We start from the raw sequence: 91098 nt of genomic DNA on the forward strand, positions 1-91098 counted from the left end.
CATCCAGCTCTTTGGTCTCTTTCGGGTTAAGACCAGCCGCCGGTTCGTCGAGCATCAGAATTTCTGGCTGCGTCACCATGCAGCGGGCAATCTCCAGCCGGCGCTGGTCGCCGTAGGCCAGATTACTGGCTTGGCGGTTGGCATGTTCCAGCAGGCCAATACGCTCAAGCCAGGTCGCCGCGCGGTCCAGCGCTTCGCTTTGCGCGCGGCGGAAAGCGGGCGTTTTCAACAGGCCGGAAAAGAGGCCCGTTTTCAGTTGCTGGTGCTGCGCCACCAGCAGGTTTTCAATCACCGTCATTTCGCGAAACAGGCGAACATGCTGGAAAGTACGTACCACGCCCATGCGGGCGATCTGCTGGCCCGGCAATCCTTCCAGATGCCGCTCGCGCAACGTGATCGTACCGCCTGTCGGCTTATAAAAACCGGTCAGGCAGTTAAACACCGTCGTTTTACCCGCGCCGTTAGGGCCAATCAGCGACACAATTTCCCGCTCACGCAATTCCAGCGATACATTGTTGACCGCCAGCAAACCGCCAAAGCGCATCATCAGGCCGTTAACCGCTAATAATGGCTGACTCATGCCTGCTCTCCTTTCGCCTGACCACTTTTCAGCTTCAACTGCGGACGCGTCATCGGCAGCAATCCCTGCGGGCGCCAGATCATCATCAACACCATCAAACCGCCGAGCATCAACATGCTGTATTCGTTGAAGTCGCGCATCAGCTCGCGCGACACCACCAACAGAACCGCCGCCAGGATCACCGCAAACTGCGAGCCCATTCCGCCCAGCACCACAATCGCCAGCACGAAGGCGGATTCGGCGAAGGTGAAGGATTCCGGGCTGACAAAGCCCTGGCGGGCGGCAAACAACGTCCCGGCGAAACCGGCAAACGCGGCGCTGATAGTAAAAGCGGTCAGCTTGATGCGCGTCGGGCTTAAACCTAATGAGCGACAGGCGATCTCATCTTCACGCAACGCTTCCCACGCCCGGCCCAGCGGCATACGCAGCAGGCGGTTAATGACAAACAGCGACAGGACCACCAGCAACAGGGCCACTAGATAGAGGAAAATGACCCGATCGGATGGGTCGTACTTCACGCCAAAGAAATTGCTGAAGGTATCCCAGCCGCCTTCGCGGGTGTTGCGGCTAAACTCCAGACCAAACAGCGTCGGTTTGGGGATCTGACTGATGCCGTTCGGGCCGCCGGTAATTTCAGTGTTGTTGAGCAGCAGGATACGGACGATTTCGCCGAAGCCGAGCGTCACAATCGCCAGATAGTCGCCGCGCAGACGCAGTACCGGGAAGCCGAGCAGGAAACCAGCGGCGGCGGAGACCAGTCCCGCCAGCGGCAGGCAGGTCCAGAAACCCAAACCATAATAGTGGTTGAGCAGCGCAAAGGTATAAGCGCCGATGGCGTAAAAGCCGCCGTAGCCCAATACCAGCAGGCCGGACAGCCCCACCACCACGTTCAGCCCCAGACCGAGGATGATATAAATCATGGTCATAGTGGCGATATCCACGCTACCGCGCGACACCATAAACGGCCACGCCACGGCGATAACCAGCAACGCCATCAGAAACAGCTTTTGCTTAACGGTAGAGCCATCGATCGCCGGCAGAATAAACTTCGGTCCGGAGACGTGCTTCACCGCTTTCTGGAACATCGGACGCAGCAACTGAAAGAAAAAAACCACTGCCGTACCGATAAAGATCCACTGCCAACGGATGTCGGCGGCGGTATCCACCACCAGTTTGGTGCCGTCCAGCTCCAGTTGTACGCCCATGAAGACGCCAGCCAGAACGAAGAACATCGCCGCAGAGAACAGAGCCATCGCAATATGCATCGGTTTCATACTTTCTCTACCTCCGGACGCCCCAGGATACCGGTCGGCATCACCAGCAGTACCAGAATCAGCAGAGCGAACGACACGACATCTTTATATTCGGTACTTAAATATGCAGACGAGAGCGCTTCGGCAACGCCCAAAATCAGACCGCCGATCATCGCGCCCGGAATGCTGCCAATACCGCCCAGCACCGCCGCGGTGAACGCTTTCATCCCGGCCATAAAACCGATGTAGGGGTTAATCACGCCGTAAAATTGCCCAAGCAGCACACCCGCCACCGCCGCCATTGCCGCGCCGATAACAAACGTTAGCGCAATGACGCGGTCGGTATTAATGCCGAGCAGGCTGGCCATTTTCAGATCCTCCGCGCAGGCGCGGCAGGCGCGGCCCATCCGGGAGTAGCGAATGAAAATGGTGAGCGCCAGCATAGCCAGAAAGGTGACTATCCAGATAACCGCCTGCATGGTGGTGATGGACGCGGAAAAGTTTTCGCTGCTGCCCACAATCCACTGGCCGTTAAACAGGCTGGGTAACGCCACGTCGCGCGAACCTTCCGTCAGGCTGACGTAGTTTTGCAGAAAGATAGACATCCCGATGGCGGAAATCAGGGCGATCAGGCGCTTGGAGTTGCGCACAGGCCGGTAAGCGACTCGCTCGATACTCCAGCCGTAGGCGCTGGCAATAATAATCGCGCCGATAAATCCGGCGGCCACCAGGAGCCAACTGGTGTCTATTCCCATCATCATTAGCGCGGCGATTATCATAAAAGAGACGTAGCTGCCGATCATATACACCTCGCCATGAGCGAAGTTGATCATGCCGATAATGCCGTACACCATCGTATAACCGATAGCAATCAGCGCGTAGGTGCTCCCCAGCGTGACGCCGTTAAACATCTGCTGCAAGAAATAGAGAAACTGCTCGGACATAAGGTAACCTTTTTAAACCCGCCCGGCGTGCGGGCGGTGGGATAACTTATCTTCTGGCATTACTTCGCGACGGTTGACGAGCCGTCGGCGTGCCACTGGAAGACGCCAAATTCAAATCCCTTAAGATCGCCTTTTTCATCCCATTTCAGCGGCCCAATAACGGTATCAGCCCCGTTAGCTTTAAGATCTTTCACCAGATCCAGCGGAGCATGGCTGGCGCTACGCGTCATTGCGGTCGCCAGCGACTGGACGGCGGCGTAGGTGATCCAGACATACGGACCGCTGGGATCTTTCTTGTCGGCTTTCAGCGCCTCAACAATCGCTTTATTCGCCGGGTCCTGGTCATAACGTTTTGGCATCGTCACCAACATGCCTTCCGCCGCACCGCCCGCAATATTGGACAGCGACGCGTTACCCACGCCTTCCGGCCCCATAAATTGCGTTTTCAGGCCATTAGCCCGCGCCTGGCGCAGCATTTGCCCCATTTCCGGGTAGTAGCCGCCGTAATACACAAAGTCGATATTCTCTTTTTGCAAGCGGGCAATCAGGGCGGAGAAATCTTTTTCGCCGGCGGTAATACCATCAAAAAAGACAATATTGGCATTGCCTTGCTTCAGGCCATCCTGCACGGAGCGCGCCAGTCCTTCGCCGTATTGCTGTTTATCGTGAATGATAGCGATGCGCTGCGGTTTCACCGTTTCCAGGATATATTTCGCGGCTGTTGGCCCCTGGGAGGAGTCCAGGCCGGCGGTACGCATAATGTACTGATAGCCGCGCTGGGTCAGCTCCGGGTTAGTCGCCCCTGGGGAGATCATCAGAATACCTTCATCTTCATAGATATCGGATGCTGGCTGAGTAGAAGAAGAACACAAGTGACCAATAACGTACTGAATACCGTCGTTAACGATTTTGTTGGCCACCGCCACCGCCTGTTTTGGATCGCAGGCATCATCGTACTCTACGCCGACCAGCTTATCGCCTTTAATACCGCCTTTAGCGTTGATGTCTTTAATGGCCTGGCGCGCGCCGTTAAATTCCATATCGCCCCATTGCGCTACCGGGCCGGACATCGCCCCGACTATGGCGACTTTAATATCATCTGCCATTGCCCCCTGCGAGACTGCTAATGCAACAATCCCTGCGATTATTGTTTTCGCTTTCCGTTTCATGTGCCTGTATCCCCATTCGTGATGTTATATGTTTTGTTTTTTGCTGGTTAAAAAGCAGACTGTACTTTTTATAAATGGTGCGCTTTTTACTGACTCATTAATGAGTTAGCGCAGCATTTAAAGCATAATAAGATTAAAATCTCTATTTTTCAGTCTATTAAGGAAAGATAATATTCTGCTTTTCGCTATAGATAAACAAAAAAAGCACGCTTGTCAGCATAAAATAACGGCATATTAAGCGGAATAATTCACTAGCATTCAGGGAATTATGCTGCCTGTTTTCCATTCTCTAATGCTTCAAACTGTAATTATCGTTGTTAAAAAATTAATAACCTGGTAAATGACACAAAAAAGAGAAAGCATCTGGCCTGCCTGTTTCGGTACACTGATCGCATCTTTTGAAATCGGGACAAGCCGTCGATGAAGCTGACTATCCTTCGTTTAGAACACTTTAGCGCTCAGGATCAGATCGATCTGGGCAAAATCTGGCCGGAATATTCCGCCTCCTCATTAAGCGTAGATGAAACGCACCGGATTTATGCCGCGCGGTTTAACGAGCGTTTGTTGGGCGCCGTAAGAGTGACGCTGAGCGGAACGCAGGGCGCGCTGGATTCCTTACGCGTGCGTGAAATCACCCGTCGTCGCGGCGTCGGGCAATACCTGGTAGAAGAAGTCATCCGCGATAATCCCAACGTCTCGTCGTGGTGGATGGCGGATGTCGGTGTTGAAGACCGCAGCGTGATGGCCGCGTTTATGCAGGCGTTAGGTTTTACCGCCCAGCATGACGGCTGGGAGAAGCGCTAAAAGAAAGCCGGATGGCGCTGACGCTTATCCGGCCTACATGCCGGGAGAAAAGATAAAAACCACCTCGCAATTTTCCAAGAATTTCGCGTTGCAGGCAGGCGGCAAGTTATGAAATCCCCGGGAGCTTACATAAGTAAGTGACCGGGGTTGAATAACGTAGCCAACGCACCTGCAGCGCGAAAGGCGCCAGGAAAATTACTTAGCGTCTGTCGCCGTACCGTTCGCATGCCAGTCAAATACGCCGAACTCAAATCCTTTCAGATCGCCTTTCTCATCCCACGACAGCGGTCCCATTACGGTGTCGACCGTGGCGCCTTTCAGGTATTTGGCAATTTCCGCCGGATCGTCGGAGTGGTTCAGCCCCGCCTGTAAGGATTGCAGCGCGGCGTAGGTGGTCCACACGAATGCGCCGCTAGGATCTTGTTTCTTGGCTTTGATGGCATCCACAATCGGTTTGTTCGCCGGCACCTGATCGTAGTTCTTCGGTTTGGTGACCAGTAAGCCTTCCGCTGACTCTCCGGCGATGTTAGACAGCGAGACGTTCGCCACCCCTTCCGGCCCCATAAACTGGGTTTTCAGCCCTGCGGCGCGAGACTGGCGCAGGATCTGCCCCATTTCCGGGTGATAACCGCCGTAGTAGACAAAGTCGATATTCTCTTTTTTCAGACGCGCTACCAGAGTGGAGAAATCTTTTTCGCCGGCAGTGATGCCGTCAAAGAATACGACGTTAACGCCGCCTTTCTTCAGACCGTCCTGCACCGCGCGCGCCAGCCCTTCGCCGTACTGCTGCTTATCGTGGATAATCGCGATGCGCTGCGGTTTTACCTTCTCCAGAATATACTTTGCCGCCGTTGGCCCCTGGTCAGAGTCCAGACCGGTGGTACGCAAAATCAGGTTATAGCCGCGTGCGGTCAGCTCCGGCGCGGTCGCCGCCGGGGTTATCATCAGGATGCCTTCGTCTTCGTAGATATCAGACGCTGGCTGTGTGGAAGAGGAGCATAAGTGACCGATAACATACTTGATGCCGTCGTTCACCACTTTGTTAGCGACAGCTACCGCCTGTTTCGGGTCACAGGCGTCGTCATATTTCACCGCGACGAGCTTATCGCCTTTAATACCGCCTTTCGCATTGATATCGGCAATTGCCTGTTCCGCACCGGTAAACTCCTGATCGCCATACTGCGCTACCGGACCGGACATCGCGCCGACAACCGCGACTTTAATGTCCTCTGCGAATGCCATATGGCTTAATGACAGGGCGATACATCCTGCCAATAACGTTTTACCCTTCATATTCATCCTGATAATCCCCATTATTCTGGTTGTTACGTGTGTTGTGGTGTTATTGTTCAGCACTTTATTTCGATTATTGGCTAGCTACCCGTGCTTTAGCAGCATACTCTGCTAAAACATACCCGATTTTTATTACTTTGGAATAGCTAAATTTACATTCAGATAACAGATTTGTGTCGGTGGGGGAGAGGAAGGGCCCGTAGGCCCGATAAGCGAAGCGCCATCGGGCAAACGTGTTGCCGGATGGCAGCGTAAACGCCTTATCCGGCCTACAAAAAACAAAACCCCCGAATTCACATTCGAGGGTTCATTGGCAATTCGCGAAGATTACGCTTCGATCGCAGCGCGAAGCTTTTTCATGGCGTTCTTTTCAAGCTGGCGCACACGCTCAGCGGAGACGCCGTAACGATCGGCCAGCTCCTGCAACGTAGACTTATTGTCTTCGTCCAGCCAGCGAGCGCGGATAATATCCTGGCTACGCTCGTCGAGCCCCTGCATCGCATCGGTCAGTCGGTTGGCGGCCTGCTCTTCCCAGTTATCGTCTTCAATGCCGTCGGCAAAGTTAGACGATTTATCCTGCAGATACAGCACCGGCGCCATTGGCTGGCTGTCGGACTCATCGTCCGAAGACATGTCAAACGTCATGTCCTGCGCCGCCATACGCGACTCCATCTCACGCACGTCTTTACTGGAAACACCCAGTTCGCGCGCCACCATTTCAACCTCATCCTGATTAAACCAGCCCAGACGCTGCTTGGTTTTACGCAGATTAAAGAACAGCTTACGCTGCGCTTTCGTGGTTGCGACTTTAACGATACGCCAGTTACGCAGCACGTATTCGTGAATTTCTGCTTTAATCCAGTGTACGGCGAAGGAAACCAGGCGCACGCCTACTTCCGGGTTAAAACGACGTACGGCTTTCATCAGGCCGATGTTGCCTTCCTGGATCAAATCCGCCTGCGGCAGACCATAGCCCGCATAGTTACGAGCAATATGAACAACAAAGCGCAGGTGAGACAGGATCAGCGTTTTAGCTGCTTCCAGATCGCCCTGGTAATGCAGCCTTTCAGCCAATGCCCGCTCCTCGTCAGCCGATAACATCGGCCACGCGTTCGCCGCCCGGATATAAGATTCCAGGTTGCCAACAGGGGCTAAAGCTAAATTTTGCATTTCTTTGGTCATTCAAATCCTCTCAATCAGTATTGCCTGGCACCGTCAGCGAGCAACAACCGTGCCAAAGCCGATGAGCAACGAGAATATCACCCACTCTTTTATCAGACAGTGATTTTATCCACAAGTTCAATGTAACACTGTGCATAATTTGCACAAATCTTGTGACATAAAGATGACGCGCGGGGAAGAGACAACAGGGACTCTTTCCCTGCGAACGGAAGCCCATTGCAGGGAAAGATTATACCACGATTTTATCAATCGGGAGTAAAGTGACGTAAATGTTGCACCGTGGCCAGCCAGGCGGCGATCCAGCCAATCATGGAACAGACCAGCAGCAGCAACAGGCACTCATCGAACGATAAGCCATTGAGATCAAACTTCGTGCCGAAGACCTGCGCCACTTCAGTCACCGCCGATGATAAACGCATCACCAAAATTTCAGACAATATCAGTGAAAGAAACGCGCCGGAAAAACCGAGCAACGCGCCGCCATAGAGGAACGGACGCAGGATAAAGCCATCGGTCGCGCCAATCAGCTTTTGCACGTTAATGGTATCGCGACGGGCAAAAATGCTCAGGCGCACGCTGTTGCCGATAACGAGGAAGACCGCCGCGACCATCAGCACGCCAATCATCGCCGACACGCGGCCCACCAGCCCGGTGAGCGCCGCCAGGCGCGCAAACCAGCTATCATCCATGCGGACTTCGTCAATGCCGTTAATCTGCGAGATACGGTCGCGCAGCGTATTAAGCGAGGCGGTACTCTGGAAGTCCAGCTTGGGGATCACCACCGCCACCGCCGGCAGCGGGTTCTCTTCCAGCATATCCAGCGCGCCGCCAAAACCCGACCAGTTGCGGAATTCTCCCAGCGCGTCCTCACGGGACAGGTAGTTGACCTTCTCAACGCCCTGCTCGGCCTGAAGCTGCCCAACAACCCGCGCCGCCGCGTCATCATCCAGCGTTTTTTGCAGATAAACGGTGATCTGCGGCGACGGATAGTACTGAGTCGCCGCCTGGTTGACGTTCTTATAGACCATGTAACAGACGCTGGGCAGCGTCAGGGAGATGGCGATCACCATCACCGTCAGAAACGTCGCCAGCGGTTTGCTTTTCAGATCTTGCAGCGCGCCGTGCCAGGCATAGCGCACCTGTTCATTAAAGACATTTGTTTTACGTGAGTTCGGTTTCGGCGTCGGCTTCTGGCGTCCTGGCGCGTTGCGCCCGCCGCCTGTTCCGCCGCGAGACTTACGCAGTCGATCCAACCGTCCGCCGAACTGCCTGATTTGGTTAATCGCGTCGCGCCTATTCATTGGCCAGGCCTCCATGCAGATGTCCATCGCTCAGGACGAGCTGCCTATAGGAACGACGGGAGATAAGTCCAATATCGTGCGTCGCCATCAGTACCGTCACCCCTACGCGGTTAAACTCTTCAAACAGACGTAAAATCCCTTCCGACAACGCGTCGTCCAGGTTCCCGGTCGGTTCATCCGCCAGCAATACCGCTGGCTTATTGACCACCGCGCGGGCGATGCCCACGCGCTGTTGTTCGCCTCCGGAGAGTTGAATCGGGAAGTTTCTCGCTTTGTCCAGTAGTCCAACCTTATCCAGCGCCGCCGACACACGACGACGGATATCATCGCCGCTGGCGCCGGCAATGATTAACGGTATCGCCACATTGTCATAGACCGTGCGATCCATCAGCAGATGGTGATCCTGGAAAATCATCCCAATCTGGCGGCGCAAAAACGGCACTTCGCGGTTTTTCAGGCGCGTAATATCATGCCCGCTGAAGAAGATTTTGCCGGCGCTGGGCCGCTCAATCCCACAGATTAGCTTCAGCAGGGTACTTTTCCCCGCGCCGGAGTGGCCGGTCAGAAACGCCATCTCGCCTGGCCGCATATGGAATGTCACTCCCTGCAGCGCTTGTCTCCCGCCGAGATAGGCCTTGCTGACATGTTCAAAGCGAATCATTGTTAATCCTCTCGGGCAAAAAGTGCCTCAATAAAATCGTCCGCCTTAAACGGACGCAAATCCTCGATACGTTCGCCCACGCCAATGTAACGAATAGGAATGCCAAACTGGTCAGCTACCGAGAAAATCACCCCGCCTTTCGCCGTACCGTCCAGCTTGGTCAGGGTAATACCGGTTAAGCCTACCGCTTCATGGAACAGTTTGGCCTGGCTTACCGCGTTCTGTCCGGTGCTGGCGTCAATGGTCAGCATAACTTCATGTGGCGCTTCTTCGTCCAGCTTTTTCATGACGCGAACGATTTTTTTCAGCTCTTCCATCAGGTGCGACTTGTTCTGCAAACGCCCTGCCGTATCGGCAATTAATACATCCACATTACGCGCCTTCGCGGCCTGGATAGCGTCAAAAATCACCGAGGCGGAGTCCGCGCCGGTATGCTGGGCGATAACCGGAATGTTGTTACGCTGTCCCCAGACCTGTAGCTGTTCGACCGCCGCCGCGCGGAAAGTATCCCCCGCCGCCAGCATCACTGATTTACCCTGCTGCTCAAACTGGCGCGCCAGTTTACCGATAGTAGTGGTTTTACCCACGCCGTTCACGCCAACCATCAGAATAACAAAAGGCGTTTTACCTTCAATATTAAGCGGTTCGTCTACCTTCGCCAGAATCTCGCCCATCTCGTCTTTCAACAGACCATACAGCGCCTCGGCATCTTTAAGCTGTTTGCGGCTGGCGCCTTCCGTCAGATTAGCGATAATCTTACGCGTGGTTTCTACCCCGACATCAGCGATGAGCAACTGCTCTTCCAGCTCCTCGAACAAATCATCGTCGATTTTCTTGCCGCGGAACAGACTGATAAATCCGGAACCGAGATTTTCTTTGGTTTTCAGCAGGCTGCGTTTCAGGCGGGCAAAGAAACCTTCTTTAGTCGGTTTTTCCTGCTCCTGAACGATCGCTTCCACCGGCGCGTCTTCTTCCGCTGGCGGAACAACCATCACCGCCTCTTCCGCCGCCTGAGCGGCCAGCGCCTGCGCTTCCAGCTCTTCGTCGGTGAATTTCGCCGCGTTTTCGCCCTCTTCTTCTACCGCGGCAATGACCTCTACGGTTTCCGCTTCGGCCTGCCACTCTTCCGGCGAGATAGCCTCGTCTTTGACCTCTTCCGGCAGCGGCAATTCTTCGCGTTCCACCGCGATCTGCGGCGCTGCCGTCTCAACAGCCGTCGCGGGCTCCGGCTCTACCGGCTGCGGTTTTTCGCTCTCCTGAACTTTCTCAGTAACGTCCACCACCTCTTCCGCAAAGGCTTCGGTTTCTGCTTTGCTGTGCGCGGGCGTTTGCGCATCTACGTCTGCCGCCGTTTCAACAGGGGGCTCAACCGGTCGTTGTTCCTCAACAATCTGTTGTTCTTCGGTCTGTTCCTGCTTCTGCTCTTTATCACCGAAGCCCAACCAGGAAAAGAAGCCACGTTTTTTCTGTTTTGCCATCTGCGACTACACCCCTCGCGGCGCTATATACATGGAAGCTAAAAAAATGATGAAATAGTCTATCACTTAACTTAATTCACATCACCGCCTGGAATAACTTGCAACAGGCGGTTCGAGCAAGAGAAATGAAAAAAACGACTCACTCTGGCAGCGGCCAAATCCGCATTATTGGCGGGCAATGGCGTGGCCGTAAATTACCGGTTCCGGACAGCCCGGGTCTGCGTCCCACCACCGATCGCGTGCGCGAAACGTTATTTAACTGGCTGGCTCCGGTAATGGTAGACGCCCATTGTCTGGATTGCTTTGCCGGCAGCGGCGCTCTGGGCCTGGAGGCGCTATCGCGTTATGCGGCCCAGGCAACGTTACTGGAAATGGATCGCGCCGTATCGCAGCAGTTGCAAAAAAATCTGGCGACGCTGAAAGCCAACAATGCTCGCGTCGTCAATACCAATACTCTGGCCTTCCTCAGCCAGCCGGGAACGCCGCATCACGTCGTCTTTGTCGACCCGCCGTTTCGTAAAGGGCTGCTGGAAGAGACGTTACAATTGCTGGAAACCCAGGGATGGCTGGCCGACGACGCGCTAATCTACGTAGAAAGCGAGGTGGAAAACGGTCTGCCGCCCGTTCCGGCGAACTGGGCATTGTATCGAGAAAAGGTGGCCGGACAGGTCGCTTATCGTCTGTATCAGCGCGACGCGCAAGGAGAAAATGATGTTGATTAATCTGGGCCGCTTATTAATGCTCTTCGTGTGGGCATTTTTGATTCTTAATCTGGTGCAACCCTTCCCGCGCCCGCTCAATATCTTCGTCAACGTGGCGTTGGTGTTCATGGCGCTGATGCACGGTATGCAGTTGGCGTTGCTGAAATCAACGATACCGAAAGAGGGTCCGCAGATGACGACGGGAGAGAAAATCCGCATTTTCCTGTTCGGCGTGTTTGAGCTGCTGGTCTGGCAGAAGAAGTTTAAGAACAAAAAATAACGTTTGCTGCCGGATGACGGTTTATTCGTTATCCGGGGTACGGCTAACAAACCCGACGAACCGCGTTCCCTTATAGCTCAGCGTACCTTGATCGCCCACCGTCAAAGCGTGGTACTGCTGCGCTTGTAAACGGAACGTTTTTTCCAGACCGCCATTGAGCGGCTTAAAACTTGCCTCATAGCGCATACTGGTTCCCGCCGGGCTCACTTCCTGCTGGCGAGAGCGTCGGTCATTAACCGGCTTCTCCCGTTTATTGCTGACCACGACCAGCTTTTGCTGTAACGGCGCCGCCTCATTAGCGGCTTTTTCCCGCCGTTGCTGAACGAAGCGGAACGACGCGGCAACTACGATTAATGCAATGATTATAATGAAGAAAAGCGGTGGCTTACTCATACTGTTAACCTGTCAGAAAATGCGGAAATAAGCATACCCTGCCCGTTATAGTGTTGTCATCTGACCGTCACGGCCTCTACACTGAATAATAGAGCCGCAAGCATACCGTTTGCGAAAAAATAACGAATTCAAGGAATTAAGATGCTTTGGTCGTTTATCGCTGTCTGCCTGTCCGCATGGCTGTATGTGGACGCCTCCTATCGCGGGCCAGCCTGGCAACGCTGGGTTTTTAAGCCCGTCACGTTATTACTGTTGCTGTTACTGGCCTGGCAAGCGCCGATGTTTGACGCCATCAGTTATCTTGTGTTGGCCGGGCTGTGCGCCTCGCTGGTCGGCGATGCGTTAACGCTCTTACCGCGTCAACGCCTGCTGTACGCCGTCGGGGCATTTTTCTTATCGCATCTGCTCTACACCATTTACTTTGCCAGCCAAATGACGTTGTCGTTCTTCTGGCCGCTGCCGCTGGCGTTACTGATAGTCGGCGCGTTGCTTATCGCCGTTATCTGGACGCGACTGGAGGAGCTACGCTGGCCGGTGTGTACTTTTATCGCCATGACTCTGGTCATGGTCTGGCTGGCGGGCGAACTGTGGTTCTTCCGCCCAACGGCGCCAGCCCTTTCGGCCTTTACCGGCGCGACGCTGCTGTTTATCGGCAATATCGTCTGGCTGGGTAGCCATTACCGCCGCCGTTTCCGGGCGGATAACGCGATTGCCGCCGCCTGCTACTTTGCCGGACACTTCCTGATTGTTCGCTCGCTGTACCTGTAAATAATAGCGCTTGACTCTGGAGTCGACTCCAGAGTGTATCCTCCGGTTAATGAGAAAATTATCATCAACCGGAGGACGTTATGTCGACCCCTGATACCGATGGCAAAAAAGTCCCGCCCTTTACCTCCTTCAGATTAGCCCCGGCAATACAGAAGGCCGATAGCTGCTGCTGCGAAGAACATTGCGCGTCCAGCGCGCCTGTTTCTACTGCCGTGGCAGGCACGCGCTATACCTGGAAAATCTCCGGCATGGACTGCGCCGCCTGCGCTCGAAAAGTGGAGAATGCGGTACGCCAAATTCGCGGCGTCAACCAGGCGCAAGTGCTGTTCGCCACCGAAAAGTTAGTGGTCGATGCCGACACCGACCTCCGCGCGCAAATTGAACGCACCGTACAGAAGGCGGGTTATACCTTGCGTAGCGAAGATTCGCGCGACGCCGCGCCTGAATCTCGTCTTAAAGAGAACCTGCCGCTTATTACGCTGATCATTATGATGGCGATAAGCTGGGGGCTGGAGCAATTTAACCACCCGTTCGGCCAACTGGCCTTTATCGTCACCACTCTGGTCGGTCTGTATCCTATTGCCCGCCAGGCGCTGCGGCTGATGAAAAGCGGCAGTTGGTTCGCTATTGAAACGCTGATGAGCGTCGCCGCCATTGGCGCGCTGTTTATTGGCGCGACGGCGGAGGCGGCAATGGTATTGCTGCTGTTCCTCATCGGCGAGCGCCTGGAAGGATGGGCCGCCAGCCGCGCCCGTAAAGGCGTCAGCGCGTTAATGGCGCTTAAACCGGAAACGGCGACCCGTCTGCGCGACGGCGTACGGGAAGAGGTCGCTATTAATACCCTGCGACCGGGCGATATTATCGAAGTCGCCGCCGGGGGGCGTTTACCCGCCGACGGTAAACTGGTTTCCGGTTTCGCCAGCTTTGATGAAAGCGCGCTCACCGGCGAGTCTATCCCAGTGGAGCGCGCAACGGGCGACAAAGTCCCGGCAGGCGCGACCAGCGTTGACCGTCTCGTCACCCTGGAGGTGCTATCTGAACCTGGCGCCAGCGCGATTGACCGTATCCTGACGCTGATTGAAGAGGCGGAAGAGCGCCGTGCGCCCATTGAGCGGTTTATTGACCGTTTCAGCCGCATCTATACGCCAGTCATTATGGTCATCGCGCTGCTGGTGACGCTTATTCCGCCGCTGATGTTCGATGGCGGCTGGCAGGAGTGGATTTATAAAGGGCTGACGCTGCTGCTCATCGGTTGCCCGTGCGCGCTGGTGATCTCCACGCCCGCGGCCATTACCTCCGGGCTGGCGGCGGCGGCACGGCGCGGCGCATTGATTAAAGGCGGCGCAGCGCTGGAGCAACTGGGCCGTATCACGCAGGTCGCCTTTGATAAAACCGGTACGTTGACCATCGGTAAACCACGGGTGACGGCGATTCATCCGGCAAGCGGTATCAGCGAGGCTGAACTGTTGGCGCTGGCGGCAGCCGTAGAACAAGGCGCTACGCACCCGCTGGCGCAGGCTATTGTCCGCGAAGCGCAGACACGCGATCTGGCGATCCCGACGGCGGAATCGCAGCGAACGCTGGCCGGCACCGGAATTGAAGCGCAGGTTAACGGCGAACGTATTCTGATTTGCGCGGCGGGAAAACAGCCTGCGGCAGCGTTTGCCGGGCAAATTAGCGAACTGGAAAACGCCGGGCAGACGGTGGTTCTGGTGCTGCGTAACGAGACCGTACTTGGCGTCCTCGCCCTCCAGGATACGTTGCGTGACGATGCGCGCGACGCCATCCGCGATCTGCATCAGTTAGGCGTTAACGGCGTGATTCTGACTGGCGATAACCCACGGGCGGCGGCAGCGATTGCCGGCGAGCTGGATCTGGCGTTTAAAGCCGGGCTACTGCCGGAAGACAAGGTGCGGGCAGTCACCGCCCTTAACCAACAAGCGCCGCTGGCAATGGTGGGCGACGGCATTAATGATGCGCCCGCGATGAAAGCCGCCAGTATCGGAATTGCGATGGGCAGCGGTACTGACGTCGCGCTGGAAACGGCTGACGCCGCCCTTACTCATAACCGTCTGCGCGGGTTAGCGCAGATGATTACGCTGGCGCGCGCTACCCACGCGAATATCCGGCAGAACATCACCATTGCGCTGGGGCTGAAAGCTATTTTCCTGGTGACGACGCTACTGGGTTTTACCGGGCTATGGCTGGCAATCCTGGCGGATACGGGGGCCACGGTATTGGTGACCGCCAATGCGCTACGTTTGCTGCGTAAAAACTAATCTTCTCCCACCCGGCGGCGTCGTGTCGCCGGGTTATCCCGCGATATTCCTTTCTTTGTACATATTATTCACGCGAAAATTATTTATTTTCTATTACTTATCAAACCATTAATCAGAAATAGCGTGATTTGATGTAAGGTTAATTTTTATCCAACCGATATTGATCATACCGTCTACAAAATAAGGAATGTTAGGCACTATGAAAAATATCAAAGTCATCACCGGCGTTATCGCGACGCTGGGCATATTTAGCGCCTTATTGTTGGTGACAGGAATACTGTTTTATTCCGCCGTCAGCAGCGATCGGCTGAATTTCCAGAATGCGAGCGCACTGAGTTACCAACAACAGGAACTGGGCGGCAGTTTTCAGACATTGATTGAAACCCGCGTCACTATTAACCGCGTGGCGATACGCATGTTAAAAAATCAGCGCGATCCCGCCTCGCTGGACGCCATGAACACGCTGTTAACCAACGCTGGCGCGTCGCTCAACGAAGCGGAAAAGCATTTCAACAACTACGTGAACTCCGAAGCGATCGCGGGAAAAGATCCGGCGTTGGATGCCCAGGCCGAAGCCAGCTTCAAGCAGATGTATGACGTTTTGCAGCAGTCTATCCACTATCTTAAAGCCGATAATTACGCCGCCTATGGCAACCTCGACGCGCAAAAAGCGCAGGATGACATGGAGCAGGTATATAACCAGTGGCTCTCTCAAAATGCGCAATTAATAAAATTAGCCAGCGATCAGAATCAGAGCAGTTTTACCCAGATGCAATGGACGCTGGGGATAATTCTACTTATCGTACTCATCGTGCTGGCGTTTATCTGGCTGGGGCTGCAACGCGTTCTACTCCGCCCGCTGCAACGGATTATGGCGCACATTCAAACTATCGCCGACGGCGATCTTACCCATGAGATAGAGGCCGAAGGACGCAGTGAAATGGGCCAACTGGCCGCCGGTCTCAAAACGATGCAGCAGTCGTTAATCCGTACCGTCAGCGCGGTGCGCGATAACGCAGACTCTATCTATACTGGCGCAGGCGAAATTTCCGCCGGCAGCAGCGACCTCTCTTCCCGTACCGAACAGCAGGCCTCGGCGCTGGAGGAGACCGCCGCCAGCATGGAACAGTTAACCGCCACGGTACGGCAAAACACCGATAACGCACGCCAGGCGACGGGTCTGGCGAAAACCGCATCAGAAACCGCGCGTAAAGGAGGACGCGTGGTGGATAACGTAGTGAACACCATGAACGATATCGCCGAAAGCTCGGAAAAAATCGTGGACATCACCAGCGTGATTGACGGTATCGCCTTCCAGACTAATATCCTGGCGCTGAACGCCGCGGTAGAAGCCGCCCGCGCCGGCGAACAGGGGCGAGGATTCGCGGTCGTGGCCGGAGAGGTACGCACGTTGGCCAGCCGTAGCGCGCAGGCCGCCAAAGAGATCAAAGTGCTGATTGAAAACTCCGTGTCGCGCATTGATACCGGCTCTACGCAGGTACGCGAAGCGGGAGAAACCATGAAAGAGATCGTTAACGCCGTGACCCGCGTGACCGATATTATGGGCGAAATCGCCTCTGCCTCCGATGAGCAAAGCAAAGGCATTGAGCAGGTGGCGCAGGCGGTATCGGAAATGGACAGCGTGACGCAGCAAAACGCCTCGCTGGTAGAGGAATCCGCAGCAGCGGCAGCGGCGCTGGAAGATCAGGCTAACGAACTTCGTCAGGCGGTCGCCGCGTTCCGCATCCAGAAACAGCCTCGTCGGGAGGCGTCGCCAACGCCGTTAAGCAAAGGTTTAACGCCACAGCCCGCCGCAGAACAGGCGAACTGGGAAAGCTTCTAATCAGAATGCTATCTGCCGTGCGGTTAATGCGCTTTACGCAATAAATAGCGGTACGGCAGACCCTCCGTCTCTTGCGCCAGCAAATCGTGTTCCATAAAGGTACAGAACCCCGGAATATCACGCGTTGTCGCCGGATCGTCGGCGATAATCAGCAATGTTTCGCCAGTTTGCATGTTGCGCACCGTTTTGCGCACCATCATTACCGGTTCAGGGCAACGCAGCCCCAGGGCGTCAAGCGTATGGTCAGGGGAGGAAAACAGATCGCTCATCTTCGTCTCAATGGTAGAAAAACGGCGATATTTTACGCCCATCTTCGTCAGTAAGCCAGGCAGGTTAACGATTGCGTGAAAATTAGCCATTGCAATGCCAGCGCAAAACAGTATTATGCGGCGGTTCTTTATTGGGTTCCCTCACCCCATCCAACAAAAAGGTCACAATATGACTCCGTTTACACAATCACAGCGCATAAAAGCGTTGTTCTGGCTATCGCTATTCCATTTACTGGTGATCATTTCCAGTAACTATCTGGTGCAGCTCCCCATCACTATTTTTGGTTTCCACACGACCTGGGGCGCGTTTAGTTTTCCTTTTATTTTTCTCGCCACCGATCTTACCGTGCGTATTTTTGGCGCACCGCTGGCGCGCCGCATTATCTTCGCCGTCATGATCCCCGCGCTGCTGGTGTCGTATGTGGTGTCATCGCTGTTCTATATGGGCGCCTGGCAAGGTTTCGCCGCGTTGGCGAACTTTAATCTGTTTGTCGCCCGTATCGCCGCCGCCAGCTTTATGGCCTACGCGCTGGGACAGATCCTTGATGTCCATGTGTTTAACCGCCTGCGCCAAAATCGTCGCTGGTGGCTGGCGCCGACCGCTTCAACGCTGTTTGGCAATATCAGCGATACCCTTGCCTTTTTCTTCATTGCGTTCTGGCGAAGCCCCGATGCCTTTATGGCCGAGCACTGGATGGAAATTGCGCTGGTGGATTATTGCTTTAAGGTGCTCATCAGCATTATTTTCTTCCTGCCGATGTACGGCGTTCTACTGAATATGTTGCTGAAAAAGCTGGCAGATAAATCTGAAATTTCCCCATTACCGGCAAGTTAAAGGTTCGTTTTCCGAGTTGTGATAAGATGAGCGAATGAGCCGTTATGGCCGTTTATCGAAAGGAAGAAGTCAATGCGCAATTTGGTTAAATATGCCGGTATTGGCCTGCTGGTTATGGGGCTTGCGGCCTGTGATAACAACGATACAAAAGCGTCGGCAGAAAGCGCCGCCGCAGAAAGCCAGGCCTCCGGTCAGCCCATCAGCCTGATGGATGGCAAACTCAGTTTCTCACTGCCGGCGGATATGACCGATCAAAGCGGTAAGCTGGGCACCCAGGCGAATAATATGCACGTTTATTCTGACCCGACGGGCCAGAAAGCGGTGATTGTTATCGTCGGCGATAATACCGATGAAGCGTTGCCGGTGCTGGCGAACCGCCTGCTTGAGCAACAGCGTAGCCGCGACCCGCAGCTTCAGGTCGTCACCAATAAGTCTATTGAGCTCAAAGGCCATACGTTGCAACAACTGGACAGCATTATCTCCGCGAAAGGCCAGACGGCGTACTCTTCCATCGTGCTGGGCAAAGTGGATAACCAATTGCTGACGATTCAGGTCACGCTGCCTGCGGACAATCAGCAAAAAGCGCAAACCACGGCTGAAAACATCATCAATACGTTGGTTGTTAAATAACCTTTACGACGATGATGCGGCCTCCGGCAGTGCAGACGGAGGCCGTTTTTTTAAGCGCCAGGTCAGCAATAGCGCCATCGCTACCAGCCCGGCCGCCGCCAGATAAATCACCGGCACGCCCGCCCAGGTCATCACCAGCCCCGCCAGCGGCCCGGTCACCCCCAAAGACATATCCATAAAGACGGTATAGGTCGCCAGCGCCGCACCCTGGTTCTGCGGCGGCACGGCTTTGACGGCCACCACGCCCAGCGCCGGAAAGACCAGCGAAAACCCCATCCCCGTGAGTAAAACGCCGATTTTTGCCATCCACGGCATGGCTGCCGTCCCCACCAGTAACAGACCAATAATCTCCACGCCAAAGCAGATCATGGCGACATTCAACCCGCCTAAACGATTGATGCCGTTAGGGAACAGCAAACGCGTGCCGACAAACGCGACGCTAAATAACGTGAGCGCAAAGGCGGCGCCATCCCAACCTTTAGCATCATAAAATAAGGTAATAAACGTCGCGATGACGCCAAACCCTGCCGAGGCCAGCGCCAACGCCATACCATACAGCCAGACACGCCCCAGCACCGCGCGAAACGGCAGCGGCTTGCCTTTGTTCGCCTTCACCGACGGACGTGGAAGCGCTAACAGTATCGCCAACAGCGCCACGCCCATCACCGTTAGCGCCAGTCCCTGTAACCCGCCCCAGGCATAACACAGCACGCCCAGCGGCGCGCCCATCGCCATTGCACCGTAGGTGACGATACCGTTCCAGGAGATGACCCGACCAATATGCAACGACCCGACGACGCCGACGCCCCACAGTGTCGAACCGGTGCCGGCAAAACTTTGCCCAATCCCCAAAATCACGCGACCCAGCCCCAGTAGCAACAAACTGATCAGCGGCCAGGCGCTGGCGATATCCGCCAGCAGGTAGCCGAGTCCGCTTAAAAAACAGCCGCATAAGCCAAAGACAACGATTTTTTTCGGCCCTAATACATCCGCATACCGCCCGGCATGGGGACGGCTTAACAGAGTGGCGAAGTATTGCAGGCTGATAATAAGCCCCGCCCAGAACGCGCTGAATCCCATCGCATCATGTACATAGCCGGGCAAGACGGCGAGCGGCAGGCCGATGGTCAGGTAGCTGGCAAAGTTAAACATCACAATGGAGACAATACGCAGATTGAGGCGCAATCCGTTTAGCGCCGGTTCAGCGACGGGTTCGGGCATGAGTATCACCGCATTTTTACAACATGTTTTCTTTTCTATCATGGCGCGCGGTGAAAATCAGTAGTGAGATTCAGATTATCGGTATCAGGGCAGCCGCTACACTTAGAAAAAAACACAACAAGGAAAACTTCATGGCAACCGCTCAACCCGACAAAACGGGTATGCATATTCTGCTGAAACTGGCCTCCCTGGTTATTATTCTCGCCGGGATTCATGCCGCGGCGGATATTATTGTACAACTCTTGCTGGCGCTCTTTTTTGCCATTGTTCTTAATCCATTAGTGACCTGGTTTATTCGTCGGGGCGTGAAGCGACCGCTGGCGATTACTATCGTGGTGGTCGTCATGCTGATCGTGCTTACCGCGCTGGTGGGTGTACTTGCTGCATCGCTTAATGAATTTATCGCTATGCTGCCTAAATACAGCAAGGAGCTGACGCGTAAGGTCTTACACCTTCAGGAGTTAATGCCCTTCCTGAATTTACATATGTCGCCGGAACGTATGCTCCGCGGGATGGATTCCGATAAAATCATGCTCTTCACCACAACATTAATGACCGGCGTATCGGGCGCGATGGCAAGCATTGTGCTGCTGGTGATGACCGTGGTTTTTATGCTGTTTGAGGTGCGTCACGTGCCTTATAAATTACGTTTCGCGCTAAACAATCCACAAATCCATATTGCCGGCCTGCACCGCGCCCTGAAAGGCGTCTCGCATTATCTGGCGCTGAAAACGCTGCTCAGTTTATGGACGGGCGCGATTATCTGGCTGGGACTGGCGTTAATGGATATTCAGTTTGCGCTAATGTGGGGCGTACTGGCCTTTTTGCTCAATTACGTTCCTAATATCGGCTCGGTGATTTCCGCCGTTCCCCCCATGATTCAGGCGCTGTTATTTAACGGTTTTTACGAGTGCGTACTGGTCGGCGCGCTCTTTTTGGTGGTCCATATGGTGATTGGCAACATTATGGAGCCACGCATGATGGGCCATCGTCTGGGAATGTCCACGCTGGTGGTATTTCTTTCGTTATTGGTCTGGGGATGGCTATTAGGCCCGGTCGGGATGCTCTTGTCCGTTCCTTTGACCAGCGTCTGCAAAATCTGGATGGAAACTACTAAAGGCGGCAGCAAACTGGCGATCTTGCTGGGGCCAGGCCGACCGAAAAGCCGTTTACCGGGATGAGGCGACAGATGCTACAATCTCCTCTTCTTCATAGGCAACGTTGGTCCTGATATGTACCAGATCGTTCTGGGAAAAGTGTCAACATTAAGCGCAGGTCAATTGCCCGACGCGTTAATCGCTCAGGCACCGCAGGGCGTTCGCCGGGCAAGCTGGCTGGCCGGGCGCGTGCTGCTTTCCCGTGCGCTCTCGCCGCTACCGGAGATGGTGTATGGCGAACAGGGTAAACCGGCTTTTTCCGCCGGAACGCCGCTGTGGTTTAACCTCAGCCATAGCGGCGACACTATTGCTCTGTTGCTTAGCGACGAAGGTGAAGTCGGCTGCGATATTGAAGTGATCCGCCCGCGCGATAACTGGCGTTCGCTGGCAAATGCGGTATTCAGCCTCGGCGAACATGCTGAAATGGAAGCGGAACGTCCGGAGCGACAACTGGCGGCCTTCTGGCGTATCTGGACGCGTAAAGAAGCCATCGTAAAACAACGCGGCGGCAGCGCCTGGCAAATCGTCAGCGTGGACAGCACGTTGCCCTCTGCCTTGTCGGTCAGCCAGTGTCAGCTCGATACGCTCAGTCTGGCAGTCTGTACCCCCACACCGTTTACGCTGACGCCGCAGACGATAACAAAAGCGTTATGACACATTAATTTTTCCCTCTGGCGGCGGACGTGTGTTACAAAATGCGGAGCTTCCCATGCGCCGACGCGCCATACCAAAAGGTTTAAGTCAGATGCAACGTGTCACCATCACCCTCGATGACGATTTACTGGAAACGCTGGACAGCCTGAGCCAGCGACGCGGCTATAACAATCGCTCCGAAGCGATCCGTGATATTCTGCGCGGCGCTCTGGCGCAGGAGGCCACCCAGGAACACGGTACACAAGGTTTCGCGGTACTTTCATATGTTTATGAACATGAGAAACGGGATTTAGCCAGCCGCATCGTCTCCACCCAGCATCATCATCATGATTTATCCGTCGCCACGCTGCACGTCCATATCAACCACGATGACTGTCTGGAGATCGCCGTTCTGAAGGGCGATATGGGCGACGTACAGCATTTTGCCGATGATGTTATCGCCCAGCGCGGCGTGCGCCACGGCCACTTGCAGTGTTTGCCGAAAGAAGACTAACGCCCCAGCGCCTTGCCGGGGGCGCTTCGCTTGCCCGGCCTACGCTCGCACGTCTGTCGTTTGTAGGCCAGATAAGGCGCAGCCGCCCTCCGGCAATAATGTTTACGCCATTGTGCCAATCGTTTTTCTGAAGCGTAACAGCGCTATCAGGAAGAACACGCCGCCTATCGCCAGCAGGGTCAGGAACTGCGGCCAGACGATGCTCAAACCTGCGCCGCGATAAAGAATAGCCTGGGCAAGGCTGACAAAATGCGTCGTCGGCATGGTCAGCATAATATCCTGCACCGCCTGCGGCATACTTTCGCGCGGCGTGGAACCGCCGGAAAGCATTTGTAGCGGCAACAGTACCAGAATCATTAATAACCCCAGCTGCGGCATCGAACGGGCGATGGTGCCCATAAAAATCCCAATTGAAGTGGTGGCGAACAGGCTCAGCGCTACGCCCAACATAAACAATGGGATCGATCCTTCAATCGGTACGCCAAGTACGCCTTTCACCATCAGCATCAAAGACAAACCGGAAACCACCAGCACGACCAGCCCCATCGACCATACTTTTGCCATCATGATCTCAAAGGGCGTGACCGGCATCACCAACAGATGCTCTACCGTGCCGTGTTCTCGCTCGCGGATCAGCGCCGATCCGGTCAGCACTATCGCCAGCATGGTAATGTTGTTGATAATCGCCATCACGCCGCCAAACCACGCCGGGTCCAGATTCGGGTTAAAGCGCATCCGAATCTCCAGCGACACCGGCTGAACGTTATCTCCCCGCGCGCGCGCCACAAAGCTGTTGACCTCGCCGCTAATAATATTCTGGATATAACTGTTGCCGGTAAACGCCTGGCTCATGCGCGTCGCATCGACGTTAACCTGAATATCAGGCTGACGTCCGGCCAGCACATCACGCTGGAAATTCGGCGGAATATTGACCGCAAAGGTATAGCGTCCGGCATCCAGTCCGGCATCCATTTCCGTTGCCGTAATCATCTCCGGCGGCAGAAACCACGGGCGGTAAAAACTATTCACAATACGGTTCGACAACTGTGACTGATCCATATCGGCGATGGCGATAGGGGCAAGATGCAACGAACCGGGCAGGACGGTAGCGGAGGAGTAAACCGAAATCGTAAAGGCGAAGACGATCAGCGCCAGCATCGCTTTGTCGCCCAGCAGACTGCGCAGTTCTTTGACGCCGAGGTTATAAATATTACGTAATCCGCGCATTACCCCTCCTGTTTTTTCAGCAGCAGAATGCTCAGACCCATCACCACCGGGACGGCAATCAGTAACGGCATAAATAACGGCCAGAGATCGGACAGATCCAACGCTTTGGAAAACGTCCCGCGCGCGATCGTCAGAAAATGGCTGGTCGGGTAGATCTCGCCGATCCATCTTCCCGGTCCTTCCAGCGAAGCCACCGGATCGATCATGCCGGAAAATTGTGTTGCCGGAATGAGGGTAATAATCGACGTCCCAAAAATAGCGGCGATTTGGCTCTTCATAAACGTAGAGATCAGCAGCCCCAGACCGGTGGCGATGATGACGTAAAGTAGCGCCGCGAGGGTAAGCGTGAGAAAGCTGCCTTTCAGCGGCACGCCGAACACAAAGACCGACAGCGCGCACAGTAGCAAGAAGTTCAGCATACCCAGCGCGATATACGGCAGTTGTTTACCCAGCAAAAATTCGCTGCGCGTCGTCGGCGTTACGTACAGATTAATCATCGACCCCAGCTCTTTCTCCCGCACCACGCTCAGGGCGCTAAGCATTGACGGGATCATCATGAGCAGCAGCGGAATGACCGCCGGAACGATAGCGGGCAGACTTTTCACATCCGGGTTATAACGATAGCGCGTTTCAATGTTGAGCAGCCCGGTCTGTTTAACCGGGTTCGGCTGACGACTTGCCGCCTCCTGCAGCCAGCTTTGGTGCATCGCCTGAACGTACCCCTTCACCGTCTCGGCGCGGCTGGGCATGGCGCCATCCACCCAGACGCCAATCTGCGCTGGCGTACCGCGAGCAATATCGCGGCCAAAATTAGGCGGGATCTCAATGGCAACCGCCAACTCTCCCGAACGCATCCGCCGGTCAAGCTCGTCATAGCTGGCGAGCGGCGGCTGTTCGATAAAATAGCGCGATCCCGCCAGATTGAGCGACCATGCCTGGCTGCTGACGGTTTGATCGCGGTCGAGTACGGCAAAACGCAGGTTCTCCACGTCCATACTGATGCCATAGCCCATAATCAGCATCAGAATTACCGTTCCCAGCAGCGCCAGCGTCGAGCGTACCGGATCGCGGCGTAGCTCCAGCGCTTCGCGGCGACTGTAGCTGAACAAACGCCGGAAGCTCAATCCCTGCCGCGACGGTTTACCTGACGCGGCGGGCGTCTGGGATGGCGGTATTGGGGTTTCAGGAGCCGCTCCCGCAGCTTCCTGTAGCCAGGAAATAAACGCCGCCTCCAGATTGGCCGCGCCCCGCTGTTGCACCAATTCCTGCGGCGTACCGCTGGCGAGCACTTTACCGGCGTGCATCAATGACATTCGGTCGCAACGTTCCGCTTCGTTCATAAAATGGGTCGAGATAAAAATCGTCACCTTATCCTGACGCGAAAGATCGACCATAAGCTGCCAGAACATATCCCTGGCGACCGGATCAACGCCGGACGTTGGCTCATCAAGAATCAGCATTTCCGGGCGATGGATCACCGCTACCGCCAGCGATAAACGCTGGCGGATACCGAGCGGCAACGAAGCGGGGAGCGTATCTTCCACCTCCGTTAGCATAAAGCGTTCGATCATCTGCGCGACACGCGCCGGGATCTCCGCTGGCGGAATATGAAACAGGCGGGCATGAAGTTCCAGATTCTGCCGCACGGTGAGTTCGTTATAGAGCGAAAAAGCCTGCGACATATACCCGACCCGGCGACGGGTATCGATGTCGTTCGGGTCTACCGGCTGGCCAAATAGCCAGGCCTGGCCTTCGCTGGCGGGAAGCAGACCGGTCAGCATTTTCATGGTGGTCGATTTGCCGCAACCGTTTGAACCGAGGAAGCCAAAAATCTCGCCGCGCGGAATGCGGAAATTAACATGGTCAACCGCGACGAACTTACCGAAGCGCATGGTCAGATCTTTCGCCTCAATGGCAATCTCTTCCTGCTCAGCGTGATAGGGCGGGATCACCACTGGCTTATGCGCCTGGCGCTGCGCTTCTGGCAACAGGGCGATAAACGCCTGTTCCAGCGTCGCGCTATGGGTTTTTGCCCGCAGTTGCTGCGCGCTGCCGGTTGCCAGTATCTCGCCCGCATTCATCGCCACCAGCCAGTCAAAACGCTCCGCCTCTTCCATATAGGCCGTTGCGACCAACACGCTCATATTGGTCTGCCGTTGGCGGATACTGTCGATTAAGTCCCAGAACTGAGCGCGGGAGAGCGGGTCCACGCCGGTGGTAGGCTCATCAAGAATCAGCAATTCCGGGTCATGAATCAGCGCACAGCACAGCCCCAGCTTTTGTTTCATCCCACCGGACAGCTTCCCGGCAGGACGGTCACGAAACGGCGCCAGGCCGGTGCTGTTCAGCAACTCGGTAATACGCGCTTCGCGTTCAGCTTTGTCATGACCAAAGAGGCGAGCGAAAAAATCGACGTTCTCATAAACCGATAACGTGTGATAAAGGTTTTTCCCCAGCCCCTGCGGCATCCAGGCGATGCGCGGACAGACGTCGCGGCGATGTTTCGCATCGCGCATATCGCCGCCCAGGACGATAACGTTCCCTTGCTCAATCACCCGCGCGCCAGAAATCAGCGACAGCAGGCTCGACTTACCCACCCCGTCCGGACCAATCAGCCCGACCATACTACGGGCGGGAATGTCCAGCGTGATATTGTTCAGCGCGACCGTTTTTCCGTAATGCTGGCTCACCCCCTCAAGCTGCGCCACGGGAGGAACAGGCACCAGCGTCAGCGACGTCATTGCGACAACCTCACGTTCAGATCGTCAGGCCAGGGCACGCGCTCATCCAGACGAACCCATGCCATTCCCGGCAAACCGGTTTTGACATATTCCAGATGCTGTCGCAGCAGCTCTGGCGGAATACGCGCTTTGACGCGGAACATCAGCTTTAACCGTTCATCGTGGGTTTCCACGGTTTTGGGTGTGAACTGCGCCACGCTGGCGACAAAACTGATCGTCGCCGGAATACGCAGATCCGGCGCGGCGTCCAGCACCAGTCGCGCTTCGCCGCCGATCTTCAACAACCCCGCCTGTTCGGTCGGCAGGAAAAATGTCATATAAACGTCGCTGAGATCGACCATGTTCAACACCCGGCCGCCAGCCGATAACACTTCGCCCGGCTCCGCAACGCGGTACTGCACGCGTCCATCGCGCGGCGCTTTTAATTCGCTGTCGTCGATGTCGGCGACAATACGCCGCCCGGTCGCCTGCGCCGCTTCCACGCGCGTTTGCGCCTGGATAATACTGGTACGCGCCGCCTCAATCGCCGCTTTTGCCGCAGATACCTGCGCTTTGGCGGTCTCCAGGGCGGCGCGCGCGCTTTCCGCCGCCGCGCGATCGTCATCTAACTGTTGTACAGATACCGCGCCACGCTGCGACAGCGAACGGGAACGCACGTGACGTTTAGAGACGGAGTCCAGCTCAGCTTCCCGCTGTTTGACGACCGACTGCGCGGCGCGCATTTCACTCTGGCGTTGCTCCAGCAAGGCACGGGCGGCGGCAACCGCGCTTTCGGCTTCTTTGATTTGCGCGATCGCCTCCAGCCGCTGCTCCTGCAATACGCGGGTATCCATTTTCGCCAGCACCTCGCCCTGACGAACGAACTGCCCTTCCGAAACGAGGATGGTATCAATACGCCCGGCAATCTTAGTGGCAATATCCACTTCGGTGGCTTCAATTCTGCCGTTGCTGGCGGCAAACCCCTCCGGTATTCCCGCAGGGCGCAGCATCCACCAGGCTATCGCGGCCACCACCACAAGAATCCCCGCTCCCCACCACACCAGATGACGCTTCATTTTGTCCATAATCGACCCGCCGTAATCCCTGTTGTCTAACCATGCGTGTCACAAAGTCCGCCGGGCGTGCGCTCAGCGGGGGTTTCCATTCGGGATAAGAATGAAAAAAGAAAAGGGGCCAGACGACGAACAGACGCCGATGAAGCGCTCGCCGTCAAAGGGAGTGAATGATGTAGGTACCCGAAAAAGAGGGAGTAATGTTGTCATCATCAGCGTTCCTGGCCGTAAATGAAACACGCATACTCATAACTGCTATAAATCGATACTAACACCTCTGTCCGGGATGTCTATTCGCTTATTGTTTGTAATGGTACTTAGCGTTTTGCCGCCAAATCCTGCGCGCAGGCCCAGGCGCTCGACCACGCCCACTGGAAGTTATAGCCGCCCAACCAGCCGGTGACGTCCATCACTTCGCCGATAAAATAGAGACCCGGCACGCGGCGCGCTTCCATAGTCCGCGATGATAGTTCGTTTGTATCCACGCCGCCCAGCGTCACTTCCGCTGTCCGATAGCCTTCGGTGCCGTTAGGCTGCACTTGCCAGGCCGTAAGCGTGTCAACTAACGCCTGCTGGTCACGAACGTTCAACTGCCTGAGCGATACATCCGGGATGTGCCCCAACTGTTGTAAACACTCCACCAACCGTTTCGGCAAATGCATCGCCAGCGTGTTCTTCAGACTCTGGTTCGGGTGCGCGTTACGCTGTTCATTGAGAACGTCTTCCAGCGAGAGGTCCGGCAATAAGTTAATGCTCACTAACTCGCCCGGTTGCCAGTAGCTGGAAATCTGTAAAACAGCGGGGCCGGACAGCCCACGATGGGTAAAAAGTAGGTTTTCCCGAAATACCGTGCCATTGCGGGCGGTAATCACGCAGGGCACAGAGACGCCAGACAGCGTCTGGAGCTGTTCTAACAGCGGCTTATGCAGCGTAAAGGGCACCAGCCCGGCGCGCGTCGGCAACACCTTGAGACCAAACTGTTCGGCGATTTTATAGCCAAACGGCGATGCGCCAAGCCCCGGCATCGACAGGCCACCGCTGGCAATCACCAGCTTTTGCGTAGTCACCGTCTCGCCGTTCAGCGCCAGTATGAAACTCGACTCATCACGCTCGACGCTCAGTACCTCGCTACGCAGGCGCATCGTTACGCCGCCTTTGTCGCACTCGGCAACCAGCATATCGACAATGCGTTGGGCGGAATCATCGCAAAAAAGCTGTCCCAGCGTTTTCTCATGCCAGGCTATCCCATACCTGCCGACCAGATCGATAAAGTCCCACTGGGTATAGCGGGCTAACGCTGATTTACAAAAGTGGGGGTTCTGGCTCAAATACGCAGCAGGCTCAACATAAAGATTAGTAAAGTTGCAGCGCCCACCGCCGGACATGAGGATTTTACGTCCTGGCTTCTTGCCATTATCGATGAGCAGCACGCGGCTACCCGCCTGTCCTGCCTGCGCGGCGCAAAACATGCCCGCTGCGCCAGCGCCTATAATAACGGCATCAAACCTTTCCACGTCGCCTTCCTCTCTCAAATTCGGGCGGGAATTGTAAAGTTTCCTCAGTGGTCGCACCAGCGCGAAAAGCGCCTGAAAATGGTATTTATCTGAAATATATAAGATAATTCTTTAGTGATATCAAACAAAGCACGAAGTACATCAAAAAAAGTCTATATTTCACTTTGCCCGCGCCGCCAAAGTCACTGATAATGCGCCGCGTTCATGTCCTCAAAATGGCGTAACGTCCTATGCTACATTTGTTTGCTGGCCTGGATTTACATACCGGGCTTTTATTATTGCTTGCTCTGGCTTTTGTGCTGTTCTACGAAGCGATTAACGGCTTCCATGACACAGCCAATGCAGTCGCAACCGTGATTTACACCCGTGCAATGCGTTCGCAGCTGGCGGTTGTCATGGCGGCGGTGTTTAACTTTTTTGGCGTTTTGCTGGGGGGTCTCAGCGTGGCGTATGCCATTGTGCATATGCTACCGACGGATCTCCTGCTCAACATGGGTTCCGCGCACGGCCTCGCTATGGTCTTTTCCATGTTGCTGGCGGCGATTATCTGGAACCTCGGTACCTGGTATTTCGGGTTGCCGGCGTCCAGTTCCCACACGCTGATTGGCGCCATTATCGGCATCGGTTTAACTAATGCGATGATGACCGGCACGTCAGTGGTGGATGCGCTTAACATCCCGAAAGTTATCAATATTTTCGGTTCACTCATTATCTCCCCTATTGTCGGTCTGGTATTCGCCGGCGGTCTGATTTTCTTGCTGCGCCGCTACTGGAGCGGTACTAAGAAACGCGCCCGTATCCACCTGACGCCAGCCGAACGTGAAAAGAAAGACGGCAAGAAAAAGCCGCCGTTCTGGACGCGTATCGCGCTGATCCTCTCAGCTATCGGCGTGGCGTTTTCGCATGGCGCGAACGATGGTCAGAAAGGCATTGGCCTGGTCATGCTGGTGCTGATTGGCGTCGCGCCTGCGGGTTTCGTGGTCAATATGAATGCCTCCAGCTACGAAATCACCCGTACGCGCGATGCTATCAACAATGTCGAAACGTACTTTGAGCAGCGTCCTGACCTGCTGAAAGCCGTCACCGGCGTTGACCAACTGATTCCCTCTCCGGAACCGGGCGCAACTGAACCGACTGAATTCCACTGCCATCCGGCTAACACCATTAACGCGCTTAACCGTGCGAAAGGGATGCTGGCAAACGTGGAAAGCTACGACAAGTTAAGCGTTGAACAGCGTAGCCAGTTGCGTCGCATTATGCTGTGCATTTCCGACACGACCGACAAAGTCGTGAAACTGCCTGGCGTAAGCAGCGATGACCAGCGCCTGCTGAAAAAGCTGAAGACCGATATGTTAAGCACCATTGAGTATGCGCCGGTGTGGATCATTATGGCAGTGGCGTTGGCGCTGGGTATTGGTACGATGATCGGCTGGCGTCGCGTGGCGACCACTATCGGCGAGAAAATTGGTAAAAAAGGCATGACGTATGCGCAGGGAATGTCGGCGCAGATGACGGCGGCAGTCTCTATCGGTCTTGCCAGCTACACCGGTATGCCAGTTTCTACCACTCACGTCCTCTCCTCTTCAGTGGCGGGAACCATGGTCGTTGATGGCGGCGGGTTGCAGCGTAAAACCGTGACCAGCATTCTGATGGCCTGGGTATTTACGTTACCGGCGGCGATTATTCTTTCCGGCGTGCTGTACTGGCTTTCCCTGAAGATTATTTAAGCCAAATGGGCCGGATAGCGCTGTCGCTAATCCGGCCTGTCAGAATGAAGCAACACAGGCCTGACAGGCCGCTACAAGCGGCGTCATCCGGGAGGCTTATCTAACACAAGCGGGTCAGGAAACTGGCCCGCTTTTTTTATTCAGTGCCAAATCATGAGCGCAATCAAGCTCACCACCACCAAACCGCATAACGCGCTGGTCAGCAGAAACTGGCGGCGCACGCGTTCACAACGGCGAATAAATTCTTCATCATGATGATCGCGATAGCGCTGAGCGTAGATATACCATACCAGGCGCACCTGTTTGTTGGGCTGACCATGCGTGGTAAAGAAGCCGCCGCCATCGACATATTGATAGAGCAAAGGATCGCAACCACGAAGTACCACTAACAGTGCGCGTAGCGATGAGAAATAGCGCGCCATATTAACAATGCAAACGACACATAAAGCCCAGAATAGTGAGACGGTGCTTATCATATCTCCTCCCCGGCGACCCGCCCACGGAGTTCCTCTCCGGGACTACCGCTCCCCGATACCCTGCCAGACAATCAGTGAAAGAGTACTACGAAAGCCGTCCATATTAGCGCTCCGCATTCGAACGGCTCTTATACACATTGTAGGAGATCAGTTAATTTTTTTACCAGAAGGTTAATCACTATCAATGCAATTCCCTGAAAATTTTGTTTAACTAGCTGGCAAGCAAGGCAGATTGACGGATTATCCTGGTCGCTATAATGTAAGGATAGTTATGGTAAACGGCTGAGCTAGCCCCGCGCATAGAGTTCGCAGGACGCGGGTGACGCGGCGGCATAAGAAACGCCAGTAGCTCAATGGTCATCGACAACTTATGGAAGGAGTAACACTATGGCTTATAAACACATTCTTATCGCAGTTGATCTCTCCCCGGAAAGTAAAGTTCTGGTTGAAAAAGCGGTCTCTATGGCGCGCCCCTACAACGCGAAAATCTCCCTCATCCACGTTGACGTGAATTATTCAGACCTGTACACCGGTCTGATTGACGTCAATCTGGGCGATATGCAGAAACGTATCTCCGAAGAAACCCACCACGCGCTGACCGAGCTGTCTACCAACGCTGGCTACCCTATCACTGAAACCCTGAGCGGTAGCGGCGATTTGGGCCAGGTGCTGGTTGACGCCATCAAGAAATACGATATGGATCTGGTCGTTTGCGGTCATCACCAGGACTTCTGGAGCAAACTGATGTCTTCTGCGCGCCAGCTGATCAACACCGTTCACGTTGACATGCTGATTGTTCCGCTGCGCGACGAAGAAGAGTAATACTTGCCGTGCCGGCTGGCGGCTAAGACCGCGTCTGGTCTATAGTCAATCAGGTTGGCCTGAACCATCAGGCAAATTCCGGCTCTCAACAAAACGCCCGCTTATGTGGGCGTTTTGTTTATCCCCCCTTCTTCGCAGTACTCAGTACATCATTCCATCACACCAAACATAATTAGTGTGATCCACTAATTAGTTTGCGTATCATTTGTATAATAACCTATTGATCAGGCTAATAACCGCAGTCTATATCAGGGTAAGTCTTTTCGGCGCGTTTTGATATACGCGCTCATACGTTTCGGGATGGCATTAAAAGGCGAAGGAATATGAATACAACTGCACCTACGGGCTTGCTGCAGCAACCTCGTCCATTCTTCATGATCTTTTTTGTAGAATTATGGGAACGATTTGGCTATTACGGCGTCCAGGGCATCCTGGCGGTCTTTTTCGTTAAACAATTGGGTTTTTCTCAGGAACAGGCCTTTATTACCTTTGGCGCTTTTGCGGCGCTGGTTTATGGCCTGATCTCCATCGGCGGCTATGTTGGCGACCATCTGTTAGGGACTAAACGCACCCTGGTCCTGGGCGCGATTGTGCTGGCGATTGGCTATTTTATGACCGGCATGTCGCTATTAAATCCCGATCTGATTTTTATCGCACTGGGTACGATTGCCGTGGGCAACGGGTTATTTAAAGCCAATCCCGCCAGCCTGCTCTCTAAATGCTATCAGCCTAAAGATCCCCGGCTGGATGGCGCTTTCACCCTGTTTTATATGTCGATTAACATCGGTTCTTTGTTATCGCTATCGCTGGCGCCGGTGATTGCCGATAAATTTGGCTATGCGGTGACCTATAATCTGTGCGGCGCTGGTTTAATTGTTGCGCTTCTGGTGTACTTCGCCTGCCGTGGCATGGTGAAAAATATCGGTTCTGAACCGGATCATAAACCGCTACGTTTTCGTAATTTGCTGCTGGTACTACTCGGCACCGTCGTCATGATTTTCCTCTGCGCCTGGCTGATGCACAACGTTAAGATTGCCAATCTGGTGCTCATCGTCCTTTCTATCGTCGTCACTATTTTCTTCTTTCGCGAAGCGTTTCGTCTGGATAAAACCGGCCGCAATAAAATGTTCGTGGCGTTTATTCTGATGATTGAAGCCGTGCTGTTTTACATTCTGTATGCGCAGATGCCTACCTCGCTGAACTTCTTTGCGATTAATAACGTGCATCATGAAATTCTTGGATTCGCCATTAACCCGGTGAGTTTTCAGGCGCTGAACCCATTCTGGGTGGTCGTCGCCAGTCCGGTACTGGCAGCGATTTACACCCGACTGGGTAGCAAAGGCAAAGATCTGACTATGCCGATGAAGTTTACGCTCGGCATGTTCCTCTGCGCGCTGGGTTTTCTGACCGCCGCCGCCGCCGGGATGTGGTTTGCCGATGCGCAAGGATTGACGTCGCCGTGGTTTATCGTGCTGGTGTATCTGTTCCAGAGTCTGGGCGAGCTGCTGATTAGCGCGCTGGGGCTGGCAATGGTCGCCGCTCTGGTGCCGCAGCATCTGATGGGTTTTATTCTGGGAATGTGGTTCCTGACCCAGGCCGCCGCCTTCCTGCTCGGCGGTTATGTGGCGACCTTCACTGCCGTACCGGAAAACATCACCGATCCGTTGCAGACGCTGCCAATTTATACCGGCGTCTTTAGCAAAATTGGTCTGGTAACGCTGGCGGTCACCGTGGTGATGGCCATTATGGTGCCGTGGTTAAACCGAATGATTAATACGCCAGGTACCGAACAGTAATACTCAGTGCCGGATGCGGCTTACGCCTTATCCGGCCTACAAATAATTGAGAATCGTAGGCCCGATAAGCGCAACGCCATCGGGCAATCCGTTACTCCGTCAGAGGGGTTCCGGCATAAATATCAAACCGATGCCCTTTGGTGACGATGGCGTTGGGCGTCGCGACATCCGCCAGCGGCGGCGCATAATCGGGACGTTTGACCACCACGCGTTTGGTCGCCAACTGACGCGCCGGTTCCAGCAGTCCGTCGGCGTCTAAATCCGGCCCCACCAACGACTGAAACACCCGCATCTCTTTCTTCACCAGCGCGCTTTTCTGCCGGTGAGGAAACATCGGATCGAGGTAGACCACCTGCGGGCGCGGCGTGATATCGGTTAACGCCGTCAGGCTGGAAGCATGAATCAACTGCAAACGCTCCTGAAGCCAGCCGCCAATATCCGCATCGGCGTAGCCGCGCGCCAGACCGTCATCGAGCAACGCGGCGACCACCGGATTACGCTCCAGCATCCGCACGCGGCAACCGACGGACGCCAGTACAAACGCATCGCGCCCCAGTCCGGCCGTGGCATCGACCACATCCGGCAGATAATCGCCCTTAATACCGACCGCCTTCGCCACCGCTTCGCCGCGCCCGCCGCCGAACTTACGTCGATGGGCCATCGCGCCGCCGACAAAATCGACGAAAATGCCGCCGAGCTTCGGTTCGTCGCGCTTGCGCAGCTCCAGATGTTGCGGCGTCAATACCAGCGCCATCGGGTTGTCTTCGTCATGCTCCAGTCCCCAGCGGGCAGCCAGAGCAGATAAGGCGCCGTCTGTGGCGCCCGTTTCATCCATTAAGCAGATTTGCACGTAAAATCAGCCTTTAATCCCGTAATGCTCCAGCATCGCGTCCAGTTGTGGTTCACGGCCACGGAAGCGTTTAAAGAGTTCCATCGGCTCTTCAGAACCACCGCGAGTCAGGATGTTATCAAGGAACGACTGACCGGTCTCACGGTTGAAAATGCCTTCTTCCTCAAAGCGGGAATAAGCGTCCGCCGCCAGTACGTCGGCCCACAGATAGCTGTAGTAGCCTGCCGCATAGCCGCCAGCAAAGATATGGCTGAACGCATGTGGAAAGCGACCCCATGTCGGTGACGGCACCACGGCGACCTGTTTTTTAATTTCAAAGAGCGTCTCAAGAATTTTCGCTCCTTGCTGCGGATTAAATTCCGCATGCAGACGGAAATCAAACAGACCGAACTCCAGCTGACGCAGAATAAACAGCGCCGCCTGATAGTTTTTCGCCGCCAGCATTTTATCCAGCAGTTCCTTCGGCAACGGCTCGCCGGTTTCATAGTGGCCGGAGATAAACGCCAGCGCTTCCGGCTCCCAGCACCAGTTTTCCATAAACTGGCTTGGCAGTTCGACCGCGTCCCACGGCACCCCGCTGATGCCGGAGACCCCGGCGGTCTCAATGCGGGTCAACATATGATGCAAGCCATGACCAAACTCGTGGAACAGGGTGATCACTTCGTCATGGGTAAACAGAGCGGGTTTACCGTTCACCGGACGGTTGAAATTACAGGTCAGATAAGCGACCGGCTTTTGCAATGTGCCGTCCGCTTTACGCATCTGGCCGACACAGTCGTCCATCCACGCCCCGCCGCGTTTGTGTTCGCGCGCGTACAGGTCAAGGTAGAAGCTGCCGCGCAGCTCGTTATTTTCGTCATACAGTTCAAAGAAACGCACTTCCGGGTGCCAGACATCAACGTCAGTACGCTCTTTGGCGGTGATGCCGTAAATACGTTTCACCACTTCAAACAGGCCATTCACGGCTTTGTTTTCCGGGAAGTACGGACGTAGCTGCTCATCGCTGATGCTGTACAGGTGCTGTTTTTGCTTTTCACTGTAGTACGCGATATCCCACGGTTGCAGCTCCTCAACGCCAAATTCGGCTTTGGCGAAGGCGCGCAGCTGGGCCAGCTCTTTTTCCCCCTGCGGACGGGCGCGTTTCGCCAAATCGGTCAGGAAGTCGAGCACCTGCTGCGGATTTTCCGCCATTTTGGTGGCCAGCGATTCATGGGCATAATTTTCGAAGCCCAGCAGTTGCGCCAGTTCATGGCGCAGCGCAAGAATTTCTTCCATCACCGGGCTGTTATCCCATTTCCCCGCGTTCGGCCCCTGATCGGAGGCGCGAGTGGAATAGGCGCGATACATCTCTTCGCGCAACGCCTGGTTGTCGCAGTAGGTCATGACCGGCAGATAGCTCGGGATATCCAGGGTCAGCAGGTAACCTTCCTGCTCTTTGGCTTCCGCCTGGGCTTTAGCGGCGGCGAGCACGCTTTCCGGCATTCCCGCCAGCTCGGCTTCGTCGGTGATGAGCTTCGTCCAGCCCATGGTGGCATCGAGCACATTATTGCTGTACTGGTTGCCCAGCTCAGACAGGCGAGTGGCGATTTCGCCGTAACGCTGCTGTTTCTCTTTCGGCAGGCCAATGCCGGACAGTTCAAAATCACGCAGCGCGTTATCAACCGCTTTCTTCTGCGCGGTATTCAGCGTGGCGTAATGATCGCCGTCGCGCAGGTCGCGGTACGCGTTGTACAGTCCTTCATGTTGCCCAACCCAGGTGCTGTATTCAGACAGCAGCGGCAGCGTCTGTTCGTAGGCTTCACGCAGCTCCGGACTATTTTTCACCGAGTTTAAGTGGCTAATTGGCGAGAAAATACGCCCCAGAACATCGTCGGCTTCCGCCAACGGCTGGCAGAGGTTTTCCCAGCTATACGGCGCGCCATGCGCCACAACGCCTTCTACCGCCGCCCGGCAATCGGCCAACGCTTTGGTGACCGCAGGCACCACATGCTCCGGTTTAATTGCAGAAAAAGGCGGCAGTGAAAAAGACGTTAGTAATGGATTGGTCATATGCGCAGTCCTGTAGAAGAAGGTGAGTGGAGCGCGCTTTTGGCGCTCTCGCGATGAGATCTAGAATGGGGGATAGTAAGGGGAATTTCAATGATGGACAGCGTACAGACGTGGGTATCGCTGCAATAAGCCGCCCCTTTAACATCATCCCGGCTTACGTTTTATAAGCCGGGTGACAACGTCAGCGCGTTTTTCTCGCCATCTCGTAAGCAGCGGACAGATCCAGACGCTGCCAGAACTGTTGATCCTCGGTCTCGCCCGACAACGGATATCCTGCCGGTAACGCCGTCTCTTCCATTAACGCCTGACGCTGCGCTGGCGACAGGTTCGGCAGCGCTGTCTGTAGCAGAACATCGGCGCCTTTTGGTATTTTCAACGGCTGATGCTCGCCTTTCTGTTGCGGCAGGTTATAAGTCATGGTGAAGCGGTAGAAGGTATGCATGGCCGGATCGCGGTACGGATCGTCTTTTCCGGCCGATGCCGCGCATTCGACAATCGTCGTACCGCACTCTTTCACCAGCGCCTCGCGCAGTTGAGCGCGAGCTTCGTTGAACAACGTACGATAATACGGATCGTTAAGGTAATGCGCGACATTACGCTGCGCGACCATCCGCGCGCCCATCACATCCAGCGGATAGTGTACGCCAAGGACCAGGCGAGAATAGCCATAACGCGCGCCACGAATCACCAGCGCATCAAAGCGTTCCGGGATCATTTCCGCCATCAACAGCGCATCCGTATAACCGGTATTCGTGTGTCCGCTGGGGAAAGCACCGCCACCCGCGGTATAAGGATGACCATCTTTTACCACCACATCATCCGGCGTCAAATGGATAGTATTACCCGGCACCTGGTAAGGACGCGGGTAATGAAAATATTTTTTCGCCGCGCCGGTGCTGACTTCCGAGGCTTTAATCAACGCCGCCGCTTTGCCCAACTCACCTTTATCATAAGCGGCGAGAAATGCCCGCCCCAGCCGCGGCCCCATTGCGTCGCTCAGGAAATAGAGATACTCCACGCTTTCCGCATCCGCCAGCGCCTGGTGACGAGTATTAACATCGGCATCGTGATTAATCGCCGTCACCGTCGCCAGATTGTCTTTCAATACTGCTTCCGGCAATGTATTGAAGGCGGAAAGTAGGGTAATCCCCATCTGTTGATTCTCAGTAGTATGAAAATCATAACCGCTAGCCTGTAACCAGGCATTATCCGCCTGGATGGAATTCTGTCGCATCTGAGCCAGGGCGTCGCGAGTCAACGCGGCGGTATCGCCTTGTAATGCCTTACGCAACTGTGTCAGCCATTGAGCCTCAAGGTCATTAAAGGCGACGCTCGCCGAGTCGGGCGTCACGCTTTTCGCTATCGACTCCGCCTGGGACAGGGGAATATCTTTCGCCAGTGCCGGCATCGCCAGCGCCAGAGATGACGCCAGTACAGTAATGTGTAGTTTCATTATGGTTCCTTTCATTAAAAATAACGCCAGGTCAAAACTACTACCTTGCCCACAGGCGATGCTGGCCTGCGCAGTTGACGGTTTGATGATACGAACACGTCTTGCAATACTTTCACAACGCGCGAAACAACATGGCGGTACTGGGGTAATCTGCGCGGATCTGCGGTAAACTATCGGCTAACTTGTTTACTTCCCGGAATATCTGCATCCATGCTCAGTTATCGTCACAGCTTTCACGCTGGCAACCACGCCGACGTCCTTAAACATACCGTTCAGAGCCTGATCATCGAGTCGCTAAAAGAGAAAGAAAAACCGTTTCTCTATCTGGACACGCACGCGGGCGCGGGGCGTTATCAGTTGGGCAGCGAACATGCTGAACGTACCGGAGAGTATCTGGAAGGCATCGCCCGTATCTGGCAGCAGGACGATCTGCCCGCCGAACTGGAACCGTATATTAGCGTCGTAAAACATTTCAACCGCAGCGGGCAGTTACGCTACTATCCGGGCTCCCCGTTAATCGCCCGCCAGTTGCTGCGTGAGCAGGACAGTCTGCAACTCACGGAATTGCATCCCAGCGACTTCCCACTGTTGCGCGCGGAGTTTCAAAAAGACAACCGCGCCCGCGTGGAACGCGCTGACGGCTATCAGCAACTGAAAGCCAAATTGCCGCCGGTTTCCCGCCGCGGTCTGATCCTCATTGACCCACCTTATGAAATGAAAACCGATTACCAGGCGGTAGTCAGCGGCATCAGCGAGGGTTATAAACGTTTCGCCACCGGTACATACGCGCTATGGTATCCGGTGGTGCTCCGCCAGCAAATTAAGCGCATGATTCATGATCTGGAGGCCACCGGCATCCGTAAAATCCTGCAAATTGAGCTGGCGATCCGCCCGGACAGCGATCAGCGCGGGATGACGGCGTCCGGTATGATCGTGGTTAACCCGCCGTGGAAACTGGAGCAGCAGATGAACAACGTGCTACCGTGGCTGCACAGCAGGTTGGCGCCAAACGGTCACGGACACACTTCGGTAAGCTGGATCGTGCCGGAGTAATCACAGCCATCGGTGGAACCTTTCACCTTCAGGTATACAATCGCGAATATTTTGGCGGGTAGCGCAGAATCTATCCGTCCGACAACGAACATAAAGGAGCGGTCATGACCAAACACTATGATTACATCGCTATCGGCGGCGGCAGCGGCGGTATCGCCTCGATTAACCGCGCCGCTATGTACGGCCAGAAATGCGCGCTCATCGAAGCCAAAGAGCTGGGCGGCACCTGTGTTAACGTGGGCTGCGTGCCGAAGAAAGTGATGTGGCATGCCGCGCAGATTCGTGAAGCGATTCATCTGTATGGCCCGGACTACGGTTTTGACACCACGATTAATCAGTTCGACTGGAGCAAGCTGATTACCAGCCGTACCGCGTATATTGACCGCATCCATACTTCATACGACAACGTGCTGGGCAAAAATAACGTGGATGTGATTAAAGGCTTTGCCCGCTTTGTCGATGCCAAAACCATTGAAGTGAACGGCGAAACCATCACCGCCGACCATATTTTGATCGCTACCGGCGGCCGTCCGAGCCATCCGAGCATTCCAGGCGTGGAATACGGCATTGATTCCGACGGTTTCTTTGCGCTGTCTGCCTTGCCGGAGCGCGTCGCGGTGGTAGGCGCAGGTTATATCGCCGTTGAACTGGCTGGCGTTATCAACGCGCTGGGGGCGAAAACGCATCTGTTTGTCCGTAAACATGCGCCGCTGCGCAGTTTTGACCCGATGATTAGCGAAACGCTGGTTGAGGTGATGAACGCCGAAGGCCCGCAACTGCATACTCACGCCGTGCCGAAAGCGGTGGTGAAAAACGCCGACGGCAGTCTGACTCTGGAACTGGAAGATGGCCGCAGTGAAACCGTTGATTGCCTGATCTGGGCCATTGGTCGCGAACCGTCGACCGACAATATTAATCTGGCGGCAGCGGGCGTGAAAACCAATGAAAAAGGTTACATCATCGTTGATAAATGGCAGAACACGAACGTAGAAGGCATTTACGCCGTTGGCGATAACACCGGCGCAGTGGAGTTAACGCCAGTCGCCGTCGCCGCCGGTCGCCGTCTCTCCGAACGCCTGTTTAACAACAAGCCGGACGAGCATCTGGACTACAGCAACATCCCGACCGTGGTCTTTAGCCATCCGCCTATCGGCACCGTCGGATTAAGCGAGCCGCAGGCGCGCGAGCAGTACGGCGACGAGCAGGTGAAAGTCTATAAATCATCGTTTACCGCTATGTATACCGCGGTAACGACGCACCGCCAGCCGTGCCGTATGAAGCTGGTCTGCGTCGGGCCGGAAGAAAAAATTGTGGGTATCCACGGTATCGGCTTCGGCATGGATGAAATGTTGCAGGGCTTCGCAGTGGCGCTGAAGATGGGCGCTACCAAGAAAGACTTCGATAATACCGTCGCCATTCACCCGACCGCATCGGAAGAGTTTGTGACCATGCGTTAATATCTTGCGCGCCCATCTTCGAGGGTGGGCGCACAAGCCTGCATGATTAATACGTACTGAAATAACTCTGGATCAGTTCCGGATTACGCGTCTGAGTTAGTGCCGTCATCAGCAAGACTCGCGCCTTCGCCGGGTTGAGCGAGTCAGACACCAGCCCTGGCTGCCCTTTATCCAACGGTACGACGCCGTTTCCGGTGCGGGAAGCGCGCACCACGATAATCCCGGCTTTCTCCGCTTTTTTAATCCCCGCGTCGCTACGTACCGAGACCGAACCTGCACCGGTTCCGGCATAAATAATACCGTCCGCGTGATGGGCGATCGCCGCATCATACATATATTCCGGGTCGTCCTGATAGCCGTAAATAATCACCACATTGGGTAATTTTTTGATATTACGTACGTCAAAAACAGAGCGCAGGGTATGAATTTTTTCCACCCGCGTTTCGAACTGTGGCTGACCATTAACGATGCCCCCCAGATAGCCCTCTTCCGGCGCTTTAAAGGTATCCAGAGTCGTGGCATTGGTTTTCGTTACAAAGCGCGCCGAACCAATACGATCGTTTAAAACCACCATCACGCCGCGTCCCTTCGCATTCGGGTCAGCAGCCACCGTGACCGCTTCCAGCAGGTTCATTGCGCCATCGGCGCTGATTGCCGACGCGGGCCGCATTGCAGCGGTAAACACCACCGGTTTGTCGCTTTTCACGGTCAAATTAAGAAAGTAGGCGGTTTCATCGAGCGTGTCAGTGCCGTGAGTAATGACTACACCGTCAACATCATCCCGCGCCAATAACGCATTCACCTTCTGTGAAAGTTTCAGGATAATATCGCTGGTCATATTTTCGCTACCAATATTCGCCACCTGCTCGCCGTCAACGCGAGCGATATTATTCATTTCCGGCACGGCATTTATTAATGTTTGCACGCCAAGTTCACCGGATTTATATCCGGCGGTTTGCGTATTATTGGCTGCCGTCCCGGCGATAGTACCGCCTGTCGCGAGAATAACAATATGCGGTAGTGACGTTGTGCTAAATACACAGTGGCTGATGAGCAGCAACACGGTGGCCATGAAAACTCTAATTTTCATTTTCTTCCTCTGAATTAAAAATAATAAGTGACGTGTGCTATAAAAACATGAATAACAATCAGGCCAGAACCATTTTTCCTATTAACAGCCCGACAATGACCGAAACAATCACGTTAACTAATCCCGGACGCATAAAACTATGGTTAAGCACATATTTGCCGATACGCGTCGTACCGGTATCGTCAAACGCCAGCGCCGCCAGACACTGCCCCGCCACCGGAATAAAGAAATAGCCGTTAACGGCAGGCCAGGAGCCGATTAACGCATAAGCGGGCAACCCTAACGCCAGCCCCAGCGGCAACAGAATTAACGTCGTTGCCGCCTGGCTGCTGACCATAGCGGACACGAAAAACATCATAATGGCGATAAGCCAGGTATGCTGTTGCAATAGAGTTTGCACTTCTGCCTTAATCAACGCGATATGACCATTCACGAACGTCTCACTCATCCAGGCCAGGCCGAAGGCGCAGACAATCGCCAGCGCGCCCGCCCGAAATACCGTACCGCTGATAATTTGATCGACCTGCGGCCGGCATAACAACACAATCAGGTAGGCAAAAGAGAGCATCGTAATCTGGATAGCGGCGGACATCGAAAGCGGTTGTAGCCCTTTCGCTGTCTCCACCATGGGCCGCAGCACCGGAATCAGTCCTAACAGAACGATAACGATCGCGCTGGTCAGAAATAACGCCACCGACAATTTGGCGCGCGAAGTGACCACCGTATTTTTACTTTCTTTCTGCGCAGGTTTAATTAACCCTTCAGCAAGCCGACGTTGATATTCCGGATCGTCTTTTAACTCTTTTCCTTTATTAAAGGTCGCTATTGCCCCCATCGCTACACCGATTAACGTGGCAGGCACGCAAATCATCATAATGGTTGAAATAGAGACGCCCAACGGCGCCATTAAACCAATCATCGCCGCCATGGCGGCAGATATAGGACTGGCGGTGATCGCCTGTTGCGATGCAATAACAGAAATAGATAAAGGACGTTCCGGTCGAATACCTGAATCCCGTGCGACTTCAGAAATAACCGGCAGCAAGCTATAAACGACATGCCCCGTTCCTGACATAAACGTGAAGATATAACAGATAAACGGCGCTAATAACGTAATGTAACGAGGGTGGCGACGCAGAATTTTTTCCGCCAGTTTGACCAGTAAATCCAGCCCGCCGGAGGCCTGTAAAGATGCGGCCGCCAGGACAACAGAAAGAATTATCAGAATAACATCAATCGGTGGCGTAGAAGGCGTCAGGCCAAAAATAAAAACCATCACGCCGACGCCTAACCCGCCGACCATCCCTAAAAATACGCCGCCGATCCTGGCTCCTATCATCAGGGCCACAAGGATAAAACATAATTCCGTCCAAAACATACTTCCTCCTGGGTTATCTGGAGTGAGTGTCGCTTTACATTGAGGGACGTAACCTATTGTGCAAACGGTTTACCAAAACCAAATGCGCCGTAATGAGATAAAATCTGCGCCGCCGATTTCCCGCCCTGCCACATGGCGCGTAACACGCTTTCTTTATCGGGTTCCGCCATACCCGATTGCAAAATGGAAAGCAAAAAACCGGTTAAGAAGGCGTCGCCTGCGCCCAGCGTATCGACAGGTTCGATATAAACAGGTTGCCACTCCAGATAATCCGCGCCGGAAAAATAATAAACTTTTTCATGCCCGCAGGTGGCAATAATATGCCGACAGCCATAACGATAAAGTTTATTGAGTTTTATTTTGATTTCATCTGGCGATAACCCGCTGCAGGAGATAAATCCGTAATCTACCCACGGGCATACCTTTTCAAAATAGTCGTCTGTACCGCGCCCGGAAAAATCAAAAGAGAGTAAGACGGTTTGTTGTTTAATTTTCTCCAGCTCCGATTCCAGATGGCCGTTAATACTGGAATGGACTAATGTAAATTGTGATATATAGCGAAGATCATCGTCAGACAGGCTAAAAGGATGTTCCCGCAATACGCCGTTTTTGTTGCTGGCGACAAATTGTCGATCGCCATGCGAGAGACGGATACAAGCATATCCATTTTCGCCGGTATAATGGCGGCTGTGAGAGATATCTATCTGTAGCTGGTGTAATACATCCTGTACGTGCTGCGCGGCGTCGTCATTGCCAAACGCCCCCATAAACGCGCTGGGGATGTCTGCTAATTTCGCATAGACAGCAAAATTTAATGCATTACCGCCGGGGTACATGATGCCGGAATGCAGGTATTTATCGACAACGTTGTCGCCAATACCCAATACGCTGATGCTCATCATTATTCCTTGTTTGTCTTTACAATAAAAAGCGTCCCTGCTTTTTTATCCATCCTGATGTAATTAATATTCCACTTTCCACATATAGCGGCGCGTCGTTAACGGATGCTGGCGCGCCTCAGCTAACGCCCGATTGTAAACGGGATAAACGTTATTAAAGAGAGAGTGGTTAAAGTAATCAATAACCGTGGTTTTAATGGTCGATAGCCCCAGCTCTTTCGCATCGACAACTTCAATCCGGCGGCCATATTTTTTCAGGAAGTTTAACGCGCGTTCATCCACCGCCCGCGTATTGCCCTCGGAAAACTGGAAGAAGAAAGGCGTATTCGCATCGGTAATTTCAAACGGCCCGTGGAAAAACTCACCGCTATGAATACAGGCGGAATGTATCCATTGCATTTCCATAAAGATACAGATGCTCTGTAGGTAGGCTGCGCCATAGCCCGCGCCGCTGGCGACGGTGTAAATGACTTTATCGTCTTTATATTCCTGCGCGAACGCCTGCGCACGCTCCGCAACCTGCTCGCAAGCGCGCCAGACGATACGGTTGATTTTGCTGACGCCATCCTGAAAATCGTCGTAGTGCGCATACCCTTCCGTCTGCTGGAGCAGTTCGACCGCACTCAGCAGGCCTTTCATCGTTTTCTCTCCGGCAATATCTTTACCGTCGCCAAACGTGTACGTTTCCACATAGTCGCAATGCGCCACCAACGGTGAATCCATTACCCAGGTTAAACCAATGACCGGCGCGCCGTGTTGACGGGCGATTTCAGCCGCTTTAATTGTCTCTGGCGTATTACCTTTGTGGGAGGCGACAACCACAACGGCATTTTCTCCCAGCGCTACCGGCGGGTTGTTAATAAATTCTCCGCTGTTATACAGACCGACAGTCAACGCTTTCGCTTCTTTTTCTAAAAATGCTTTCGCCGGATAGAACGCCGCATAAGAACCGCCGCACGCCACATAATAGACGTGTTTAACGCCTCCTTTCTCTGCCTGGCTGGTCACAATATTGCTAACTGTCTCTTTCATACCCATCATGCTTTCCTCTGGTTCCATCAATGATACAGGCGAGGATTCGCCATAAATGACTCATAATGTATTGTTATTTTTATATGACATTTAAAGACATTTGATCAAGATGGAAACCAAAAAAAATCGGGATCCGCGATCTGGATCCCGATTCAGCCTGCTCTTCGTTAGCGTAATGCTGACATCATACGGTAAACCGTATTTTATCGCCGACAATCAACTGTTGCGAAACGCAGGAGAGTTCTCCTTTGTTATCAATCATTTCACTTTTTATCAGGATCAGCGGATAACCCTCGTTGACGCCAAGATAATGGGCGACTTCAAAGCTGGCATAAACCAGTTCGATCATCTTACGGGAGTGGGTAAACCATAAATGGTATTTCTCGCGTAAGCATTCATACAAAGAGTGATTATTAAGATCTTCGTCCAGCAAAAACGCAAAACGTGGGGGAAGATGTACGGTTTCCAGCGATACCGCCACATCGTCGGCATAGCGGATACGTTCAATGACGACCGCTTTTTCGCCATCGTTCATATTCAGTAACGCTTTTGTCTCATCGTCTACCGATTCAAAAACGGATTTGATGGTGCGTGACCCCGGGCGACGTCCCTGAGACTGGCATAACTCGCTGAAACTCATGATGCCGGTCATGCTGCGCTGAAATTTCTCACCAGAGACAAAGGTGCCTTTGCCGGAGACACGGGTCAGCAAATTTTCACGCGTCAGCGCATCCAGCGCCTTACGGACCGTGACCCTGCTCACCTGCCAGCGCGCGCTCAGTTCATTTTCCGTCGGGATCTGCTGGCCTGGTTTATACTCTCCACGCGCAATGGCCTCTTTTAAGGCGGCTTCAAGCTGCTTATAAAGCGGTTTGGCGCTTTTACTGTCGGGTTGCTCGATCATTTGTATCCATTTGTATTATCATGGTGCCATAGCTTGTATTATAACTATTTACGTTACCTTTGCTTGTGAATCCACGCCATGCGGCGATGTAGTGATACCGCTATGAAACGAATGTTCTGATTTTAGGTCTGGGACGGGCGCCATGAAAATAGGATTTTCGCAATATCATTCAGTAATTTATGAAGTGTTTTTCTTGAGGGGGTAAATTGCAAAATGTGATCTACCGCACACTTTGCCACTCAGGTATCGAAGCGAATGTCTACGCTTAATAGACAGCCGGGCAACACCCGTATCTTTTACGACGCAAGCCGGAGGTCCTTGTCATTATGCTCAACCAGAAATTAAACCCCACGCCTTCTGAAGATCTGACTATTGATGTCGATCTGCTTTATGAAACAGACCCGTGCGAGTTAAAGCTGGATGAAATGATCGAGGCGGAACCGGAGCCGGAGATGATCGAGGGGCTTCCCGCCTCTGACGCCCTGACCCCTGCCGATCGGTATCTCGAACTGTTCGAGCATGTACAGTCAACAAAACTGTTTCCAGACAGTAAAACGTTCCCGGACTGCGCGCCGAAGATGGACCCGCTTGATATCCTGATCCGCTACCGTAAGGTCAGACGCCACCGTGATTTTGACTTACGCCGCTTCGTCGAGAACCATTTCTGGCTACCGGAAACCTTATCCAGCGAGTATGTCTCTAACCCCGAAAACTCGCTCAAAGAACATATTGACCAGCTTTGGCCGATACTGACGCGCGAACCGCAGGATCATATTCCGTGGTCTTCGCTGCTGGCGCTGCCGCAATCCTATATCGTGCCGGGAGGCCGTTTTAGCGAAACCTATTATTGGGACTCTTATTTTACCATGCTGGGTCTGGCGGAAAGCGGGCGCGAAGACTTACTTAAATGTATGGCGGATAATTTCGCCTGGATGATTGAAAACTATGGCCATATTCCCAACGGCAACCGGACCTATTATCTGAGCCGCTCGCAGCCGCCGGTTTTCGCCCTGATGGTTGAACTGTTCGAAGAAGATGGCGTGCGCGGCGCACGGCGTTATCTCGACCATCTCAAAATGGAATACGCCTTCTGGATGGATGGTGCCGAATCACTGGCGCTCAACCAGGCTTATCGCCACGTTGTGCGGATGCCGGACGGTTCCCTGCTGAACCGCTACTGGGACGATCGCGACACGCCGCGCGACGAGTCCTGGCTGGAAGATGTCGAAACCGCAAAACATTCCGGTCGTCCGCCCAATGAAGTCTACCGGGATTTGCGCGCCGGGGCGGCGTCCGGCTGGGACTATTCTTCACGCTGGCTACGCGATGCGGGCCGGCTTGCCAGCATACGTACGACCCAGTTTATCCCTATCGATTTGAACGCTTTTCTGTATAAACTGGAGAGCGCTATCGCCAATATTTCAGCACTGAAAGGCGAACGTGACACCGAGGCGCTATTTCGCCAGAAAGCCAGCGACCGACGCGCCGCCGTAAACCATTATCTGTGGGATGATGAAAACGGCTGTTATCGGGACTATGACTGGCGACGCGAAGAAATGGCGCTCTTTTCCGCCGCCAGTATCGTGCCGCTGTATGTCGGTATGGCGAACCACGAGCAGGCCGACCGTCTGGCAAATGTGGTGCGCAGCCGTCTGTTAACGCCCGGCGGGATTATGGCGACCGAATACGAAACCGGCGAACAGTGGGATAAACCGAACGGCTGGGCACCGCTGCAATGGATGGCGATTCAGGGCTTCAAACGGTATGGCGACGATATGCTGGGCGATGAAATCGCCCATAACTGGTTAAAAACAGTGAACCATTTTTATCAGGAGCACCATAAACTGATCGAGAAATACCATATTTCCGGCGGTACGCCCCGCGAAGGCGGCGGGGGCGAGTATCCGCTACAGGATGGGTTCGGCTGGACCAATGGCGTGGTGCGCCGCCTGATTGGCCTTTATGGAGAGCCTTAACCTGCTCCGGCCTCAGTGAATCGCATCATAAATGGCTGACTGAATTTTCAGCCATTTTTTATTGTCTGCGCTGGGCCGGGCCTGAGCGCGCAATCGGGCCTGCTCCGTATCGTGCTGCTGGCGCGTCACAACAGCCGGAACGGTGCAAAACGTTTGCAAATAGGTTTTATGCATCGCGGTCAGCGGCGCGCCGCTCGACATGTCATGACTTAACGTTGTGATAAATCGTCGGCAGGGTTTGACCTCATCCATCAGCGCGGGATAACGCAACAACAGTTGCAGCACCTCGGTATGTCCTGCCGCAAACGCCTGCTCCGTCCACGCGAGCTGCCAGTTCATTCCGCCCTGGAGGAACAGCGCCGTCACCCGCGTATCATTGCGCTCTATCGCCGCCCGCATGGTAAACGCATCCCAGGTAATCCCCATATGATTGAGCGTTTCCCGCGCGGAAGGCGCCTCGCGCGGCGGTTCATCCTGCGCCATTGCGGGAGCTTGCCCGTTATCGGAGCCTGGCGACGACGAACTAAATAGCCAGAACGCGCCCGCCAGTATCGCCAGCGTCATGACGCCAACCCCGCCCCACAAAGCGCCGGAAATAAGTTGCTCACGCTCTTCAGGCGTACGCGGAGGCCGCTTACGCGGTGGTTCTATGCCCTCGCTAATCTCATGCTTATCTCCCCCGGCCTGCCGATCTTTAAGCCGCGCGGTTTCCCAGAACTGGCGCAATTCACGTTCATCCGCCAGCAGAAACGAAGCGGGATTCACGCGGGTACGTTTTTCGGCATAGGCGCGCTGGATGGGCCGAACGATTTGCTGATACTGAACGTTTAGCAGCATAAGCTGCGCTGAGGTGAGCGGCTGCCTGGCGATAACCTCGTTTCGCGCGAGGCGACAATCATCCAGAAACATACGCAGAGTGGTGCGCGACTCGGCGAACAGCGTTAACGCTGAGGCGTCATTAAAAATTCTGACGTAATGACGGGCAAACAATTTTTTATCGACCACCATAAGCGCCAGTTCGCTGAACAACATGCCCTCCAGCGCATGTTGATCTTCTCCCTGTTTTAACCACTGGCGCAAACGGTCCGGGCCAAAATGTTGCTTGAGGTAGTGATTCAGCGACGCCCGATCCGGCCATGCGCGCGCAATAAGCGCTTTTAACGTCAGTTCTATCGCCCGAAGCTGACGCTGCGCCTCAAGATGCGCCTCCTGGTCGGGTTCTTCCAGCTCAGTTTGATACGTCAGTAGCGGCTGCTGCTGACGTAGATGTTCCAGCGAGGTGACAAAACGCAACGCGGCAAGGAGTTGATTTTCGCTCACCTCTTGCCCGCTGTCATACTGGGGAACATGCTGCTGAAGGTGACGCAGTTGCAGCATAAACTGGCTCAACTGCGCGTCATTTATCCGCAATTTTTTCGCCACCGCGCCCCAACCGCCCAGGTTAAGACGCGCCTGCTCAAGTTGTTCCATGAACCACCGGGGCTCTTTTCCCTCTGTGGTATGAATACCCAGCAACAGCAGGATTTCTATTGATGCCTGGCGGATAATCCCCAGGCTATGTTCAAAAGGCGCGCGTGTCGCCTGCGAAGCGCTATTCGTCATTATCTTCCCTAAAAAGACGATCCCGCGACGAGATCTTCGTTTTCTTTTAATTATGTTTTTTCATAGATATAACAGATTTAGCCACATTTCAGTGACTTAATCTTAATGATTGCAAATTTATAAGAAGATCGGTTACTAACCAAAAACATCAGTTTTTCATTCTGTCAACGCGGCGTGACGCTGAACGGCATAGACCTTTTCCCTGCCTGCGTTTGGCCATCTGACCGCTAGCCACGCGTGCAGCACACTTTATAATCGCGCTTTTTATGAGAAAGATGCCATGCCGCACATTTCATCTCGCTTTAGCTCCGCCTGCATCGCGTTTATTAAACAGTGGCAGGGTCTGTCGCTGGAAAAGTATCGCGATCGGCAGGGTAACTGGGTGATTGGTTACGGGCATATGTTGACGCCGGATGAGACGCTGACGTTCATTACGCCCGACCAGGCGGAGGCATTCTTGCTGGATGACCTCAATAGCTGCGATATGCTGCTACAGAATTGTTTGCCGGAACTTAATGATCGGTTTCAACGCGAAACGCTTATTGCGCTGATGTTCAGCATCGGACATCAGCGTTTTTTATCATTAATCAATACGGGTGATATTTCACAGCCAGAAATAAGCGGACTGCGAATTTAACGTCGTTAATTCGATTCATTTAACATCATGGCGGCCTGGGTACGATTTTTTACATCCAACCGCCGGTAAAGCGACTCCAGATGCGCTTTAACCGTCCCGGTACTAATATTTAACGCCCGCCCAATTTGTTTATTTGATTCTCCTGCGGCAAGCATCTGTAAAATTTCCCGCTGGCGGGCGCTTAACGCTTTTATATCACGGGACTCCAGCTCCGTTGAATTTAACCAATCCCCCGGTAAAAACATCATCCGCGAGCGACAGCATTGAGCGCAAGGACAAAGGTTTCGGCATCAGAATCGCGTGGCACCACGGCCTGAACGTTAAATTGCATGACTTCATGCAGCCACTTTTGACTGCCATCCATCGCCGTGATAATAATCTTCACCTCCGGAAATTGCTGCGCGATTCTTTGTAACACCTCGCGGCAAAATTCAGCATCCAGGCCGCTATCCAGCATGACCAGCGCATCCGGCGCGCTTTCTATTTTTTGCCAGAGTTCTTCTGCCTGACCGACACTCTGGATACTTATTCCTGGAATGTGCTGCTGCAAACTGATTTTCATTCCATGAATAAATATTGACTGCCTGTCAAACATGATTACCTGCATTACTTTTCTCCACCTGGGTAAGATAATAGTCTCAAGATGAGGAAGGGTATTACCCGTAGGGTAAAATAAGAAGTCGCCATTTGGTATAGGCCATTTTACCGATAGTCATTGGTTGAGGAAGGGAAAGGTTATGAATATTTACAGCTTCAACATCGGGATTACAGAATTCGCTAAAATTAGCCTTTTAAAGTAAGGAATATCTTATTAGTACAAACAGACAAGGCTAATTTGAATATTAATTCAATGAAGAGTACGCCTGGCGCGTCACAAAGGAAATATCTGCTTTTCGCCTGATGTGTTACAAAAAATAAAGTAGCACATTTTGTTAAAAAATAGCCAATCTGCCTGAAAACCGCGACGATGGGTCAATGACAATACCGTGTATGTACATGCATTTCTCTCTCCCACTACACCCGCGGCTATCAGCGTGTTTTACCGCTCTCGTCCCGTTTATCGGCTTTTTGGCGCTAAAAAGCCTGGCCGGAAGGCGATAAATCCGCCGCGCAACGTGATCAGACGTATTCGTCACGCGAGCAATGATTGCGAAAGGGCTTATTAGATGCTAGAAAATCAATAAAACCAGCCGCTTCAGCGTCACTGTTTCAATAAAAACAATAATAGAGCCTGATGATGGATAAAATATATGCAATGAAATTGTTTGTACGCGTGGCGGAACGGGAAAGTTTTTCCCGTGCAGCAGAGGATATCGGCCTTCCCAAAGGCAGCGTCTCACGGCAAATACAAGCGTTAGAACATCAACTGGGCATCCGCCTGCTCCACCGCACCACCCGGCGGGTACAGCTTACTCAGGACGGAATGGTTTACTACGAACGGGCAAAAGATCTGTTGAGTAACCTTGATGAACTGGAAGGTCTTTTCCAGCCTGATCCCGCCAGTATCAGTGGCAAAATACGGGTAGATATACCGCCATGTCTCGCAAACAGCCTCATCATGCCGCGCCTGCCCACTTTTTTGCATCAGTATCCCGGCATTGCGCTGGAATTTTGTAGTAGCGATCGACAGGTCGATTTACTACGGGAAGATTTCGACTGCGTGGTGCGCACAGAGCCGCTACATGCGCCAGGGATACTGACGCGCCCGCTTGGCAAACTGAGGATGGTGAACTGCGCCAGCCCACAATACCTGGCGCGCTTTGGGTATCCAGAAAACCTTGACGACCTCGCCTCACATGCGGTGGTGCATTATTCATTAACACCGGGAGTCTCTTCACCGGGTTTTGCCTTTGAAACTCCCCACGGTATGCAGTGGGTAAAAACCGGCGGAATGCTAACGGTAAACAGTACGGAGACCTGGCATACGGCCTGTCTGGCAGGATTAGGGATCATTCAGACGCCGCGCATTGCTGTACGGGAGGCGTTACGCGCCGGAACGCTCATTGAAATTTTACCGCAATATCGCGCCGCTCCACTGCCGGTGACGCTGCATTATCCCCATCGCCGTAATCTTTCCCGCCGGGTACACCTGTTTATGGTATGGCTGACTGAAACCATTAAAGAGGCCGCAGAGTAGCCGCATTTTCAGCATCCACCGGGGAGAAGCTATACTGACATATTCTATTAATGATGAAGGACTACCGACCTGATGACGCAGGAAAATGACGTAAAACGCCCTATTCAGGAACTGGAGCACGACCCGATACAAAAAATAGAAACGCAGCCGCATGACGCCCCGGAAAAAAACGAAAAGGCAAATCAGGCGTTGCATTCCGTCACCTCCCTGGTGCAAAAAATTCAGCGTCAACCAATGGTGGCCCACCTCATTCGCGCGACCGAACGTTTTAACGATCGACTGGGTAATCAGTTTGGCGCGGCTATCACCTACTTTTCGTTTCTGTCGATGATCCCGATAATGATGGTGTCCTTTGCCGCGGCAGGTTTTATCCTCGCCTCGCACCCTAATCTACTGGAAGATATTTTCAGCAAGATATTGATGAATGTGAGCGATCCTACGCTGGCGTCCACGCTTAAAAATACGATTAATACGGCGGTTCAACAGCGTACCACGGTAGGGCTGGTCGGACTGGGTATCGCGCTCTATTCCGGCGTTAACTGGATGGGCAACCTGCGGGAAGCGATTCGCGCCCAGTCACGGGACGTCTGGGAGCGCAAGCCGCAGGATCAGGAGAAAATCTGGCTCAAATATCTACGCGATTTTATCTCGCTGATTGGATTATTAATCGCTTTAATCATTACGCTGTCCATTACTTCCATCGCCGGTTCCGCCCAGCAGATGATCATCTCCGCCTTGTATCTCGACAGCATCGAATGGTTAAAACCGGCCTGGCATTTGATCGGTCTGGCCATCTCTATTTTTGCCAACTATCTGCTTTTCTTCTGGATTTTCTGGCGACTGCCTCGCCATCGTCCCCGTAAAAAAGCGTTGATTCGCGGGACATTTATTGCCGCTATCGGTTTTGAGGTGATTAAAATCATTATGACCTATACGCTGCCGTCACTGGTGAAATCGCCTTCCGGCGCAGCGTTTGGCTCCGTACTCGGTCTGATGGCCTTCTTCTACTTTTTTGCCCGTCTGACGTTATTCTGCGCGGCCTGGATAGCCACCGCCGAATACAAGGACGACCCGCGAATGCCGGGTAAAACGCAACGCTAGTCTGCGGCTTGCTGCCGAATGGCACGCACGGCGTCGTCATTCGGCCTACTGCTGTGTGTACCCAGGCCGGGCAAGCAAAGCGTACCCGGCGGTACAATCAGGCACGTCCTTCCGCCTCATCTCATTGTTTCAGCATATAAATCCAGTAATTAACTTTTATTTAACCAGAAACCAGTTTTATCCACCAATTCTAAAATTATGTGAAGCATTTCATAGACGCAAAATGGCTGGCTTAAACATTATCCCCTTTTTGCGCTTTTTTTGACCATTTTTGGCTTTTGTTACACATTGAAATATAACTTTTGCTGTGCGTAATATGGCTATTCGTTCGCTAAAAATAAGAAAATAGTATGCAAGCAACCGCCACAACACTCGACCATGAGCAGGAACATGTTCCGGTAAACTCACGCAATAAAGTCGTTATTGCCTCGCTTATCGGCACCGCAATTGAGTTCTTCGACTTCTATATTTACGCCACCGCTGCGGTGATCGTGTTCCCCCTTATCTTCTTCCCCCAGGGCGATCCCACTGCGGCAACGCTACAATCGCTCGCCACCTTCGCTATCGCGTTTGTGGCGCGTCCGATCGGCTCTGCGCTATTCGGCCACTTCGGCGACCGGGTAGGCCGCAAAGTCACGCTGGTGGCTTCGCTGCTGACGATGGGGATCTCCACGGTCATTATCGGTCTGTTACCGGGCTACGCGACGATAGGTATTTTCGCGCCGTTGCTGCTGGCGCTGGCGCGTTTCGGTCAGGGACTGGGGCTGGGCGGCGAATGGGGCGGCGCAGCGTTATTAGCGACGGAGAATGCGCCGCCGCGCAAACGCGCGCTGTATGGCTCCTTCCCACAGTTGGGCGCGCCGATCGGCTTCTTTTTTGCCAATGGCACCTTCCTGTTGCTCTCCTGGCTGCTGACCGACGAGCAGTTTATGAGCTGGGGCTGGCGCGTGCCGTTTATCTTCTCGGCGGTGCTGGTGATTATTGGCCTGTATGTGCGCGTGTCGCTGCATGAAACGCCGGTGTTTGCGAAAGTCGCCGCAGCGAAAAAACAGGTAAAAATACCGCTGGGCACGTTGCTGACGAAGCATGTCCGCGTAACCATTCTCGGCACGTTTATCATGCTGGCGACCTACACGCTGTTCTATATCATGACCGTCTATTCCATGACTTACAGCACTGCCGCCGCGCCGGTAGGGCTTGGCTTGCCGCGCAATGAAATACTGTGGATGCTGATGATGGCGGTGATTGGTTTCGGCGTGATGGTGCCCGTCGCCGGCCTGCTGGCGGACGCATTTGGCCGTCGGAAAAGCATGGTCATCATTACCACGCTCATCATTCTCTTCGCGTTGTTCGCCTTTACCCCGCTGCTGGGTTCAGGCAATCCAGCGCTGGTATTCGTATTCCTGTTGTTAGGCCTGAGCCTGATGGGACTGACCTTCGGCCCAATGGGAGCGCTGCTGCCGGAGCTATTTCCGACGGAAGTGCGCTATACCGGCGCATCGTTTTCCTACAATGTGTCATCAATTCTGGGCGCTTCCGTCGCGCCATATATTGCCGCATGGCTGCAAAGCCACTACGGGCTGGCGGCGGTAGGGGTTTACCTGGCGTCAATGGCGGCGCTGACGCTGATTGCACTGCTGTTAACCCATGAGACGCGTCATCAGGCGTTGTAATAGGGCGCCGGATGGCATCATCCGGCGCTACGTTTCACGTTACTGCTTCATCTGCGTTAAAATCGTCCGGCACTGATTGGCTTCGCCTTCAGAGGGCGAAATGAGCGCCAATAGCGCGGCGGCGGGCGTTACCAACGTCGCCAGCGCTGCCGCAACCGCGCCGCGCGCAATCAGCGGGCCGGGCTTGACGCCCGCCTGCGGATTTTTAAATGTCCCGCGCACGTACAGCGGCGATCGCAGCGTAATAATACGAATCCCTTTACTTTCCGGATCAATGGTTAAATCGAGCTGTTCAGAGGCGAAGCTCGCCGTACCGGTCACGTTAATCAACGCATTTTCTGTATCAAAAGCAAAAATTTGCGGTCGCGCCACGCCGTTCGCAATATTGAGATTCGCCGCCGCGCAGTTAACCCGCACTTCGTCATCGCCAAAAATCTGCCCGACAATATAGTTGCCGACGTTCAGCCCCACGATTTCCATCAGGTTGCGGCTAATCAATCCATCATTCATCAATAATTTCAGATTGCCGTTACTGTTGCCAAGCAGCGCGGCGACCGAGTTGCCCGTCCCGCGAATATCCGCATCGCCGTTCAGCTCGCCCAGCGTTTTCTGCATCAGCTCCACATCCGGCATCAGTTCTTTAAGCTTCAGCCGACGCGCCTGTATATCCGCCCGCCCCTGCATTGGCTTTTGATCCCCTTCCAGATGGATGTTGGAGACAATACTGCCGCCTGCCAGACCAAACTTCAGCGGCTGTAGACGTAAGTCGGCGTTTTTCAGGATGATATGGGTCGAAAGATCGCTAATCGGTAGACTGCCGCCATGCTCAATACGTCGGCCTTTAAACCGGACATCGGCGTCCATAACGTCCCATTTGTCGGTTTCAAAGCGATCGTAAGGCAACACTTTATCCGCCGGCTGAACATTCTTCTCGCCTTTGCGCTGTTCAGACCGTTTCGACTGCTCAGCGTCTTTCCCGGAATCCACGCCAATCAGCGGCCCAAGATCGGCCAGTCGTAACTGGCGCGATTCGACATCGCCTTCCAGTTTAGGGCGCGGTTTACCGGTGGTATAAGTGAGGGAGCCGTGGATATCACTGTCGCCAATGCGCCCGTTAAAACCGCGATAATCAAATACCGATGACTTTTCGGCGTCAATTTTCGCCACCAATCGCCCATCGGTCTCAAACGGCGGCGTATCCGGCAGCAGCACGCCGGTTAAATCATATAAATCGCCCAGTGAATCGCCAGAGAATTTAAGCCGCAGATCGACGCCGCCCATTTTCATCGGCTCGTTCACCACGCCGCTAAAAGCCACCCGCGTGTTGCCAGAGCGGAAATCGGCCTGCACAGGAAAAGGCGTACTTTCGCTGCGTAGCGCCAGCATACCGCCTATTTTGCCCGTACCGGTCAACGGTTCCCCGTTATAACGCCCCTGCGCCTTTAGGCCGAAGACATAGTCGCCCACGCTGGATTTGTCTGCTTTGCCTTTCGTTCCCGTCACTTCGCTGAACGGCAACGGTTTGCCTAACGGATCGATCAGAATAGTGATATCCGCCTTGCTGACCTTATCATCGATCGCGATTCGCCCCTGGTCGAAGAGAATATTATCCAGCCGGAAGGACCAGGCGGAAGGTTTAGCATTGGGGTCCGTATTCTTGTCTTGCGCGAGGTTAAAGGTCCAGTTATTGGTTTTCTCGGACAGACGAATAAGACGCGCGTCGGGTTTCACCAGTTTGATCCACGGCAGCCAGACGGTTTTGGTCAGGAGCGCCAGCGGAGCAAGCGTCGCCTCAACGCGTGGCAGATGTACCATCGTAACTTCCGGAATATCCGGCGGATTGCCGAGAATGACGTCTTCCGCGTGAACATGCGGCCACGGTACCCAGCTTCGCCAGCCGGTCTCCTGTTTTTGGCGCTCCCACACCACGCCTAAATCGCCGCGAATAGCGAAAGGCCGGTTCAATTCGGTAGAGACTTTCTGGTTGATGGTCGGTTTGAGGCGGTTCCAGTCAAATGTTGCGATCAACAAAATCACTATGGCGATCAACAACAAGAAAGTCCCTGTGATGGCGGCGGTTATTTTGCCTGCTTTAGTCATGTGTTATTTCCTCACTTCTTCCCTTGCCTGTCCTAAAGATAGTTCAGCCAGACGAAAAAGGAGGATGACCGCGCCTCGTAATACCACGTATTACGGGAACAGTCTGGCGTTACAGGGTCAGAATCACCTCTTCGAGCGATATCAGCGGCACGGGTCGAGAAAGAAAATAGCCCTGGGCGGCAAAGGCGGGCGAACGCTGCACATCACGCCACTCTTCCAGCGTCTCCACGCCCTCGACAATAACGCCGCGGCAGTAGCGGTTCATCAGTTGCAGCAGCAGAATGAACAGGTTGCGCCCCTCCGCGGACTGGCGCAGCATGACGAACAGCTCTCGCGCCACTTTAATGTAGTCATAACGCACTTCGCTCAGCGCTGAAAAATTGGCCATACCTGTACCAAAATCATCCAGCCACAGCGGGCCGAACTCACACATCGAGGCGAAAGAGGAGTCTTTCGGCAAACGAATATGTTCCACCAGTTCGAAACGCAGCCAGGGTAAGCGCTCCATCGCTGCCAGAATGTCCGGCTGTCGTCGCATGGCAATCAGCGTAGGGCCGTCGACATTGACCGATGCCAATAAGTGATGGCGAGTGAAAAAATCCGCTTTTTGTTCAAGCTGATGAAGTTGTTCTTTCACTACGTCAATGCGGTGTCGAACCGCTAACTCCGCGAAATAACGATCCGGGGCAATACGTCTGGAAGGGTTATCAGGATGGGTGACGACAGTGAGAAGTTCAACCGCCATCAGACGGCCATCCGTCTGGTATATCGGCTGGTAAGTATAGGCACGCTCGCATTGCAGCCAATAGCGCCGTTCCTGCAAATTTTCTATACCTGCATCAGGAACGCGTAGCTGCTGGATAACCTGCTTTATCATCTCAGTTGTCCTGTTAATGGGAGTGTGACTGTCCGGACTCGTCAAAGGTTATCGGCGTTCAGGCAGAGAACTTTACCCTCGGTCCCTGGCAAAATAAAAACAGACCACGAAACTTGTCAAAAATACGCACTTGCTCAAAAAAATAATGGACCGATGTTTTAATATTATTGACCACTAAACATCCACAGCGCACACTAACGCTAATTTTTACAGATCAGGTTCACGACTATGTCTAAAAAGATTGCCGTGATTGGCGAATGCATGATTGAGCTGTCGCAGAAAGGCGCTGATGTTCAGCGCGGCTTCGGCGGCGACACGCTGAATACCTCCGTTTATATTGCCCGTCAGGTCGATTCTGCCGCTCTGGCCGTTCACTATGTGACGGCGCTGGGTACCGACAGTTTCAGCCAACAGATGCTGGAGGCGTGGCAGCATGAAAATGTGGATACCTCGCTAACGCAGCGGATGGAAAATCGCCTGCCAGGCCTCTATTACATCGAAACCGATGATACTGGCGAGCGTACCTTCTACTACTGGCGTAACGAAGCGGCAGCGAAATTCTGGCTGGAGAGCGAGCAGTCAGCGGCTATCTGCGAGACGCTGGCAACCTTCGATTATCTCTACCTGAGCGGCATTAGCCTCGCGATTTTAAGCCCAACCAGCCGTGATAAACTGCTGTCTTTATTGCGTGAATGCCGGGCCAACGGCGGGAAAGTCATTTTTGATAATAACTATCGCCCGCGTTTATGGACAAGTCGCGAAGAAACGCAGCAGGTCTATCAAAAGATGCTGGAATGTACTGATATCGCCTTCCTGACACTGGACGATGAAGACGCGCTATGGGGTCAGCAACCGGTGGAAGAGGTCATTGCCCGCACCCATGCGGCAGGCGTACAGGAAGTGGTGGTAAAACGCGGGGCGGACTCATGCCTGGTCTCGATTCAGGGCGAGGCGCTCATTGACGTTCCGGCAGTAAAACTGCCGAAAGAGAAAGTGATAGACACCACTGCCGCAGGCGACTCCTTCAGCGCCGGTTATCTGGCCGTTCGTTTGACGGGCGGCAGCGCGACGGATGCCGCGAAGCGCGGACACCTGACGGCCAGCACGGTGATTCAGTACCGTGGGGCCATTATTCCGCACGACGCGATGCCGCAGTAAGTCATTCGCTCTTGCCCGGTGGCACTGCGCTTACCGGGCCGGCAGGCGGCAGCTTACTGTGCCGCCGGTGTCTCCGTCACTTCCGGATGCGTCTCATCTGCTTCAACAGCGGCGGCAGTTGTCGGGACCATGATTTCATCCCACGTCGCCTTTAACGCCTTCATATTAAATTCCGGCTCGCCTTGCGGTTGCAGCAAAATCAATGCCATCTCCTGCGATAGCTGCTGACGTAGATTCTGATTGAGCATATCGACGGTCAGGCTGTTGAGGAAATTCTGACGCAACTTCTGATACTGCTCCGGCGCGATATCCACCACCTGATTCTGCAGCGAGCGCATACGCTGTCCAGTCAAAATGTCAGTATCGGTACGCGCGTAGGTCGCGAACAGCTTTTGCAATTCGAGATTTTTCTGCGCCACCAGAGCAGTAAACTCCTCTTCCGACAAACCTTTATCGCGTACTTTCGCCAGTTCATTCGCCACCAGGCTCAAATTGGTATTGAGCTTATCATTAGGTGATTCAATGTTGATGGCGCACTGCGCGCGCAGGAACAGAACCCGGCAGTCAAACCCCAGGCCAATATCTTTCGCGTTATTTTTAGTAAGCTCTTGCTGGATATGCCAGAACAGCGCTTCACGCGCCAGATCCGCCTGCCAGTAGCGCAACAGCGCCGCCGATTCGCGAATCGGTTGCCACGGCGTATCCCACATAATGGAGAGACGATCCTGGCGCACCGCATCGGTCATAATGCTCACTGATTCCGCCCGCAGCGGCGAAAGCGTCGGCACCGGGGCGGGCGTTTCGCGTTTACCTTTCAGCGTACCGAACGTTTTATTGATCTGCTCGGCGACGGAGCGCGCATCAATGTTGCCGACAACAATCAGCGTCATGGCATCCGGGGTGTACCATTTTTCATAGAAAGCCTGAATTTTGGCTGCGTCTACCGGCTGCTTTAACGGTTCCGCGGGATCGTGCCCCAATAACGCCGATCCTTTCAGCCGATAACGCCACCAGCCCTCTTTAGTATCTGCTGGCCACGTCGCAACCATATCTTCGCTGCTTAACGCATGATTCACCGTCTCTGGCGTAATGGTTAATTTACCGGAGACGTTAGCCAGATAGGTCAGCGCTTCTTTCAGCAGATCGTTACGGTTATTGGGTAAACTGAGGTTATAGAGCGTGGAATCATAAGAAACAATAACGGGCGGCATGGGACGTTTCGGATCAAACCCTTGCTGCCATAAAGAACGTGCCTGTGCGGCATCCAGACCACCGCTTTGCGTCAGCGCGATACGGGGAATCGCATGGCTGAACCCGCTCTGTTGCGTACTTTCGGTGAGCGAACCGGTATTAACCTGGAGACGAACTTCAATACGATCGCTGGGGCGCTGAGGCGTAGCCAACACTTGCCACTGTAACCCATTAGCCAGCGTCCCCTGTTGCCATGCCGGATCGGGCTGGAGCGCATCTGCCTGCACATAGCCGGCAGAGGCCAACATCAACAGACTGCCCGCTAAGAGTCGAATTTTTGTGCCCTGCATGTGAACCCCTGATCAACAATCCTGGTAATAAAAAGACAGCCCCGGCAGGGATGCCTGAATATGACGTAAAAACACTTCGTGTTAGACCGCGAGAACCTAAAAATGTCACGGAAGAAGTGAAATAATCCCTAAGCATCATGCTGTATGCTTTGGGCGCAGGGGTCAATTATGCGCAAACACCCGCAGTCCTGGAAGGGACTACGGGCATAAGTGGCGAGATTAGGAGGAAATTTCGTGCGTTTTGCCATCCGGCGCACGATTATTAAGCACATCGTCCAGCTTTTGGTGATCTAACTCTTTCACCCATTTGGCAACCACCACCGTCGCCACGCCGTTACCCACCAGGTTAGTCAGCGCGCGCGCTTCGGACATAAAGCGGTCGATACCGAGGATTAACGCCAGTCCCGCAACCGGTAAATGGCCCACGGCGGAGATAGTGGCCGCCAGCACGATAAAGCCGCTTCCGGTCACGCCCGCAGCGCCTTTTGACGAGAGCAGCAGCACGACCAGCAGCGTTATCTGGTGGAAGATATCCATATGGCTGTTGGTCGCCTGGGCGATAAACACCGCCGCCATCGTCAGGTAGATAGAGGTGCCATCGAGGTTGAACGAATACCCCGTCGGGATCACCAGCCCTACCACCGACTTACGGCACCCCAGTTTTTCCATCTTATCGAGCATACGCGGCAACGCTGACTCGGAAGAGGAGGTGCCGAGCACAATGAGTAATTCTTCCCGGATATAGCGAATAAATTTAAAAATGCTAAAGCCCGTTACCCGTGCAATCGTCCCCAGCACCACCACCACAAAGAGAATACAGGTGATATAGAAGCAGATAATGAGCTGCCCCAGTTGCACCAGGGAACCGACGCCGTATTTACCGATGGTGAAGGCCATCGCGCCGAATGCACCAATCGGCGCCAGGCGCATGATCATATTGATGATGCCGAAAATGACCTGCGAAAAACTCTCAATCACATTGAAAATGAGCTGGCCTTTGCTGCCCAAACGGTGCAGCGCAAAACCAAACAACACCGCAAACAGTAAGACCTGCAGAATGTTGCCGCTGGCAAACGCGCCGATCACACTGCCCGGTATAACATCCATCAGGAAGGCAATAATGCCCTGCTCCTTAGCTTGTGCGGCATAAACGGCCACCGCCTGCGCATCCAGCGTTGCCGGATCGACGTTCATCCCGGCGCCAGGCTGCACGACGTTGACGATGATAAGACCGATAATCAGCGCAATCGTACTGACAATTTCAAAGTAAAGCAGCGCGACCGCGCCGGTACGGCCCACCGCTTTCATGCTTTCCATGCCTGCGATGCCCGTCACGACAGTACAGAAAATGACAGGAGCGATGATCATCTTAATGAGCTTAACGAACGCGTCGCCAAGCGGTTTCATTTGTGCGCCCAGTTCAGGATAGTAATGGCCAAGGAGAATACCAATGGCGATTGCTGTCAGGACCTGAAAATAAAGACTTTTGAACAGAGAGGTTTTCATAGGGTGTCCTTGAAGTAAAAACCACAGGTCTTGTAAGGTTATGAGTAACCTGCGGCCTTAAAATAACACCCACACAACATGACAGAAATGCGCCAGGATCATAATTGAAACAAAAATGTTAAAAAGTTTGAGCTGGCTCGCACAAGCGCGACCTTTTTTAACTTTTGTAATCAGGATTTTCGTGCGACAGATACCGTTCTTCAAAGATATCCGCGGGAACGGGCCGAGCAAACAGGAAGCCTTGCGCGACGTTGACTCCCGCCTGTTCCAGCCACGCGCGTTGCGCCTCGTTCTCCACGCCCTCGGCAATCAATTGTAAATTAAGACTGCGGGCCATCAGGATAATCGCCGTCACCATACTGTGATCATCCGGTAACCCATCGACAAACATTTTATCAATTTTAAGGATATCGACCGGTAGCGACTTCATATGCTGTAACTGGCGCAGCCCCGCGTAACCCATGCCAAAATCATCCAGTGCGATACGCACGCCAGCATTACGTAACGGACGTAAGATAGCGACGGCAGCGTGCGGATCGTCGATACGGCGGCTTTCAGTGACCTCAAGAATCAGCGTACCCGGTTGAATACGATAGCGGTTTAACAATTCCAGCAGCTCCGATACCATGCCAGGGTGCATGAGCTGTAACGCGGAAAGATTGACGGAGAGCGGCAATGTCACGCCGCGCTCCTGCCAGGCGGCAAGCTGGCGGCAGGACTCTTCCAGCACCCAATGGCCTACTGTGACCATCAGGCCGCAGGATTCAATGCGCTCAATCAGCCCCTCCGGCAATTCCCAGCTACCGTCCGGCTGCTGCATACGTAACAAGGCTTCGGCGCTTAATACGTTGCCGCTGCGCATCTCGACCTGCGGCTGCAGCCAAATGGCAAACTGATGATTATCCAGCGCGGTAAGGATATCGCTCTCTTCGGTAAGGCGCTGTTGAGCGGCCTCCATCTGCGCCGGGTCAAAGAACTGGATCTGATTTTTACCTTTTCGGCGCGCGGTAAACGCGGCGGAGACGGCGCGACCATAGAGCTCTTCGGCGGTCAGATCGCCATAATACATCGCAATGCCAATACTGCAGCTTGGGCGCAGTTGAATACCCTGAATGGGCAGTCGTTCATTAATGATAGTGAGTATTTGCTGACCTAATGTGATGGCGTGCCACGGCTCTTTGACGCCGTGGGCGATAATGGCAAAGTCATAGCCGCTGACCTGCGTAAGCACCATGCGCGGCGCCAGCACCGACTTCAGCTTCTCAACCAACGTCAGTAATAGAATCTCCCGCTGCGTTTCTTGCAGCACGCCTGCCGTGTCACGCAACGTTTCGCACGTCACGATAATAAGCGCGGTGGTCTGTTGGCGGGTGATAACCTGTTCCAGCAGCGCCATTAAAAAGGCTTTATTGGGCAGCTCGGAAACCGGAAAACGCATCGCGTTGTCCGTTTGCTCCTCGCGTTGACGCTGCATAAGCTGCTGGTTGAGGTTATAGCTGCGCACCAGCATCCCAATTTCATCATCCTGATGCAGACGCGGCAACGCCAGCTGATGTCCGATCAGCTCCTGCTGCGGAATGTCGTTCAGCTCGCGGGCGATTTTGCGCAGCGGATGCACAATCAGGCGGTTTACGCACCAGGCGATGGCCACCGTCAGGATCAGCGATAAAAGTAAGTAAATGGTCACTAACGTAGAGAGCGCGCTCATGACGAATTTGTACATACGGTACGAATCCGCCTGCAATACAAGGTAGGCCAGCGGTTGCGGATTGGCGGGACGCTCCAGCGAATAAACCGGCAAAGAAATTTGTACCGGCAGTTCGAAGAGACGCGTCACCATAACCGGGACGGGGCGTTCAGGAATGAAGCGCTTACGCAACGCCTGGAACTGATTCGGCAATACCACATCGGCGCGACTCACCACGCCCGCAGGTTTAATACTTTCCAGAATGGTTTCCGCGCCGGGGAGATCCGCTTTTAAAATCGCGGAAGAAAGAGGTTCCCGAACAGATCGCGCGATGCTTTCCAGTTGCGTAGCCGTGTTGTAGCGGTTCTGCTGTACCAGATGGAACAACAAAACGGTGCAAAAGACAAAAACAAACACCATGACAACGGCCGCAACCATTGCCATCTGTTTAATTGTTAACGAGCGGCTGACGCGCAAATTGACTCTCCCTGGATATCCCGGACTGCCGCCTGAGTATACCCGATTGCAGCGGCATTAAGAGAGGCTGTATCTGAAAAGGACTTTTCTGAATAACGGTTAATAATAGCGTCTGATGGCGCTGCGCTTCTCAGGCCTACGACGCCTGTCAATACGTAGGCCTGACGCAATAATTACCAGTCAGCGTAAGGCACCAGAGGCTGCGGCGGTAAATCCATATCCCCCTGCCAGCCCGCCGCGGAATAACGGACATACAGCAGCAGATGACTGGGGGTATAGTCTTTCGCCTGCTGAATATCGACAGCCGTACCCACAAACCAGTTGGCAGTGACCCGGCGTTCAATGAGCGCCCGTGCGGTATAGCCAAATCCCTGGCTGCTACCGCCGCCGTTGGTCTGGTCACGCGCATCCTCCTGATAATCCGCCGGGATCAAATTCATCAGCGGATAACGCGGCATGGTACGGTTGCGGGAGTGCGACCAGGATACCGAGCCGCCTAGCTCCCACGACCAGTTTTCCGTACGCTGCCGCCACATCACCGGCACCGCAAACGACAGGTATTCCTGCGGGCTATAATAACCGCCCTGACCCAGTGAATAACCGCTCAGATCTTTGTCGTAATGCCAGATCATGTTATTCAGCCCGACGGTAACGCGGCGGTTATTCTCGTTAATCACCTTATAGTAATAACCGGTCATCCAGCGCACGCGCCAGTTATCTTCCACATTTTTACCGCTCAACTGGTCGCCGCTGAGCGACGCCCAAACACCGTTTGCTTCGCCTTTATCATAGCTGAGACTGACGCCGCCGCCGTTGGCCCGCACGCCGCCCCATTTGGTGCCGGTATTGCTGCTGGCGTCCTTTTGCCCGCCAAACGCCAGCAGCGAGCTGGAGATCGGGCGACGATGCGCGTTCAGGGTATAACCCAACGGCCCGATATCGTCGCTATAGCTGACGCCGCCGACCACATCAACGACATTAAAGCCCATCGGCGTCGTGCCGATATCCCAGCGCCAGGTCTCATTCTGCCAGCCGACCGCCACGCTCGCGCCCGTATCGGCCTGGCTACGATGTCCGCTGCATTTCTCCAGCGTACAGGTACCCCAGTTATTATCGTATTTTCCATCCGCATCCGTAGAGAAGCGGCCAACATCCATATTCACCATATCAGTACGAAAGAACGCCCGCCCGTCCGACCAGGGCGCATCCACCTGAAGCATCGTGGTATGCGCCTTCAGATCGGAGTAGCCGCCAGTCCCGCTCGACCCCCAATAATCGTGCGCCAACGTGACATTGAGATCCTGCTGACGGTACAACTCCGCCGCATCGCTACGCACGCCGCGTTTTAGCCAGTCATCTTTTTCATCATTGCGCGTCAGGCGGGTAAAGGTATCGTTATCCTGGGGACGAACCGGCGTAATCGCCGCGGCGACCATTGCGTCTTTGTAGGTCTCCAGCGCCCGCTGCGGCTCGCCCGTTTGCGCCTGAAAAGCGGCGGCGTCACGCAATACCATCGCGCTTTCCATTGATGGCGGCTGTGCTTTTGCCTGCGGCGTAATGCGGTTGAAGGTCCGCGCCGCCGCCGTGATATCGCCAAGCTGGAGCTGCGCCTGCGCGACGCGGCGCTGCATGTTAAGAGAGGTGATTTGCGACGCAGGCAGCGCCGCCAGTTGAGCGCGCGCCGCGGCGTTATCGCCCTGTGCGATGTCGATTTCCACCCGCCCCAGCATGGCATCGACATTACCCGGTTCCCGCGCCAGAACGGCGTCATAAGCGGCGCGGGCCGCCGCATTATCGCCACGCTGCTGCGCCCAGTCCGCCAACGTTAACGCAATGCGCGTAGAGGGAGGCTGCTGACGTAACAACGCTTCCGCTTCGCGTTCTTTGCCGCTATCGCGCAAGCGGTTAGCGCTTTCCAGCACCTGGTTACTTTGCAATCGGCCCGCCAGTTCCTGAATATTGCTGTTCCACTGGCTGGTCGGCAGGGTATTGAGATGCGCCAGCGCCGCCCGGTCCCGATCGCTGCCGGAAAGATAAAGCCCATAAGCATAGACCTGTTCCGGATCGTTTGGCTTCTGCTGCGCCAGAGAGCGCATTTGCGCATCGGCCTGGGCGTGCTGCCCGGCCTGCCACAGATCGCGTGACAGTCGGTACGTCACCCACACGCTCCCCGGATCTAATGCCAGCCGACGACGGTGCAGTTCTGCGGCCTGCGCCCATTTGCCCTCGCTTTCCAGCGTTTCCGCCTGCTGCGCCAGACGGTCATTTTCCAGACTGCGTTCGATATCGTCGATACTGCGCCGCTGGCTGGCGGAAAGAGAAGCGATAAACGCGGCGGCTTTTTGCGGCGACTGCTGGCGATAAAGATTCGCCAGCCCGCGTACAGCATTTGTATTACCGCTATCCATACGCAGCGTCTGCTGATAATAACGTTCGGCGGCGGCATTATCTTTGCGCGCCATCGCCACATCCCCCAGCCCCAGCACCGCGTAGCTGTCGGTGTTATCCACTGCTCGCGCCTGCTGATAGAAACGCTCCGCCTGGGCCAGATTATTCGCTTTTAAGGCCGCGTCGCCCTGCTGAATTAACAGCCAGTAGCGATTGACCTTCAGCAGACTCTCCCACTTATCGCGGCTGCTGCTGTGCGGCGCCATCGCCAGCGCTTTTTCAAACTGCGCGACGGCGCGGGCGCGATCGCCACGCTGTGAGTATGCCTGCCCAAGCGCGCCGACCGCCTCGCTGTCGTCCTGCCGGGCGCTCACCGCCTGCTGCAATTGCGCAATAGCGTTGCCGCCTTCTCCGGCATTAACCGCCGCGATGCCCTGCGAGCGCGCGCGAAACGCCGGATCGGCTAACTGTTTTTGCTGCTCGCTAAGCTGGGCGCGGGCGGCAGACACGCTATCGCCTTCGCTAAACTGCGTCAGATAGTCTTGCAACGCTTTTACGCTGGCGTCGCTCACCGGGAGATCTTTTATCTGCTGGTACCAGATGGCGGAGGCCGCGCTGCGTCCCGTACTGGATTTCGCCATCTGTTTTAGCACCGCAAATCCCTCATCGCGCCGCCCGCTGGCGAACAACAGTTGCGCCAGCGCATTTTGCAGAGCGTTATTACCCGGACTGACGGCATTGATTTTCTGTAGCTGGTTAATCGCTTCGTGACGGCGGGCGGGCAATTTCGCCACGGTCGTCCAGTATTCGACCGCCAGTTCGCCCTCCGGCGGATAACCTTTAAACAGCTTGTCGTAGCTGGCGATCGCTTGTTCAGTATGGCCGGTCGTCGCCAGTAAACGCGCCTCCTGCAAAGACTGACGTCCTTGCGGCGTGGAGAGCAGCATCGCGGTGCGGGAAGATTGATACGCCGTCGACTCCGGCGCCAGTTGCGCCAGCCGGTCAAGTAGCTTCTGCGCCCCATCGCTATCCCCCTGGCGCAACAGATAGCGGAAACGGGCGGCGATAACCTGTGGATCATTGGGGTCGATCAGCTCCAGGCGATAGAGCGACTGACGGACTAAGTCCTCACGGTGCGTGGCCTCGCCCAGCCGAACCTGCTCCAGCAACTGTTGCTGCGCGGAGGTCGCTGCGCCGGCAAGCGGTGTTAGCGCCATACCAAGCGATAAACCCAACAATGCCCGAGAAACGCCCCTTTTGCCAGGTAAGGCATTTCGACCGCCAGCCGGCAAAAAAGCGTGCATGAGACTTAACGTGAACTTACGCATTCCTGGCCCCAGTCAGGTAATAATTCACCTTTGACGGTGAAGCGAAAACGGTGCTGATCCCAGCCTTGTCCAAAGAGAGTCAGCACATAGTTGTAATAGGCATCGCTGCCAGGAAAATGGTCTGCGACCCGCTGTCGCTGCACGGCCTGGGCGTCGCGATTTTGCAGGAAAGGCAGTAAGGCGGCGGAAAACCCGACCGGCCCCGTCCCTTGCGCGTTCCCGCTGACGACATCCACTTTCTCCGGTGGAACGCCGTTTTTCATCGTTAACGTCGCCATCGGTTTAAATCGCGCCAGTAAACGCGCTTTTTGCGGATCGCCATCATGCATCATTCCCGCCCATAAATAGACGCGAATCGCATCGTAGCTACTGATCAGCGTCTTTTCCGCTTTCAACTGCCAGCCTTGCTTGCTTTCATAACGCACCCAGTCCGGCGAGAAACCTTTCGGCGCGGTTTCCAGCAAAAGCCGCAAATTGGTTTCCCGTAGCGTCGACCACGGCGCGCCAAAACGGCTAAAGTATTGCGCCAACTGCGGCGGCAGATAGCTTGGGTTAAAACGCCAGCTATTCGCCTCGGCAAAGCCGATTTTGCCAGGTAGCAGCATTGAGCCCAGCCCCGGCACATTCACGACCTCTTCGCGGGCGATGCGTTTTAGCAACGCCGTGCCCACCTCGGTATAACGCGTCTCTTTCCACAGACGACCGGCCTCCAGAAGCGACCATGCCATCCAGATATCGCCGTCGGACGCGGAGTTGCTGTCCAGCACCGACCAGGTGTCGGGATCTTTTTGCCCCCACAGCCAGGCGGGCAGATGTTCACGCAGCGATCCCTGCGCCAGATTGTTTTGCGTCCAGTTAAACAGTTGCGCGAACGCCGGTCGATCGTTCGCCGCCAGGGCAAAGAACATGGCGTAGCTTTGCCCTTCGGAGGTGGTAATTTTTCGCGCATCGCCCGGATCGATAACGCGTCCCTGCTGGCTAATGTAATCTTTCTTGAACTGTTCCCACGCAGGCCAGCTACAGGCCGCCTGCGCATTTATTGCCGTCAGCATGACGATCATCGTTATCCATCCGCGCAGCATAGTCATCATGCGTTACTCATGGTCAGGGTCGAGACGACGGCGACTGAGAATACGTAGCAGACGCCACAATACCCACGCCAGTAATACCACACTGAGGGCCGCCAGTACCGCCAGCAGCACCGGGTGATTCGCCAGCGCATACCACAGCCGCTCAAACCACGGCAGATGTCCGACGTAATAGATATCGCCAACGCGCAGACTGTGAACGCCGGACTCGCGGATCACCGCCACGGAACCAAACATCGCGGCACGTTTACCGCTGTCGTTCACGGCGTCGTTCAGTAGCTGGTAGCCGCGTGGACTGTCAGCCAGCAGAGCAATCACGCTGCGCTGATCGTTAAACGGCGACTGGAAGCCCACCACCGCCGCCATCGGGCCGCTGGCGGTGACGGTGGACTGCGCATCCGCCGCGCGATCGGCCTCATCCGGCATAATCGACGGAAAAGCGGTCTGCCGCATCGGGGTTTTTACCCAGCTTTGTGTCGCCTGCACCAACAGATCGATACGCTTATCGTCTTTTAGCTTGCCCGGAATAGCGCCAATAATCAGCAGATCGGCGTCTTTGTCGGCTATCTGAGCGCTATCATCGGTGATTGTCAGATTAATTGCCGGGAAACCGGTCTGCCCGCCAATGGCACCGACCGTATTCAGCAGCGTTTCCATTTGCGCTTCGGTTGGGGTCTTCGGCATCACCGCCAGCGTGTCAGACAGGTCGGCCATCCGGCTGAACGGGAAACCCGCATTGGCGAACGCGCGTAAATCCGGCATCGCGATAAAGTGGTAATATTTCGAAAAATCGATAGTAGAGTCATCCCCTATCACCACATGATTCGGTACCGGCTGGAAGGTAATACAGTTGTCCACCGACCCGCCCGGCATCGGATTCATGTAGCGGAAGTCAAAACGTAGTTGGTTCATCGCCCCCAGTTTGAGCGCCGGAATAGACACATCCGTTTTACCATCCAGCAGTCCCTGAAGTACCGGCAAGCGCAACAGGAGTCGATTAGTTTCCTGCGTGCTATTAAGGCTAAAGGCTTGCAGGAACTGGTTATTCAGACTGATGTCCAGCCGTGAACTGTCTTTGGTCGGCGGCGAGGTATAACGGTAGTTGAGATCCATATCAATACCGTTGCTACGCAGCAAATAGAGGTCCGGCGGCAGATTCAAAGAAACGTTGATGGGCGCTGGCTCCATCCCACTCGACTGGAGCTGCTCTTCATAGGTTTTCAGCTCGCCAAAAGTGACCGGGCGATCGGTACGCACCCAGTTCGGCGCATCATACGGTTTGCGCGCCAGCAGCGGTTTTACATCGTTGACCACCACGCTGGAACCACGGAAGAGAATATTCCCTTGCGCGATACCTTTTGCCGCCTGCAACAGGTCTTTATCATCACGGCCAAACACGACCAGCAACTTCACATACGGATTATCCGGATGGCTCATCATCTCGATAACCGGCGCGTTAACCGCAGGATGATCGCGCAGGAAATCGGGGCGTCGATCGTTGGTGGCGAACACGATCGCATTGCGATCCGGCAGGTGATTATACAACACCGGGAAGCGCTGACCGCGCCAGCCCGCCCGCGAGCCAAACCAGGACGCGACAATAGAAGCCGCCTGCTGCTGCGCCAGATCCGGCATGTCAGCAAACACTATCGGCAACGTCACCGGACGGTTATCCCGCGGATCGAAAAACGGCACCGGGAAGTGGGACAGATCGTTATTCACCGCCAGCATGTTATAGGTCAGATCCAGGGCGCTATTTCGCCCGATGTCTAACCACAGAGTACTGCTGGCCGGGTTTTCACACACGTCGCGATAGTGGCCGACAAACTCCAGCCGCACCCGGTTAAAGTCGGTGATAAATAGCGGATTGATAGGTACCTGCGCCAGCGTCTTTTTCCCCAACTGCTCTTTTGTCACCGGCAGTACGCCCATCAGTTCATCATTGAGATAAACCTTGAGCTGCGACTGAACCGGCAGGAGCGACGGCGAGGGCGTATATTCCAGATTCAGCACCGCTTTCGACGCCACTTCATCGCTGCGCATACCAAATTCAATGCCGCCGTTAGGGTTAACGCCACGCAGCGCCATACTACCCGGCGGCGGCGCGATTTGCGCAAAGGTCAGCTTGACCTCGCGCGAAGGCGCGGTCTGCGCCACGACGGGCGCCTCAGTTGCGGGCGACGGCGCAGGCTCGGTGGGTTCAGCATTTATCAATGGCGGCGTAGCAGGCGCCGCCGCCGTCATGAAAGCAGGAAACGCGCTTAATCCTATTACCGCCGCACACATCCAGGACAATTTTCTTTTCATCGCATTATCATCATTGTTGAGCCTGAGCCATAACCCGATCCGACGGCTGTATCGCCGCTTGCCGCTCCGGGCGACGCGGAATAAACGATACAATCCAGGCAATTAACGCCGTCAACGATCGGAAAATTACTTTTACTGAAGGCGGCGCGAATTCCGCGAGGTGGCGATATCCGCGGAAGCCCAGCTTCAGAATATCCAGCAAGCTTTCCAGCGGTTTATCTTCCGGGAAGCTATCTTGCCAAAGCGCCCACGTATCGGCGCGCGCGAAGGTACACTGCACAAAATCAATATGTTGTTTGGTGGTGAGCGGCATCAGTTGTAGTCCGACCTCATTGCCCGTTACGCGCACCACCTGCGTTGGAAAGACATATTCCTGCTGCCCGCGTTTAAGCAACAGATTCACTTTCTGCCCTTCCAGCACCTGCGCCTGACCGTTGATCTTGATGCCTAACCCGCCGTCGGAGAAGTCATGTACGGTACAGGAGAACAAATGTCCATCTTCGCGGGCGATGGCCCCCGGCATGGCAATCTCGACCCGATGCGCGCGCCTGACCTGTTTACTCTCTACCGAAACCGCAACCGCGCCGCCGAGAATGACCAGGTTGTAGAAGACCCACACCAGGCTAACGATGACGGTCAGCGTTTCATTTTCCGGCCCGTAATAGTATCGCCATACGCCCGCCGCCACGCCGAGCAGGTTAAGCAAGACAAGGAAGATATACGGACGCGAGATTACCCAGTCGACGTACTTCTCTTCCACCAGCCCGCCTTTCGCCGTGACGTTAAATTTCCCTTTGTGCGGATTGATCAACGCGACCAGAGTCGGCGGTGCGATATACCATGCCAGTACCGTTTCATAGATTTCACTCCAGAAAGAGTGACGATACTTGCCCTGAATCTTCGAGTTAGTCAGGCTGGCGTGGACCATGTGCGGTATCACAAATAGCGCAATCATCAACGCAGGCGCATAAATGATATAGGCGTGCAGCAGCAGAAAAGCCAGCGGCGCGGTCAGAAAGATCAGACGCGGAATGCCGGACAAGAAATGGAACATCGCGTTGAGGTAGCACAGCCGCTGCGCCAGTTTTAAGCCTTTACCAAACAGAGGGTTATCGAGGCGGAAAATTTGCACCATGCCCCGCGCCCAACGAATACGCTGCCCGATATGCGCCGACAGGCTTTCCGTCGCCAGCCCCGCCGCCTGCGGAATGCGCATATACGCTGAGGTATAACCTCGCCGGTGCAGCCGGAGCGAAGTATGCGCATCTTCCGTCACCGTCTCAACGGCGATACCGCCAATCTCATCCAGCGGCTTACGGCGAATCACCGCGCACGATCCGCAAAAGAAAGTGGCGTCCCACATATCGTTACCGTCCTGCACCAGACCATAAAACAGCGTGCCTTCGTTAGGCGTTTTACGAAAACGTCCCAGGTTGCGCTCAAACGGGTCCGGGGAGAAGAAATGATGCGGCGTCTGCATCATCGCCAGCTGTTTTTCTTTCAGGAACCAGCCCATTGTCATTTGCAGAAACGAGCGTGTCGGCACATGGTCGCAATCGAAGATCGCCACAAACTCGCCTTTCGCGTGTTTTAGCGCATTGTTGATGTTGCCGGCTTTGGCGTGTTCATGCGTGGCGCGGGCAATGTAATGCACGCCAACATGTCGGGCAAAATGACGAAATGATTCACGCCCGCCGTCATCAAGGATCCAGATATTCAGCTTGTCCTTCGGCCAGTCAATGCCAAGCGAAGCGTAAATGGTATTTTTGACCACGTTAAGGTCTTCGTTATAGGTCGGTACAAAAATATCCACCGTCGGCCACTGCGACATCTCTTTCGGCAACGGCACCGGTTGACGATTTAACGGCCACACCACCTGGAAGTACCCCAGCACCAGCACAATCCAGGCGTAGGTTTCCGCAAACAGTAGGATCAGCCCGCACACCAGACTGACCGGGTCGTCCCAATTTAGCGTCGAGGTATAGCGCCACCAGATATAACGACAGGAGACCGTTAGCGACAGCACGATGAGCATCAGCGCGGAAAAGCGTCCCGGCATACGTCGTACCAACAGCGCAACGCCCCACAGCAATAGCAGAAAGATAAATTGCGATAGCGGGTTAAATGGCTGCGTAATACAGATCAGCGCCAGTATCAGTGAAAAGGTCACGATAACGCCCAGAATAAAACGCCGGGCGCCGTTGCTAAGATGTCCCAGCTCTTTTTCCTTTTCCAGATGCGTTGTCTTTTGACGCACCCGTTCCGGTAAGGTATCCATCCATTGATGGTAACGTCCACGAACGTCCTTCAGGCGCGCAAATGACCGCCAGCGCGGTTCATGACGTTCTTTAGTCGACGAGATCATCACCAGCCAGAGGGTCTGAATGAGGTAACGGGCCGGGTCCAGCGGGCGCGGGCGGGCGGCGTTAATATGCGGATAAAGCGCTTTATGCCCGTCGCGAATACGCTGCCAGCGCGGATGCTCAAGCGGAAACACTATCCACGCCAGAATCATCCACAGACAGCCGAGCGCTGCGCTAAACGGCGACGCGCCGTGGCGGCGGTAACCCTGATAGCGCTCGCTCAAACGCGCGCTAACCGGCGGGATAAGCAGCCACCGGGAAAGGGCGCTCATCGCAGGCTCCCGGCGGACGTTTTGTCGCCCGCATCATGCAGCAGGCACCAGTTCGCCAGCGTTAACACCTCTTCGGCGGCTAACGAATCGCTGCGATATTCGCCTAACGGTTGTTTCGACGCCATGCACTCCGCCATCGCCTCATCGCGATGGATCACAATGGGCAGCAACCGGCGCTGGCTTTGCAGCCAGACCTGGTACAGATCGTCCTGTAACTGACTGCCAATGCGTAAGTCATTGATCAGAATATGCGCCCCGGCAGGCAACGCCTGCTGATGAAGGCGAATATGGCAGTTAGCGTCAACCTGGGCTATCGCCAGCGTATGGTCGCAGAGGCTCACCAGCTGCCGTGTCAGCGGTGACGCGCCGTAGGGCAAGTCCAGTAAAATCCAGCTATAACGCCCGCTCGCTTTCAGCGCCTGGATAGCCGATCCGATCTCTCCCAGCGTCTCCTGCCAGGCCTGCGGATTTTCCCGCTCTTGCGCGGTGAGCTGTCCAAACGGCAGTAGATCAAGCTGTGAGGTATAACGTAATCCGGCATCGCGCCAGTCCTGGCCGTCCAGCAACGATCGCGCCCAGCCGCCCTGATGGACAAAGTCGACGTTAAACGACATGCGCAGCAGGTTATCGGGGCTGGCGTCAATCACCAGGACATTTTCCCCTAAGATTTGTAACGCCCAGGCGAGTGCTGCGGTGAGAGATGTGGTTCCCACCCCGCCGCGCACGCCCTGCAGTCCCAGAATCGCCATTCATGGCTTCCTTAATGAATGTGGTTGCGCAAATTCAGCCAGGAGTGGCCATCTTTTAATCGCCGCCGCCAACTGTTCGCGTTGGGAAATATCGGTATAATCTATTTCGGGTAGAGAAAACGCCTGGCTTAATGCCAGAAAATCATTTTGAAAAGTGTAGCCCAACGTTGGATCGGACTGAGCGCCAGGTTCATTGTTATACATTCTGGTTGCTCCTTTTTAAATATTTCTCACTGGCAGCATTACGCCCCGTCGTCAATACGGGAGAACGCGCATTTTTCATCTTTCCGTGACATCATTTATAATGTGTAAAAATGCAAAGCGCAGAGTTACAGGGCATCCTGCCGGACAAATTGATTCACATGCTAAATCTGATGCGTTTTAATTTCAATGTTAGGTTTATTTCTGTGCTTTCGCTAGTAAACTGATAAACAGTTAAAATAGTGACATGAGGGACACTGTGGACCCCGTATTTTCTCTCGGCATCTCATCATTATGGGATGAACTGCGCCATATGCCAACCGGCGGCGTCTGGTGGGTTAACGCCGATCGCCAGCAAGATGCCATCAGCCTGGTGAATCAAACGATTGCGTCACAAACGGAGAATGCAAATGTCGCCGTCATCGGCATGGAAGGCGATCCTGGCAAAGTAATCAAATTAGATGAATCTCACGGTCCGGAGAAAATCCGCTTATTTACCATGCCGGATTCAGAAAAAGGGCTATACTCTTTGCCCCACGATTTGCTTTGTTCTGTTAACCCGACGCATTACTTTTTCATTCTTATTTGTGCAAATAACACGTGGCGGAATATAACGTCAGAAAGCCTGCATAAATGGCTGGAAAAAATGAATAAATGGACTCGTTTTCATCACTGTTCATTGTTGGTTATTAACCCTTGTAATAATAGCGATAAACAGTCCTCGTTGTTGATGGGCGAGTATCGCTCACTTTTCGGCCTCGCCAGTTTACGTTTTCAGGGCGACCAACATTTGTTCGATATTGCCTTCTGGTGTAACGAAAAAGGCGTCAGCGCCCGACAGCAGTTATTGCTGTGTCAGCAGGACGAACGCTGGACGCTATCCCATCAGGAGGAGACGGCAATTCAGCCGCGTAGCGATGAAAAACGCATTCTTAGCCACGTCGCCGTCCTTGAAGGCGCGCCGCCGCTCTCGGAACACTGGACGCTTTTCGACAATAACGAAGCGCTATTCAACGACGCGCGCACGGCGCAGGCCGCGACAATTATTTTTTCGCTTACACAGAACAACCAAATCGAGCCGCTTGCTCGTCGCATTCATACTTTGCGGCGCCAGCGGGGAAGCGCGCTGAAAATTGTCGTGCGCGAAAATATCGCCAGTTTGCGCGCCACCGATGAGCGCCTGCTGCTGGGCTGCGGCGCGAATATGATCATTCCCTGGAATGCCCCGCTTTCACGCTGTCTGACGCTTATTGAAAGCGTGCAGGGGCAGCAGTTCAGCCGTTACGTACCGGAAGACATCACCACGCTACTGTCGATGACGCAGCCGTTGAAACTGCGCGGTTTTCAGCCGTGGGATACCTTCTGCGATGCCATCCATACGATGATGAGCAACACCCTGCTCCCCGCCGACGGGAAAGGCGTTCTGGTCGCGCTGCGCCCGGTGCCGGGCATTCGGGTTGAACAGGCGTTAACATTATGTCGGCCAAACCGAACCGGCGACATTATGACCATCGGCGGCAACCGTCTGGTGCTGTTTTTATCATTCTGCCGGGTCAACGATCTGGATACCGCGTTAAACCATATTTTCCCTTTGCCGACGGGCGATATTTTCTCTAATCGTATGGTCTGGTTCGAAGATAAACAAATCAGCGCCGAGCTGGTGCAGATGCGCTTATTGTCGCCGGAACTGTGGGGAACGCCGCTACCGCTGGCAAAACGCGCCGACCCGGTAATAAATGCCGAACACGATGGCCGTATCTGGCGTCGTATTCCTGAACCCCTGCGATTGCTCGACGACACCGCGGAGCGTGCATCATGATGACCATCAGCGATATCGTGCAAATTATTCTTTTTTGCGCGCTGATTTTCTTTCCGCTGGGGTATCTGGCGCGTCATTCGCTACGCCGTATCAGTGATACGACCCGGCTGCTATTTGCCAAACCTCGTTATGTAAAACCAGCCGGAACTCTGCGCCGCGCTACGAAAGTCAAGGCAGACAAAAAATGACTCAGCATACTCAAACTCCTTCAATGCCTTCTCCGCTCTGGCAATACTGGCGCGGTCTTTCCGGCTGGAACTTCTATTTTCTGGTCAAGTTTGGCCTGCTATGGGCAGGCTATCTGAATTTTCATCCTTTACTGAATCTGGTATTCATGGCGTTTCTGCTCATGCCAATACCAAAGTATCGCCTTCACCGGTTGCGCCACTGGATTGCCATTCCCGTCGGCTTCGCGCTGTTCTGGCATGATACCTGGCTGCCCGGCCCGCAAAGCATTATGAGCCAGGGGACGCAGGTGGCGGAATTCAGCTCCGGTTATCTGCTCGATCTGATCGCCCGTTTTATTAACTGGCAAATGATCGGCGCCATCTTCGTACTGCTGGTTGCCTGGCTTTTTTTATCACAGTGGATTCGGGTCACGGTGTTTGTGGTCGCCATCATGGTATGGCTGAATGTCCTGACATTAACCGGCCCGGTTTTTACGCTGTGGCCGGCAGGCCAGCCAACCGATACGGTGACGACGACTGGCGGTAATGCGGCCGCTACCGTCGCGACAGCGGGCGATAAGCCGGTCATCGGCGATATGCCTGCGCAAACCGCGCCGCCGACGACCGCAAATCTGAACGCCTGGTTGAACACCTTCTATGCCGCGGAAGAAAAGCGGAAAACGACGTTCCCGGCGCAGCTTCCGCCTGATGCGCAGCCGTTCGACCTATTGGTCATCAATATTTGTTCGCTCTCCTGGTCGGATGTCGAAGCGGCAGGCTTGATGTCACATCCGCTATGGTCGCACTTTGACATTTTGTTTAAACACTTTAATTCCGGTACGTCTTACAGCGGCCCGGCGGCCATTCGTCTGCTGCGCGCCAGCTGTGGTCAACCATCGCATACCCGACTTTATCAACCAGCCGATAACGAATGTTATCTGTTTGATAACCTGGCGAAGCTGGGTTTTACTCAGCATCTGATGATGGATCATAACGGTGAATTTGGCGGCTTCCTGAAAGAAGTTCGCGAAAACGGCGGTATGCAGAGCGAACTGATGAACCAGTCCGGCCTGCCAACCGCCCTGCTGTCATTCGACGGCTCGCCGGTATATGACGATCTGGCGGTCCTGAACCGCTGGTTGACAGGGGAAGAACGTGAAGCCAATTCCCGCTCCGCGACTTTCTTTAACCTGCTGCCGCTGCACGATGGCAACCACTTCCCCGGCGTCAGCAAAACGGCGGATTATAAAATCCGCGCGCAGAAACTGTTCGATGAACTGGACGCTTTCTTTACCGAACTGGAGAAATCCGGGCGTAAGGTGATGGTGGTCGTCGTACCGGAGCACGGCGGCGCGCTGAAGGGCGACAGAATGCAGATCTCAGGCCTGCGCGATATTCCCAGCCCCTCCATCACCAACGTCCCGGCGGGCGTGAAATTTTTTGGCATGAAAGCCCCGCATGAGGGCGCGCCGATTGATATTAACCAGCCGAGCAGCTACCTGGCGATTTCCGAACTGGTCGTACGCGCCGTGGACGGTAAGCTCTTTACCGAAGACAGTGTGAACTGGAACAAGCTGACCAGCAATCTGCCGCAAACCGCGCCGGTTTCAGAAAACGCTAATGCGGTGGTAATTCAGTACCAGGGTAAGCCCTACGTTCGTCTGAATGGCGGCGACTGGGTGCCTTACCCGCAGTAAACCGAAAAAGGCCGCAAGGTTTCCCCTGCGGCCTGGTTCGGGCGCATGTTGCCATTACGGCGGACAGACGCTCAAAACGCGTTACTTCCTGTCACGTAGCCAGTTGACGATCACACTGGCGATAATGCCAGCAATGATCGGCGCCGCCAGATCGTGCCAGAAGGCCACGCCCAACTGCGTAAGCGTCATATAGCCGCCTTGTTGCAATGGCAACCGTTCGCGGCTATCCTTGATGTGTTGAGGTTCAAGTTAGCCCCCGTCAGGTTGCCAGGTTTATACCAGTTAACGTGCGGGGGTTTTCTCTATCCAGCAACCTATGCCGCCGGGGATCAAGCCCCCGCAACATTGCGCCTCACCGGGTAAACCCGGCTTGCTGCTGATATTACGGCAAAATCCCCGTCCCGGCACGGCGCTAACGTACAATCTGCGTGACGCTTCGCAGACGATTACTTTTATTTGCCAGAATACATTCAGCATTTCTGAGGCTGGCAGTCAGCCGCTCAATTCTGTAAATTATGCCTCCTCGCGGCCAGTCCCGGTGATACCGAAACCCTCGTTCAGCATCCTGCGTCTATGACATATTCGCCTGTTGCGCCAGAGGAATGGCTAAAAGCAGGTATTACCGACGAACTTATCCGTCTTTCAGCGGGACCTGAAGATCCCGACGATATTATTCATGACCTTGAACGCGCCAGCAGAAAAGCAGCATTCTGACGATTGCTCGGCGAACCGCTGTCACCGGTTTGCCGCATCGGGTATCAAGGCACTATAGCCTGGTTATAGGCAGCATTCTTTATGAGAGAGCTGCCTATATTTTGGGCAGGGGGCTCTATGCAGGACGACACATTACCATTAAATAACAGTAACGCTACGACCACACCGCTTTCAACGAGATTACCGTTTACAAAATATGATTTTGGCTGGGTGCTCTTGTGTATCGGTATGGCGATCGGCGCCGGTACCGTCTTAATGCCAGTGCAAATCGGTCTCAAGGGGATCTGGGTATTTATTACCGCTTTTATCATCGCCTATCCCGCTACCTATATTGTGCAGGATATTTATCTAAAAACGTTATCTGAAAGCGAAACCTGTGACGATTATACGGATATTATCAGTCACTATCTTGGCAAAAACTGGGGCGTTTTCCTCGGTGTAATCTATTTTCTTATGATTATCCACGGGGTGTTTATTTACTCCCTGTCGGTGGTGTTTGATAGCGCCTCCTATATCAAAACCTTCGGCCTTACTGAGGCCGATCTTTCGCAGTCTATTATCTATAAAGTCGCGATTTTCGCCGTGCTGGTGGCGATTGCCTCCGGCGGGGAAAAATTATTATTTAAAATTTCCGGCCCGATGGTGGTGGTAAAAGTCGGGATCATTCTGATATTCGGTTTTGCGATGCTCCCACACTGGAACCTTGATAATATTTCCGCCTTTCCCGCCGCATCGGTTTTCTTTCGCGACGTACTGCTCACTATCCCATTTTGCTTCTTTTCTGCGGTCTTCATTCAGGTACTAAACCCAATGAACATCGCCTATCGTAAGCGCGAACCTGACCGTGTGCTGGCCACCCGGATGGCGATTCGCACGCATCGCATTAGCTATATTACGCTGATTGCCATTATTCTCTTTTTCTCGTTCTCGTTTACCTTTTCGATTAGCCATGAAGAGGCGGTATCAGCGTTCGAGCAGAATATTTCCGCCCTTGCACTGGCAGCTCAGGTAATCCCTGGCCATATCATCCACATTACCTCTACCATCCTCAATATTTTTGCCGTACTTACCGCGTTCTTTGGTATTTATTTAGGTTTTCACGAAGCGCTTAAAGGTATTGTGCTGAATGTATTGAGTCGTATTATGGATGTCAAAAACGTCAACCCACTGTTACTGACATCTGGAATCTGTGTCTTTATCGTGGTGACTCTGGTTATTTGGGTTTCGTTTCGCGTCTCAGTATTGGTCTTTTTCCAGTTAGGCAGTCCGCTTTATGGCATTGTCGCGTGTATTATTCCCTTTTTCCTGATTTATAAAGTAGCGCAACTGGAAAAATTACGCGGCCTGAAAACCTGGCTTATTCTGTTATATGGAATATTGTTGTGCCTGTCGCCGTTATTAAAATTGATTGAATAAGTCGTACCGGAGAGCCATGCCCGGTGGCGCTACGCTTACCAGGCCTACAGGTACGGTGTAGGCTTGATAAGGCGCAGCCGCCATCCGGCATAAAACGCAATTAACTCAGCGGCTTCTGCGGGTTTTCATCCTGATCGACGGCAAAGCAGGCCACCAACTGGCCGTCGTACTCTTTAAGCTGTGGCTGTAACTGCGTACAGGGTCCGAAGCGACGGCGGCAGCGGGCGTTGAAGGCGCAGCCCGGCGGCGGGTTCAGCGGACTCGGCAACTCGCCGGTCAGCTTAATCCGCTCACGGCGATCGTCCGGATTCAGCCGCGGCGTGGCGGAGAGCAACGCCTGGGTATAGGGATGACGTGGATTGTTAAAAATCTGCTCTTTGGTCCCTTTCTCCACGCAGCGGCCTAAGTACATGACCATCACTTCATCGGCGATGTGTTCCACCACCGACAGGTCGTGCGAGATAAAGACATAAGACAGCCCCATATCCTGTTGCAAATCCATCATCAGGTTCAGCACCTGAGCGCGCACCGACACGTCGAGCGCGGAGACCGGTTCGTCGGCAATCACTACGTCCGGATCAAGCATCAGACCGCGGGCGATAGCGATACGCTGACGCTGGCCGCCGGAGAACATATGCGGATAGCGGTCGTAGTGCTCGGTTTTCAGCCCCACCTTCACCATCATCGCCAGCGCTTTTTCACGACGCTGCGCTTTACTCAGGCTGGTATTGATCAACAACGGCTCTTCCAGAATTTGCCCCACTTTCTTGCGTGGGTTCAGGGAACCGTAGGGGTTCTGAAACACAATCTGAATTTTCTGCCGCCGTAGTTTCTGCGCGTGCGGATCGTGTTTGAGCAGATCCTGCCCCTGGTAATAAAGCTCGCCGCCGGTTGGCGTTTCAATCATCGTCAGCAGGCGACCCAGTGTGGATTTTCCACAACCGGACTCCCCCACTACGGCCAGCGTTTTACCGCGTTCGAGATTAAACGACACGCCGTCCAGCGCTTTTACCAGCCGTTCCGGAGAAAAGATCCCCTTCTTCACCGGATAGTGTTTTTTCAGGTCGATAGCCCGCAACAGCGGCTGTTGCAAGGTGGCCTCATGCGTGCTCATAGTGTGGGCCTCCCGGCATCATCGAGTGGGTAATGACATTTTGACTGACGTCCATCGTCCAGTTGGTTGAGAGCAGGTTCTTCCGCACGGCATCTGTCCGTGGCGTAGGGGCAGCGCGGGTTAAGCAGACAGCCCGTCGGTCGGTCATATTTCCCCGGCACCACGCCCGGCAGCGACGCCAGACGCGCTTTGTCCTGAGCAAACTCTGGTAACGCTCGTAGCAGTGCCTGGGTGTAGGGATGACGCGGCGCGCGGAAAATATCCTGCGCAGCGCCAGTTTCGACGACCTGCCCGGCGTACATGACGATAATTTTGTGCGCCGCTTCCGCCACCAGCGCCAGGTCATGGGTAATCAGCACCAGCGCCATGTTCTCTTTTTGCTGCAACTCCAGCAGCAGCTCAATGATTTGCGCCTGAATGGTCACATCCAGCGCCGTGGTCGGTTCATCGGCAATTAACAGCTTTGGTCGACAGGCTATTGCCATCGCAATCATCACGCGCTGACTCATGCCGCCAGAAAGCTGGTGCGGATAGACATCCAGACGAGAAGCCGGATCGGGAATGCCCACCTGGTTCAACAGGTCAATCGCTCGCTGACGACGGGTTTTCTTGTTCCCGCCCTGGTGTACCTTGATGGCTTCCATAATCTGAAAGCCAACGGTATAGCAAGGATTGAGGCTGGTCATCGGGTCCTGGAAAATCATCGCCACTTCAGCGCCCACCAGGTTGCGACGTTCCTTCTCGGAAATGCGCTTCAGATCCTGTCCGTTAAAGAGCAGGTTTTCCGCCATCACGCGGCCTGGGTAATCGATAAGCCCCATAATCGCCAGCGAGCTGACGGATTTGCCGGAACCAGACTCGCCGACAATACCGACCACCTCACCCTGCTTCACGCTGTAGCTAATGCGGTCGACGGCTTTGAACGGTGTCCCTTCATCGCCGAAGTGCACCGATAATTGATCTACATTTAATAACGCCATCTCGAACCTCTTACTGCTTCAGTTTGGGATCGAGCGCGTCACGCAGACCGTCACCCATCAGGTTAAATGCCAGTACCGTCAGCAGAATTGCCAGCCCCGGGAAGGTCACGACCCACCAGGCGCTTTGCGCGAACTGCAATACGTCAGAGAGCATGGTGCCCCACTCCGGCGTTGGCGGCTGTGCGCCCATGCCAAGAAAGCCGAGGGCGGCCATATCGAGAATGGCGTTAGAGAAACCGAGCGATGCCTGAACAATCAGCGGCGCAAGGCAGTTCGGGAAAATATTGACGAACATCTGACGCATCGCGCCTGCGCCCGCCACGCGGGAGGCAGTCACATAATCGCGGTTCACCTCTACCAGAACCGCCGCGCGGGTTAAGCGGACATAGTGCGGCAGCGCCACAAACGTCAACGCCAGCGCAGCGTTGCCGATGGAGGGGCCGAAGATCGCCACCAGCACCAGCGCCAGCAGCAGGCTCGGCAGGGCCAGCATAATATCGACCACGCGCATGATGATGTTATCGACCAGACCGCCGAAGTAGCCCGCGACCAGGCCGAGAATAATCCCCATTACCAGCGACAGGACAACCACCAGACAGCCGACCAGCAGCGACAAACGCGCGCCATACATCAGGCGCGAGAGGACATCGCGACCAACATCATCCGTTCCCAGAATATGCGCCCAACTGCCGCCTTCCTGCCAGACCGGCGGCGCCAGCAGCGCATCGCGGAACTGCTCTGCCGGGTTGTACGGCGCAATAAAGTTGGCAAACACCGCAATCAGGATCACGATGAGAACATACGCCAGCCCGACGACCGCGCCTTTGTTGCGTTTGAAATAGTGCCAGAACTCCCGCAATGGCGTCATGGGCGCCGGTGCGGCATTAACATTATTTTCAGTAACCTGTGACATGATGGCCCCTTACTTCTTATGCCGAATACGCGGGTTCACCACGCCGTACAGCAGGTCTACCAGCAGGTTGACGAGAATAATCATCGTCGCTACCAGTAACACGCCGCCCTGCACTACCGGATAATCGCGGCGTTGCAGCGCATCGATCAGCCAGCGCCCCAGACCGGGCCACGAGAAGATAGTTTCTGTCAGAATCGCGCCCGCCAGCAGCGTCCCGACCTGCAGGCCGATCACGGTGACGACTGGCAGCATGGCGTTACGCAGAGCATGGACGATAATGACGCGCATCCTGGTCAACCCTTTGGCGCGTGCGGTACGGATGTAATCCTCCCCCAGCACTTCCAGCATCGACGAACGGGTCATACGCACAATGACGGCCAGCGGGATTGTGCCGAGCACCATCGCAGGCAGGATCATATGCGCCAGCGCATCAATAAAGTTACCCTCTTCGCCCCAGATAACGGTGTCGATCAGCATAAAGCCCGTCAACGGATTGGTATCATCAAGGAACACCATATCGCTCACGCGCCCGGAAACCGGCGTCAGGTTCCAGTGGACGGAGACCAGCATGATCAGCATCATGCCCCACCAGAAGATAGGCATAGAGTAACCGGTCAGCGCCAGGCCAACGGCAGTGTGATCGAAGATAGAACCGCGCTTCACTGCGGCCAGCACGCCCACCGGAATCCCCACGGCGACGGCAAAAATCATGGCGCAGACGCCAAGTTCCAGCGTCGCTTTAAAGCGAGGTACGAACTCGTCCCACACGGGGATTCGGCTTTTCAGCGAGATGCCTAAATCGCCATGCATCACCCCCCAGATATAATGGAGGTACTGCTGCCACATCGGTTTATCAAGACCGAGTTCAGCCAGCAGTTGAGCATGACGCTCAGGGGAAATACCTCGCTCACCCGCCATGATCATCACCGGATCGCCGGGGATCATGTGGACAAAGGCAAAGGTGAGAAGGGTAATACCGATAAACGTCGGGATAACGAGTCCCAAACGTCGGAGAATGAACTGCAACATAACCCGAATTCTCTCTCATGACCCACGGCCTGGAACCGTGAGTCTGTATTGCTCACAAATCTTATCCCACGCAAACTACATCGCGGATAAAGCATTACGCCGGATGGCGCTGCGCTTATCCGGCCTACACAACACCGGGGCGCAGCGCTCTTTTAATTATTCGACAGAGACGTTTTCGAAGTGATGTTTGCCTAATGGATCAACCACATAGCCTTTAACTTCTTTACGCACTGGCTCATAAACCGTGGAGTGAGCGATGATCAGCGCTGGCGCCTGGTCATGCATCACGACCTGGGCCTGTTTATAGAGTTCAATACGCTTGTTGTGGTCATCGGTCGCACGCGCAGGCTGAATCAGGTCTTCAAACGGCTTGTAGCACCATTTTGAATAGTTGGAGCCTTGCTGGGCGGCATCGCAGCTGAACAGCGTGGCGAAGAAGTTATCCGGATCGCCATTATCGCCGGTCCAGCCCATCATCACCGTCTGGTGCTCGCCATCTTTAGCGCGCTTGAGGTATTCGCCCCATTCATAGGTGACAATTTTGGCCTGAACGCCAATCTTCGCCCAGTCCGCCTGGATCATTTCCGCCATACGACGCGCATTCGGGTTATAGGGACGCTGTACCGGCATCGCCCACAGATCGATGGTGAAGCCTTTTTCCAGACCGGCTTCTTTCAGCAGCGCCTTCGCTTTTTCCGGATCGTAGCCGTAGTCTTTAATATCGTCGTTGTAGCCCCACATTGTCGGCGGGATCAGGTTTTTCGCCGCAACGCCCGCGCCCTGATAAACGGCTTTGATGATGGCCTCTTTATTCACGGCATAGGTCAACGCCTGGCGAACTTTGACGTCATCCAGCGGTTTTTTCTGTACGTTATAGGAGAGATAACCCACGTTCAGACCGGCCTGCTCCATCAGGTTGATGTTTTTATCTTCTTTCATGCGCGCAATATCCGCCGGGTTCGGATACGGCATCACCTGACATTCGTTCTTCTGCAGTTTGGCGTAACGCACAGAGGCGTCAGGCGTGATGGAGAAGACCAGACGGTCGATCTGCGGCTTCGTGCCCCAGTAGCCGTCAAAGGCTTTGTAGAGAATGCGGGAATCTTTCTGATATTGCACTAATTGGAACGGGCCAGTGCCGACCGGGTTCAGATCCACTTTTTCCGGCGTACCGGCTTTCAGCATGTTGTCAGCATATTCTTTGGAAAGAATAGAGGCGAAGTCCATGGCTAAATCGGCAAGGAACGGCGCTTCCGGACGCGTCAGCACAAACTGCACCGTGTGATCGTCTACCTTCTTCACTTCGCTAATCAGATCCGGCAGCCCCATGCCTTCAAAGTATTCATAGCTGCCGCCAGACACTTTATGGTACGGGTTCTGCTCGTTTTTCTGCCGGTCAAAAGAGAACACGACATCATCGGCATTCAGCTCGCGCGTGGGTTTGAAATCCTTGCTGGATTGCCATTTCACCCCTTTACGTAGGTGGAACGTATAGGTTTTACCGTCTTCGCTGATATCCCACTTCTCAGCAAGACCCGGGATCACTTCCGTGGTGCCGGTTTTGAATTCAACCAGACGGTTATAGATAGGTACGGAACTGGCATCATAGGTGGTGCCAGACGTAAAGAGCTGTGGGTTAAAGCCTTCCGGCGAGCCTTCTGAACAATAAACCAGGGTTTTGGCCTGCACGCTGGCTGCAACGGTCATGGCCACCAGGCTCAAACCAAGCTTCAGCATCCCTGACTTCTTCAAGGAAATACTCATTCTTCTGCTCCAATAATTGTGATGTATGTTGTTTTGCCCTTTGCAAAGGCTTTTACCGCCCGGCCTTTTTTGTTTTTTACCTGGTCAGGTCAGTAGTGAGAGGTGGGGATTCCGTTCGCATAATCGACTGAGTTGCAGTGCGGATTCTCCATAAAATGCCCCTCATTCCCTACAATCTGTCAATAGAATGTCAAAACGTCAATACAGGTAACCAGCTTTTACAACAACGGTGAGAATTAACAAACAAAGATTAAAAAAAGTTCAGAAGGGTATTTTCAGCAGGGAAATTTGTGCTATGGGCAGAAAGGCAGAGTTATTCACTTAATATTTTGCAACAGTTAGTGATTAACAATTAGCCATTAATTGAAAAATTTCTTTCGATATGTTGATTATCTGAGCGATTAATACCACTAACGCTAAAACGCACAGGCGAAAATGCTGAGGTTATCCATAAGCCGTGTGCAAAAAAGAGTTATCCGGACATTGAAAAACACCATCGAATATGTCACAAAATTGTAAATAAGTAGGCCGTCGTGCGGCCTACCGCGATCACAAAAACTAACTTTTGACCCTGGCCTGCGTGCGCTTTTCGCTCCAGTTAAACAACGAGTTCACCAGAATCGCCGTCAACGTCCCCGCTGCCATGCCGTTGCCAAAGACCATCTGTACGCCCGCCGGGAAATTCTGATACAGGCCGGGTACCAGTATAGGTAGCATTCCCATGGCCAGCCCCATCGCCAGCGCGTAGGTTTTACCCGGCGTATGCAGTGGCTCACGCGCAATCATATCAATACCGATAACCCCGATAATGCTGAAGACAATCACCGCCGTACCGCACACCACCGAACCTGGCAGACAGGTCGCCAGACGTACCAGCGGCGCGAATATGGCAATCAGGATTAACAACCCTCCGGCAGCCGCAGTCACGAAACGCGATTTCACATTAGTGGTGCGTACCACCCCAATATTTTCGCCGGAAGTGATAATTAAGGAGGTGCCAAAAATCCCCCCCAGCAGCGACATTACCGCATCACCACGAATGGTACGTGGAATCGCCTGCTGCACATTTTGCGTGGAATTGACTATTTCCGCGGTAGCAATCGTTTGCCCGGTTGCTTCAGCCATAGAGATGACCGCGTAAATCAGTAACGGCAGCGAGGCGGAGAGATCAAAAATCGGCCAGCCGAACGGCAAAAGCTGTGGGAAACTAAACAGCGGCCCGTGACCAACACCGCTAAAATCGGTGCTACCCAGCGCCATTCCCAGCAGCGTTCCCGCTAAAAGGCCGAACATCACCGCCAACTGGCGCAAAATACCGCTAAACGCCAGCGCGAAAATCAGCGTTATCAGGATAGTCCCCAGCGATAAAATGATACTGGTTGGATGAGCGAAGTCGGCGCTCCCTGGCTGGCCAATGATCAACCCGCCGTACAGGCGAATAAGGTTAATCGACACCATTAGCAGCATGATGCCAATGATAAAGGGGGGAAAATGGTGCAGGCAGCGGCGGAAAATCGGCAACGCGATAAAGTAGAACAGCGAGGTCAGAATTACGGCGCCAATCGCGGTCTGGATATTGGTCTGTAAAGCGATCGCAACGAAAATCGCAATCGGCGCGCCCCCCGGTACCATAATAAACGGCAAACGCGCGCCCACCCCTTTCACGCCCAGGCTTTGCAAAATAGCGCCCAGACCGCACATCAGAAAGGTCGCGCTAAGTACCGAGGCGGTCACCGTATCGGTAAAGTGCAGCGCTTTGGCGATCAGGAAGACGGAGGTAATGGGGGTGGCGGCAACGACCAGCACATGCTGAAGCGCCAAAAGTAAGGTGGTTTGCCAGGGTAATGCATCGTTATCCGGCGTAGTAAGGCCAGGTTGCGGCATGATTAACTCCCATAAAACATCAAAAAAATAACCGCCAGCGCGGGCTGGCGGTCTGTATTATTTCAACCAACTAATGGCATCAGCGGCATAGCGATGCGCACGGAAGGCGCTGTTCTGTTTTCCAGGAATAATGCCTTTACTGAGGTGCTCCGGATATTCATTAAAGAACGGAATGATATATTCCCATACCGTTTCGCCTTCCGGGGTGACTTCAAACAGGCGGCCAAACGCCGATTCACAGATAAAGGTGTTGCCGTTCGCCAGCCGCTGCGCGCTCCCCATATACGGCGAGAAAAACGCCGACGGGAAGATATCGCGATACTGCCAGGTAATCGCTTTGGTCTGCGGATCGAACTCCAGCACCGTGGAATGCGGCGAGGTGACGCCGGGACGCAGGTTGCCGTTATCGAAAACCAGAATCGACCCATTCTCCATCTCAACCGGCGTGTGCTGCTGCGCTACCACTTCCGGCCCTGCATGCCAGATAACCTTCCCGCTCTCTTTATCCACGGCAATGACGCCGGAAGTGGTACGCAGGCTCATCAGTACCAGGCCATCACGGGTGACGGACAGGCCGTTAATCATCGGCCAGTGGCGGCGATCGAAAATATCATGAATCGGGAAATCTTCCGGATTCAAATGCTCCCAGGCACGCCATTCCCAGACCACTTCACCGTCGCGATTGACCTCTTTGACGACGTCGCTCTGAATCACGCCGTCCGGCGCATCGCGGCGCGGGTCGCCGCCGGTAACACGGGCGGCGATATCGGCAGGTAACTGCGACGCGGCGGTATACAGCAGATTACCGTTCGCCAACCATTGCGCATCATGGTGATGGTAAATATCTTCGTAATGCCAGACGATTTCGTTATCCGGCGTCACTTCGTAGAAGTCGCCGCCGTGCCAGAGATCCCACGCCGGATAGAGGTTCGCTGAAGTGCGGTGGCTGCCGTTATAACCCAGATTACCGTTCGGCAGCAGCACCGCATCACGCCCGGCGCGAACCGGAAGCTGCCACTGATGCGCGACTTCGCCCTGCTCGTCCACCAGGTAAACCCGCCCTTCGGCGGTTTGCGGCGCAAAAAGCGTATAGCCGCCAAAGCTCTTCGCATTATCAGCGTAGATAAGGCCCGCCGGACGGCGTCCAAGGGTGAAAGTCGAATCCTGAGTTAAGTGTGCCACATCGCCTCCTGAGGAATAAATTTGCGCCAAAATACCCCATTAAAACGTTTTAATGAAGAGTTTTTTACGATCCTCACTGAAAAAAAGCAAACGTTACCGTCTGGTAAATATGCTACCCTGTGCGCAAATTTTCGAAGGTCAGGAAGCAGATGGCTGTTCAAAATAAAAAACGCGCAAAGTTGATTGATGTTGCCCGCCATGCAGGCGTGTCGCCAGGGACGGTATCCAATGCCTTGCACAACACCCGCTTTGTCGAGCCGCAGACGCGACGGCGTATTGAAGAGGCCATTGTTGCGCTCAACTACACGCCGAATATTCGCGCCCGCCAGTTGCGAACCGGCAAAACCAATACCATTGCTTTGCTCTCTTCGGTGCCGCTGGCGATTGCCTCCGGCGCGTCACGACTGGGATTTATGATGGAGGTGGCGTTAACGTCCGCGATGATGGCGCTGGAAAAACAGCATGCGCTGATTCTGGTGCCGCCGGGGGCAAATCCACTGGATGCCGTCAGCTTTGACGCGGCGATCCTGATTGAGCCGGCGGAGAACGACCCGCAGCTCCAGGCGCTGGCGCAAGCGGGCATTCCCTGCGTCACCATTGGCCGCACGCCGGGCACCGACACGCCTGTGCCGTGGGTTGAGCTGCACTCGGCGGCAACAGCACAGCTTCTGCTAACGCATCTGGAGGCCTCCGGCGCCAGCAAATATGCGTTATTTGTCGGTAACACTCGGCGAACATCAGTTCAGGAGAGCGAAGCGGCTTACCAGCGCTGGTGCGCGGGGCGCCAGGACCCCGTCGTCTACTCTCTCAATGAAAGCGAGGGTGAAAATGCCGGCTACCAGGCCGCGCAGCAGCTATTACAGGCGCATCCCGACGTTGACGGCGTGCTGGTGCTGATCGATACCTTTGCCAGCGGCGCGGTACGCGCTTTTCAGGAACAAGACATCGCCATACCTGAACAAATGCGAGTGGTTACCCGCTATGACGGTATCCGCGCGCGCGAATCGCTGCCGCCGCTGACGGCAGTGAATATGCATCTTGATGAGGTGGCGCGACAGGCAATCACACTATTATTTGATTTGCTGGCGGGCAAGAAGGTCAGTCACAGCGACGGGATCATGCCTGAACTGGTGGTGCGAGCGTCAACCTGCCGGTGATAGCGGATGACTCGCCACTGCGTAGCTCGCCCTGCGGGCCGTTGCTGACGCAACGTTCTCTCGCTGCGCTCGAGTCGAACCTCTTGCCCCCGGAGATTCTCATCCTCGTCAGGCTTCCGATACAAAAAAACCCTGCTCGTTGAGCAGGGTTTCTGAATTTGGTCGGTGATAGAGGATGACTCGCCACTGCGTGGCTCGCCCTGCGGGCCGTTGCTGACGCAACGTTCTCTCGCTTCGCTCGAGTCGAACCTCCTGCCCCCGGAGGTTCTCATCCTCGTCAGGCTTCAGATACAAAAAAACCCTGCTCGTTGAGCAGGGTTTCTGAATTTGGTCGGTGATAGAGGATGACTCGCCACTGCGTGGCTCGCCCTGCGGGCCGTTGCTGA

73 protein-coding genes, 3 other RNA genes and 2 pseudogenes (2 of these 78 only partly in view) are annotated in these 91098 nt (G+C 54.4%); 29 read left to right on the forward strand and 49 right to left on the reverse strand.

Annotation, left to right across the window (positions count from 1 at the left end; translation table 11 throughout):
* The 4 genes in view from livG to livK are tightly spaced (at most 59 nt apart) and all read right to left on the reverse strand, a layout consistent with a single transcriptional unit that may run on beyond the window.
* Positions 1-580: the 5' portion of a high-affinity branched-chain amino acid ABC transporter ATP-binding protein LivG gene (gene livG, locus ACLJPE_RS15670; RefSeq protein WP_000082083.1), read on the reverse strand. 188 nt of this gene lie to the left of the window's left edge; the window shows 580 of its 768 coding nt (coding positions 1-580); the start codon lies at positions 578-580; the stop codon falls past the left edge of the window.
* On the reverse strand, positions 577-1854 hold the full coding sequence (gene livM / locus ACLJPE_RS15675) for a branched chain amino acid ABC transporter permease LivM (RefSeq protein ID WP_000803764.1): 1278 nt from the start codon (positions 1852-1854) through the stop codon (positions 577-579). The genes livG and livM overlap by 4 nt, the downstream gene beginning before the upstream one ends.
* Positions 1851-2777, reverse strand: a complete 927-nt coding sequence (livH, locus tag ACLJPE_RS15680; RefSeq protein ID WP_000003007.1) for a high-affinity branched-chain amino acid ABC transporter permease LivH — start codon at positions 2775-2777, stop codon at positions 1851-1853. The genes livM and livH overlap by 4 nt, the downstream gene beginning before the upstream one ends.
* 59 nt (positions 2778-2836) lie before the next feature.
* Positions 2837-3946 (reverse strand): high-affinity branched-chain amino acid ABC transporter substrate-binding protein LivK, encoded by a 1110-nt coding sequence (gene livK, locus ACLJPE_RS15685; RefSeq protein WP_000822976.1) that lies wholly within the window; start codon positions 3944-3946, stop codon positions 2837-2839.
* A gap of 420 nt (positions 3947-4366) precedes the next feature.
* On the opposite strand from livK, the gene panM reads away from it, so the two are divergent.
* Entirely contained in the window at positions 4367-4750 is a 384-nt protein-coding gene (panM, locus tag ACLJPE_RS15690; RefSeq protein WP_000778873.1) for an aspartate 1-decarboxylase autocleavage activator PanM, read from the forward strand.
* Complete coding sequence (locus tag ACLJPE_RS15695) at positions 4728-4862, forward strand: hypothetical protein (RefSeq protein WP_001517957.1); 135 nt, start codon at positions 4728-4730, stop codon at positions 4860-4862. Before panM ends, ACLJPE_RS15695 begins: the two co-directional genes overlap by 23 nt.
* An 83-nt stretch (positions 4863-4945) precedes the next feature.
* On the opposite strand, the gene livJ is transcribed toward ACLJPE_RS15695, so the two are convergent.
* From livJ to ftsY, 5 genes are all read right to left on the reverse strand, one after another.
* On the reverse strand, positions 4946-6049 hold the full coding sequence (gene livJ / locus ACLJPE_RS15700) for a branched chain amino acid ABC transporter substrate-binding protein LivJ (protein WP_001528146.1): 1104 nt from the start codon (positions 6047-6049) through the stop codon (positions 4946-4948).
* A 321-nt stretch (positions 6050-6370) separates the two neighbouring features.
* The gene (gene rpoH / locus ACLJPE_RS15705; protein ID WP_000159621.1) at positions 6371-7225 is read right to left on the reverse strand and encodes an RNA polymerase sigma factor RpoH; all 855 of its coding nucleotides are present in this window, start codon (positions 7223-7225) and stop codon (positions 6371-6373) included.
* 245 nt (positions 7226-7470) lie between these two features.
* On the reverse strand, positions 7471-8526 hold the full coding sequence (ftsX, locus tag ACLJPE_RS15710) for a permease-like cell division protein FtsX (protein WP_001081707.1): 1056 nt from the start codon (positions 8524-8526) through the stop codon (positions 7471-7473).
* Entirely contained in the window at positions 8519-9187 is a 669-nt protein-coding gene (gene ftsE / locus ACLJPE_RS15715) for a cell division ATP-binding protein FtsE (RefSeq protein ID WP_000617729.1), read from the reverse strand. Before ftsE ends, ftsX begins: the two co-directional genes overlap by 8 nt.
* A gap of 2 nt (positions 9188-9189) precedes the next feature.
* A complete protein-coding gene (ftsY, locus tag ACLJPE_RS15720) occupies positions 9190-10665 on the reverse strand; it encodes a signal recognition particle-docking protein FtsY (RefSeq protein ID WP_023213327.1) in 1476 nt (491 codons plus the stop codon).
* A 125-nt stretch (positions 10666-10790) separates the two neighbouring features.
* Here ftsY and rsmD point away from each other — a divergent pair, with 125 nt between their 5' ends.
* Positions 10791-11387: a 16S rRNA (guanine(966)-N(2))-methyltransferase gene (gene rsmD, locus ACLJPE_RS15725; RefSeq protein ID WP_000753844.1), complete on the forward strand. Its 597-nt coding sequence runs from the start codon at positions 10791-10793 to the stop codon at positions 11385-11387.
* Positions 11377-11646: a DUF1145 family protein gene (locus tag ACLJPE_RS15730; protein ID WP_000906762.1), complete on the forward strand. Its 270-nt coding sequence runs from the start codon at positions 11377-11379 to the stop codon at positions 11644-11646. The genes rsmD and ACLJPE_RS15730 overlap by 11 nt, the downstream gene beginning before the upstream one ends.
* 21 nt (positions 11647-11667) lie before the next feature.
* Here ACLJPE_RS15730 and ACLJPE_RS15735 read toward each other — a convergent pair whose 3' ends face one another.
* Positions 11668-12039, reverse strand: coding sequence for a DUF2500 domain-containing protein (locus tag ACLJPE_RS15735; protein ID WP_000042850.1), 372 nt, complete (start codon positions 12037-12039; stop codon positions 11668-11670).
* 141 nt (positions 12040-12180) lie between these two features.
* On the opposite strand from ACLJPE_RS15735, the gene ACLJPE_RS15740 reads away from it, so the two are divergent.
* The 3 genes from ACLJPE_RS15740 (at position 12181) to tcp (ending at position 16929) form a co-directional block, all read left to right on the forward strand.
* Positions 12181-12807, forward strand: a complete 627-nt coding sequence (locus ACLJPE_RS15740) for a lysoplasmalogenase (protein ID WP_000964735.1) — start codon at positions 12181-12183, stop codon at positions 12805-12807.
* 80 nt (positions 12808-12887) lie between these two features.
* A complete protein-coding gene (gene zntA / locus ACLJPE_RS15745) occupies positions 12888-15086 on the forward strand; it encodes a Zn(II)/Cd(II)/Pb(II) translocating P-type ATPase ZntA (protein WP_023215175.1) in 2199 nt (732 codons plus the stop codon).
* 199 nt (positions 15087-15285) lie between these two features.
* The gene (gene tcp / locus ACLJPE_RS15750) at positions 15286-16929 is read left to right on the forward strand and encodes a methyl-accepting chemotaxis citrate transducer (protein ID WP_023215176.1); all 1644 of its coding nucleotides are present in this window, start codon (positions 15286-15288) and stop codon (positions 16927-16929) included.
* Between the two features lie 23 nt (positions 16930-16952).
* On the opposite strand, the gene tusA is transcribed toward tcp, so the two are convergent.
* Positions 16953-17198, reverse strand: a complete 246-nt coding sequence (gene tusA, locus ACLJPE_RS15755) for a sulfurtransferase TusA (RefSeq protein ID WP_001541054.1) — start codon at positions 17196-17198, stop codon at positions 16953-16955.
* 169 nt (positions 17199-17367) lie between these two features.
* On the opposite strand from tusA, the gene ACLJPE_RS15760 reads away from it, so the two are divergent.
* Together ACLJPE_RS15760 and ACLJPE_RS15765 are read left to right on the forward strand one after the other, a co-directional pair.
* Entirely contained in the window at positions 17368-18033 is a 666-nt protein-coding gene (locus ACLJPE_RS15760; protein ID WP_001531644.1) for a 7-cyano-7-deazaguanine/7-aminomethyl-7-deazaguanine transporter, read from the forward strand.
* Positions 18034-18105: 72 nt separating this feature from the next.
* Positions 18106-18663 (forward strand): DcrB family lipoprotein, encoded by a 558-nt coding sequence (locus ACLJPE_RS15765; RefSeq protein WP_001245278.1) that lies wholly within the window; start codon positions 18106-18108, stop codon positions 18661-18663.
* 3 nt (positions 18664-18666) lie between these two features.
* Here ACLJPE_RS15765 and ACLJPE_RS15770 read toward each other — a convergent pair whose 3' ends face one another.
* The gene (locus tag ACLJPE_RS15770) at positions 18667-19926 is read right to left on the reverse strand and encodes an MFS transporter (protein WP_077905455.1); all 1260 of its coding nucleotides are present in this window, start codon (positions 19924-19926) and stop codon (positions 18667-18669) included.
* A gap of 89 nt (positions 19927-20015) precedes the next feature.
* Between ACLJPE_RS15770 and ACLJPE_RS15775 the strand changes: the two genes are divergently transcribed.
* The 3 genes from ACLJPE_RS15775 to nikR all read left to right on the forward strand — a co-directional run bounded on the left by ACLJPE_RS15775 (position 20016) and on the right by nikR (position 22188).
* Positions 20016-21065 carry an AI-2E family transporter gene (locus ACLJPE_RS15775; protein ID WP_000179588.1) on the forward strand — a complete coding sequence of 350 codons (1050 nt, stop codon included), beginning with the start codon at positions 20016-20018 and terminating at the stop codon, positions 21063-21065.
* Positions 21066-21116: 51 nt separating this feature from the next.
* Positions 21117-21695, forward strand: a complete 579-nt coding sequence (gene acpT, locus ACLJPE_RS15780) for a 4'-phosphopantetheinyl transferase AcpT (protein WP_000284366.1) — start codon at positions 21117-21119, stop codon at positions 21693-21695.
* Positions 21696-21786: 91 nt separating this feature from the next.
* Positions 21787-22188, forward strand: coding sequence for a nickel-responsive transcriptional regulator NikR (gene nikR / locus ACLJPE_RS15785; RefSeq protein WP_001190057.1), 402 nt, complete (start codon positions 21787-21789; stop codon positions 22186-22188).
* A gap of 102 nt (positions 22189-22290) precedes the next feature.
* Here nikR and ACLJPE_RS15790 read toward each other — a convergent pair whose 3' ends face one another.
* The 4 genes from ACLJPE_RS15790 to ACLJPE_RS15805 form a co-directional block, all read right to left on the reverse strand.
* Positions 22291-23415: an ABC transporter permease gene (locus tag ACLJPE_RS15790; protein ID WP_001214750.1), complete on the reverse strand. Its 1125-nt coding sequence runs from the start codon at positions 23413-23415 to the stop codon at positions 22291-22293.
* The gene (rbbA, locus tag ACLJPE_RS15795) at positions 23415-26156 is read right to left on the reverse strand and encodes a ribosome-associated ATPase/putative transporter RbbA (RefSeq protein ID WP_000202924.1); all 2742 of its coding nucleotides are present in this window, start codon (positions 26154-26156) and stop codon (positions 23415-23417) included. The genes ACLJPE_RS15790 and rbbA overlap by 1 nt, the downstream gene beginning before the upstream one ends.
* Positions 26153-27220, reverse strand: a complete 1068-nt coding sequence (locus ACLJPE_RS15800) for an HlyD family secretion protein (RefSeq protein ID WP_039513552.1) — start codon at positions 27218-27220, stop codon at positions 26153-26155. Before ACLJPE_RS15800 ends, rbbA begins: the two co-directional genes overlap by 4 nt.
* A gap of 305 nt (positions 27221-27525) precedes the next feature.
* Entirely contained in the window at positions 27526-28722 is a 1197-nt protein-coding gene (locus tag ACLJPE_RS15805) for an NAD(P)/FAD-dependent oxidoreductase (protein ID WP_039513549.1), read from the reverse strand.
* A gap of 230 nt (positions 28723-28952) precedes the next feature.
* On the opposite strand from ACLJPE_RS15805, the gene pitA reads away from it, so the two are divergent.
* Positions 28953-30449: an inorganic phosphate transporter PitA gene (gene pitA / locus ACLJPE_RS15810; protein ID WP_000902764.1), complete on the forward strand. Its 1497-nt coding sequence runs from the start codon at positions 28953-28955 to the stop codon at positions 30447-30449.
* A 140-nt stretch (positions 30450-30589) separates the two neighbouring features.
* Here pitA and uspB read toward each other — a convergent pair whose 3' ends face one another.
* On the reverse strand, positions 30590-30925 hold the full coding sequence (gene uspB, locus ACLJPE_RS15815) for a universal stress protein UspB (RefSeq protein WP_000626193.1): 336 nt from the start codon (positions 30923-30925) through the stop codon (positions 30590-30592).
* Positions 30926-31312: 387 nt separating this feature from the next.
* Here uspB and uspA point away from each other — a divergent pair, with 387 nt between their 5' ends.
* Together uspA and dtpB are read left to right on the forward strand one after the other, a co-directional pair.
* A complete protein-coding gene (uspA, locus tag ACLJPE_RS15820; protein WP_000323565.1) occupies positions 31313-31747 on the forward strand; it encodes a universal stress protein UspA in 435 nt (144 codons plus the stop codon).
* 323 nt (positions 31748-32070) lie between these two features.
* Positions 32071-33543: a dipeptide/tripeptide permease DtpB gene (dtpB, locus tag ACLJPE_RS15825; protein WP_001098275.1), complete on the forward strand. Its 1473-nt coding sequence runs from the start codon at positions 32071-32073 to the stop codon at positions 33541-33543.
* A 91-nt stretch (positions 33544-33634) separates the two neighbouring features.
* On the opposite strand, the gene rsmJ is transcribed toward dtpB, so the two are convergent.
* The 3 genes from rsmJ to ACLJPE_RS15840 all read right to left on the reverse strand — a co-directional run bounded on the left by rsmJ (position 33635) and on the right by ACLJPE_RS15840 (position 37895).
* Complete coding sequence (rsmJ, locus tag ACLJPE_RS15830; RefSeq protein ID WP_039513546.1) at positions 33635-34393, reverse strand: 16S rRNA (guanine(1516)-N(2))-methyltransferase RsmJ; 759 nt, start codon at positions 34391-34393, stop codon at positions 33635-33637.
* A gap of 6 nt (positions 34394-34399) precedes the next feature.
* Positions 34400-36442, reverse strand: coding sequence for an oligopeptidase A (prlC, locus tag ACLJPE_RS15835; protein WP_031601856.1), 2043 nt, complete (start codon positions 36440-36442; stop codon positions 34400-34402).
* A gap of 181 nt (positions 36443-36623) precedes the next feature.
* Positions 36624-37895 carry an acid phosphatase gene (locus ACLJPE_RS15840; RefSeq protein WP_000766150.1) on the reverse strand — a complete coding sequence of 424 codons (1272 nt, stop codon included), beginning with the start codon at positions 37893-37895 and terminating at the stop codon, positions 36624-36626.
* 210 nt (positions 37896-38105) lie between these two features.
* On the opposite strand from ACLJPE_RS15840, the gene ACLJPE_RS15845 reads away from it, so the two are divergent.
* Positions 38106-38948 (forward strand): 23S rRNA (adenine(2030)-N(6))-methyltransferase RlmJ, encoded by an 843-nt coding sequence (locus tag ACLJPE_RS15845; protein WP_000954233.1) that lies wholly within the window; start codon positions 38106-38108, stop codon positions 38946-38948.
* Positions 38949-39052: 104 nt separating this feature from the next.
* On the forward strand, positions 39053-40405 hold the full coding sequence (gorA, locus tag ACLJPE_RS15850) for a glutathione-disulfide reductase (RefSeq protein WP_039513543.1): 1353 nt from the start codon (positions 39053-39055) through the stop codon (positions 40403-40405).
* 46 nt (positions 40406-40451) lie between these two features.
* Here gorA and fraE read toward each other — a convergent pair whose 3' ends face one another.
* From fraE to ACLJPE_RS15875, 5 genes are all read right to left on the reverse strand, one after another.
* Positions 40452-41495, reverse strand: coding sequence for a fructose-asparagine asparaginase (gene fraE, locus ACLJPE_RS15855; RefSeq protein ID WP_001728764.1), 1044 nt, complete (start codon positions 41493-41495; stop codon positions 40452-40454).
* Between the two features lie 58 nt (positions 41496-41553).
* Positions 41554-42873, reverse strand: a complete 1320-nt coding sequence (locus ACLJPE_RS15860) for an anaerobic C4-dicarboxylate transporter family protein (RefSeq protein WP_031601855.1) — start codon at positions 42871-42873, stop codon at positions 41554-41556.
* 53 nt (positions 42874-42926) lie between these two features.
* Positions 42927-43772 carry a fructose-aspartate kinase gene (gene fraD / locus ACLJPE_RS15865; protein ID WP_000028427.1) on the reverse strand — a complete coding sequence of 282 codons (846 nt, stop codon included), beginning with the start codon at positions 43770-43772 and terminating at the stop codon, positions 42927-42929.
* Positions 43773-43835: 63 nt separating this feature from the next.
* On the reverse strand, positions 43836-44813 hold the full coding sequence (gene fraB, locus ACLJPE_RS15870; protein ID WP_077905336.1) for a 6-phosphofructose-aspartate deglycase: 978 nt from the start codon (positions 44811-44813) through the stop codon (positions 43836-43838).
* A gap of 175 nt (positions 44814-44988) precedes the next feature.
* Positions 44989-45708, reverse strand: a complete 720-nt coding sequence (locus tag ACLJPE_RS15875; protein WP_000572566.1) for a GntR family transcriptional regulator — start codon at positions 45706-45708, stop codon at positions 44989-44991.
* Positions 45709-46034: 326 nt separating this feature from the next.
* Here ACLJPE_RS15875 and ACLJPE_RS15880 point away from each other — a divergent pair, with 326 nt between their 5' ends.
* A complete protein-coding gene (locus ACLJPE_RS15880) occupies positions 46035-47684 on the forward strand; it encodes an alpha,alpha-trehalase (RefSeq protein ID WP_000934257.1) in 1650 nt (549 codons plus the stop codon).
* 12 nt (positions 47685-47696) lie between these two features.
* On the opposite strand, the gene ACLJPE_RS15885 is transcribed toward ACLJPE_RS15880, so the two are convergent.
* A complete protein-coding gene (locus ACLJPE_RS15885) occupies positions 47697-49286 on the reverse strand; it encodes an STY4199 family HEPN domain-containing protein (RefSeq protein ID WP_000185021.1) in 1590 nt (529 codons plus the stop codon).
* A 280-nt stretch (positions 49287-49566) separates the two neighbouring features.
* Here ACLJPE_RS15885 and ACLJPE_RS15890 point away from each other — a divergent pair, with 280 nt between their 5' ends.
* Positions 49567-49923 carry a glycoside hydrolase family protein gene (locus ACLJPE_RS15890; protein WP_001120251.1) on the forward strand — a complete coding sequence of 119 codons (357 nt, stop codon included), beginning with the start codon at positions 49567-49569 and terminating at the stop codon, positions 49921-49923.
* Between the two features lie 5 nt (positions 49924-49928).
* Here ACLJPE_RS15890 and ACLJPE_RS15895 read toward each other — a convergent pair.
* Positions 49929-50530, reverse strand: a pseudogene (locus ACLJPE_RS15895) (response regulator transcription factor).
* Between the two features lie 630 nt (positions 50531-51160).
* On the opposite strand from ACLJPE_RS15895, the gene ACLJPE_RS15900 reads away from it, so the two are divergent.
* The 3 genes from ACLJPE_RS15900 to ACLJPE_RS15910 all read left to right on the forward strand — a co-directional run bounded on the left by ACLJPE_RS15900 (position 51161) and on the right by ACLJPE_RS15910 (position 54834).
* Positions 51161-52060: a LysR family transcriptional regulator gene (locus tag ACLJPE_RS15900; protein ID WP_023208289.1), complete on the forward strand. Its 900-nt coding sequence runs from the start codon at positions 51161-51163 to the stop codon at positions 52058-52060.
* 72 nt (positions 52061-52132) lie between these two features.
* Positions 52133-53161, forward strand: coding sequence for an inner membrane protein YhjD (yhjD, locus tag ACLJPE_RS15905; protein WP_000191230.1), 1029 nt, complete (start codon positions 52133-52135; stop codon positions 53159-53161).
* A 350-nt stretch (positions 53162-53511) separates the two neighbouring features.
* Complete coding sequence (locus ACLJPE_RS15910) at positions 53512-54834, forward strand: MFS transporter (protein ID WP_001148981.1); 1323 nt, start codon at positions 53512-53514, stop codon at positions 54832-54834.
* Positions 54835-54873: 39 nt separating this feature from the next.
* Here ACLJPE_RS15910 and ACLJPE_RS15915 read toward each other — a convergent pair whose 3' ends face one another.
* Both ACLJPE_RS15915 and pdeH read right to left on the reverse strand, forming a co-directional pair.
* Positions 54874-56934: an AsmA family protein gene (locus ACLJPE_RS15915; protein WP_039513539.1), complete on the reverse strand. Its 2061-nt coding sequence runs from the start codon at positions 56932-56934 to the stop codon at positions 54874-54876.
* Positions 56935-57043: 109 nt separating this feature from the next.
* Positions 57044-57811, reverse strand: a complete 768-nt coding sequence (gene pdeH, locus ACLJPE_RS15920) for a cyclic-guanylate-specific phosphodiesterase (RefSeq protein ID WP_000595623.1) — start codon at positions 57809-57811, stop codon at positions 57044-57046.
* 228 nt (positions 57812-58039) lie between these two features.
* Here pdeH and ACLJPE_RS15925 point away from each other — a divergent pair, with 228 nt between their 5' ends.
* The gene (locus ACLJPE_RS15925; RefSeq protein ID WP_000037583.1) at positions 58040-58969 is read left to right on the forward strand and encodes a sugar kinase; all 930 of its coding nucleotides are present in this window, start codon (positions 58040-58042) and stop codon (positions 58967-58969) included.
* A 53-nt stretch (positions 58970-59022) separates the two neighbouring features.
* Here the strand turns inward: ACLJPE_RS15925 and ACLJPE_RS15930 are convergent, their stop codons facing one another.
* The 9 genes from ACLJPE_RS15930 to bcsR form a co-directional block, all read right to left on the reverse strand.
* Positions 59023-60510: a M16 family metallopeptidase gene (locus ACLJPE_RS15930; protein ID WP_001163183.1), complete on the reverse strand. Its 1488-nt coding sequence runs from the start codon at positions 60508-60510 to the stop codon at positions 59023-59025.
* A gap of 219 nt (positions 60511-60729) precedes the next feature.
* On the reverse strand, positions 60730-62016 hold the full coding sequence (dctA, locus tag ACLJPE_RS15935) for a C4-dicarboxylate transporter DctC (protein ID WP_000858228.1): 1287 nt from the start codon (positions 62014-62016) through the stop codon (positions 60730-60732).
* 157 nt (positions 62017-62173) lie between these two features.
* Positions 62174-64180: a biofilm formation regulator HmsP gene (gene hmsP / locus ACLJPE_RS15940; protein WP_001266362.1), complete on the reverse strand. Its 2007-nt coding sequence runs from the start codon at positions 64178-64180 to the stop codon at positions 62174-62176.
* A 173-nt stretch (positions 64181-64353) separates the two neighbouring features.
* Positions 64354-67896: a cellulose synthase complex outer membrane protein BcsC gene (gene bcsC, locus ACLJPE_RS15945; protein ID WP_001225206.1), complete on the reverse strand. Its 3543-nt coding sequence runs from the start codon at positions 67894-67896 to the stop codon at positions 64354-64356.
* Positions 67878-68987, reverse strand: a complete 1110-nt coding sequence (gene bcsZ, locus ACLJPE_RS15950; RefSeq protein ID WP_000988802.1) for a cellulose synthase complex periplasmic endoglucanase BcsZ — start codon at positions 68985-68987, stop codon at positions 67878-67880. Before bcsZ ends, bcsC begins: the two co-directional genes overlap by 19 nt.
* Before the next feature lie 3 nt (positions 68988-68990).
* Positions 68991-71291, reverse strand: a complete 2301-nt coding sequence (bcsB, locus tag ACLJPE_RS15955; protein ID WP_023251831.1) for a cellulose biosynthesis cyclic di-GMP-binding regulatory protein BcsB — start codon at positions 71289-71291, stop codon at positions 68991-68993.
* Positions 71292-71301: 10 nt separating this feature from the next.
* Positions 71302-73926, reverse strand: coding sequence for a UDP-forming cellulose synthase catalytic subunit (gene bcsA, locus ACLJPE_RS15960; protein ID WP_001275329.1), 2625 nt, complete (start codon positions 73924-73926; stop codon positions 71302-71304).
* Positions 73923-74675 carry a cellulose biosynthesis protein BcsQ gene (gene bcsQ, locus ACLJPE_RS15965; RefSeq protein ID WP_000996118.1) on the reverse strand — a complete coding sequence of 251 codons (753 nt, stop codon included), beginning with the start codon at positions 74673-74675 and terminating at the stop codon, positions 73923-73925. The genes bcsA and bcsQ overlap by 4 nt, the downstream gene beginning before the upstream one ends.
* A complete protein-coding gene (bcsR, locus tag ACLJPE_RS15970) occupies positions 74676-74879 on the reverse strand; it encodes a cellulose biosynthesis protein BcsR (protein ID WP_000282616.1) in 204 nt (67 codons plus the stop codon). It lies immediately after the preceding gene.
* Positions 74880-75123: 244 nt separating this feature from the next.
* Here bcsR and bcsE point away from each other — a divergent pair, with 244 nt between their 5' ends.
* The 3 genes from bcsE to bcsG are packed head-to-tail and all read left to right on the forward strand — an operon-like array spanning position 75124 to position 78559.
* On the forward strand, positions 75124-76695 hold the full coding sequence (gene bcsE / locus ACLJPE_RS15975) for a cellulose biosynthesis c-di-GMP-binding protein BcsE (protein WP_001205771.1): 1572 nt from the start codon (positions 75124-75126) through the stop codon (positions 76693-76695).
* Positions 76692-76883 (forward strand): cellulose biosynthesis protein BcsF, encoded by a 192-nt coding sequence (gene bcsF / locus ACLJPE_RS15980; RefSeq protein ID WP_000988321.1) that lies wholly within the window; start codon positions 76692-76694, stop codon positions 76881-76883. Before bcsE ends, bcsF begins: the two co-directional genes overlap by 4 nt.
* Entirely contained in the window at positions 76880-78559 is a 1680-nt protein-coding gene (gene bcsG / locus ACLJPE_RS15985) for a cellulose biosynthesis protein BcsG (RefSeq protein ID WP_000192022.1), read from the forward strand. The genes bcsF and bcsG overlap by 4 nt, the downstream gene beginning before the upstream one ends.
* Positions 78560-78640: 81 nt before the next feature.
* Here the strand turns inward: bcsG and ACLJPE_RS15990 are convergent, their stop codons facing one another.
* Positions 78641-78748 (reverse strand): type I toxin-antitoxin system toxin Ldr family protein, encoded by a 108-nt coding sequence (locus tag ACLJPE_RS15990; RefSeq protein ID WP_001537650.1) that lies wholly within the window; start codon positions 78746-78748, stop codon positions 78641-78643.
* A gap of 372 nt (positions 78749-79120) precedes the next feature.
* Here ACLJPE_RS15990 and ACLJPE_RS15995 point away from each other — a divergent pair.
* A pseudogene (locus tag ACLJPE_RS15995) lies at positions 79121-79273 on the forward strand (PLP-dependent transferase); the annotation flags it as partial.
* Positions 79274-79390: 117 nt separating this feature from the next.
* On the forward strand, positions 79391-80689 hold the full coding sequence (locus ACLJPE_RS16000; RefSeq protein ID WP_001528183.1) for an aromatic amino acid transport family protein: 1299 nt from the start codon (positions 79391-79393) through the stop codon (positions 80687-80689).
* 100 nt (positions 80690-80789) lie between these two features.
* On the opposite strand, the gene dppF is transcribed toward ACLJPE_RS16000, so the two are convergent.
* From dppF to ACLJPE_RS16035, 7 genes are all read right to left on the reverse strand, one after another.
* On the reverse strand, positions 80790-81803 hold the full coding sequence (gene dppF, locus ACLJPE_RS16005) for a dipeptide ABC transporter ATP-binding subunit DppF (RefSeq protein ID WP_039513537.1): 1014 nt from the start codon (positions 81801-81803) through the stop codon (positions 80790-80792).
* Positions 81800-82783 carry a dipeptide ABC transporter ATP-binding protein gene (gene dppD, locus ACLJPE_RS16010; protein WP_001196509.1) on the reverse strand — a complete coding sequence of 328 codons (984 nt, stop codon included), beginning with the start codon at positions 82781-82783 and terminating at the stop codon, positions 81800-81802. The genes dppF and dppD overlap by 4 nt, the downstream gene beginning before the upstream one ends.
* Before the next feature lie 10 nt (positions 82784-82793).
* Positions 82794-83696: a dipeptide ABC transporter permease DppC gene (gene dppC, locus ACLJPE_RS16015; RefSeq protein ID WP_000084690.1), complete on the reverse strand. Its 903-nt coding sequence runs from the start codon at positions 83694-83696 to the stop codon at positions 82794-82796.
* Positions 83697-83705: 9 nt separating this feature from the next.
* Positions 83706-84725 (reverse strand): dipeptide ABC transporter permease DppB, encoded by a 1020-nt coding sequence (gene dppB / locus ACLJPE_RS16020; protein WP_039513536.1) that lies wholly within the window; start codon positions 84723-84725, stop codon positions 83706-83708.
* Positions 84726-84881: 156 nt separating this feature from the next.
* Positions 84882-86489: a dipeptide ABC transporter periplasmic-binding protein DppA gene (dppA, locus tag ACLJPE_RS16025; RefSeq protein ID WP_000028047.1), complete on the reverse strand. Its 1608-nt coding sequence runs from the start codon at positions 86487-86489 to the stop codon at positions 84882-84884.
* Between the two features lie 558 nt (positions 86490-87047).
* Positions 87048-88373 carry a uracil-xanthine permease family protein gene (locus ACLJPE_RS16030; RefSeq protein ID WP_001136076.1) on the reverse strand — a complete coding sequence of 442 codons (1326 nt, stop codon included), beginning with the start codon at positions 88371-88373 and terminating at the stop codon, positions 87048-87050.
* A gap of 57 nt (positions 88374-88430) precedes the next feature.
* A complete protein-coding gene (locus ACLJPE_RS16035; protein ID WP_000940832.1) occupies positions 88431-89555 on the reverse strand; it encodes an aryl-sulfate sulfotransferase in 1125 nt (374 codons plus the stop codon).
* Positions 89556-89704: 149 nt separating this feature from the next.
* On the opposite strand from ACLJPE_RS16035, the gene ACLJPE_RS16040 reads away from it, so the two are divergent.
* Positions 89705-90712, forward strand: coding sequence for a substrate-binding domain-containing protein (locus ACLJPE_RS16040; RefSeq protein WP_023137373.1), 1008 nt, complete (start codon positions 89705-89707; stop codon positions 90710-90712).
* Here ACLJPE_RS16040 and ACLJPE_RS16045 read toward each other — a convergent pair.
* The 3 genes from ACLJPE_RS16045 to ACLJPE_RS16055 all read right to left on the reverse strand — a co-directional run.
* Positions 90703-90836, reverse strand: a non-coding RNA gene (locus tag ACLJPE_RS16045) — RtT sRNA. The genes ACLJPE_RS16040 and ACLJPE_RS16045 overlap by 10 nt on opposite strands.
* A gap of 35 nt (positions 90837-90871) precedes the next feature.
* Positions 90872-91005: non-coding RNA, RtT sRNA (locus ACLJPE_RS16050), on the reverse strand.
* Between the two features lie 35 nt (positions 91006-91040).
* Positions 91041-91098, reverse strand: a non-coding RNA gene (locus ACLJPE_RS16055) — RtT sRNA (it continues 176 nt past the right edge of the window).

The sequence above is a fragment of the Salmonella sp. SAL04196 genome (assembly GCF_046550835.1).
Classification (GTDB): Bacteria; Pseudomonadota; Gammaproteobacteria; order Enterobacterales; family Enterobacteriaceae; genus Salmonella; species Salmonella enterica.

What these genes read in the sequence shown, in the direction of transcription:
- livM (WP_000803764.1), bottom strand. Translation starts at nt 1,854, where the DNA reads ATGAAACCGATGCATATTGCGATGGCTCTGTTCTCTGCGGCGATGTTC.
- livH (WP_000003007.1), bottom strand. Translation starts at nt 2,777, where the DNA reads ATGTCCGAGCAGTTTCTCTATTTCTTGCAGCAGATGTTTAACGGCGTC.
- livK (WP_000822976.1), bottom strand. Translation starts at nt 3,946, where the DNA reads ATGAAACGGAAAGCGAAAACAATAATCGCAGGGATTGTTGCATTAGCA.
- panM (WP_000778873.1), top strand. Translation starts at nt 4,367, where the DNA reads ATGAAGCTGACTATCCTTCGTTTAGAACACTTTAGCGCTCAGGATCAG.
- ACLJPE_RS15695 (WP_001517957.1), top strand. Translation starts at nt 4,728, where the DNA reads ATGACGGCTGGGAGAAGCGCTAAAAGAAAGCCGGATGGCGCTGACGCT.
- livJ (WP_001528146.1), bottom strand. Translation starts at nt 6,049, where the DNA reads ATGAATATGAAGGGTAAAACGTTATTGGCAGGATGTATCGCCCTGTCA.
- rpoH (WP_000159621.1), bottom strand. Translation starts at nt 7,225, where the DNA reads ATGACCAAAGAAATGCAAAATTTAGCTTTAGCCCCTGTTGGCAACCTG.
- ftsX (WP_001081707.1), bottom strand. Translation starts at nt 8,526, where the DNA reads ATGAATAGGCGCGACGCGATTAACCAAATCAGGCAGTTCGGCGGACGG.
- ftsE (WP_000617729.1), bottom strand. Translation starts at nt 9,187, where the DNA reads ATGATTCGCTTTGAACATGTCAGCAAGGCCTATCTCGGCGGGAGACAA.
- ftsY (WP_023213327.1), bottom strand. Translation starts at nt 10,665, where the DNA reads ATGGCAAAACAGAAAAAACGTGGCTTCTTTTCCTGGTTGGGCTTCGGT.
- rsmD (WP_000753844.1), top strand. Translation starts at nt 10,791, where the DNA reads ATGAAAAAAACGACTCACTCTGGCAGCGGCCAAATCCGCATTATTGGC.
- ACLJPE_RS15730 (WP_000906762.1), top strand. Translation starts at nt 11,377, where the DNA reads ATGTTGATTAATCTGGGCCGCTTATTAATGCTCTTCGTGTGGGCATTT.
- ACLJPE_RS15735 (WP_000042850.1), bottom strand. Translation starts at nt 12,039, where the DNA reads ATGAGTAAGCCACCGCTTTTCTTCATTATAATCATTGCATTAATCGTA.
- ACLJPE_RS15740 (WP_000964735.1), top strand. Translation starts at nt 12,181, where the DNA reads ATGCTTTGGTCGTTTATCGCTGTCTGCCTGTCCGCATGGCTGTATGTG.
- zntA (WP_023215175.1), top strand. Translation starts at nt 12,888, where the DNA reads ATGTCGACCCCTGATACCGATGGCAAAAAAGTCCCGCCCTTTACCTCC.
- tcp (WP_023215176.1), top strand. Translation starts at nt 15,286, where the DNA reads ATGAAAAATATCAAAGTCATCACCGGCGTTATCGCGACGCTGGGCATA.
- tusA (WP_001541054.1), bottom strand. Translation starts at nt 17,198, where the DNA reads ATGAGCGATCTGTTTTCCTCCCCTGACCATACGCTTGACGCCCTGGGG.
- ACLJPE_RS15760 (WP_001531644.1), top strand. Translation starts at nt 17,368, where the DNA reads ATGACTCCGTTTACACAATCACAGCGCATAAAAGCGTTGTTCTGGCTA.
- ACLJPE_RS15765 (WP_001245278.1), top strand. Translation starts at nt 18,106, where the DNA reads ATGCGCAATTTGGTTAAATATGCCGGTATTGGCCTGCTGGTTATGGGG.
- ACLJPE_RS15770 (WP_077905455.1), bottom strand. Translation starts at nt 19,926, where the DNA reads ATGATAGAAAAGAAAACATGTTGTAAAAATGCGGTGATACTCATGCCC.
- ACLJPE_RS15775 (WP_000179588.1), top strand. Translation starts at nt 20,016, where the DNA reads ATGGCAACCGCTCAACCCGACAAAACGGGTATGCATATTCTGCTGAAA.
- acpT (WP_000284366.1), top strand. Translation starts at nt 21,117, where the DNA reads ATGTACCAGATCGTTCTGGGAAAAGTGTCAACATTAAGCGCAGGTCAA.
- nikR (WP_001190057.1), top strand. Translation starts at nt 21,787, where the DNA reads ATGCAACGTGTCACCATCACCCTCGATGACGATTTACTGGAAACGCTG.
- ACLJPE_RS15790 (WP_001214750.1), bottom strand. Translation starts at nt 23,415, where the DNA reads ATGCGCGGATTACGTAATATTTATAACCTCGGCGTCAAAGAACTGCGC.
- rbbA (WP_000202924.1), bottom strand. Translation starts at nt 26,156, where the DNA reads ATGACGTCGCTGACGCTGGTGCCTGTTCCTCCCGTGGCGCAGCTTGAG.
- ACLJPE_RS15800 (WP_039513552.1), bottom strand. Translation starts at nt 27,220, where the DNA reads ATGGACAAAATGAAGCGTCATCTGGTGTGGTGGGGAGCGGGGATTCTT.
- pitA (WP_000902764.1), top strand. Translation starts at nt 28,953, where the DNA reads ATGCTACATTTGTTTGCTGGCCTGGATTTACATACCGGGCTTTTATTA.
- uspB (WP_000626193.1), bottom strand. Translation starts at nt 30,925, where the DNA reads ATGATAAGCACCGTCTCACTATTCTGGGCTTTATGTGTCGTTTGCATT.
- uspA (WP_000323565.1), top strand. Translation starts at nt 31,313, where the DNA reads ATGGCTTATAAACACATTCTTATCGCAGTTGATCTCTCCCCGGAAAGT.
- dtpB (WP_001098275.1), top strand. Translation starts at nt 32,071, where the DNA reads ATGAATACAACTGCACCTACGGGCTTGCTGCAGCAACCTCGTCCATTC.
- prlC (WP_031601856.1), bottom strand. Translation starts at nt 36,442, where the DNA reads ATGACCAATCCATTACTAACGTCTTTTTCACTGCCGCCTTTTTCTGCA.
- ACLJPE_RS15840 (WP_000766150.1), bottom strand. Translation starts at nt 37,895, where the DNA reads ATGAAACTACACATTACTGTACTGGCGTCATCTCTGGCGCTGGCGATG.
- ACLJPE_RS15845 (WP_000954233.1), top strand. Translation starts at nt 38,106, where the DNA reads ATGCTCAGTTATCGTCACAGCTTTCACGCTGGCAACCACGCCGACGTC.
- gorA (WP_039513543.1), top strand. Translation starts at nt 39,053, where the DNA reads ATGACCAAACACTATGATTACATCGCTATCGGCGGCGGCAGCGGCGGT.
- fraE (WP_001728764.1), bottom strand. Translation starts at nt 41,495, where the DNA reads ATGAAAATTAGAGTTTTCATGGCCACCGTGTTGCTGCTCATCAGCCAC.
- ACLJPE_RS15860 (WP_031601855.1), bottom strand. Translation starts at nt 42,873, where the DNA reads ATGTTTTGGACGGAATTATGTTTTATCCTTGTGGCCCTGATGATAGGA.
- fraD (WP_000028427.1), bottom strand. Translation starts at nt 43,772, where the DNA reads ATGAGCATCAGCGTATTGGGTATTGGCGACAACGTTGTCGATAAATAC.
- fraB (WP_077905336.1), bottom strand. Translation starts at nt 44,813, where the DNA reads ATGATGGGTATGAAAGAGACAGTTAGCAATATTGTGACCAGCCAGGCA.
- ACLJPE_RS15875 (WP_000572566.1), bottom strand. Translation starts at nt 45,708, where the DNA reads ATGATCGAGCAACCCGACAGTAAAAGCGCCAAACCGCTTTATAAGCAG.
- ACLJPE_RS15880 (WP_000934257.1), top strand. Translation starts at nt 46,035, where the DNA reads ATGCTCAACCAGAAATTAAACCCCACGCCTTCTGAAGATCTGACTATT.
- ACLJPE_RS15885 (WP_000185021.1), bottom strand. Translation starts at nt 49,286, where the DNA reads ATGACGAATAGCGCTTCGCAGGCGACACGCGCGCCTTTTGAACATAGC.
- ACLJPE_RS15890 (WP_001120251.1), top strand. Translation starts at nt 49,567, where the DNA reads ATGCCGCACATTTCATCTCGCTTTAGCTCCGCCTGCATCGCGTTTATT.
- ACLJPE_RS15900 (WP_023208289.1), top strand. Translation starts at nt 51,161, where the DNA reads ATGGATAAAATATATGCAATGAAATTGTTTGTACGCGTGGCGGAACGG.
- yhjD (WP_000191230.1), top strand. Translation starts at nt 52,133, where the DNA reads ATGACGCAGGAAAATGACGTAAAACGCCCTATTCAGGAACTGGAGCAC.
- ACLJPE_RS15910 (WP_001148981.1), top strand. Translation starts at nt 53,512, where the DNA reads ATGCAAGCAACCGCCACAACACTCGACCATGAGCAGGAACATGTTCCG.
- ACLJPE_RS15915 (WP_039513539.1), bottom strand. Translation starts at nt 56,934, where the DNA reads ATGACTAAAGCAGGCAAAATAACCGCCGCCATCACAGGGACTTTCTTG.
- pdeH (WP_000595623.1), bottom strand. Translation starts at nt 57,811, where the DNA reads ATGATAAAGCAGGTTATCCAGCAGCTACGCGTTCCTGATGCAGGTATA.
- ACLJPE_RS15925 (WP_000037583.1), top strand. Translation starts at nt 58,040, where the DNA reads ATGTCTAAAAAGATTGCCGTGATTGGCGAATGCATGATTGAGCTGTCG.
- ACLJPE_RS15930 (WP_001163183.1), bottom strand. Translation starts at nt 60,510, where the DNA reads ATGCAGGGCACAAAAATTCGACTCTTAGCGGGCAGTCTGTTGATGTTG.
- dctA (WP_000858228.1), bottom strand. Translation starts at nt 62,016, where the DNA reads ATGAAAACCTCTCTGTTCAAAAGTCTTTATTTTCAGGTCCTGACAGCA.
- bcsC (WP_001225206.1), bottom strand. Translation starts at nt 67,896, where the DNA reads ATGCGTAAGTTCACGTTAAGTCTCATGCACGCTTTTTTGCCGGCTGGC.
- bcsZ (WP_000988802.1), bottom strand. Translation starts at nt 68,987, where the DNA reads ATGATGACTATGCTGCGCGGATGGATAACGATGATCGTCATGCTGACG.
- bcsB (WP_023251831.1), bottom strand. Translation starts at nt 71,291, where the DNA reads ATGAAAAGAAAATTGTCCTGGATGTGTGCGGCGGTAATAGGATTAAGC.
- bcsA (WP_001275329.1), bottom strand. Translation starts at nt 73,926, where the DNA reads ATGAGCGCCCTTTCCCGGTGGCTGCTTATCCCGCCGGTTAGCGCGCGT.
- bcsQ (WP_000996118.1), bottom strand. Translation starts at nt 74,675, where the DNA reads ATGGCGATTCTGGGACTGCAGGGCGTGCGCGGCGGGGTGGGAACCACA.
- bcsR (WP_000282616.1), bottom strand. Translation starts at nt 74,879, where the DNA reads ATGTATAACAATGAACCTGGCGCTCAGTCCGATCCAACGTTGGGCTAC.
- bcsE (WP_001205771.1), top strand. Translation starts at nt 75,124, where the DNA reads ATGAGGGACACTGTGGACCCCGTATTTTCTCTCGGCATCTCATCATTA.
- bcsF (WP_000988321.1), top strand. Translation starts at nt 76,692, where the DNA reads ATGATGACCATCAGCGATATCGTGCAAATTATTCTTTTTTGCGCGCTG.
- bcsG (WP_000192022.1), top strand. Translation starts at nt 76,880, where the DNA reads ATGACTCAGCATACTCAAACTCCTTCAATGCCTTCTCCGCTCTGGCAA.
- ACLJPE_RS15990 (WP_001537650.1), bottom strand. Translation starts at nt 78,748, where the DNA reads ATGACGCTTACGCAGTTGGGCGTGGCCTTCTGGCACGATCTGGCGGCG.
- ACLJPE_RS16000 (WP_001528183.1), top strand. Translation starts at nt 79,391, where the DNA reads ATGCAGGACGACACATTACCATTAAATAACAGTAACGCTACGACCACA.
- dppF (WP_039513537.1), bottom strand. Translation starts at nt 81,803, where the DNA reads ATGAGCACGCATGAGGCCACCTTGCAACAGCCGCTGTTGCGGGCTATC.
- dppD (WP_001196509.1), bottom strand. Translation starts at nt 82,783, where the DNA reads ATGGCGTTATTAAATGTAGATCAATTATCGGTGCACTTCGGCGATGAA.
- dppC (WP_000084690.1), bottom strand. Translation starts at nt 83,696, where the DNA reads ATGTCACAGGTTACTGAAAATAATGTTAATGCCGCACCGGCGCCCATG.
- dppB (WP_039513536.1), bottom strand. Translation starts at nt 84,725, where the DNA reads ATGTTGCAGTTCATTCTCCGACGTTTGGGACTCGTTATCCCGACGTTT.
- dppA (WP_000028047.1), bottom strand. Translation starts at nt 86,489, where the DNA reads ATGAGTATTTCCTTGAAGAAGTCAGGGATGCTGAAGCTTGGTTTGAGC.
- ACLJPE_RS16030 (WP_001136076.1), bottom strand. Translation starts at nt 88,373, where the DNA reads ATGCCGCAACCTGGCCTTACTACGCCGGATAACGATGCATTACCCTGG.
- ACLJPE_RS16040 (WP_023137373.1), top strand. Translation starts at nt 89,705, where the DNA reads ATGGCTGTTCAAAATAAAAAACGCGCAAAGTTGATTGATGTTGCCCGC.